Below are 113,458 nucleotides of genomic sequence, written 5' to 3' on the forward strand. Positions count from 1 at the left end.
TTCGTCGCACTGGCACGCGAAGCCGGCATCCAGGCGCGCGTGCAGGAAGTCGGCCAGGTGGTGTCGTGGTACCAGGACCAGGCCCAGGGCCTGGTCTACAGCGTGGGGCACGTCAATGCCGGGGTCGGCTTCGCCGGCCGCTTCGCCACCGTCGATCTGGATCGCAATGTGCTGTACGACCGTCGCGGGCCGCTGCCGATCAGCCAGGCGCGGGCATTGGCGCACTTCTACAACAATCGCGGCGCCGAACGCATGGCCAGCGGCGATCTGGTCGGCGCGCGTGCCTTCTTCAATGCCGCACTGGCACAGGACAACAGCTTCGCCGCCACCTGGAACAACCTGGGCGTGCTGGAAAACCGCAAGGGCGATGCCGTCGCTGCGCGCCGGGCATTGGAAACGGCACTGCGGCTGGACGGCCGCCAGGACGCTGCACTGACCAACGCCAGTGCCCTCTACCGCAAGCTGGGCATGGTCGCGCAGGCACAGGCACTGGAGCAGCGCTTGCAGTCGGTGCAGCGCGAAGACCCGTTCGCGCAGTACATGTTCGGCGCCGAGGCCGAACGCGCCGGCCAACTGGAGCAGGCGATCCGCTATTACCGGCAGGCCGTGCGCCTGTACGACACCGCGCACCAGTTCCACTTCGGGCTGGCGCGAGCCTATTTCCTGGCCGGCCAGCTCAAGCGCGCCGATCGTGAACTGCTGCGTGCACAGGAACTGGGCGGTGCAACGCAGCAGGCGCGCTACCAGGCCAAGCTGGACAGCCTGGCCCGCTGGCGCGCGCAGCAGCAGGCCAGGCGCTGAAAGCCAGTCAGGCCTTCTTGAGGAAGCAGGTCTTCAGGACCAGGCCCTTGATCTTGTCCGAGTTGCCTTCGATGTGCTCGGCATCGTCCTCGACCAGGCGGATGTTGCGGATCACGGTGCCCTGCTTGAGCGGGATCGAGGAGCCCTTCACCTTCAGGTCCTTGATCACGGTGACAGTGTCGCCGGCCTGCAGGGTGTTGCCGTTGCTGTCACGCACGACCAGGGTCGAACCGGCACCTTCCTCGGCGGTCCATTCGAAGCCGCAGTCGGCGCAGATCCACAGCGCGCCGTCGGCATAGGTGTTTTCCAGGGTGCACTGCGGGCAGGCGGGGGCAGAAGACATCAGCAAGTACCTCAAAGTGAATCAACAGCGGTCATTGTAACCGCCCGGCTCCCGTGGCCTTTTCCGGGCAGTACCCAGGTGCCCCTTCACCCGATCCGGAACCCCGATCCAAAACAGGAAACCGCGGGAACTTGCAGTCGGCGGCGAACTGCAGCAGAGTGCGCGGCCCCTGATCGCCCCCGGAACTCCCCATGCGCCTCGGCATCGACTTCGGTACCAGCAACTCCGCCGCCGCCATCGTGCATGAGGGGACACTGCTGCCGATCCGCTTCGGCGACGCCGAGCAGTTCCGTACCAGCGTGTACTTCCCCGGCGTGGTGCCCGACCCGGATGACTTCCAGCTCGACGACGGCCAGGAACACCAGCTGCAGCAGATGATCGACAGCGCTGCGCGCGCGGCCCGTGCCGCCGGCCAGGAACGCACGCCACAGGCGCTGCGCCGCGAGGCCCTGCGCGCGCTGCGCCGGGAATGGATGGAAGCCCGAGCCGGCAAGGAACGCAGCGCCAGCGACCTGCTGCAGAACGCGGTCTACGGCGACGATGCACTGGAAGCCTATTTCGAGGAACACGAAGGCAACCTGGTGCAGAGCCCGAAGTCGATGCTCGGCTACAACCTGCACCCGCGCGCGAAGCAGACCATCACCGGCATCGCCGCGCACATCCTCGAACACATCCGCCTGACCGCCAGCGCCCAGCTCGGCCAGCCGCTGCGCGCCGCCCTGCTTGGGCGTCCGGTGCAGTTCCGCAGTTCGATCGGCGCAGCCGGCAACGACCAGGCGCTGGATATCCTGCGCGAAGCGGCCACCCAGGCCGGCTTCGACCAGATCGATTTCCTCGAGGAACCGGCCGCGGCGGCCATGCATTACCACGCCGAAAGCCGTGAGCGGCACCAGGCCGTGATCGTCGACATCGGTGGCGGTACCACCGACATCGCGCATGCCGAAGTCGGCGGCGACGACGCCCCGCGCATCCACCGCGCCTGGGGTATCGCCCGCGGCGGTACCGATATCGACCTGGCGCTGAGCCTGTCCAGCTACATGCCGCTGTTCGGCCGCGGCATCACCCGCGTGCCCGCCCACCACTACGTGGAAGCGGCCACCGTGCAGGACATGACCCGCCAGCGCGACTTCCGGCTGCACAAGTACGACCATGTCGACGACCCGTGGGGTGCGCGCCTGCAGGCCCTGCAGGACACCGGCAACACCGCCCGCCTGTACCGCGACGTCGAGCGCGCCAAGATTGCCCTCAGCGCCGCCAACGAACATCGGAGCACGCTGGACTACATCGCCCGCGACCTGCATGCCGACAGCAGCGCCGACGGCCTGGCCGCCGCCGCCCATGGCTACCTGGAGCAGATCCGCGAGCTGCTGGCACAGGTCCGCAGCGACATCGGCGGCGACCCGGATGCGGTGTTCCTGACCGGCGGCATGTCCCGCGCTGGCTACCTGCGCCAGGCGGTGGCAGCCGCCTTCCCCGGCGCCCGCATGGTCCACGGCGAGCCCTCGCTGGGCGTCGTCCAGGGCCTGGCATTGGCGGCAGCCAGCCAGGATTAACAAAACGTTACGCGGTCTAAGTTACTCTTGGTCGGCTAGAACCCCGCTGCACCTTCCACCGGCCACGCCGGTGTGTGTCCACGGTGCAGCCTGGCCCGCCCTGCGGGCCTAGCGGCCATGCCTTCCTGGCTCGTTCATGGTCCGCGCAGCACCTGAGCCGCCATCGAGACCCGCTTTGGGCACCCGCCAGGCCCCTGTGGCCTTACAACCTGACGCAGCACCTGCACCCATCGACTGCCGCCGTTGTGACGCGGTCTGTTGCCGGCTGCCCGTGCTGCTGCAGCCCGGCGACCACGTGCCTGGCCAGTTCCTGTCACGCGACACCCACGGCCGTGCCGTGATGGCGCGCAACGAGGAAGGCTGGTGCGCGGCGATCGATCCCTATCACCTGCGCTGCACGATCTATTCGCAGCGCCCGGCGATCTGCCGCCAGTTCTCGATGGGTGGCGATGACTGCCGCCGTGAGCGGCAGGACTACCTGCGCCAGGCCGATGCCTGGGCGCTTTCCTCCCCTTCCACCTGACAGGAGCAACCATGCCCCGCAAGGCAAAGACCCCCGCGAAGGCCAGCAACAGCATCCGCAGCGAACGCAAGGGCGCGGCCGCCAGCACCGTGGTCAGCAGCGATTCGATCGCTTCGGACCTGGCAGCGTTCCGCAAGGCCGGTGGCAAGATCGAAGTCCTCGGCACCACCTGGGCGCTGAAGAAAGCCAGCTGACCCAGCACCGACCGCGGCGGCGCTGCCGCCGCGGCCTGCCGGACCGTGCTCAACGGTCCAGGCGTACCCGCACGCTGCCCGAGTGCGACTGGATGCGGATGTCACCATCACCGCCTCCCAGACGCGTGTCGAGATGGCTGCCTGGCCCGTAGCGTGGCCGCTCCACCTGCCCGGCATCGCTGTTGATCGAGCCGCTGAAGCTGTTCACCGACAGCTGCGCCGACACCGCGCGCGGCAGACTCAGCGTGACCGAGGCACTGACCGATTCGACGTTGATACGGCCACCAGGTGCCAATCCGGCTGCTGCCAGGTCGATGCTGCCCGAGACGGTCTCCACTGCCAGCCGCTGCACGCGGCCAGCGTCGACCTCGACCCGCCCCGACACCGTCTGCGCACCGATATCACCGGACACGCCGCCGCCGGCCTCAATCCGGCCACTGACTGTGTTCACATCCAACTTCGGCGTCTGCAGGCGTGCGCTCACGCTGCCGCTGACCGTGTTGAGCTTGCTGTCGCCGCTGCGACCGGAGGCGCTCAGGCTGCCGCTGACCGTGTCGGCCTGCAGCCGTCGCACGTCGATGCCACTGATGTCCTGGCTGGCACTGACCGTGCTCAGCAGCAGCTCCACCGAGCGCGGCACGTTCAGCACCAGCGTCGCGCCACCGTTGTTGTTGCGGCGCGGGTATTCGATCTCCCAGCGCACACGGTTGGCGCTCTTCTCCTGGCGCAGCTGCAGGCCGTCGCTGAGCGTGCCGGTGAGCTGCACGTCGTTGCGGTCCCAGCCACGCACGGTCACCTTGCCAGCGACGTTGCTCAGCTCGATGCGACCACCCGCCGCCAGAGTGTGGCGCTCGTCGATGCGGGTGTCGGCCAGCGCCACGGCAGGGGCCAGCAACAGCGCGACACAGCAGGAAATCAGGGTTCGGGTCATGGGGGTCTCCTCAGGTCGTCAAGCCGGACTCGGCGGCATAGGCCGCCTGCCGGGTCAGTTCCAGCCGCAGCGCGTAGGTGCGCTTGAGCTGGCCAAGCAGGTGCGGCGCACGCGGGTCCTGCGCCAAGGCGGCACGGATCTGCGCCGCGCTTTCATCCAGTTCATGCAGGGCCGGCTGCCATTCCGGCGCCCGGCCATCGGGCAGCGCGGCCACGGCCTGCTGGTACTGCTCGGTCATCGCCGCCGCCTGCAGCTGCAGCGCGGACGGCACCGGCGCGTCCGGCAGCGCAAGCCGCCACGGCGCCACCGCATACACTGCCAAGCTGGCGGCCAGCGCGGCACCCACCGGCAGCCACCAGCGGCGTCGCGAACGCGCAGGCAGGACCACCACGTTGTCCGTTGGCGCAGGTGCTGCCTGCGGTTCACGCGGCGGCAGCTGGGCCGACAGGCGTGCCCAGCCATCGGTGGGCAGGCTGCGCTCGGGTGGCAGTGCGCGTAGTCGGGCTGCCAGATCGTGGTCGGAATCGTGGTCGTGTGTACTCATGTCATGTCTCCCAGCCGTGCGCGCAACAGGCCGCGCGCACGATGCAACTGTGCCTTGGAACTGCCGACAGCCATCTGCAGTTGTTCGGCAATTTCCTGGTGTTTCCAGCCTTCGATGTCGTGCAGTACCAGTACCGCACGTGCCCGTGGCGGCAGCGTCGACAGCGCCCGTTCGAGGTCGCGTTCAGTGCCGGCACAGCGGTCGTGTACCGCCAGTTCCTGCAGGCCGCCGTCCACCTCGTCCAGGCTGTCGTGATCCTGCCCGGCAGCCCGGCCGCGCAGTTCCATCAGCGCAGCGTTGACGCCCAGGCGATGCAACCAGGTCGACAGGCTGCTCTCGAAACGGAACCCCGGCAGCGCCTTCCATGCCTGCAGGAAGGCTTCCTGCAACGCATCCTCGGCACGCGCCTGCTGGCCCCCGCACAAGCGCCATAACACAGCGAACACACGCGGCGCATGGCGCCGGTACAGCAGTTCATAGGCTGCGGTATCACCGGCGGCAGCCGCCCGCACCAGGGCGGGTTCGTCGACAGGGTCGTGGGCGGCAGGCGGTGCTGGCATGGTGGTGTCGAGCATATCGCTTGGATGCGGTGACCCGGGAAAAGGTTTAGAGCCGATCGATGATCGATGCCATGCAACCTTTTCGGCGACTGCTGCATCCATGGAAGGTCCTTCGCAAAAACGCCGTAAGGGAGTCCCGCCATGTCCAGCCCAACCTGCGCCGCCCTGCTGGTGATCGCCGCCTGCGTCGTGCTGCAGGCACTGGGCCTGTCGCTGCACCTGCGCCCCGACAACGGCCGCGCCTGCCTGCAGCAGCACCGCCAGGAGCTGGTCTGCCTGGCCTGGACCCCGGTGGTCGAATCCCCGGCACGTGCCGGGTAACATCGAGGGCCGTTTCCATCCCCCGTAGTCGCCCCATGATGTTGTCGCTGAAGGATCACCTGCCGGCCTGGACCCACCCCTGGCTGAATGACGTGGGCATCGCCCTGCAGATCGTACTGGTGCTGCTGGCGGCCTGGCTGCTACGGGTGCTGGCGCGGCGCCTGATCCGGCGCTTCGCCGAGCACTACACGCTGCCACCGGAGATGGTGATGGGCGCGCGCCGTATCACCAGTTTCGTAGTCTATTTCAGTGCCCTGCTGTACATCCTCAGCCTGCTCGGCGCATCGCCATCGGTCCTGTGGACCGCCTTCACCGGCTTCGCGGCCGTGGGTGCGGTCGCGTTCTTCGCCGCCTGGAGCGTGCTGTCCAACATCTTCTGCACGCTGCTGATCTTCACCACCCGCCCGTTCCGCCTGCACGACTACATCGAGGTGCTGGAGAATGGCGAGAAGCCGGGCCTGAAGGGCCGGGTGATCGACGTGAACCTGATCTACACCACGCTGCAGGAAACCGGCGACGGCCACGAAGGCACGGTGCTGCAGTTGCCGAACAACCTGTTCTTCCAGCGCACGGTGCGGCGATGGCGCGACCCGGCGCAGGCCCCCGGCGGCATCCAGGGCGACGGCTGAGGGGGTTTTCGGCAGGGCTGCGCCCTGCACCTGCCGAAACAACGTCAACTTCAACATCAAGAACGGGCATTCCGTGGGATGGCGGGATGGGTCCGGTTGAGGGGGGCGCCGTAAATACGTCCATGTAGGCTCGGTCGCCGCATCCATGCGGCTCACGCCCCCTCAACCGGACCCTCCCCGCCTTCGACAGTTTCCCGCGATCTGTCGGGTATTGCTTTCTGTAGGGCCGAGCCATGCTCGGCTCAAATCGTTCCGATATCGAAATTTTCGATTTCGATGGGGATTTATCCACGCACGGCGGGATCTACCTGATCGCGGAAATCTGTCAGAGGCGGGGCGGTGTCGGAGTGCGGGGTGTCAGCCGCATGGATGCGGCTGCCAAGCCTACAAGGACGTACTTGCGGCGTCCCCGCAATCCGACACCGCCCCGACACCCCACGGAACGCCAGCTCTTGCGGTTGCTCAGGCTTGAAGGCTTCGGCAGGTGCAGGGCGCAGCCCTGCCGAGCAACCTTCACCTCAACTGGCTGTCCTTGCTGCCGCGCCGGTTGTAACCGGCATGCGCCTGCGCTTCATCATCATGTGCCTGCTGGCACGCCACGCACAGTCGAACACCAGGCACGGCCTGGCGCCGCGCCAACGGGATCGGCGCGTCGCATTCCTCACAGTGCTCCAGACCCGGACCCTCGCGCAGCTGGCGGCGCGCGCGGGCGATCGCATCGTCGACGGTGGCGTCGATCTGGTCCTGGACCGCGCCGTCTCCCGCCCATCCGGTGGCCATGGCCATCCTCCGCAGGTGTGTCGCCTGATATGGGGACGATACACCCGCGCTCAAAGGAGCAGCCCCCTGTTGAGCCGAGCCACGCCCGGCAGGCCTTCAACAAGCTGAGCAGAAAGTGGACGGACCCGATCAGGCCGATTACGGCTTAATCCCCTCCGTCCCCTTTTTGCTTACCAGACCAGGTCGTCCGGCACCTGGAACTGCGCGTAGTAGGCGTCGTCCTCGGCGTTGCCGGTGGAGATCTCGGCGGTCGAGCCCGGCTGGCCATGGTCGACGATGATCGCCTCCGGGGCCCGTTCACGCACCTTCTCGGCGGCGGCACGTGGCAGCAGGGCATAACCCTCGCCATTGGCAACGATGACCAGTACGCCCACCGCCAGCGCCTTGCGCAGCTTGGGGTCGATCAGCAGGGTGCGGATCGCCGCGCCATCGCTGAACCGATACTCGTCATCGCCCTTGTGGGGCACGGCATGGGCCGTGATGATCTGTCGGGCCTGGGCCTTGTGTTCGGCCTGCCTGGCCTGGGCGTTGCGTTCGGCGGCCAGCGCACGGTCGCGCTCGACCTTCTCGGCGCGGGCGCGTTCAGCCTCGCGCTGGACCTCAGCCGAGGTCGATTCGGCCTTGCCCTGGCGGGCCTTGGCCTGCGCGCTCGCAGCAGCGCTGGCCTGCGACTTCTTGGCCAGGCCGGCCTTGAGCAATTGTTCCTGCAGCGCGTTGGGCTTTGCCATGGTCGATGCGTACCGCGTGTAATCTTGGATGCCCCATTCTACCGACGCCCCGCCGCCCCTGCATGGCAGTCCTGAAGTACCTCACCGGCTATCCCGAACCCCTGGTCGCCCAGGTCAGCGAACTGCTGGCGCAGGGCAAGCTGGGTCCCTGGCTGCAACAGCGCTACCCGGACCCGCATGAGGTGCGCAGCGACCGCCAGCTGTACGACTACACCCAGGAGCTGAAGGACCGCTACCTGCGCAAGTCGGTGCCGCTCAACAAGGTCTGCTACGACAACACCCTGGAAGTGATCAAGCACGCGCTGGGCACGCATACCGCCATTTCCCGCGTGCACGGCGGCCGCCTCAAGGCCAGCCGCGAGATCCGCATCGCTACCGTGTTCCGCCAGGCGCCAGCAGCGTTCCTGCGCATGATCGTGGTGCATGAGCTCGCCCACCTGAAGGAAGCCGACCACAACAAGGCCTTCTACCAGCTGTGCCAGCACATGGAACCCGATTACCTGCAGCTGGAGTTCGATACCCGCCTGTACCTGACCGAGCTGACCAACCGCGGCCAGCGCTGACCGGCCGCAGCAGCTACACTGCGCGCCCCCTGCCCGACCTGCCTGCCATGGAACCGATCCGTCTCGACAAACGCCTGTCCGCCCTGCTCGGCATCCCGCGCGGCGAAGCGCGACGCTACATCGAAGGCGGCTGGGTCACGGTCAACGGCGAAGTGGTGGAACAGCCGCAGCGCCCGGTCGATGAGGCCGCGCAGATCGTGGTCGCCGAGCAGGCCAGCGACGAAAAGGCCGAGCGGGTCAGCATGCTGCTGCACAAGCCGGCCGGCGTTGCCGCCGAAACCCTCTGTGCGCTGGTCAGCAGTGACAGCCGCAGCGAGCTCGATGCCAGCGGCATCCGCCCCCTGCAACGTCACTTCCACGGCCTGCAGCTGGCCGCCTCGCTTCCGGCCAGCGACAGCGGCCTGGTGGTGGTCAGCCAGGATCCGGCCGCGCTGGCCCATCTGCAGCGTAATCTGGGCCGCACCGAGCAGGAATACCTGATCGAAGTGGCCGAAGGCGGTCCCGAGCGCGGGCCGTGGCTGATGGCGCGGCTGCAGCAGGAATCCGGTGGCGCCAAGGTCAGCTGGCAGAGCGAGCAGCGCCTGCGCTTCGCCGGCAAGGGGCTGACCGCCAAGGGCCTGCGCGTAGCGGTGACCGCCGCCGGCCTGCAGGTGCTGGCCGTGCGCCGACTGCGCATCGGCCGCGTGGCATTGGGGCCGCTGCCGCCGGCGCAGTGGCGTTACCTGGGCAGCGACGAGCGTTTCTGAGGCCGTCCAGGGTCAGAGCCCTTGCCTGCGACAAGGGGTCTGACCCTTAAACCCTCGGGGTCGGATCCCTTTCCGCGGGAAAGGGCTCTGACCCCATCCACGCATGGCGTGGATCCACAGCAATGGGTCTTTCGGCTTTCATCCACGTATGGCGTGGCTCTACCATCGGGGCATGAGCCTGCCCACGCCCTTGTGGCGACGCCTGCTGCGCGTCGCTGCGATCATCCTCGCTGCGCTGTTGCTGCTGGTCCTGTCCGGGCTGCTGCTGGCCGACCACCTTACGCCGCAGGCGCAGGGCGCCCCTTCGCACGTGCTGCCGCTGCAGCCGGCACAGACCCGCATCGACCAGCAGATCGTGCCGTTGCAGGAGGCACACCCAGGCCAGTCGGGCGTGGCGTTCCTCAGTGATGGCATGGATGCCTTCGCCGCGCGCGCGATGATCACCTCCCAGGCTGGTCGCAGCCTGGACCTGCAGTACTACATCTGGCACGACGACCTGATCGGCCACCTGATGGCCAAGGCGCTGTATGACGCCGCCGAGCGTGGGGTGCGCGTGCGCATCCTGCTCGATGACATGAACGCCAAGGACAAGGACGCGCTGATGATGGCGCTCGATGCGCATCCGAACATCGAGATCCGCCTGTACAACCCGTTCCGCAACCGCAGCGGCATCGCGCGCACGCTTGAACTGGTGCAACGCGCCTTCAGCGTGAACCACCGCATGCACAACAAGAGCTGGATCGCCGATGGCCGCATCGCGATCGTCGGTGGCCGCAACATTGGCGAGGAGTACTTCAGCGCGCGCGACGACGTGAACTTCCAGGACCTGGACCTGGTAGTGGCCGGCCCTGCCGTGCAGCAGGCCAACCAGATCTTCGACGACTACTGGAACAGCAGCGCGGCGATCCCGATTTCTGCGCTGGCCTCGTACACCGATGAACAGTTGCGGCAACTGGTGCGGCAGTCGGACCTGGATGCAATGCATGCCAGGGCACAACCCTACCTGCAGCGCGTGGCCGAATCGCGCGCCCTGCAACGGCCCAGCCCGGAACCACTGCACTGGAGCGCGAACGTTCGCATCGCCTCCGATCCGCCGATGAAGCACCGCGATGACGATCGCCACACCTGGCTGGTCAACACCCTCAGCGAGGAGCTGCGCAGTACCCGCCGCAGCGCGCTGTTGATCTCGCCCTACTTCGTGCCTGGCGATGATGGCGTGCAGGCGCTTTCGACGTTGTCCGTGCGCGGCGCGCAGGTTGGCGTGGTGACCAACTCGCTGGCCGCCAACGACGTGGCGGCGGTACACGGCGGCTACATGGGCTACCGGGTGCCGTTGCTGAAGGCCGGCGTGCAGCTGTACGAACTGAAGGCACACGGCCAGCCGGATACCAGCCTGTTCGGCAGCAGCGGCGCCAGCCTGCACACCAAGGCGTTCGTGGTCGATGGTCGCCGCGGCTTCGTCGGCTCGTTCAACCTCGACCCGCGCTCGGCCTACCTCAACACCGAGATGGGCGTGTTGTTCGACGACCCGGTGCTGGGGGCGCAGCTGCGCGATGAATACCTGCGCCTGGCCAGCCCGGAGCACAGCTGGTGGCTGGCGCTGGGCCGCGATGATGATCTGCGCTGGCTGGAGCGACAGCCGCCACCGCACTGGGTGGAGGCCGAACCCGGCGCAAGCCTGGGCAAGCGTTGGACCGCGCGGGCCATCAGCTGGCTGCCGGTCGAATCGCAGCTGTAGCGCTCAGGGCGTTGGACCGGCCGGGTCCTGTCCGGCCTCATCCAGCGTTTCCACGCTGCGCCCATGCAGGCGCCGCCAGATCCAGCGCAATGCATGCGGCGGCGCCGAAGGCAGCTGCTCCAGCAGGGCCAGCATGCGGCTCTGGCTGGCATGCCCATGCCGGCACAGCAGGCTGGCCGCTGCGGCGGCGCTGGCCAGGCGCAGGCTGTCGGCCAACGGTCCTTCTGCGTCCACCGCCAGGGCCTGGTGAACCGGCTCAGGCAACTCCCATGCGGCGGCGACCCGCTGCGCCAACGGCAACGACCACTGCTGCAGCAGTTGCAGTGCCAACGCAGGCTCCACGGCCTCGCCACGGGCCTGCGCTTCCTGCAGCAGCTGGCGCATCACCAGTGCCGCACCCAGGCCCTGCACCAGTCCCAGCCACTGCGCGGCAAAGGCATCACCGAAGGTCACCGTGCGTGCATGATCGGCCGCTGCTCGCGATGCCAGCAGCGCGTGCTCCCAGATGATCGCGCTGAACTGCGGGAACACCTCGCACTGCACCTGCATCACCGGCTGCACCAGTACCGCACTGATGATCTGCCGCACGCCTTCGGTACCGACCAGTGTCACCGCCCGCTGCAGGCTTTCGACCGGGCGCTCATGGACCTTGTAGGCCGGGCTGTTGGCGATGCGCAGCAGGTTGCCGGTCAGCACCGGGTCCTGTCCGATGATCGCGGCCATCACGCGCGCCGAGGCGGCATCGTCGTTGACGGTCTGGATCAGCTGCGGCAGCAGTTGCGGCCGGCGGGGCAGCTGCCGAGCCGCCCAATCGCGGTCCTGCAGCGCGCGCGCCACCGCCTCGCCCAGCCCCGCGGCCTGCACCGGCGTGGATTCACCGGCCAGGCGCGGGTACAGGGCCAGCGCATGCAGGCCGCGCTGCAGATGTGCAGCGATCTCGGCCGACGGCAGCGCCTCGCCCTGCAGGCTCGCCGCTGCGGCGGCCACCGCCTGGCGGGACGCGGCAACCAGCCGCGACGGTGCCGTCCCGGTCGAGCGCGCCAGCCAGCCGCGCAGCGATTGCCACCAGGCCGGTCTCATCGTCGCCTGCCCTGTCGTTGTAATGCCCTTGCCGTCACAGACCGACCTGCCTCTTCACGTCCATCCGGCCACCCGCCGTCGTCGCAGCATCGGCCGCACTTTCATCTTCTTTAACCGGATGGCCACCAACGTCGACGGCACCGGCCGGGGGAATGGACTAGAATGGCGCCGCGCGACCCGTCCCCCAGCCATGACGACGTCGCTTTTTTTGTTTTGGGACCCTACCGTTCACTGGCCGTTCGCTGCAGTTCGCCGCTGTTCGCGCCATCGGAGACGCCATGCTATTCGAAACCCTCGCCACCACCGGCCACGAACAAGTGGTGTTCTGCCACAACCACGATGCCGGCCTGCAGGCGATCATCGCCATCCACAACACCACCCTGGGCCCGGCCTTGGGCGGCGTGCGCATGCGTCCGTATGCCAGCACCGACGAGGCGCTGGCCGACGTGCTGCGGCTGAGCCGGACGATGACCTACAAGAATGCGCTGGCCGGCCTCAACGTCGGTGGCGGCAAGGCGGTGATCATCGGCGACCCGAAGGTGGACAAGACCGAGGTGCTGTTCCGTGCCTTCGGCCGTTATGTCGACTCGCTGGGCGGGCGCTACATCACCGCTGAAGACGTCGGCACCGACGTCAACGACATGGAGAACATCTACCTGGAGAGCCAGTTCGTGACCGGCGTCCACCAGGTCCACGGCGGCTCCGGCGATCCGGCCCCGTTCACCGCCTACGGTGCGCTGCAGGCACTGATGGCGGCGATGCGCTTCAAGTTCGGCCATGAGGAAGTAGGCAAGACCAGCATCGCGGTGCAGGGCCTGGGCCACATCGGCATGGAGCTGGTGAAGCTGCTGCGCGATCGCGGCGCCAAGCTGTATGTCACCGACCTGGACAGCGCGCTGGTTGATCGCGCGGTCAGCGATTTCGGTGCCGAAGCGGTCAAGCCGGACGAGATCCACGAAGTGAACGCCGATGTGTTCGCACCGTGCGCGCTGGAAGGCGCGATCAACGCCGATACCCTGCCGCGGATCAAGGCGAAGATCATCTGCGGTACCGCCAACAACCAGCTGTCGAGCCTGGAAATCGGCGACGAGCTGCATGCGCGCGGCATCCTGTATGCACCGGACTATGCGGTCAATGCGGGCGGCGTGATGAACGTGTCGCTGGAGATCGATGGCTACAACCGCGAACGCGCGATGCGCCTGATCCGAAGCATCTATCACAACCTCACCCGCATCTTCGAACTGTCGCAGCGCGAGAACATCGCGCCGCAGCGGGCAGCCGACCGCATCGCCGAAAGCCGCATCCTGTCCATCGGCAAGCTGAAGATGCCGCTGGGCCGCAGCACCCCGCGCCTGGGCAACCTGCGCGGCGGCTGAGCCTGCCGATGTCGCGCCGGGGCTTTCGACCCGGCGCGACCAACCATTCAGAACCCGGTGCTGTAGCGCAACGCCGCCTGGCGCGCGCCTTCGCCACCGACGCGCTGGTCGAAGCCCAGGCTCAGGCGGCCATTACGGCCCCACCACGACTCCAGCGCCACGCCGAACAGCGCACTGCCGCGCGGCGCGTTCCAGCCCGCCAGCGGCGCCCAGGCATCGACACCGACGAAACTGGCCTGCCAATCCGCATCGGCACCATCAAGCCGCTGCTGCCACTCGGCATGCCCACGCAGGGTCCAGCGCCCCCAGCCGCGTTCGCCACGGATACCGGCCAGCATCTGGCTGCGCTGTACGCGGTTGGCATCGCCACGCAGGCCGAAACCGAAACCACCCCGCTCGTTGAAGGCATCGGTATCCACGCGCGTGGTGCTGGCGCCCAGGTACGGCGTCAACGACGCGCCCGCGCGGCCGAAACGATAGCCGCCTTCGACGCTGGCACTGCTGAAGCGTCCGCCGTAACGTGCGGAGACACCATAGGCACCAGCGCCCAGCAGCAGTTGCCGATCCAGCGCACGGGTGAACTGGCCGCTGCCGACCTGGGCCAGTGCATAGCCCCGGCCCAGGTTCCAGCCGGCGTACATCTGCGCCTGCGCCTGGCGATCACGCCCACGATCGCCGCCGAAGCTGCTGCCACCGTTGCTGCGGGTCTCGCCAAAGGCCACGCCCATCAGCCCATTGCTGCCCAGCGGCAGGTCCTGGCCCGCCATCCAACCGCGGCTGTCGGCAGCATTGCCGGCAAAACTGCCCTGCCCGGCTTCGCCGAGCGCGCTCTGCCAGGCCCCGCGCAGTCGCGGCGCCGCCTGCACGCGATCGAAGCGCTCGGCAATCGCACGGCGTGACATGTCGATGCTGTCGAAGGTGGCCGACTCGGCCCGCGCATGCGCCTGCCCGGACAGGCTCTGCAGGCTGGCCGCCAGGCCTTCGCTGCCACCGCCGGTCCACTGCAGCGCACCAGCCGCCGTGCCGAAGGCCGAGCCCTGCAGGGCGGTACTGCCATCAAGCGCACTGAACGCACCTTCCAGACGTTGCGCAGCGGACTGTGCCGAGGCCGTAAGCCCGGTCGCCGCTGCCGTGACGCTGACCTGGGTCAGGTTCAACCAGGCAGTGTTGCTGTCATAGCCATAGCTGCTCTGCAGCAGCGACAGGCCCTGCAGGCCGCTGGAGGTGGCCGGGCTGCTGAAGGTGCCGCTCAGGCCTCCGCCGGCGTGGATCAGGTCCTGGCGGCTGCCGTTCTGCGGCACATAGCCGGAGACGAAGCCGTGCACGCGCACGCCTCCGTTGATCGTGGCGTTGCCTGTGACCTGCAGCGCATTGGCCCCGAGCGCGATCATCAGCTGTGCGCCGGCCTGCTGGGTGTAGTTGCCCTCGATGGTGCCGGTGGTGTTGCCGGTGGTCAGGAACACGCTGCTGCCGTTGACCACATTGCCGATCACGCGCGGCGTGCCGCCATTGAACTGCAGGCCGGTCGAGTCCGGATCGGGCTGCGCCAGGATCGTCACGTTGGAGCGGATCACGCTGCCATTCTGCAACGACAGGATGCCGCGCTCGATGCGGGTGGCGCCGCCGTAGCTGTTGTTGCCACCCAGCACCAGGGTTCCCCCGCCCTGCTTGACCAGGCCACCGCTGCCGACGATGTCGTTGCTCCACAGCGAACCGCTCGATGGCGCATCGACATTGGCCACCACATCGCCCCAGTCGAAGCGGCCCGGGCCCTTGATCGCCCGCGAGATGTCGAGCAGGCCGTAGCCGAACACCGCATCCACGCCGGGCGCACCGATGTCCTTGGCAGTGCCCAGCAGGGTCTGCCGCACCAGGTTGTTGTCGAAGTACGGGTAGCGCTGCCAGACCAGTGCGGCAGCGCCGGAAATCAGCGGGGCGGCGAAGGACGTACCGTAGTTCCAGTAATAGCTGCTGCCATTGGCATCGGGGTAGACCGCGCTGCCCGGCGCTGCCAGGCAGTAGCGCGCGGCCTGGCCGCAGGCATTGGCGTAGCTGGCCAGCGTGCCCGGCGCATAGGGATCCACCGCGGTCGCCACCAGCCAGCCGCGCTCCAGGTCGGCCGCCGGCAGCGAGCCGGCAACGCCCTGCTGGCTGGGCAGCGCGGCCAGGCTGCTCGGTTCGGAGCGCGCATCGTTGCCGGCCGCGAACACCACCAGCCCGCCATGGTTGATGACGAACGGACGATACTCGGCCGCCACCTGCGCGGTGGTCGGCAGGTCGGTCCAGTACAGGCCGCCCCACGAATTGTTCATCACCTTCACGTTGTAGCTGATCAGGTCCTGGTGGACCTGCGCCACGCCCAGCGGGCCGCTGAAGGAATTGCCCTTGCCGCTGCCGTCATCGACGGGCGGCTTGTCGGCGATGATCCGCGCCGAAACGATCTGTGCGCCGGGGGCGATGCCGCCCGGCCAGGAGCCCACCGAGGCACCGGCGGCCAGGCTGGCCACCGCCGTGCCGTGGCCCACCACGTCGTCGACCTGCAGGTTGTTGCGGGCTGGATCGATGTAGTTGAGGTTGGCGACGACGCGCCCGTTCAGCGCCGCCGCATTGCGCTGCACGCCCGAATCGACGATGCCGATGCGCACCCCCTGACCGGTCAGGCCGGCGGCCTGTGCGGCACGCGCATTGGTCACTGACAGGTGCGCGTCGAAGGCCGGCTCCTGCGGCTTGGCCGGGGGCGGTGTCGTCGGGGGGGGCGTGGTCGGGGGGGGCGTGGTCGGGGGCGGATCGATGCGGACATTGCCGCCGCCTCCGCCACCACCACATGCCGTCAATGCCATCGCCAGCGCCGTCGCCAGCGCGGACCTCACCATCATCGTGCGTTCCATCGATTCCTTCCCATGAACGTTGGCATGCCTACATCCCGGCAGGCGTGCGGTGCCGCCCAGCGGCGGCCCTCCCCGACCCTCTATACTTGGGCCGACCCCCACGCAGTCTGCCGGGAAACCGCGGCGCTTCCAACGTCCTCGGTCTCCTTTCCGAACATTGCTTACGCATCAACGAGATTGCCATGTCCAACATCGTCATCGCCGCCGCCAAGCGCACCGCCATCGGCTCCTTCCTCGGCCAGTTCAACGGCGTGCCGACCCCCACCCTCGGCGCGGCCGCCATCGCTGCCGCCCTGGAACAGTCGGGCGTACCGGCCAGCGACGTCTCCGAGGTCCTCATGGGCTGCGTGCTGCCGGCCAACCTCGGCCAGGCGCCCGCCCGCCAGGCGGCGATCGCTGCCGGCATTCCGCTGTCGACCGGTGCCACCACGCTCAACAAGGTGTGCGGCTCGGGCATGAAGACCATCATGCTCGGCCATGACCTGATCAAGGCCGGTTCGGCCAGCATCGTGGTCGCCGGTGGCATGGAATCGATGTCCAACGCCCCGCACCTGCTGCCGAACTCGCGTACCGGCAACCGTTTCGGCAACTTCCAGGCGATCGACCACATGGCCCACGACGGCCTGGTCAACGCCTACGACGGCAAGGCCATGGGTGAATTCGCCGAGTGCGCCGTGGACAAGTACCAGTTCAGCCGCGAGGAACAGGACGCCTACTCGATCGAATCGGTCAAGCGCGCGCAGGCCGCACAGGCCAACGGCGCCTTCGCCGACGAGATCGTCGCGGTGAAGGTCGCCACCCGCAAGGGTGAGGTCGAGGTCGCCACCGACGAGCAGCCCGGCCGCTCCGACATCGCCAAGATCCCGACCCTGCGCCCGGCCTTCAAGAAGGACGGCAGCGTCACCGCCGCCAGCTCCTCCAGCATCTCCGACGGCGCCGCCGCAGTGGTCCTGCTGACCGAGGAAGACGCAGCCGCACGTGGCATCACGCCGCTGGCCCGCATCGTCGGCCACGCCACCCATTCGCAGGAACCGGAGTGGTTCACCACCGCCCCGATCGGCGCGATCCACACGCTGCTGGCCAAGACCGGCTGGTCGCTGGATCAGGTCGACCTGTTCGAAATCAATGAAGCTTTTGCCGTGGTGGCGATGGCCCCGATGCGTGAACTGGGCATCCCGCACGACAAGCTCAACGTGAATGGCGGCGCCTGCGCATTGGGTCATCCCATCGGTGCCTCCGGTGCACGCTTGGTGGTGACCCTGGTCAACGCCCTGCGCACGCGCGGTGGCAAGCGCGGCATTGCTACCTTGTGCATCGGTGGCGGCGAAGCAACGGCAATCGCCATCGAATTGATTTAAAAAGATTTAACGATGATTTCGCAAAAATGAATGCGGGATCGCTTGACACCCAATCTTGGCTTGTCATCATGTTGTCGGCGCGCAGCATGCGCGTTGCCTAATTCTAACGACGAGGATTTACACAATGAGCATCAACAAGCTGCTGGTCGCGATGTCCCTGGCTCTGGCCCTGGCCGCCTGCTCGAAGCAGGAAGCTGCCCAGGACGCCGCTGCTTCGGCCAACGAAGCCGCCACCGAAGCCCAGGCTGCTGCCGACCAGGCCGCCGCTGCCGGCGCCCAGACCGCCGACGCTGCCCAGCAGGCTGCCAACACCGCCGCCACCGCTGCTGACGCTGCGACCGACGCTGCTGCCAACACCGCTGCTGCTGCCACCGACGCTGCTGCCGGCGCTGCTGCCGACGCTGCCAAGGCTGCCGAAGGCACCGCCGAGAAGGCCAAGGACGCTGCTGAAGAAGCCAAGAAGTAATAACTTCTTTCTTCACGCTGTTCTGGAAAAGCCGCTGGTTCGCCAGCGGCTTTTTCTTTGCCCCGATGCCACCGCGCAGCGCAGGCATCGCGACCCCGCCTTCACAACGGCATGAATAGGCTGGCGTCCCCATCCATTGCAGTACCGGAGACCGCCATGAAGATTCGCCCGATCACCACCACGCTGCTGGCCGCCTCCCTGCTGCTGGCCCTGGCCGCCTGCAAGGGCCCGGAAGCCGAACAGGCCAAGCAGGACGCGCAGCAGGCTGCCGACAGCGCCGGCGCGGCTGCCCGCGATGCCGTCGACAAGGCGGCAGAAGCCACCCGTGACGCCGCCGACAAGACCGCTGCAGCCTCCGAGCAGGCCGCCGCCGATACCCAGCAGGCGCTGGACAAGGCCGCAGACGCCACCGCCAACGCTGCCGACAAGGCCAAGGACGCGGCGACCGACGCCGCTGCACACGCCAGCGACGCGACCGCCAACGCGGCACAGAAGGTGGCCGACAAGGCCCGCGATGTCGCCAATGACGCGAAGGCGAACGCCGCCAAGGAAGAAGCCAAGCACTAAGCCCTACCGGCAGCCGGGCATCGGCTCGGCGCTACAGGAAAAGCCGCGGCACTCCCGCGGCTTTTCTGCTTTTCGCTCTCTGCTCTTTCTGTTGATTCCGTGCTGGACGCGTACGGAATGTATCGGGGCCGGGCGGCATGGTCAGGCGGGGGTGTAAGCCGCATGGATGCGGCGCCCAAGCCCCCATGGACGGGTTCACGGCGTCCCCCGCCTGACCATGCCGCCCGGCCAAGCGCGGAGTACAGCAGCGTCCACCACACGAGGGGCACCGCCGTTGGCCGCCCCTACGGCAGCGTGCGCACCAGCATCGCCGACAGATCCACGCCCACCGGCAGCGTCCCGAACACCAGCCCATGCTCCCCTTCCAGCCGGCTGCGCACGAACGCTTCAGCCATCGGACTACGCGCCCGCAACAACAACGCTGCCTGCAGCAGCAGCGCAGTGCGCTCGCAGAACAGCCTCGCCTGCGACTCATCCGGTGCCGGCGCCGCTGCCCAACGCTGCAAAGCCGCTGCGTAGCGCGCATCACGATCGGCCACCGCTGCCAGCTCACCGCGCAGCGCCGCCAGCGCCTCTGGTTCGCGTGCCAGCGCGCGCAGCACGTCCAGGCACTGGATGTTGCCGCTTCCTTCCCAGATCGAATTCAACGGCGCCTGCCGGTACAGCCGCGGCAGCATCGACTCCTCCACGTAGCCTGCACCGCCGAGGCATTCCTGCGCTTCATTGACGAAAGCCGGCGCGCGCTTGCACAGCCAGTACTTGCCCAGCGCCGTCCCCACCCGTGCCAACGCGGCTTCGTTGGCATCCACGCCAGCGCGATCCACCGCGCGTGCGATGCGCATCGACAGTACCGTGGCCGCTTCCGACTCCAGTGCCAGGTCGGCCAGCACATTGGTCATCAACGGATGCTCGACCAGCAGCTTGCCGAAGGTGCGGCGATGCCGTGCGTGATGCAGCGCCTGCGCAAGCGCCATGCGCATTTCCGCCGCCGCACCCAGCATGCAGTCCAGGCGGGTCATCATCACCATGCCGATGATGGTGGCCACGCCACGCCCCTCCTCGCCCACGCGCCATGCCTGCGCGCCGCAGAACTCGACTTCGCTTGAGGCATTGGCCCAATCGCCGAGCTTGTCCTTCAGCCGCATCAGCCGGAACGCATTGCGGTCACCGTCGGCCAGCCGGCGCGGCATCAGCAGGCAGGTCAGCCCTCCCGGCGCCTGCGCCAGCACCAGGAAGCCATCGCACATCGGCGCGGAAAAGAACCACTTGTGGCCGACCAGGCGATAGCGCTCACCATCGATCGGTTCGGCGCGCGTGCTGTTGGCGCGTACATCCGAGCCACCCTGCTTCTCGGTCATGCCCATGCCCAGGGTGATGCCGGCCTTGTCCGCCACCGGCACATCACGCGGGTCATAGACCGGCGCTGCAGCCTTGCGTGCCCACTCGGCCAGGTGCGGCTGCGTGTGCAGCACCGCTACTGCTGCATGGGTCATCGTCAATGGGCAACTGGTGCCGGCCTCGGCCTGGTGGTGCAGGTAGCTCAACACCGCACGCGCGACATGCGCGCCCGGTTGCGGCTCGTGCCAGGACAACCCGGCAACACCGTGCGATTTCGCCGTACCCATCAACTGGTGATAGGACGGATGGAACTCCACCGTATCGATGCGATGGCCCTGCGCATCATGCGTACGCAGGCGCGGCCGATCGCGGTTGGCATCGAAGCCGAGCCGGTACAGCTCGTCACCCGCCAGCGCGCCATAGACCGCCAGTCGCGGCGCGAAGCTGCCAGCGCCTTCGCGCTGCACCGCCTCCATCAGCGCCACGTCATCGGTCCACAACTGGCGCCCCGCGAACGGCGGCGGCTGGTTCAGCACCACGTGGGTCTCGAAGGGAGCGCTACTGCTGAAGCTGGGTCCACTCATCCGGTCCATCCTGGCGGCAAGAGGTGTGCGGTTCGATTGTGCCCCATCACCCGCCAAGCCCGTGTTCAGGCCGATTCTCACCGTGTGCACGAGCGGCCGGCCACAGTGATCGCATGGCAGTCAACGACGATCTGGTGGTCCTGCGCCCCGAGGGGCTGTACTGCGCCGCTGGTGATTTCCACATCGATCCCTGGCGACCGGTAGCGCGCGCGGTCATCACCCATGGCCACGGCGATCACGCACGCCCGGGCATGGGCGAATACCACTGCAGCGACGGCAGCCTCCCGATCCTGCGTTGGCGCCTGGGCGATGTGCCGGTGCAGGCGCATGCCGAGGGCGTACCGTTCCGCCTGGGCCGGGTGCAGGTGTCGCTGCATCCCGCCGGCCATGTACTGGGGTCTTCGCAGGTGCGCATCGACGACGGGCAGCAGGTCTGGGTGGCCTCGGGCGACTACAAACGACAGCCTGATCCAACCTGCACGCCGTTCGAAGTGGTGCCCTGCGATACCTTCATCACCGAGGCCACCTTCGCGCTGCCGATCTACCGCTGGCCGGACACGCCAGCAGTGGCTGCAGAGATCGTGGCGTGGCGCCGTGAATGCGAACAACGTGGCGAAGCGGCCATCCTGCTGTGCTATGCGCTGGGCAAGGCGCAACGGGTGCTGGCCGAACTGCTGCCGCTGGACGATCGCCCGGCCTGGCTGCACGGTGCCATCGCCAATGGTGTGGAGGTGTACCGGCAGGCCGGCGTGCCGATGCTGGCGACGCTCACTGTCGCCGAACAGGGCCGCCAGCCTGATGCCGCCGGCCAGCTGATCCTTGCGCCGCCGTCGGCTGCAGGCACGCCCTGGATGCGCCGCTTCGGTCGCTACCAGCTGGGCTTTGCATCCGGTTGGATGCAGCTGCGCGGCAACCGGCGGCGCCGCAATGTCGACCGCGGTTTCGTCATTTCCGATCACGCCGATTGGCCGGCACTGCTGCAGACCGTCGAACAGACCGGCGCGCAGCGGGTGATCGCTACCCATGGCAATACCGATGCGTTGATTCCGTTCCTGCGCGAGCGCGGCGTGGCTGCCGAAGCCTTCCGTACCGATTTCGGGAGCGAGGAGTGAAGGCCTTCGCGGCGCTCTACCAGCGCCTGGACCGCAGCACCGCCACGCTGGACAAGCGTGCAGCGTTGATCGACTACTTCCGCCAGGCGCGCGCGCACGACGCGGCATGGGCGCTCTACCTGCTCAGCGGTGGCAAGGTGGGCGGCGCGCGCCGCAAGATCGCTGCCAGCGGCGAACTGCGCGCCTGGATTGCCGAAGAATCCGGCTTGCCGCCATGGCTGGTGGAAGACAGCTATGCGCAGGTCGGTGATCTGGCCGAAACGCTGACCCTGCTGCTGGATGATCCATCCCAGCCGGCCGCCGACCGCCCGTTGGCTGATTGGATCGAACAGCATCTGCTGACGGTGGCCAACCAGCCCGAAGCGGTGCGCCGTGCGGCGGTCGTCGCGGGCTGGCAGCAGCTGTGCAGCAGCGAACGCCTGGTATTCAACAAGCTGCTGACCGGTGCCCTGCGCGTAGGCGTTTCGCAGCGACTGGTGCAGCAGGCGCTGGCCGAATGGTCCGGCCTGGACATCGCGCGCATCGCCCAGCGCATGCTGGGCGAGTGGGTGCCCTCGCCCGGACTGCTGGGCCAGCTGCTGTCGCCGGATGAACTACCACTGGACCGGCAGCAACCCTACCCGTTCTTCCTCGCCTCCCCCCTGGAAGGCGACCCTGGCGAACGCCTCGGCCCTGTCGAAGAGTGGCTGCTGGAATGGAAGTGGGATGGCATCCGCCTGCAGCTGCTGCGCCGGCGCGGCGAGGTCGCATTGTGGTCACGCGGCGAAGAGCGGCTGGATGGCCGCTTCCCCGAAATCGAACAGGCGGCGATGGCGCTTCCCGATGGCTGCGTGCTGGACGGAGAGCTGCTGGCCTGGGACGAAGCCACGGACCTGCCGCGTGCCTTCACCGCACTGCAGACCCGCATCCAGCGTCGCAAGCCAGGAGCAGCAACCCTGCGCAACACGCCGGTGCGCGTGCTCGCCTATGACCTGCTGGAACATCATGGCGCGGACCTGCGTGAGTTGCCGTTGCAGGAACGTCGTGCACGGCTTGCCGACATCGTCAGCGCCTTGGGTGATGCACGGATCCAGCTCTCACCCGACGTTGCCGCCGAAGACTGGCCGCAGGCGGCGGCGATGCGCGATGTGGCACGCGAACGTGGCGTGGAAGGGCTGATGCTGAAACGTCGTGCCTCGCCCTACCAGGCCGGGCGGCGCCGCGGTGACTGGTGGAAATGGAAGGTCGATCCGCTCACCATCGATGCGGTACTCCTGTACGCGCAGGCCGGCCATGGGCGGCGCAGCACGCTGTATACCGACTACACCTTCGGCGTCTGGGACGGCGACACGCTGGTACCTGTGGCCAAGGCCTACTCGGGCCTGGATGACAAGGAGATCCTCGCGCTCGATCGCTGGATCCGCGCCAACACCCGCGAGCGCTTCGGCCCGGTGCGCAGCGTACGCGCCGAACACGTCTTTGAACTGGGCTTCGAGGCGGTCAACCGCAGCAGCCGGCACAAGTCCGGTATCGCCGTGCGCTTTCCACGCATCCTGCGCTGGCGCCACGACAAGCCGGCCAGCGAGGCCGATCAGCTGGCTACCTTGCAGGCGCTGGCGCGATGAACCGCAGCCAGGCACTACGCCGGCTGGAAGACTGGTTCGCGTCGAAAGGCTGGCGCTCGTTACCGTTCCAGCGCGCGATGTGGCGGCACTATCTCGCTGGCGGATCCGGGTTGCTGCACACGCCGACAGGCAGTGGCAAGACACTGGCGATGTTCGGGGGACCGCTGCTGCAGGCCATGATCGACCCACTGCCTTCGCCCCGCCGCGCCAGTGCGGTGCGCCCGCTGCAGGTGCTGTGGGTGACGCCCTTGCGCGCATTGGCCAGTGATACCGCTCGCGCGCTCCAGGCCATCGTCGATGGGTTGGGGCTTGGATGGCGTGTCGGCCTGCGCAGCGGTGACGCCAGCAACCGCGAACGACGGCAGGCGCGCGAGGGCCGCATCGACGTACTGGTCACAACGCCGGAATCGCTGGCGCTGCTGTTGAGCTATCCGGATACGCTGCCGCGCATGCGCCAGCTGCGCTGCGTGGTGGTGGACGAATGGCACGAACTGCTGGGCGACAAGCGCGGTGTCCTGCTGCAGTTGAATCTGGCCGTGCTACGCGATGCCGCACCTGCAGTGCAGCTGTGGGGGCTGTCGGCCACGCTGGGCAATCTGGATGAGGCGCGCGACGTGCTGCTGCCCGGACAGCCCGACGCGCCGATCGTGCAGGGCGTGCGCCCGCGCGCGATCAGCGTGCGCAGCCTGCTGCCGGACCCTGGCGAACGTTTCCCCTGGGCGGGGCACCTGGGGCTGGCGCAGCTGCCGCGCGTGCTGGATGCGTTGATGCGGGCGCGCAGCAGCCTGCTGTTCACCAACACCCGTGCGCAGGCAGAACTATGGCATCAGGCGCTGGCCGCGGTCTGGCCGGAAGACCAGGGCACGCTTGCGCTGCACCACGGCTCGCTGGATCCGGCGCTGCGCCAGCAGGTGGAGGATGGCCTTCGCGCGGGCGCGCTGCGCTGCGTGGTTGCCACCTCCAGCCTCGACCTCGGCGTGGACTTCCCCGAGGTTGAGCAGGTACTGCAGCTGGGCAGCCCGAAGGGCGTGGCCCGCCTGCGCCAACGCGCTGGTCGTGCACGTCACCGCCCGGGCGCCAGCGGTTCCATCCTGTGCGTGCCCAGCCATGCACTGGAGCTGGCCGAATACGCCGCGGTGCGCCGTGCGTTGGCCGAAGGCGTGGTCGAAGCGCGCAGGCCGCCGACGCTGCCGCTGGATGTGCTGGCCCAGCATGCGGTCAGCCGCGCGCTGGCGGGCGGCTTCGACAGCGCGGCACTGCTGGCACAGGTACGGCGTACCCATGCCTTCGCATCTCTCGACGACGACGCATGGCGGGCCGTGCTGACGTTCATCGTGCAGGGCGGCGAGGCGCTGGCCCAGTACCCCGATTTCCACAAGGTCGTGCGTGATGCCGATGGGTGGTACCGCATGCACGACCGTCGCCAGGCGCTGCGTCATCGGGTGTCGATCGGCACCATCAGCAGCGATGGCAGCGTGCGCGTGCAGTTCCTGCGCGGCGGCAGCCTGGGCGCCGTAGAAGAACAGTTCGCCAGCCGCTTGCGCCGTGGCGATCACTTCCAGTTCGCCGGGCGCCTGCTGGAACTGGTGCAGTTGCGCGACATGACCGCCTTCGTGCGGCTGGCACGAGGGCGCGGTGATGGTGTGGTGCCGCGCTGGCAGGGAGGCCAGTTGCCACTGTCGATGCCGCTCGGCCGCGAGCTGGAGTGGGTACTGTCCGGCGCCGACGACAGTGCCGAATCACGCTGGTTGTCCCCCTTGCTGGCACTGCAGCAGCAGTTGTCGGCGCTTCCCGGCCCAGAGCATCTGCTGGTGGAAGAGGTGCGGCGCCGCGACGGCCAGTTCCTGTTCGTCTACCCTTTTGCCGGCCGTCACGTGCACGAGGCGCTGGCCGCCTTGCTCGCACTGCGCTGTACCCGCCGGCAGCGCAACAGCATCGGCTACGCGGTGAACGATCATGGCCTGGTGCTGGCACCGGCGCAGGCGATCGATCTGGATGCGGCGCAATGGCGAGCATTGCTCACCCCCGATCAGCTGCTTGACGATCTGCGTGCCGCAGTGAACCTGGGCGAGCTGGCGCGGCGCCAGTTCCGTGGTATCGCACGCGTAGCGGGCCTGCTGGTCCCCAGCCTGCCCGGCGGCATGCCGCGATCACTGCGCCAGCTGCAGGCCTCGGCGGGCCTGCTGTACGACGTGCTGCGCGAACATGACCCCGGCCACCTGCTGTTGGCATTGGCCGAACGCGAAGTGCTGTACGACAGCCTGGATCTGCCCGGACTACAGCAGGTACTGGCAAGGATCGGCATGCAGGCCCTCGCGGTGCAGCGGCCTTCGTCACTTACGCCACTGGGCTTCCCATTGTGGGCCGAACGCCTGCGTGGGCAGTTCAGCAACGAGGACTGGCGTACGCGCGTGCAACGCGCGGCCCAGCAGCTGGAACGCCGCCATGGCCGATGAACTTCCGCTGCTGCGCGCCGGCGAACCGCTGATTCTGCTTGGCGCGCGCGCACTGTACTGGCCCGCGCGGCAGGCGCTGTTGATCGCCGACCTGCACCTGGGCAAGGCCGATGTATTCCGCCGCGCCGGCATCGCGTTGCCCAGCGGCGGCACCGGCGAAGACCTGCATCGCCTGCAGGGTGTGCTGGACAAGCATGCCTGCCGCGAGTTGTGGATCCTGGGCGATATCCTGCATGGGCCGGCGCATCGCGCTGCGTGGTACCAGCAATGGCTCGGATGGCGCGAACGCAATGCCGCACTGGACGTGCATGTCCTGCACGGCAATCACGACCGCCAGCTGCCGCATGCGCAGCTGCAGGTCAAGATCCACGATGAGGTACGGCTACCGCCGTTCCTGCTTCGGCATGAGCCAATGCCCGATGCGGAGCTGCATGTGATCGCCGGGCATCTGCATCCGCAGGTTGCCTTGCAGACTCTGCGGCGGCGCTTCCCCGCATTCTGGCTGCGTGACCGGATGACGGTACTGCCGGCCTTTTCCGCGTTCACCGCCGGAATCGTGCCTGTTCCCACCGGTGGCGAACAGATGGTCGCCTGCGTGGAAAACGGCCTGGTGGAACTGCCGGTGGCTTGAATCAGGCCGGACGAACGCCCAGCTGCGGCATCAACTGGAACTCAGGCGTGTCATCTTCACGTCGTCGCGGCAACGCCTGGACCGCCGCCAGCATTTCCTGCGCGCAGGCGCGGATGCGTGCGTGGTGCTCCGCTGACGCATGACTGATCAGGCTGCCGACATGGAACTCGAACACATCCTCCAGTACGTCGGGCTGGTCCTCGTGCAGCATCTGCAACAGTCCGCGCAGCTTGCAGATTTCCGATTCCAGCTCCTCGACCGCGAACAACATGGCGTCCTCCTCTTCAACGACAGGCGGCACGTCCGGGCCGCAACAGGCCGCAACGGCAGCGCCTCCCGGGCCACGCGCGATATTGATCACGGAAAGGAAAACGGGCGACGCGCAATCGCGTGCAACCTACTTCTCGCATATCTGCGGTGAGGCAACCGTTAATTCACGTGACGACGCGCTTCACGCATTGGCTGTGATCGCATGGATGCGAGGCATCTCCGCCGCGGTTGCCAGTGCTTCGACGAAAGCCGGATCCAGCGCAAGCGAACCGAACCAGCCGTGCTGGGTACCACTGAGCACGCGCAGCATGTGGCCACGCCCACCCGGCAGTCGCCCCATTGGGCCAAGCAATACGTCGCGCGCCTTCGCCCAGGCATCGCGGTCGGACTGGAACAGCGGGGTCAGCCAACGGCTCCAGCGCTGGTAGACCGCAACGTGGGCCCTGCGTTGCGCCTGGTAGGCCTGCAATGCAGCGGCACCACCGCCATGCGTGCGCACCGCATCGCGCAGCGCCAACGCATCGAGCAGTGCCATGTTCACGCCCTGCCCCAGCTGCGGGCTCATCGCGTGTGCGGCATCGCCGGCCAGCACCATGCGGCCGTGATGCCAGCGCGTCATCACGGCGTCGCGGTAGACTGCGCGCGCCAGCTGGCCAGCGTCACGCAGATGTGCGAAGCGTGTACTGGCCTGCGGCCACAGGGCGTGCAGTTCGTCCAGCCAGGGCGTCATGCCATCCGCCTGCCAACGTTCGAAGTCGGCGCGTGGCAGGCTCCAGAAGAAGCTCAGGCGCGGCGTGTCGTCACCGGGCCGCGTACCGACCGGCAGCAGCCCGATCATCTTGCGCGCGGCCACGTAGCGCTGCCGCAGCTCCTGCAGGTGCGGCCAGTCTTCGGCCGGCAGCAGGCACCACAGCGCACCCCATGGATACACGCGATCCAGCCCGGCACCGCCTTCGATCGCGCCGCGCAGCGTCGAGGCCGCGCCATCGGCGGCCACCACCAGGTCGAATGGACCATGCATGCGCCCTTCACTGTCGCGCAGGCGGCCCTGCCCGGCATCCACTGCGGCAATGGAGACGCCGGCATGCAGCTGGCCCGCACCTGCGCGCGCTTGGTCCAGCAGCGAGAACAACGCTCCGCGCTGCATGCCGAGGCCGTGCAGGCGCGCATCCAGGCCGTCGTAGCGCATGTCCATCACCGCGCGTTCGCACGGCGTATCGCCATACAGGCGGTGCACCGGCGCGGCATGCGCACGAACTGCATCGAGCAGGCCCATCTGCCACAGCACCTGCAGGCCGCTGGGTTGCAGCAGGAAGCCCGCCCCGACCGGCCCCGGCGTGGGCACGCGTTCGAAGATCTCCACCTCGTGGCCATCACGGGTGAGCAGGATGGCCACTGCCTGGCCAGCAGTGCCGTAGCCGATCACGGCGATGCGCAGTCGTTCCTTCATGGACGCATTGTGCCCGAGCGCAAATCCGGATGACCACCTGGCATCCTGCCCATGGCGCTGCAGTACCCGCCGCGGCGCAAAAAAAAACCCCGCCGGAGCGGGGTTTTCAACGCACTGTCGAGTGGATCACTCGGCCGGCGTGATGTTCGAAGCCTGGGCACCCTTCGGGCCCTGGGTCACGTCATAGGTGACACGCTGGCCTTCCTGCAGGCTGCGGAAGCCCTTGGAGTTGATGGCGGAGAAGTGCGCGAACACGTCGGCGCTGCCATCCTCCGGCGAGATGAAGCCAAATCCCTTGGCGTCGTTGAACCACTTGACGGTACCGTTCGGCATGGTGATGCGAGACCTTATGCAATGAATGGGTGGTGTACGCTGAACCCGCGCACAAGCTGAGTATGCAAAGCTTGCTCGGGGAAGACAATCACCCCCGCGCCAATTCGCCCACCAGTTCCGGAAGTCCGTTGCTTGCCGCCTGCACATTGGCCAGCACTTCAGCCATCGTAATCTCCTCGCCATCACCGCAGCCGGCGGCCCAGTTGGCGATGATCGCCAGGCAGGCATAATCCAGCCCCAGCTCCCGCGCCAGCGCGGCTTCCGGCATGCCGGTCATGCCCACCAGATCGCAACCGTCGCGGCGCATGCGGGCGATTTCGGCGATGGTTTCCAGCCGCGGGCCCTGCGTTGCGCCATAGCAGCCACCGTCATGGACCGTGACACCGGTCACTTTGGCTGCCGCCAGGATCTTGCTGCGCAGCATCGGCGTGTACGGATGGCCGAAATCGACGTGGACCACGTCGGTGCCTTCTTCTTCACAGATCGTGCTGATGCGGCCCCAGGTGTAATCGATGATCTGGTCCGGGCAGGCCAGCACGCGCGGACCAAAGTGTTCGGTGATGCCTCCCACCGTGTTCAACGCCAGCACGCGCTGCGCGCCCAGCTGCTGCAGCGCGGCCAGGTTGGCGCGGTAGTTGATCTTGTGCGGCGGCAGCGAATGCCCCTCACCGTGACGCGCCAGGAACGCCACGCGATGGCCGAGCAGCGTGCCCACGCGCACCGGGCCCGACGGGCGGCCGAAGCGGGTGTCGATCTCGTGGGTCTGCACGTCGTCAAGCTTGGCTAGGTTGTAGACACCGGTACCGCCGATCACGGCCAGGGCAATCTGTTGCATTCGAAGCACTCCATGAAAAGACGAACGCCGGCACCCGAGGATGCCGGCGATGGAAGAAGACGCGCCGCGAGCGGCTGCGCCGTTATTCCTTCATTGCGTAGATGGCCGGCACGCAGCGCAGGGTCTCGTTGACGTCCATGCCGAAGCCGAACACGTAGCGGTCCGGCAGCTCGATGCCGGCGTAATCGGCAGTCACGTCCGGCAGTGCGCGGTCATGCTTCTTCACGGTCATCGCAGCGATGCGCACGTCGGTCGCCCCCTGCTCCAGGCACCAGGTGCGCACGCCCTGCAGGGTGTAGCCCTCATCGAGGATGTCGTCGACCAGCAGCACGCGGCGGCCGAACAGCGAGGTGGCAGGCTTGTGCTTCCAGACCAGGTCGCCGCCGGTGGTTTCGCCACGGTAGCGGGTGGCGTGCAGGTAATCGAACTGCACGTCCTGGCCGCGCGCGCCCAGCTCCAGCGCCAGCTGGCCGGCGAACGGCAGCGCACCATGCATGATCGACAGGAACAACGGCACCTCGCCCTTGTAATCGCGCGCGATGGCGTCGGCGATACCCGCGATGGCCTTGTCGATGGTGGGGCGGTCGACCAGCAGGTCAGCCTGGGCCAGGGCCTGGGAAATGGTGAGGTTGGGCATCAGACGGTTCTTCCAAGGGTTTCAAGCAGACGGGATTGGGTGTCGCCATGGCGGGCATCGGCCAGCAGGCCGTCCCAGCCGAGCGCGCCGCGGCCAAGCAGGCCCAGCAGCGCAGCAGTATTGAGGGAGCGTCCCTGCACCGCGTGCAGGGCTTCATCGACCAGTTCCGGGTGGCAGACCAGCACCACGTCACAGCCGGCATCCAGGTGCGCGTGCACGCGTGCCGGCACGCCACCGGCGCTGTGCGAGGCGGCCATGCCGATGTCATCGGAGAACACCACGCCGCGGAAGCCGAGCTCGCCGCGCAGGATGTCCTGGATCCAGCGCGGCGAGTAGCCGGCCGGCTCCGGTGCCACCTGCGGATAGATCACGTGGGCCATCATCACTGCATCGGCACCGGCGGCGATGCCGGCCTGGAACGGCACCAGGTCCTGCGCGCGCAGTTCGTCCAGCGCGCGCGGATCGATCGCAGTATCGACGTGGGTGTCTTCCAGCACGGTGCCGTGGCCAGGGAAATGCTTGAGCGTGGCGGCCATGCCGACCGCATGCATGCCACGCACATAGGCGGCGGTGAACGCGGCTACCACCTGCGGGTCTTCACTGAAGGCGCGGTTGCCGATGGCGCGGTTGCCGCGGCCAAGGTCGACCACCGGCGCGAAGCTCAGGTCCAGGCCGCTGGCGCGCACTTCGCTGGCCATCAGCCAGGCGTGCTGCTCGGCCAGGGCCAGGGCCTGCTGCGGGTCGGCGGCGTACAGCGCACCGATGTCCTGCAGCGGCGGCAGCTCGCTGTAGCCCTCGCGGAAGCGCTGCACACGGCCGCCCTCCTGGTCCACGCAGATCAGCTGCGGGCGCGGGGCGGCGGCACGGATCGCCGCGCTCAGATCGGTCACCTGCTGGCGCGAGGCGAAGTTGCGCTTGAACAGCACCACTCCGGCCACGGCGTCGTGCTGCAGCCAGTCACGTTCCTGGGCGGTCAGTTCGGTGCCGGCAACGCCGATCAGCAGCATGGTCAATCTCCACAACGCGCGCCCGCATGGCGCAGTGCCGCATTGTCGCAGAACCGGCCGACAGGCGCAGTGGTCAGAAAAAGGGGACGGAGGGGATTAAGGCGCAATCAACCCGGGTGGGCTGGATACGTCTTAATCCCCTCCGTCCCCTTTTGGGGGGCGGTCAGACCTTGCAGCCGTCCGGGCCGCAGGCCTCGTCTCCGTCAGCCGAAGCTGCCAGGGCGCCCTGTTCGGCCGCGATCTGGCGCAGGGCGTTGGCGAAGGCCTCTGGCGGCTGTGCCCCGGAAATGGCCCATTTCCCATCAATCACGAAGGTCGGCACCGAAGAAATGCCCAATGCATGGGCCTGCGCCAGCTTGGCGTCGACCTCGGCCAGGCCGCGGTCGGAGGCCAGCATCTGCGCGATCTCCCCACCGTCCAGGCCGCCAGCCACACCGGCCTTCACCAGCACGGCGGTATCGGCCAGATTCTGGCCATGCTCGAAGTGGGCGCGGAACAGCGCTTCACCCACCGCGTCCTGCACGCCGTGCTCGCCGGCCAGCCACAGCAGCCGGTGCGCCGGCAGCGTGGTCACCCGCACCTGGCCCTGGCTGAAATCCATCGGCAGGCCCTCGGCCCGCGCGGTGGTCTGGGTCTGGCCGAGGATCTGCTCGGTGCGCTCGACGCCACCGAACTTGCGCACATAGGCCTCGCGCAGCGGCACCGGGGTGTCGTCCGCGTCCGGATCCAACTGGAACGGCTGCCAGTGGATATCGAGTCCAGGCGCGTTGGCGCCCAGCAACTGCACACCCTGCTGGAAGCGATGCTTGCCGATCCAGCACCAGGGGCAGACCACGTCGGAGTAGATGTCGATTCTCATCCCCACGACATGGGGCCCGCCTCCCTTGAAAAAAGGGGACGGAGGGGATTAAGTCGTTTCCCGCACAGGTGGGGTAAAGACGACTTAATCCCCTCCGTCCCCTTTTTTGGGGGTTCACCACTGTGAATAGGGGTGGCTGGCCAGCGCGACATTGTAGTAGCGTGCATCGTCGGTGACTTCGGCACCCACCCAATCCGGCAGGTCGATCGCCTGGTCGGCGCTGTCCAGTTCGACTTCGGCCACCACCAGTCCGGCGTTGTCGCCGAGGAACTCGTCCACCTCCCAGGTCAGCCCTGCGTGTTCGACCAGGTGGCGGCGCTTGTCGATCAGGCCGCCCACGCACAGCGCCAGCAGTGCGCGTGCATCGTCCACCGGGATCGGGTAATCGAACTCCTGGCGGGTATGGCCGATGGTGCGCGACTTCAGGTTCAGCGCGGCGTGGTCGCCTTCGATGCGCACGCGCACCGACGCGTACTGGGTGCCACGATCGAGCGCACCCATGTCGTTGATGTAGCCCTGCGCCATCGGGATCACCCGGTGCGCGGCGGTACGCCAGCCATCGCTGCTGACGAGGAATTTGCGTTCGATTTCAATGCCCATCGCGCCATTATGCGCGATGGGCATGACAGCCGATCAGCGCTTCTCGAACACCGCGATGCTTTCCACGTGCGCGGTGTGCGGGAACATGTCCATGGCACCGGCGCTGACCAGGGTAAAGCCCTGTTCGTTGACCAGGTAGCCGGCATCGCGCGCCAGCGAGCCCGGGTGGCAGCTGACGTAGACGATGCGCTTGAACTGCTTCAGCGGCAGCTGCTGCAGCACTTCGATCGCGCCCGAGCGCGGCGGGTCCAGCAGCAGCTTGTCGAAGCCCTGGCGCATCCACGGGGTGCTGCGCTGGTCCTGGGTCAGGTCTGCGCTGAAGAACTGCGCGTTGGCCAGGCCGTTGCGCTCGGCGTTCTCACGCGCACGCGCGACCAGGCCGGCATCGCCTTCCACGCCGACCACCTCGCGCACGCGGCGGGCCAGCGGCAGGGTGAAGTTGCCCAGGCCGCAGAACAGGTCCAGCACGCGCTCGTCCTCACCCGGTTCCAGCAGGTCCAGGGCGTGGGCGATCATCTTCTCGTTGAGCTTGGCATTGACCTGGATGAAGTCCAGCGGGCGGAACGCCAGCTCGACATCCCACGGCGCCAGACGGAACGACAGCGGCACGCCCTGCCCGTCCAGCGGCTGCACGGTGTCCACGCCGCCCGACTGCAGGTAGATCACGAAGCCATGCTGCTGGCCGAAGGCCGCCCAGGCCACGCGGTCGGCATCGCTGAGCGGCTGCAGGTGGCGCACGGTCAGGACCACAGCCTGGTCACCGGCGATGAATTCGATCTGCGGGATGTCACGCTTGCCATCGAGTGACTCGATGAAGGTCGACAGCGCCTCGACCTTGGTGCCGATCTCGGGGATCACGGTCAGGCACTGGCTGAGGTCGGCGACGAAGCGCGGATCCTGTTCACGGAAGCCGACCAGGGTCTTGTCCTTCTTTTCGACCCGACGCACCGAGAAACGGCCCTTACGGCGGTAGCCCCAGCTCTCGCCGACCAGCGGCGCGAGCACGGTGCCCGGCTTCACATGGCCGATCCGCTCCAGGTTGTCCATCAGCACGCGCTGCTTGGCGACGATCTGCTGGTCTTCGTCCAGGTGCTGCAGCACGCAGCCGGCGCAGGTGCCGAAATGGGGGCACTTGGGGGTCACCCGCTGCGGCGAGGCCTGAAGCACCTCCAGGGTGCGCGCCTCGTCGAAATGGCGGCTGCGGGCAGTCTGTTCAGCCATCACCACCTCGCCGGGCAGGGCGCCGCTGACGAAGGTGACCTTGCCGCCCTCGCCTTCACGGCGGGCGACACCGCGACCATCATGGCTGAGGTCGAGGATCTCGGTCTGGAATGGGGTACGGTCGGTGCGGGAGCGGGATCGGGCCACGTGGCAACAGGCTGCGGGCAAAAATGGGGGCGTATTGTCGCAGATCCTGACCGACGGGGCCCGGACCCGCTTGCGCCCGTGGCCGCCGTGCTTGATGATTGGGACAGCTGACATGGAGGCAGCCCTGATGCAGATGACCCCGCGGGCCGCACGGCCCCGCTTCCTGCTTGTCGAGGACGACATCATCAGCCGCGGTTTTTTCAAGGCGGCGTTGGAAACGTTACCGGCGGATGTGGACACCGCAGATTCGCTGGCCAGCGCCCTGGCCAGTGCCGAACCCGGCGCGCACGATCTATGGCTGATCGACGTCAACCTGCCGGACGGCAACGGCGCGCAGCTGCTGCGTGAGCTGCGCCGTTCACATCCCGACACGCCGGCGCTGGCACATACCGCCGACGGCGATACCTCCATCCACGCCCGCCTGCGCGAAGCCGGTTTCAGCGACACCCTGGTCAAGCCACTGGGCCGTGACCAGCTGCTGAAGGCGGTGCGCCGCGCACTGGTCAACAGCCCGGCGGGGATCTTCGTGGCACAGGCCCCGGCCGCGGTCGAACTGGCCGTGCAGGACTGGGACGAGACCGCAGCCCTGGCCGCGCTCAATGGCCAGCGCAACCACCTGATCGCGCTGCGCGAGCTGTTCCTGGCCGAGTTGCCGGGCGTGCGTGACGCGGTCGAGCAGGCGGTGGACCAGCACGACGAGCGCCAGCTGCGCAGCCAGTTGCACCGGTTGCAGGCCAGCTGTGGCTTCGTGGGGGCCGCACGATTGGGGCGGGCGGTGCGCCAGCTGCATTACGCACCCGAGTCCGGGCAGGCCCAGGACGGGTTCCGCGCCGCGGTCGCTGCCCTGCTGCATTGAGGGGTGTTCGGCAGGGCTGCGCCCTGCACCTGCAGAAGCTTTCAAGCCAGAGCAACACCAAAGGCCAGAGCCAGATCGGCTCTGGCTTTCTGCTTGTTGGGCGGGGCGGGGTTTACGGCGTCTCCCGCAACCGGACCCACCCCGCCTACCCACAGATAGCCAGCTTTTGCAGTTGACGTTGACGTTGATTCGGCAGGTGCAGGGCTGCAAGCCCTGCCGAACACCCCCTACCTGCGGGGCGCGAGCTGCTCGAGCATTTCCCAGGACTTCAGGCCGCGCGGCCCCAGGTGATGGGCCAGCACCCGCCGCATCGGCAGGCGCAGGCTCGCCAGGTCGGCCACATTGGGCTCTTCGTCGGCCGCCAGCGCCAACAGCGCCGACCCGGTGGCGGCCGCCCGGCGCTCCCCGCCGCGCTCGCTCAGCAGGCGCTGCGCCCCCTCCTGCGGATCCAGTTCGTAGCGCGCGGCCGGGTCGATGGGCTGGCCATCGCTGGCAGTGTCCAGTTCGAAGCCCAACCCCAGCGCGGACAGCAGTTCGCGCTCGAAACGGCGCAGGGTCCAGGCCAGGCCAGCGCCCACCGCCAGCCGTGCACGCGCCTCGCCGTAGGCCAGGTACAGCTCCGGCAGCGGGTCCTGGCGCGGGGCCAGGCGCAGGGTCAGTTCACTCAGGTAGAAGCCGGCCAGCATCGCCTGGCCGACCAGGCGTGGCGCGGCATCCAGCGCTTCGGCACCACGCAACTGGGCCAGCTCACCCCGCTGCTGGGCACTGAAGCGGATCCACTGCAACGGCTGCAGGGCGGCGCGCAGCACCTGGCCCTTGGCGGTGGATACGCCACGCGCCAGCAGGCCGATACGGCCATGCTGCGCGCTCAACACTTCGACCAGCAGGCTGGTCTCGCGGTAGGCCCGAGCGTGCAGCACGAAGCCGGTGTCGTCCTCGATCATCATCGAAGCGACTGCAACGCCTTACTCGTAACCGAAGGCCTTCAGCGCGGCCTCATCGTCAGACCAGCCTTCACGCACGCGCACCCAGGTTTCCAGGAACACCTTGGCCCCGAACAGACGCTCCATCTGCAGTCGGGACTTGGCGCCGATCTCCTTCAGGCGGGCGCCGCCCTTGCCGATCACGATTGCCTTCTGGCCCTCGCGCTCGACCCAGATCACCGCACCGATGCGCAGCAGGTTGCCGTCTTCGGTGAAGCGCTCGATCTCGACAGTGGTGGCATACGGCAGTTCCTCGCCAAGCTGGCGCATCAGCTGCTCGCGCACCAGTTCACCGGCCAGGAAACGCTGGCTGCGGTCGGTGATCTCGTCCTCGCCGAACATCGGCGGGGCTTCCGGCAGCAGCTTCAGCACGTCGCGCACCAGCGCTTCCAGGCCGTTGCGCTTCTGCGCGGAGATCGGATGCACGGCGGCGAAGTCGCGGCCTTCGGTCACCTGCTGCAGGAACGGCAGCAGCGCGCCCTTTTCCTTCAGGCGATCGATCTTGTTGACCACCAGCACCACCGGGATGCCGGCGTCGCGCAGCACGTTGAACGCCAGGCTGTCCTCTTCATCCCAGCGACCGGCTTCGATCACCAGCAGGCCAGCATCGACGCCTTCCAGCGAGCCGCGCGCGGCACGGTTCATCACCCGGTTCATCGCACGCTTCTGCACCTTGTGCAGGCCGGGGGTGTCGACCAGCACCAGCTGGCCTTCCGGATAGGTGGCGATGCCCAGCAGGCGATGACGCGTGGTCTGCGGACGGTTGGAGACAATGCTGACCTTGGCGCCGACCAGGGCATTGGTCAGGGTCGACTTGCCCACGTTCGGGCGGCCGATGACGGCCACGCTGCCGCAATGATGGGGAGTTTGTTCGCTCACTTGGAATCCAGTTGTTCTAGGACGGCCGCAGCCGCCTGTTGTTCGGCAAGCCGCCGCGAGGCGCCTTCGCCCTCGGTGCTGGCGGCCGGGTCAGCTACGTTGCAGCGTACCCGGAAGTGTTTGGCGTGGTCGTCACCGGATTCTGACACCAGTTCGTACTGCGGCAACGCCTTCTGTCGGGCCTGCAGCCATTCCTGCAGGCGGGTCTTGGGGTCCTTCTCGGGCCGGCCGGAGGCCGGCAGTGCCTCGATCGACGCGCTGAACCAGGGCAGTACCACCGCCCGGCAGGCCTCGAAGCCGGCATCCAGGTAGATCGCAGCCACCACGGCTTCCACCGCGTCGGCCAGGATCGAATCACGACGATGGCCGCCGGACTTCATTTCGCCCGCGCCCAGGATCAGTCGATCGCCCAGTTCCAGGGTGCGCCCGATCACCGCCAGCGCGCCTTCACGCACCAGCTCGGCGCGGGCACGGGTCATCGCGCCTTCGTCAGCCTTGGGCCAGCGTTGGTACAACGCCTCGGCCGCCATCATGTTGACGATGCTGTCGCCCAGGAATTCCAGGCGCTCGTTGTGTGGCGCACCGGCACTGCGATGCGTCAGCGCCTGCTTCAGCAGCGCCGGGTCGCGGAAGGGATGACCGATCAGGTCACCACGTTGGAAAGGTTTATTCGGCACCGCTTCGGGTCAGGTCCTGGGATGAATCGAATTTGCCAACCACGTCCAGGTTGCCGACCAGCGGACGGCGCACCTCGTAGTTGACCTTGAGGGTCCAGCCATTGTCGCGACGGTCGAACTTCACGTTGGCCGGCTTCACGTTTTCCGAGTAGTTGATGTACAGGCGCTTGAAGAACAGATCCTGGATCCGGGCCGGCTCCATGCTGCCCACGCCCGGCTCCTTGGCCAGGCTCTTCATCGCCGAGCGCACCGCGTAATACTCCTGGTACATCGGGAACAGCTTCATGCCGATGTAAAGGAAAAAGCCAACCACGATCAGGACCGCCAGGAACGAGGTCAGGGTCATGCCACGCTGCGTGTTCATCGTCTTCATTGCGTTCTCCCCAGATACGCGTTGGATGTGAAAATACTCAGTTGATGCCCGATCAGTTGATGCTCGAGCCGATCCGCGACGGCTCGAAGCCATCCTTGCAGAACCAGCCCTGGCAGTTCAGCCAGATCAGGAAGGCCCTGCCGCGCAGGTTTTCTTCCGGCAACAAGCCCCAGAAACGGCCGTCGTCGCTGTTGTCTCGGTTGTCGCCCATCACCAGGTACTTGCCGGCCGGCACGGTCCACTGGCCCTGGCCACGCGGATAGTCGGTCTCCAGCACGGTGTGGGTGCGGCCCGGCAGGTGCTCGACCAGCAGGTTGGCGCCCTCGCCCTGGCCCTTGTGGCCGGCATAGATGCCCTTGTTGTCGTACTTCAGCGGTTCGCCGTTGAGGATCACGCCGTCGCCTTCGAAGACCACGGTGTCACCCGGCACGCCGATCACGCGCTTGATGAAATTCTCGCCCTTGGCCGGATCGTTGTCGCTGTGGCCCGGGAAATGGAACACCACCACGTCGCCGCGCGACGGCTCACCGAACGGCACGATCTTGGTGTTGCTGATCGGCAGGCGCAGGCCATAGGAGAACTTGTTGACCAGGATGAAATCGCCGATCAGCAGATTCGGCATCATCGAGCTGGACGGGATCTTGTACGGCTCGGCGATGAAACTGCGCACGATCAGCACGATCGCCAGCACCGGGAAGAACGCACGCGAGTAGTCCACCAGCACCGGCTCGGAATCGAGCAGGCCCGCGCGCTGGGCGCGACGCTTGGCGAAGTACAGCTTTTCGCCAAGCAGGATCAGGCCCGAGGCCAGGGTCAGTACGACCAGGAGGATCTCAAACAGTTTCATTCAGGGTCCTTTGCAACGTCACCAGACGACCGGCCCCGCAGGGCCGGTGCGGGCTTACTTGTTGTCCATCTGCAGAACGGCCAGGAACGCTTCCTGCGGGATCTCCACGCGGCCGACCTGCTTCATGCGCTTCTTGCCTTCCTTCTGCTTTTCCAGAAGCTTCTTCTTGCGCGAAACGTCGCCACCATAGCACTTGGCCAGCACGTTCTTGCGCATGGCCTTGACCGTGGTACGGGCGATGATCTGCGAGCCGACGGCGGCCTGGATGGCCACGTCGAACTGCTGCCGTGGGATCAGGTCCTTCATCTTGTCGCACAGCTCGCGGCCGCGACGATCGGCATGGCTGCGGTGCACGATCAGCGACAGTGCGTCGACCTTGTCACCGTTGATCAGCACGTCCACGCGCACGAACGGGCCCGCGTCGAAGCGCACGAAGTGGTAGTCCAGCGAGGCATAGCCACGGCTGACCGACTTCAGCTTGTCGAAGAAGTCCAGCACCACCTCGGCCATCGGCAGCTCGTAGCTGATCTGCACCTGGCTACCCAGGTAGTTGATGCCGATCTGGCTGCCACGCTTCTCTTCGCACAGCTTGATGATGTTGCCGATGTACTCCTCGGGGGTGAGCACATTGGCGCGGATGATCGGCTCGCGGATTTCTTCCACATGGTTCACCGGCGGCAGCTTGGCCGGGTTGTCCATGTTGATGATGGTGCCATCGGTCTTCAGCACCTCATACACCACCGTCGGCGCAGTGCTGATCAGGTCCAGGTTGTACTCGCGCTCCAGGCGCTCCTGCACGATTTCCATGTGCAGCATGCCGAGGAAGCCGCAACGGAAGCCGAAGCCCATCGCCTCGGAGCTCTCCGGCTCGAAACGCAGCGCGGCATCGTTCAGGCGCAGCTTGTCCAGCGCTTCGCGCAGGTCCGGGTAGTCCTCGGCATCGACCGGGAAGAGGCCAGCGAACACGCGCGGCTGCATTTCCTGGAAGCCCGGCAGCGGCTTCGGCGCCGGATCGCCGGCCAGAGTGAGGGTGTCGCCGACCGGCGCACCATGCACGTCCTTGATGCTGGCAGTGACCCAGCCCACTTCACCGGCACGCAGCGCCGGCAGCACCTTGCGCTTGGGAGTGAACACGCCAACGTTGTCGACCTGGTGATTACGGCCGGTCGACATCACCTGCAGCTTGTCACCGGCCTTGATCTCGCCCTGCATCACGCGCACCAGCGAGACCACGCCCAGGTAGTTGTCGAACCAGGAGTCGATGATCAGCGCCTGCAGCTTGTCGGTGTCGCGCGGCACCGGCGGCGGAATGCGATGGACGATCGCTTCCAGCACGTCCTGCACGTTGAGGCCGGTCTTGGCGCTGACCGGCACGGCGTCGGCGGCGTCGATGCCGATCACGGCCTCGATCTCGGCCTTGGCGCGCTCGATGTCGGCGGTGGGCAGGTCGATCTTGTTGATCACCGGCACCACTTCCAGGCCCTGCTCCACCGCGGTGTAGCAGTTGGCCACCGACTGCGCTTCCACGCCCTGGGCCGCGTCGACCACCAGCAGCGCGCCTTCGCAGGCGGCCAGCGAGCGGCTGACTTCATAGGAGAAGTCGACGTGGCCGGGGGTGTCGATGAAGTTCAGGTGGTAGGTCTGCCCGTCCTTGGCCAGGTACGGCAGTGACACCGATTGCGCCTTGATCGTGATGCCACGCTCGCGCTCGATCGGATTGGAGTCGAGCACCTGCGCTTCCATCTCGCGGGCCTGCAGGCCACCACAGAGCTGGATGATGCGGTCGGCCAGCGTGGACTTGCCGTGGTCGACATGGGCGATGATGGAGAAGTTGCGGATGTTCCGCATCGAATCAGAAGACATAGGTGGCGGCGGCGCGCGGCGTCGTCAGGGTAACGGTCGATTATCGCATGCCCGGCGCCCGGCCGCGAAAACTGCCTCGCCGGACCGGGCCCGGAACGGCCGAAGCCCCGCCGGAGCGGGGCTTCGGGGGAGACGCAGGGCCGCCGAAGCGGCCCCGGCAAGCCTTACTGGCCGGCCTTGACCGCCACGAAGGCACTGTTGCCGTTGGCCGTGCGGACCAGCAGCATCACCACGTCATCCTTCTTGAAGCCGGACAACGCCCGGTTCAGGGCATCCACGCTGCCGACCGCGGTGCGGCCGACCTGCAGGATGACCATGCCCGGCGACAGGCCGGCATCGCGCGCCGCCTGGCCCTTGACCCCGGTGATGCGCACGCCTTCGTTGCCGTTGAGCCCGAACTGCTTGCGCTGGGCAGCATTCAGGTCGCTGACGTCCAGTCCCAGCAGTGCATTGGCGCCGGTCTGCGGGGCCGCTTCAGCACCGCCGGCCGCCGGACCGCGCGCATTGCCCTGTCCGTCTTCACTCAGCGCGGTCAGCGTGGCACTGAGCTCATGCGGCTTGCCGTCGCGGTACACCACCAGGTTCACCTTGCTGCCCGGCGCCATCGCACCAATCAGCGGCGGCAGGTCGGACCAGCTGTTGACCGCGCTGCCGTTGACCGAGCGGATGACATCACCCACCTGCACACCGGCCTTGGCGGCCGCACTGCCGGCCACGATCTGGTTGACCAGCGCGCCACGGCTGTCCGGCAGGCCCAGGCCCTGCGCCTTCAGCGAATCGATCGGCTCGACCACCGCACCGAGCTGGCCACGGGTGACCTTGCCGCTCTTCTTGATCTGCTCGACCGCGCTCATCGCCAGGTCGATCGGGATCGCGAAGCTGATGCCCATATAGCCGCCGGAGGCGGAGAAGATCTGCGAGTTGATGCCGACCACTTCGCCGCGGGTGTTCAGCAGCGGGCCACCGGAATTGCCCTGGTTGATCGCCACGTCGGTCTGGATGAACGGCACGTAGCGCTGATCGGCGCCACCGGTACTGCGGCCCAGCGCGCTGACGATGCCGGCCGTGACCGAGTGGTCGAGGCCGAACGGCGAGCCGATCGCGACAACCCACTGGCCCGGCTTCAGGGTGTTGGAGTCGCCCACGCGCACGGTCGGCAGGTTCTTGCCGTCGATCTTCAGCAGGGCCACGTCGTACTGCTGGTCACTGCCCACCACCTTGGCGGTGAACTCGCGGCTGTCGCCCAGCTTGACCTTCACGTCACTGGCGTCGGCCACCACGTGGTAGTTGGTCAGCACATAGCCATCGGGCGAGATGATGAAGCCCGAGCCCATGCCGCGGCCCTTGATGCTGGGACCGCCATCCTGCCCACCCGGGCCCTGCCCCGGCATCGGGAAGTCAGGACCGAAGAAGCGGCGGAAGAACTCCGGCATGTCATCGTCGCCGCCCATCGGGCCGCGCGAGGCCTGGCGGTTGTTGCGGACGATGGTGGTGTCGACGTTGACCACGCCCGGGCCGACCTGTTCGACCAGGTTGGTGAAGTCGGGCAGGCCACTGACCAGCGGCTGCGCGGGCGCCCGCGGCGCCGCGGCCGGCGCAGGCTGGGTCTGGGCGGCCGGCGCCGGCGCCTGTGCGCAGGCCATCAGCGGAAGGGTCAGGGCCAGCAGGCCAATGGCCTGCGTGCGGAGTCGGGGAGTCATCGGACGGCAACCTCCGGGTCGGATGGAAAGAGGAATACGGGCCCCGCCGGCGGCGGGGCGTGAAGGCGCCCGGCTCAGTCGCGCGGGCGCGGCGGCACCGGCAGGTCGTCCTGCAGGCGCGGCTCGAACGGGTAGAACGCGGCGCCACCGGCATGGGCCGGGAAGCTGGCATTGAGCGCGCCACCGGCGGCGGGCGCCAGGCTGGAGCGCGGCCACGGCCGGGCCTGCAGCCCACCGACTTCACCGAACGGCAGGTTGCGGTTGGCATTGGCCGGCACGGTCGGGGTCAACGGTGCCTGCACGGCGGCGATGGCGCGCTGCGGGGTCTCATCGCGCTGGGCGGCACGCGCGGCCTGCTGGCTGCGCGTGGCACTGGCGCGACGGGCGTCCTGGCGGCGGTTGGCCGCGGCCATCGCCACGGCTGGCACACCAGCCACAGCCATCGCGGCAGTGTCCACCGAGGCTTCGGTCACCGCCGCCGGATGGGACGGCGCCGGCGGCAACTCCGCCTGGCTGGCGATCACCTGCGGTGCCAACGGCTCGCCAGGAGTGCCCTCCTTCAGCTTCTCGCCGCCCATGAACAGGGCGACCGCAGCAACCGATGCGGCCAGGGCGGCGCCGCCTCCCCAGGCTCGCCAACCACTGCGGCGCACCTGGCGGCGGGGTTCGGCCTGCGGCGTCGGCTCGGCCGCGATGGCGGCCGACACGGCGGCGCTGAAGCCGGCCGGTGCCAACACCGAGGCCTGCCCTCGCATCACGTCGCCCAGCAGCTGCCAGCGTTCCTGGCAGCCGGCCAGCTCGGGGTCGTGCTCCATCCGGCGCAGCAGGAAGCGCGCTTCATCGGCGCCCAGCTCAGCATCGACCAGGGCCGACAGCTGCTCGCGATGGCGCTGGTCCAGGCGCTGCCCGGCGGGCGATTGATGGTTCTGAGATTCGTTGAACGGATTACTGGTCATACGCGGCTCTTCTCACGGGTGGCGCTGCCGATGTCCAACAGCGGCCGGAGTTCGGTGTCGATCGCCTCGCGCGCCCGGAAGATCCGTGAACGCACGGTGCCGATCGGGCACCCCATCTTCTGCGCGATATCCTCGTAACTCAGGCCTTCCACCTCGCGCAGGGTGATCGCTGACCGGAGTTCTTCCGGCAGCGCGTTGACGGCCTTCATTACCGTCTGTTCCAGCTCCTGGCGCATCAACTCGCGCTCGGGCGTGTCGGTGTCCCGCAGGCGGGTACCGCTGTCGAACTGCTCGGCGTCGCCGATGTCGATGTCATCGGTCGGCGGACGTCGATTGTGTGAAGCCAGGTAGTTTTTGGCGGTATTCACGGCGATTCGATGCAACCAGGTTGAGAACTGGGCATCGCCACGGAAACTTCCGATCGCGCGGTAGGCGCGGATGAAAGTGTCCTGGGCGACGTCCTGACATTCGCTCCAGTCGGCGATGTAGCGACCGACCAGGGCCACGACTCGATGCTGGTACTTGCGCACCAGGACATCGAACGCGGCACTCTCGCCGTGCTGCACGCGCCGGACCAGCTCCAGATCCAGCTCCTGAGGTGTATCAACATCGGCCATGAGGGGCCGCACTCCTGTCAGCCCAACCGACGTCGGGCAATGAGACTGCCAATCCCGGGAAAAGTTCAGTCGCCGATCACCCGGCGCCGCACCAGCTTTTAACCACCGTTCCGTTAGCGTCCCGGTCCACGGCCATGGATCCGGGGGCGCCACTCCCCTGCTATTGGGATTTGACGCGGGGGAAACAACCTCTGGATCATAGCCGCTTCTCCATACACAACCGGATGGAACGTCCATGCTCTCAGGCTTCGATGGTCTCCGCTTCAGCCACTGGCACCCCGAGATCCGCGACGACGGCGTGGTGGTTCTCTCCCTGGATCGTCAGGACAGCAGCGTCAACGCAATGTCGCAGGACGTGCTGCTGGAACTGGGCGACCTGCTTGAGCGCATCGCCCTGGACCCGCCCAAGGGCGTGGTGGTCCAGTCGCTGAAGAAGGCCGGCTTCATTGCCGGTGCCGACCTGAAGGAGTTCCAGGAATTCGACCGTCGCGGCACCGTCAACGACGCGATCCGTCGCGGCCAGGCCACCTACCAGAAGCTGGCCGAGCTGCCCTGCCCCACCGTGGCGGCGATCCACGGCCACTGCCTGGGCGGCGGCACCGAGCTGGCATTGGCCTGCCGCTACCGCGTGGCCTCCAATGACAGCAGCACCCGCATCGGCCTGCCGGAGACCCAGCTGGGCATCTTCCCGGGCTGGGGTGGCAGCGCGCGCCTGCCGCAGCTGGTCGGTGCACCGGCGGCGATGGACATGATGCTGACCGGCCGCACCCTGTCGGCCTCGGCCGCGCGCGGCATCGGCCTGGTCGACAAGGTGGTGGCACCGGCGGTGGTGCTCGATACCGCCGTGGCGCTGGCGCTGTCCGGCACCACGCGCCCGTTCAAGCAGCGCGCGACGGCCTGGGCCACCAACACCTGGCTGGCACGCACGCTGCTGGCGCCGCAGATGGTCAAGCAGGTCGCGCGCAAGGCCAAGAAAGACCAGTACCCGGCACCGTACGCGCTGATCAGCACCTGGCAACGCAGCGGCGGCAAGCCGATGCAGGCCCGCCTGGACGCTGAGCGACGTGCCGTGGTGAAGCTGGCCAGTACACCGACCGCGCGCAACCTGATCCGCATCTTCTTCCTCACCGAGCGCCTGAAGGGCCTGGGCGGCGGTGATTCCGGCATCCGCCACGTGCACGTGGTCGGCGCCGGCGTGATGGGCGGCGACATCGCCGCGTGGGCCGCTTACAAGGGCTTCGAGGTGACCCTGCAGGACCGCGAGCAGCGCTTCATCGACCCGGCCATGGAACGCGCGCAGGCGCTGTTCGCCAAGAAGGTGCGCGACGAGAGCAAGCGTCCCGCCGTGGCCGCGCGCCTGCGTGCCGACCTGGAAGGCAACGGCGTGGCCGAGGCCGACCTGGTGATCGAAGCGATCATCGAGAACCCGGAAGCCAAGCGTGCGCTGTACCAGACGCTGGAACCGAAGATGAAACTGGACGCGCTGCTGACCACCAATACCTCGTCGATTCCGTTGGTGGAACTGCGCGACCATATCCAGCGCCCGGCACAGTTCGCCGGCCTGCACTACTTCAATCCGGTCGCGCAGATGCCGTTGGTGGAGATCATCCATCACGATGGCATGGCGCCGGAAACCGAGCGTCGCCTGGCCGCGTTCTGCAAGGCGCTGGGCAAGTTCCCGGTGCCGGTGGCCGGCAGCCCTGGATTCCTGGTCAACCGCGTGCTGTTCCCGTACATGCTGGAAGCCGCCACCGCGTATGCCGAAGGCATCCCGGGCCCGGTGATCGACAAGGCCGCAGTGAAGTTCGGCATGCCGATGGGCCCGATCGAACTGATCGATACCGTCGGACTGGATGTGGCCGCCGGCGTCGGCCGCGAACTGGCGCCATTCCTGGGCCTGCAGATTCCCGCCGCGCTGCAGACGGTGGAACCGGACAAGCGTGGCAAGAAGGACGGCCAGGGCATCTACGCCTGGGAGAACGGCAAGCCGAAGAAGCCGGACGTGGCCAGCGATTACCAGGCCCCGGGCGATCTGGAGGACCGCCTGATCCTGCCGCTGTTGAACGAGGCGGTGGCCTGCCTGCACGAAGGTGTGGTGGCCGACGCGGACCTGCTGGATGCCGGCGTGATCTTCGGCACCGGTTTCGCCCCGTTCCGCGGCGGTCCGATCCAGCACATCCGTGCGGTCGGTGCCGACGCGATCGTCGAGCGGCTGAAGGCGCTGCAGCAGCGCCATGGCGATCGTTTCGCACCGGGCCCGGGCTGGGACAATCCCGCCCTGCGCGAACCGGTGGTTTGAGTTCATCGGCCGGGCCTGCGGCCCGGCACCCGCGGTAGTGCCGGCCGCTGGCCGGCAACCTCAGAAGCCAGAGCCAAAGTGGCTCTGGCTTTTCTGTTTGTTGGGCGGGGCGGTGTCGGGTTGCGGGGACGCCGTAAACCCGTCCTTGGGGGCTTGGCCGCGGCATCCATGCCGCGGACACCCCGCAACCCGACACCGCCCCACCCCTGACAGTTTCCCGGTGACGGTGGGTGAACTGCGATGGCTGTAGGTGTCGACCTTGGTCGACACCAGGAGCGAAGCGACCGGCGTTTGATTTTGATTTTGATTTTCTTTTTTTCTTCTTCGTGGCTGGACGCACACGGAAACTGTCAGAGGTCGGGCGGGTGGGTTGCGCAGGACCGTTGGCGCCATGGATGGCGCCATCGAGCCCCCATGGATGGGTTTACGGCGTGTCCTGCGCAACCCACCCGCCCGGCCAAGCACGACTTTTGATCTTGCTTCCGCCTTCAGCGACCAAGCAACCAGCCACGAGGGGCTGCGCCGTTGGCTGGAACAACCTGTTACCCATACGGGGCATGTGCCCGTCACAGCTGCATGCGATGCTGACCACCTGATCCCTGCCAGCGAGAACGCCCGCATGACCACCATCATCGCACCGCGCGTGCACGACATCGGCGGCCTCGAAGTCCGTCGCGCCGTCCCTACCCTGCAGGCGCGCAGCATCGGTTCGTTCGTGTTCGTCGACCAGATGGGCCCGGCACTCATGCACCCCGGCACCGCCATCGACGTGCGCCCGCATCCGCATATCGGCCTGGCCACAGTCACCTACCTGTGGTCGGGCGCCATCGGCCACCGCGACACGCTGGGCTCGGATCAGGTGATCCGTCCCGGTGACGTCAACTGGATGACCGCCGGCCGCGGTATCGCCCATTCCGAGCGCACGCCGCAGCCGGACCGCGATCACGACAACCCGATCCACGGCATGCAGACCTGGGTGGCACTGCCGAAATCGCATGAGGAAATCGAACCGGCGTTCTACCACCATGCCGCGGCCACCCTGCCCGAGCAGCGCCGCAATGGTGTCTGGCTGCGAGTGATCGCCGGCCGCGCCTATGGCGAGGAATCGCCGGTGAAGGTGTTCGCCGACACCCTCAACGTAGCGATCGATCTCGACCCGGATGCGGAGATCGATATCGACAATGGCCACCGCGAGCGCGCGTTGTACATCCTCGAAGGCGACGCGCAGTTGGACGGCGTTGACATCCCCGCCCAGCATCTGGTGATCCCCGAAGCCGGTGCGATAGGTCGCCTGCGTGCGAAGACGCCGGTGAAGGCGATGCTGTTCGGCGGCGAGCCGCTGGATGGCCCGCGTCATCTGTGGTGGAACTTCGTCTCCAGTTCGAAGGAGCGCATCGAGCAGGCCAAGCACGATTGGGAAGCCGGCCGCTTCGGCACCATTCCGGGCGACGACAAGGAATTCATCCCCCTTCCGCAGTACTGAACATCGCGTGTTGCACACATCCGAAGGTGTATCCCTGCACCCGGCGTTGACGCTACAGTCACCCGCTGATCATTGAAATGTGACATAAATCACACTTTCGACCGTCAAAGGAGTGCAACACATGAGCATGGGTAAACGCTTGTCCGCCGAGTTCCTCGGCACGTTCTGGCTGGTTCTGGGTGGCTGTGGCAGTGCGGTGCTGGCCGCCAAGTTCGGTGGTGACGGCAATCCGCTGGGTATCGGTTTCCTCGGCGTAGCGCTCGCCTTTGGCCTGACCGTGGTGACCGGCGCCTATGCGTTCGGCCATATCTCCGGCGCGCACTTCAATCCGGCGGTCAGCGTCGGACTGTGGGCCGGTGGTCGTTTCCCGACCAAGGACCTGGTGCCCTACATCATCGCCCAGGTCGCCGGCGGCCTGCTGGCCGGCTTCATCCTGCTGCAGATCGCCTCCGGCGCCAGCGGCTTCGCCATCGATGGCAGCCAGGCCGGTGCGTTCGCCAGCAATGGCTATGGCGCGCTGTCGCCCGGCGGCTACAGCGTGGCGGCCGCCTTCCTGTGCGAAGTGGTGCTGACCGCGGTGTTCCTGATCGTGATCATGGGTTCCACCCACGGCAAGGCACCGGCCGGTTTCGCCCCACTGGCGATCGGCCTGTCGCTGACCCTGATCCACCTGATCAGCATTCCGGTCACCAACACCTCGGTGAACCCGGCCCGCTCCACCGCCGTGGCCTTCTTTGCTGGCAGCGGCGCAGTCAGCCAGCTGTGGCTGTTCTGGGTCGCCCCCCTGCTGGGCGGCGCGATCGGCGGCCTGATCTACAAGTGGATCGGCAACGACCGCTGATCCACGCGGCACCCATTGCGGTCGACCCTCGGCCGCAATGGTTACGCTTGTAACCGCGAATTGTGCGATTGCTCACGTTCCGTTAAGGTTGAGTTGACCATCCGTGCACATGCCGGATGGGGCGGCATCCGGGGATGGGATGCCATGCCGCTGGCCCTGCTGGCGGTGCCAAACAACTCATCACCTTGGGGGATGCATGAAGTTCGTGCCTGTCATGTTGTCGAGCCTGCTGTTCGCTGCGGCCCAGGCCGCCGCACAGGCACCGTCCGAATGTCCTTCGCTGCCGGCCAGCAGCGGGCTGCAGTGGCAGCAGCAGGTGCAGGCCGATTTCCTGGTCTGCCGCGCAAGCACCAGTGACGGTCGAGAAGTACTGAGCCTGATGCTCAGCGCGCGTGATCCGGCCATTCCGCTGAGCCGCTCGCTGCGCCAGGAAAAAGGCAGCTTCGGCGGCGAATCGCTGTACTGGTACCAGCCCGACCTGGGCGGCCAGCAACCGCCGGGTTATGCCGAGCGCCGCATCAGCGTGGTCAAGATCGACAAAGGGCGTTACGCGCAGATTTCGCTGTATCCGGACAGCGCGCAGGAACTGGGCTCGTTGCAACAGCTGGCGCAGGGCATGAGCCTGACCCCGTCGGCCGTGGCTGCCGGGCGCTGAAGGTGACGGGGATGACTGCCTGGCAGCATCCCCGCAGCGCGACCCGATCCGACGGTAGTGCCGGCCGCTGGCCGGCACCCCGATCCGCCTTTATCCGAGGCTGTTGCCGACCAACGGCCGGCACCCCCTCAGAACTTGCCTTCCTGGAAATCGACGAAGGCCTGCATCAGTTCCTGCCGCGTGTTCATCACGAACGGGCCGTGCCGCATCACCGGCTCGCGCAGCGGACGGCCGGCCACCAGGATCAGGCGCGCGCCTTCGCTGCCGGCCGAAACATGCAGCTGTTCGCCACCGCCCAGCACCGCCAGTTCCTGGCGCGCGACATCGCGCGCAGCATCCTGCTCACCCACCGTCAACGCACCTTCGAAGACATAGGCGAAGGCGTTGTGGCCTTCCGGCAGCGCGTAGGTCCAGGCCCGGTCGGGCGCCAGCGTGATCTCGAGGTAGAGCGGCTCGGTGGCCGGCTGCACGATCGGGCCGCGGGTGCCGTCGACCGTGCCGGCGATCACCTTCACTTCCACGCCGGCGTCCGGCTGCACCACGGGAATGCGCTCGGGCGCGAACTCCTGGTACTTCGGCTCGGTCATCTTCTCCTTCGCCGGCAGGTTCACCCACAGCTGGAAGCCGCGCATCTGCCCGCTTTCCTGCTCGGGCATCTCCGAGTGCACCAGGCCGCGGCCCGCGGTCATCCACTGCACGCTGCCCGGGGTCAGCAGGCCTTCGTTGCCATGGTTGTCGCGATGCCGCATGCGTCCGTCGAGCATGTAGGTGACGGTCTCGAAACCGCGGTGCGGATGCTCCGGGAACCCGGCGATGTAGTCCTCGGCGCGGTCGGTGCCGAATTCATCGAGCAGCAGGAACGGATCCAGGTCCGGCAGCGTGGGGCCGCCGATGACGCGGGTCAGGCGCACGCCGGCACCGTCGGAGGTGGGCATGCCACGGATGGTCCGCAGCACGCGGACCGGTTCGGGAAAGCTCATGGCGACTCCTGTTGGATGGATGCCAGTGAAGATGGACGCCACATGGCCGTACGCCAATGGATGGCACCGCAACCGATTGTTCCATCCCTGATGTTCGTTGCACGTCAGCGCAACCGCCGTACGACCAAAGTACTAACGCCGATTCGTCCTGTGCCAATTGACCCTGTCGAGGGCACGCGGGACTCTTTGTCTGTCTTTCCGGGAGAGAGCACCTCATGAAAGGGTTTTCCAAACTGGGCTGGGCGGTACTCGCCCTGCTCGGCGCGTTCTGTCTGGGCACCGTGGCGCTGCGCCGCGGCGAACACATCAATGCCCTGTGGATCGTCGTCGCGGCGGTGTCGCTGTACCTCGTCGCCTATCGCTTCTACAGCCTGTTCATCGCCAACAAGGTGATGCAGCTCGATCCGACCCGGGCCACCCCGGCGGTGATCAACAACGATGGCCTGGATTACGTGCCGACCAACAAGCACGTGTTGTTCGGCCACCACTTCGCCGCCATCGCGGGCGCCGGCCCGCTGGTCGGCCCGGTCCTGGCTGCGCAGATGGGCTACCTGCCCGGACTGCTGTGGCTGGTGGTGGGCGTGGTGCTGGCTGGAGCGGTGCAGGACTTCATGGTCCTGTTCCTGTCCAGTCGCCGCAATGGTCGCTCGCTGGGCGATCTCGTGCGCGAGGAGATGGGCCAGGTGCCCGGCACCATCGCGCTGTTCGGTGCGTTCCTGATCATGATCATCATCCTGGCGGTGCTGGCGATGGTGGTGGTCAAGGCACTGGCCGAAAGCCCGTGGGGCATGTTCACGGTGATCGCGACGATGCCCATCGCGATCCTGATGGGCGTGTACATGCGCTACATCCGCCCCGGCAAGATCGGCGAGATCTCGGTGGTCGGCCTGATCCTGCTGCTGGCCGCGATCTGGTACGGCGGCAAGGTCGCCGCCGACCCGGTATGGGGCCCGGCGTTCACCTTCACCGGCACCCAGATCACCTGGATGCTGATCGGCTATGGCTTCGTCGCTTCGGTGCTGCCGGTGTGGCTGCTGCTGGCCCCGCGTGACTACCTGTCGACCTTCCTCAAGATCGGCACCATCATCGCGCTGGCCATCGGCATCCTGGTGGTGATGCCGGAGCTGAAGATGCCGGCGCTGACCCAGTTCGCCGCCAGCGGTGATGGCCCGGTGTGGAAGGGCGGCATGTTCCCGTTCCTGTTCATCACCATCGCCTGCGGTGCGGTGTCGGGTTTCCACGCGCTGATTTCCTCCGGCACCACGCCGAAGCTGCTGGCCAATGAAGCGCACATGCGCTACATCGGCTACGGCGGCATGCTGATGGAATCGTTCGTGGCAGTGATGGCGCTGGTGGCGGCCTCGATCATCGATCCGGGCATCTACTTCGCGATGAACAGCCCGGCTGCCGTGATCGGTGCCGATGCGGCTTCGGCCGCGCACTACATCACCAACACCTGGGGCTTCACCATCACGCCCGAGCAGCTGACCGCGACCGCGGCGGCGATTGGCGAGCCGACCATCCTGCACCGCGCCGGTGGTGCGCCGACACTGGCAGTGGGCATCGCGCAGATCCTGCACCAGGCCATCCCCAGCAGCAGCGACGCGATGATGGCGTTCTGGTACCACTTCGCGATCCTGTTCGAAGCACTGTTCATCCTGACCGCAGTGGACGCCGGCACCCGTGCCGGGCGCTTCATGCTGCAGGACCTGCTGGGCAATTTCGTGCCGGCCCTGAAGAAGACCGAGTCGTGGACCGCCAACATCATCGGCACCGCCGGCTGCGTGGCACTGTGGGGCTACCTGCTCTACACCGGCGTGGTCGATCCGTTCGGTGGTATCCAGACGCTGTGGCCGCTGTTCGGCATCTCCAACCAGATGCTGGCCGGTATCGCGCTGATGCTGGGCACGGTGGTACTGTTCAAGATGAAGCGTGACCGCTATGCGTGGGTTACCGCAGTACCGGCAGTGTGGCTGCTGATCTGCACCACCTACGCCGGCTTCATCAAGATCTTCGACAGCAACCCGGCGCAGGGCTTCCTGGCACAGGCACACAAGTTCCAGGCCGCGCTCGCCAGCGACACGATCACCGCACCGGCCAAATCGGTGGCGCAGATGAAGCAGATCGTGGTCAACGCCTACGTCAACACTGGCCTGACCGCGCTGTTCCTGCTGGTGGTGGGCGCAGTGCTGGTGTATTCGATCAAGACCATCCTCGCGGCCCGCCGCAATCCGCAGCGCACTGACCGCGAAACCCCGTACGTGGCGCTCAAGCCGCATGAAATGGTGGATCTGTGATGAGCACGCAACTGGTTCCCGCCGGCCAGTACCAGGCGCACCGCCGCATCTGGCGGCGCCTGGTGCAGACCGCACGACTGTGCTGTGGCATTCCTGATTACGACAACTACGTCCGGCACATGCTGGAAAAGCATCCGGACCAGGAGCCGATGGACTACAAGACGTTCTTCCGCGAACGACAGGAAGCGCGTTACGGCGGACGCAACGGTGGCCGTTGCTGTTGAGCGGTGAGGTGGGTGCCGGGCTCACAGCCCGGCGCCCGCAGAGTCAACTGCAACTGCAACGGCCAAAGCGTCGGCTCTGGTTTTCCGTGAATTTGGCGGGGTGGTGTCGGATGGCGGGGACGCCGTAAACCCGTCCTTGGGGGCTTGGCCGCGGCATCCGACACCACCCCACCTTCGACAGATTTCCGGTGACGGCAAGAAGCATCAGGGGGCAGATCCGTTTCCGCAGGGAAACGGATCTGTCCTTTCTTTGTTCATGGATACCCATGAAGTGCATCCACGCATGACGTGGATCTATCCGGTGGCAGGCAAAAAGAAAGCCGAGCGTGGGCCCGGCTCTGCACGGGGAAGGCGTGTCCACGGCAATTGCCGTGAACACGCAACATGATCGTCAGCTCAGGACTCAGGCCCCGGCCATCCACTTCAGGATCAAGCCGGTGGCGTAGGCCAGGCCGGTGCCGGTGGCATAGCCCACCGTGCCCAGCAACACACCTACCGGGGCCAGCGTCGGATGGAACGCCGCTGCCACCACGGGGGCCGAGGCGGCCGCGCCGATGTTGCCCTGCGAACCGATCGCGAAGAAGAACAGCGGCGCGCGCAGCAGCTTGGCTACCACCCACAGCACCAGCACGTGCGTGGCCATCCAGATCGCGCCGAGCAGGAACAGCCACGGCCGATCCAGCAGCGACAGCAGGTTCATCTGCATGCCGATGCACGCGATCAGGAAGTACAGGAACACCGTGCCCAGCCGCGAAGCGCCTGCGGCTTCCAGCCGGCGTGCACGGGTGAAACTCAGGCCCAGGCCCATCGCCGTGGACAGCAGGATCACCCAGACGAACTGGCTATCGAGACTGAACTGGCTGGCCCAGCTGACATTGGCCTTGAACCAGCCCGACAGCGGCGCGGCGATGGCGTGGGCCAGGCCGACGCCACCCAGTGCCACGCCAACGATCACCATCAGGTCGGTCATGCTGGGAATGCGCGCGTTCTGAGCCTCGTAGGCACTGATGCGCGCCTTCATCTCGTCGATCGCGCGGGTATCGGCACCATTGCGGGTATCGATCTGCTGCGCGCGGTTGGCCAGGAACAGCAGGATCGCCATCCACAGGCTGGCGCAGGCCACGTCGACCACCGCGAACTGTCCAAAGGTGGTGGCGTCGGTGCCGAACACCTCGCGCATGGCAACCATGTTGGCGCCGCCACCGATCCAGCTGCCGGCCAGAGCGGCCATGCCGGCCCAGGTATCACCGGCCACCGTTTCCGGATGGATCAGCTTCATCAGCTGGAACGAGACGATGGCGCCGAGCATGATGCCGGCGGTACCGGCGCAGAACACGATCAGCAGTTTCGGGCCGAGCTTGGCGATGCCCTTCAGATCGATCGACAGCGTCAGCAGGACCAGCGCGGCCGGCAGCAGCACGTCGCGCGCGACGGGGTTGTACAGCGAGGTGTTGTGGCCATCGATGACACCGGCGGTGTTGTAGATGGCGGGGATGAAGTAGCACAGCAGCAGTGCCGGCACCCAGGCGAAGATCTTCTTCAGCAGTGGGGTCGGGCCACTGGCGGCCCAGAAGATCAGGGCCAGGGTGGCGGCAATCAGGCCCAGTCCAACGATGTCGTTGCTGATCAGGGCAGTAGCGGGTTCGGTCGGCATGGGATCCTCTGTCGATCGAAAGAGCGGGAAAAAAAAGCGCCGCATAAAGCGGCGCAGGTCGAGATTAACACTGTCTTCACGCCGGGTCATGCTGCGCTGCTTGCCGCGTTCCCCTGCATTGACGACTATTGCTGCATCGCCGTTGTGGAGCAGGCCCATGCAGCTTGGTGCGTTCTCTGTCAGCTTGTCCGTAAAGGATCTGGCCGCCTCCCGTGCGTTCTACGAAGCCCTCGGGTTCTCGGTCACCGGTGGCGATCCCACGCAGAACTGGCAGGTGATGCGTAGCAACGGCACGGTGATCGGGCTGTTCCAGGGCATGTTCGAAGGCAACCTGCTGACCTTCAACCCCGGCTGGGACCAGCACAAGCAGGAACTGCCCCACTTCCAGGATGTGCGTGAACTGCAGGCGGAACTGGATGCCAAGGGCATCGAACTGGCGGTACGGACCGATCCCGATGGCCAGGGGACCGGCTACCTGCAGCTGGCCGATCCCGACGGCAACGTGATCCTGATCGACCAGCACGTGGCGCGACCGACTGGCACCTAGTGCCGTGGGGTTGCCGGCCAGCGGCCGGCACTACCGCGATGTGGGGCGCGAAGCGCCGAAGTCCAGGGTGACGCGTGTGCCGCGCGGTTCACAAGGCTGCAGCTGGAGGGTCCAGCCCAGGTGTTCGCACAGCCGCGCGATCAGGTCCAGGCCGATGCCGCCGCCACGATCGGCGCGCTCCCCCCGCGCCATGCGGGCGTGGATCGCTGCGATCTCCTCCGGGCTCATGCCATGTCCCGGGTCCTGCAGGGTCAGCACCGCAGACGAACTCAGCTGCAGCTCGATATGGCCGCGACCGCTGTTCTCGATGGCATTGCGCAGCAGGTTGCCGATCGCTGCCTGCACCACCGCCAGCGGCGCGACGATGTCCACCGGTGCGGCCTGGATGCCGATGCTCAGGTCCTTGTCGCCCAGCAAATGGCGATGGTCGTCAACGATCTCCGGCAGCAGCTGGTCCAATGCGATGCGCTCGGCACGCGCGGCCAGGCGCGCCGGATCGCGCGCCAGCACCAGCAGCAGCTCGATCAGCTGCTCCACGCTCTGTGCCGTGCGCAGGACCCGCTGCACCTGCTGGCGGGCACGCTCGGGCAGGCCCGGTTGCTCCAGCGCCAGCTCGGCTGCACCGGTCATCACCGCGATCGGCGTGCGCAGCTCGTGGCTGGCGGTACTGATGAAGACCCGCTCGCGCTCGACGAACTGCTCGTTGCGGTCCAGGTAGTCGTTCAACGCATCGGCGATGGTGTGCAGCTCGGAACTGCCGCGTGGATCGACCTCGATGCGCTGGCCCTGGACGCCCGGCCGCAACGCGCCGATGTGCTGGGCCAGCAGGCTCAACGGGCGCACCATGCGCTCCATGCCGAAGGACGCCATCAGCACGGTGACGAAGATCATGATCACCCCGGCCAGCATCACCCAACGCGTGGCGAACTGCTCCAGGTCATGGAAGTCGGAGATGTCCAGCGCCAGCGCGACGCGCCCCATGGAACGGGTCTCGCGCACCATCACCGCCGTCTCCCGCCCCTTGATCATCACTCCGTCGTGCAATCCCGGATGCAGCGTACGCAGGCTCTCAGGCAGGTTGACTGCATCGAAGCGGTACAGACTGAGCGTGTCCGAATCCTGCCAGCGATAGTGCGGTTCATGCTCGACGTGCTCGACGATGCTGTCCAGCTCGGAATTGAGCAGCGCACGCCAGGCCGCGTGTTCGGCGTGCTCGTGCACATAGTTGCCAACGCTGAACACGGCGATCGACAGCAGGGCCAGGTAGCCCAGCAGCCACCACACCACGCGCCGGTACAACGGCCCCGGCTTACGCGCCTTCATCATCATCCTTGCCAGCATCCGTGGCCGTGGTCACCGCCAGGCGATAGCCTACCCGTGGCAGGGTATGGATCAGTTTCTCGGCGAAGGGGCCGTCAACGCTGCGGCGCAGTTCGTAGACATGCGAGCGCAGCAGGTCGCCGTCCGGCGGCTCGTCGCCCCACAGCGCGAACTCCAGCTGCTGGCGGGTCACCGCCCCCGGGCTGGCACGCATCAGCACTTCCAGCAGCTTGCGGCAGGCCGGGTACAGATGCAGCACCTGGCTGCCGCGCTGGGCCTCCAGGGTTGCAAGGTCCAGCACCAGGTCGCCCACCTGCAGGCGCTTGCGCGGATTGCGGCCCTGCGCGCGCAGCAGCAGCGCCTCCAGCCGCACTTCCAGCTCGGGCAGGGCGAACGGCTTGGTCAGGTAGTCGTCGGCGCCGGCGCGGAAGCCGGCGATCTTGTCCGGCAGCTCATCTCGCGCGGTCAGCATGATCACCGGCACCTCCGACGCGTGCTCGGCGCGCAGGCGACGCAGCACCTCCGGGCCCTCCATGCGCGGCAGCATCCAGTCCAGGATCACTGCATCGTAGGGGTGGCTGCCGGCCAGGTGCAGGCCGGTGATGCCATCCGGGGCCACGTCGAGCACGTGCCCGCGCGACTCGAAATAGTCGAACAGGTTGGCCACCAGCTGGCGGTTGTCCTCGATCACCAACAGACGCATGCACGAAACATCCACGGAAGTTCGTACCATGGTAGCGCCGCACATGTCGGAATGCGGTCGCCCCGGCGCCGCTCTGACGCTTTTCCTACCCCTGCCACGTCAGAGTGGCCGTTTTGCTCCCGGAGCCTGCCGTGCCCGTAGCCCTGCCCCGCCGTTGGCGCCTGCCCCTGTTGTGGCTGCTGATCATTGCTGCGCTGGCAGCGGGGATCGGCCTTCGGCAGCCACAGCCGCCGGACGAGCCGCGCTTCGTGCTGGCGGCGCGGACCATGGTCGAAAGCGGGGAATGGCTGCTGCCGCACCGCGGCGTGGAGTTGTACGCGGAGAAGCCGCCGGTCTTCATGTGGCTGCAGGCGGCGGCCTATGAGATCGTCGGCAGCTGGCAGTGGTCGTTCCTGCTGCCGTCGCTGCTGGGCGCCCTGCTCAGCCTGTGGCTGGTCTCGGACCTGGCACGCCGGCTGTGGTCCCCCCGGCATTCCCTGTACGCGCTGGCGGCGCTGTTCTGCACCCTGCAGTTTGGCCTGATGGCCAAGCGCGCGCAGATCGACATGGTGCTGGTCGGCATGACCACGGTGGCCCTGTGGGGACTGATGCGCCACCTGTGCGAGCGCCGCAACCTGCCCGCATTGTGGCTGGCGGGTTTCGCCGCGGGCCTCGGCACGGTGACCAAGGGCGTGGGTTTCCTGCCACTGCTGATGGTGCTGCCCTGGTTCGGCTGGTGGCTGTACCAGCGCCGTCGCGGGCACCGCGTGGAGGGCCCGCATCCGGCAACGCTGCTGTGGCTGATCCCGGCCTTCCTGCTGGGCGTGGCGGTGTGGCTTGCCCCGCTGGGCTGGGCACTGCTGCATGAGCCCAGTGCGGCACTGCAGTCCTATGCCCACGAACTGCTGTTCAAGCAGACCGGCACGCGCTACGCCAATGCCTGGCACCACCGCCAACCGGTCTGGTACTACCTGCAGGTGATCCTGACCCTGTGGCTGCCGGGCAGCCTGCTGCTGCCGATGCTGTTCAAGCCGTGGTGGCGCCGCATCCGCCGTGGCGACCGCCGGCAGTGGCTGCTGCTGGGCTGGGCGCTGCTGGTGCTGGTGTTCTTCAGTGCCAGCCCCGGCAAGCGCGAGGTCTATGTGCTGCCGATGCTGCCGGCGATGGCACTGGCGGTGGCCCCGTTGTTGCCGGGCCTGCTGCGCCGCCTGTGCGTGCGCCGCTACCTGTTCGGCTACAGCGTGGTGCTGATGCTGGCCACCGGCGTACTCGGCGTGATGCTGATGACCGAGCACCCGTGGGCGTTGGCGCAACTGGATCGGCGGGCGATGCCCGATACGCTGCTGCCGGTGCTGGGGGATGGCCTGCTGACCTTTGCCATTGCCCTGGCCACGTTGATCGTGTGGCTGCGGGTGCGCCGCGCTGCAACGCTGGTGCTGCTGACCCACGGCATGCTGTGGATGCTCTACGGCCTGGTGCTGATCCCCGCGCTGGATCCGTTCGCGTCGGCATCGGCGGTGATGCGCCGGGTGGGCGCGCGGATCGGACCGGACGCTGAACTTGCGCTGGTCGCCTGGCGCGAACAGAACCTGCTGCAGGCCGACCGGCCGGTGCGCGAGTTCGGCTTCAAGCGCCCCTGGGCCGAGCAGTGGCATGACGCCGGCCCGTGGTTGGCCGAGGCACCAGCGAAGCGCTGGCTGCTGGTGCTGGACGATGCGATGAGCCCGTGCGTGGACCCGACCAAGGTGATCGACATCGGCATTGCCAACAGGAATCGTTGGCAACTGCTTCCCGGTACGGCCTGGGACCCGCAATGCCATGCCGAACGGGCCGGCTCGACCGCGGAAGAAGACTGAACGTTGGCACGCGCCGGGGAATCATTAACCCGGCGCGAACGAGCGTCCGACCCTTCTCCGACATCCAGGTGACGAGCATGACTGCGGATTCCCGAACCGCCCCTTCCCAGCATGCCCGTTCGTCCCCTTGATTCGGTAGCGCCGCTTGCGACATCGCCACTGGCGTCAAAATTTGCCGTAACTCACCTTTGGCTACCTGTCGCAATCGGTCTGCCCGTGTTCACGCTGCTGATGGGTTTCGGCGGCGACCAGTGGGTGGCCGATCACCTGTTCCGACTTGAGGGCGGCCATTGGGCGTTGCAGGACGCCTGGATCACCCGCTCGGTGGTGCACAAGGCCGGCAAATGGCTGAGCACGGCAGCAGCGCTGGTGGCGATCCTGCTGTGCTTCCACCACTGGCGCAAGGGACGCGATCGCACCCTGCGATGGGCGCTGCTTTATGTCGTAATTGCCATGGCGCTGGGCACCGGCGTGATCTCCCTGCTGAAGGCACTGGTGCCGATGGAATGCCCGTGGGATCTGCTGCGCTACGGCGGCCACGAGCCCTTCATCGGGTTGCTCACGCTGCGCCCTGATGGCATGGCGCCGCGTGCCTGCTTCCCGGCCGGCCACGCCAGCGCGGGCTATGCCTGGCTATGCCTTTACTATTTCGCCTTGCTGTGGCGCCCTTCATGGCGCTGGGCCGGGTTGTGGATCGGTCTTGCCACCGGCCTGGTGTTCGGTATCAGCCAGCAGCTTCGGGGCGCGCATTTCCTTTCGCATGACATTGCCACTGCATTGATATGTTGGCTGCTTTCGCTCGGCCTGTATCTGATCGTCAAACGCGTCCTGACACGCCGTCAGCCGGACCGTCCCAACCGCCAGGAGGCAAACGCATGAGTGCATCGGTCCAACGCCCCGCCCGCCTCCCCGCGTTGGCGAGTCTTCGCCGCTGGCGGCCGCAGCTGTCCACCGAAGCACTGATCGCACTGACCAGCCTGTTCTTCGCGGTGGCCGGCAACGGCCTGTTCTGGCACAGCGCGATGGCCAGCCATCCGGGCAGCCTGCGCTATGCGCTTTCGCTGCTGCTGTTGCTGCTGGGTGCGCACGGCGTGCTGCTGGGCATCCTGGTCTGGCGCTGGAACGCCAAGGTGGTGATCAGCCTGTTGCTGCTGGTGACCGCATTCGCCGCGCACTACATGAGCCGCTACCACATCTACCTGGATGCGGACATGCTGCGCAACGTGCTGGCGACCGACCCCAAGGAAAGCCGCGAGCTGATGACCGTGTCGCTGCTGTGGCCGGTGCTGTTGCTGGCAGTGCTGCCGATGGTGGTGCTGTGGCGCGTGCAGCTGCGTCGTCGCAGTTGGGGCCGCAGCCTGCTGTGGCGATTGGGCTTCCTGGTGGTGGCGGCGGTGACCGCCGTCGGCGGCGCGTTGATCTCGTTCCAGGATGTCTCGGCACTGATGCGCAACCAGCGCGAAGTGCGCTACCTGGCTACGCCTGCCAATGTGCTGCTGGGCATGCCGCGTGCATTGCGTGGCGACAACCCGGTGCAGCGCGCACCGAAGTTGCCGATCGGCACCGATGCCAAGGCCACCCCGCGAGCACCGGCCAGCAAGCCGCGGCTGCTGGTGATCGTCATGGGCGAGACCGTGCGCGCGCAGAACTGGGGCCTCAACGGTGGCCGCAACACCACCCCGGAACTGGCGCAGGCCAGCGTGATCAATTTCCCGGACATGCATTCGTGCGGCACCAGCACCGAGGTTTCACTGCCGTGCCTGTTCTCGCCGTGGGGTCGCCACGACTACGACGAAAAGAAGATCCGTGCCCACCAGTCGCTGCTGCACGTCCTGAACCGCGCCGGTATCGCGCCGTTGTGGCGTGACAACCAGTCCGGCTGCAAGGGCGTGTGCGAGGGCCTGGACTTCCAGTCGCTGTCCGACGCCACCACCCCGGGCCTGTGCGCCGATGGCCGCTGCATGGACGAGATCCTGCTGCAGGACCTGGCCACCCAGGTACGGGCCAAGCCCGGCGACCGGGTGGTGGTGCTGCACCAGCTGGGCAACCACGGGCCGGCCTACTTCGAGCGCTATCCGCCCGCATTCCGCCGCTTCACTCCGACCTGCGACACCCGTGACATCGGCCGTTGCTCGCGCGAAGAGATCACCAACAGCTACGACAATGCCGTGCTGTACACCGATCACTTCCTGACCAAGACCATCGGCACGCTGCAGGGCATGCAGGACTACGACACGGCGATGATCTACCTGTCCGACCACGGCGAGTCGCTGGGCGAGAAGGGCCTGTTCCTGCACGGCGTGCCCTACGCCATCGCCCCGGCCGAGCAGACCCGGGTACCGATGACGATGTGGTTCTCGCAGGGCTTCGCCAGCAGCCGCGGGTTGGACCTGCAGTGCGTGCGCAAGCGGTCGGCGGCGTATACCGACCATGACAACCTGTTCCCGTCGGTGCTGGGCCTGATGCAGGTGAAGACCTCGCTGTACGAGCGCGACCGGGACGTGTTCGCCAGCTGCGAAGGTTGAGGGTTGTTCGGCAGGGCTTGCAGCCCTGCACCTGCAGAGGCAACTGCAACCGCAACGGCCGAAGCAACAGCAACAGCATGCATTCCGTGGGATGGCGGGGTGGGTCCGGTGGCGGGAGACGCCGTAAACCCCGCTCCGCGGTCCGGCCCAGCCGCTGGCGGCTGTGCGTTCGGGCGCTTGCGAAGCAGTGCTTCGCAAGCAAAGCGCCCTCACCCATGGGGGCTTGGCCGCGGCATCCATGGCGCTCACGCCCCCGCAACCGGACCCACCCCGCCTTCGACAGTTTTCCGCGATCGGTTGGAACGACCTTGGGGTCGGATCCGTTTTCCGGAGGAAAACGGATCCGACCCCATTTTGATTGTCGATACCTGACAGGTGTGTCGACCAAGGTCGACACCTACCGACAGCACACGGAATCTGTCAGAGGTGGGGCGGTGTCGGAGTGCGGGGTGTCAGCCGCATGGATGCGGCTGCCAAGCCTACAGGGACGTACTTGCGGCGTCCCCGCACTCCGACACCGCCCCACCAAACCACGGATAGTCCGCTGTTGCTGTTGCTTCGGCCTTTGCCGTTGCCTGAAGGCCTCTGCGGGTGCCGGGCGCCGCCCGGCCGACTTCCGCCACTTGCGGTGGCGGCGACTGCCCACTAGCCTTCGGCCGTCGTTCACCACCCAAGGATCGCCCGTGAAACACCGTCATCTCCTGCTGGCCTCGGCAATCGCCGTCGCCACGCTGGCCCTGGCCGCCTGCAAGAAGGAAGCTGCCCCAGGCACCGATACCGCCAGCAGCAGCGCTCCGGCCGGCGAAACCGCCGACCAGTTCGTGGCCCGCATCAATGCCGAGTTCAAGGCCGCCTACCCGGAGATGACCTCGGCGCAGTGGCTGTCCTCCACCTACATCAACGGTGATTCGGAACGCATCGCGGCCAAGGCCAACGAGCGCTCGCTGACCCAGCTCAACAGCTGGATCGAACAGGCGGCCAAGTTCGACGGCAAGCCGATGAGCGAGGACAGCAAGCGCGCGATCCACCTGCTGAAGCTGATGTCGTCGATGCCGGCGCCGCGCGACCCGGCCAAGCTGGCCGAGCTGACCCAGATCGCCACTCGCATGGAAGGCAGCTACGGCGCCGGCAAGTACTGCACCGACGCCAACGATCCGAACTCCTGCCGCCAGCTGGGCGAGCTGGAGCAGGTGCTGGCACGCAGCCGCGATTACGACAAGCAGCTCGACGCCTGGCAGGGCTGGCACAGCACCACCAAGAGCATGCGCGGCGACTACCAGAAGTTCGTCGGCCTGGTGAACGAAGGCGCCAAGGGCATGGGCTTCACCGATGCCGGCCAGATGTGGCGCAGCGGCTACGACATGCCGCCGGAACAGATCGGCCCGGAAACCGATCGCCTGTGGGAACAGGTCAAGCCGATGTACGAGCAGCTGCACTGCTACGCGCGCGGCAAGCTGGACAAGACCTACGGCAAGGACAAGGCCGAAGTGGGCAACGGCCTGATCGCCGCGCACCTGCTGGGCAACATGTGGCAGCAGGACTGGTCGAACCTGTGGGACCAGCTGGAACCGTACCCGGGTGCCGGCAGCCTGGACATCACCGCTGCGCTGGAAAAGCAGTACCAGACCAACCTGAGCGCGGCGCTGGCCAAGGCCGGCAAGGATGCCAACGTGGCAGCGCAGTACAAGGCGCAGCGCGAGGCCGAACTGCGTACCGCCAAGCAGATGACCGAACGCGCACAGGACTTCTACGTGTCGCTGGGCATGCCGTCGCTGCCGCAGTCGTACTGGGAACGCACCCAGTTCATCAAGCCTGACGACCGCGACGTGGTCTGCCACGCCAGCGCCTGGGACATGAACATGGAAGGCGACGTGCGCACCAAGATGTGCATCAAGCCGAACGAAGAGAACTTCACCACCATCTACCACGAGCTGGGCCACATCTATTACGACCTGGCCTACAACCCGCTGCCCCCGCTGTTCCAGGGCGGTGCCAACGATGGTTTCCATGAAGCGATCGGCGACACCATCGTGCTGGCGATGACGCCCAAGTACCTCAGCTCGATCGGCCTGGTCGATGCGCCGACCGAGAGCCGCGAAGCGGTCATCAACAACCAGATGCGCATGGCGCTGTCGGGCGTGTCGTTCCTGCCGTTCGGGCTGATGATCGACCGCTGGCGCTGGGGCGTGTTCGATGGCTCGATCACCGCCGACAACTACAACAAGGCGTGGTGGGACCTGAAGGCCAAGTACCAGGGCGTGGCGCCCGCCAGCACCCGTGGCGAGGAGTTCTTCGATCCGGGCGCGAAGTACCATGTGCCGGGCAACACCCCGTACACCCGCTACTTCCTGGCGCGCATCCTGCAGTTCCAGTTCTACAAGGGCCTGTGCGATGCGGCCGGCTACAAGGGCCCGCTGCATGAGTGCACCTTCTACGGCAACAAGGAAGCCGGCCAGAAATACTGGGCGATGCTGAGCAAGGGTGCCAGCCAGCCGTGGCAGGCCACGCTGAAGGAGCTGACCGGTACCGACAAGCTCGATGCCGGCCCGATGATCGAGTACTTCACCCCGGTCAACGAGTGGCTGAAGCAGCAGAACGAAGGCCAGATGTGCGGCTGGCAGGCCAACGCGGCCCCGGCGGCGAAATGAGAAAAGGGGCGGGCCCGCGAGGATCCGCCCCTTTCTGGTAGTGCCGGCCGCTGGCCGGCAACTACGCGATGAAGACCCAACGGGCAGCCGGCCAGCGGCCGGCTCTGCCGAAATGCCTGTCAGCTGTTCTTCTTCGCGGCCATCGCAGCGGCCAGCTCGGCCTTGAATTCCTCGAAGGTCTGGCCCTTCTCCTGCGCTTCGGCCTGTGCGGCATCGCGCAGCGCATCGGAGTACATCAGGCGCACCGGCGTGCCGTTGCGCTCGTGCAGTTCACCGGCCTGCATGATCAGCGCCAGCACCTGCGCAGCGCTCTCGCTGTGGCCAGCGATGCGGCCGTCCATGCCCAGCACCCATTCGCCGTCGCGGCGCACGACACCCGCCAGCAGGGTGCGCTGTGCATCGCGCAGTTCCGCATGCGGCTCCACCGGCGAGGCCTGGGCAGCGGCCTTGTTGGCGGCCTGCTTTTCCTGGCGACGGCGCTGGTCGCGGCGGGTCTTGGAACTGGTGGACATGGTGCGGTACCGCTGCGAAGGGGGGCGCAAGGATAGCGCACCCCGCCCGCCACACCGCTTCACACCCCCTCAGTCCAGCACTTTCCCGTGCCGCCAGTAGCCCATGAAGGTGATCGCACGGCGGTCCAGCCCGCAATCGCGCACCAGGTGGCGGCGGATCGCCATCACCGCCCCCGCTTCGCCCGCCACCCAGGCATACAGCGGCCCGGCCACGCGGGTATCGGCCTGCTCCCAGAGGATCTGCGTATCGACGTCGATCTCTTCCAGCGCATCGCCGGCAGCCACGCTCGAGGTCGCTGCCAGCCGTTCCTGGACTGCCTGCAGCAAGGGCTGCCCGTACGCCGCCTGCCCGCGCGGCAACCAGACCAGCTCGGCCGTGGGCGGCGCCTTCAGGGGAACCGCATCACCGGCCTGCGCCACTTCCAGCAGGGCCAGCGTGCGCGGCGGATCCACCATGGCCGCCAGTTCCTCCAGGATCCCGGCCACTGCCGGCAGCGCGGTCTCGTCAGCCACCAGCAGCACCTGGCCAACACCGGTCGGCGGCTTCCATTCCCAGCCCTCGCTGCTGCCGGCGCAATCGGCATCCGGGGCCAGCAGCACCACGCGGTCGCCCGGCCGGGCATGCATGGCCCAGCGCGAAGCGGGGCCGGTCACGCCGTGAATGACGAAATCGACATCGACCTCGCCCTGCTCCGCACGCAGCTGGCGGATGGTATAGGTGCGCATCGGCGGGCGCTGATCGTCCGGCAGGGCCCGATAGCGTGGGTACCAGTCGTCACCGCTGGGGACCTGCGGCACCTCCTGGCCGGGCAAGGGGAAGAACACCTTGATGCGCTGGTCCGGGCCTTCGGTTTTCATCCGCGCCACGTCGGCACCGGTGAACACCATGCGGTCCAGGGAAGGGGAAAGAACGCGGCGCTCCTTCAGCGCCACCTCGAACAGGCGGTAGGTCTGCTGCGCAGCCATGGGGGAACCTCATGCAACGACATCGGATTGGCTGGCTGTCGTGCACCCACGCACCGGCTGGCTGGAGTGCCCAGCCTAGTCCGGTGATTTCCCGTCGCAAGCGTTGCGGGCGCCACGGCCCGCCCTACCCCTGCGCGCTGCTCAGTGACCCGTGCAGGCCGCCTGCGCCGCGCGTTCGCGCTGGTGTTCCCAGTACCAGAACACGAAGCCGGCGCCGAAGAACGCCGCCTGGCCCAGGGCCAGGTGCAGCGGGCTGGCGCTCAGCAGCGGCGACACCACGCCGGCCACTACGGTGCTGATCATCAGCTGCACGAAGGCCTGCAGCGACGAGGCCAGGCCGCGCTGGTGCGGGTACATGTCCAGCACCGCCAGCGCCAGGATCGGGAAGATCAGCGCCATGCCCATGCCGCCCAGGAAGATCGGCAGCACTGCCCACGGCAGCACGAACTGCGGCGACAGCGCCACGTAGCCGACGTTCAGCAGCACCGACAACGCGCACAGGCCGAACCCAATGGACACCTGGCGGGTGGGCGTGGTGTGCCCAGCCATGCGCCCGGACAGGAACGAGCCGGTGGTCATGCCACCGATGGTGGGAATGAACAGCCACGCAAAGCCGCCCTCGCCCAGGTGCAGGTGCTGCATCACGAACACCGGCGCCGAGGAGATGTACAGGAAGATGCCACCGAAACCGATGCTGCCGGCCAGCGCCAGGCGCAGGAAACGCGGGTTGAAGCCGATGCGCACGTAATCACGCATCAACGTTCGCGGCGACAACGGCACGCGTGCTTCGACCGGATGGGTCTCCGGCAGGTAGCGCGCAGTGGCCGCCAGCAGGACCAGGCCGAACACCACCAGGAACCAGAAGATCAGCGGCCAGCCGGCGCCACTGAGCAGGATCCAGCCACCGATGATCGGCGCGATGGCCGGGGCGATACCGAACAGCATCGACACCTGGCTCATCAGCCGCTGCGCGTCGTGGCCGTGGTACAGGTCGCGGATCACCGCGCGGCCGACGATCATGCCGACACCCGCCGACAGGCCCTGCAGCGCACGGAACGCCAGCAGCGTGGTCAGGTCGGTGGACAGCGCGCAGCCAACCGAAGCGCCCACGAACACCACCAGGCCACCGAGGATCACCCACTTGCGGCCCCAGGCGTCGGACAGCGGCCCGTGCGCCAGGCTCATCAGGCCGTAGAACAGCAGGTACACGCTGATGGTCTGCTGCACCGCCACCTCGTCCACCGCCAGGCGCTGGGCCAGCTGCGGGAAGGCCGGGAAGATGGTGTCGATCGAGAACGGGCCGAACATGGCCAGGCCGGCAAGCAGCAGGGCCATGCGGCGGGTGGAGGGAGCAACAGCGGCGGTCATGGGGAAGGCGTCCGGCAAGGCCATGCGTGGCACGCACGGCGGGCGCCGGTCCCCTTGCAGCAGGGACGGCGCCAGATGAATTCGGGTATCCGCCCATCATAGGTGGGGAATGCGCCCGATGCCATGCAGCGGTGCACAAAACGCACGGCCGGGCCATCGGCCATTCAGGCGCGGCGGGCGGGCCCGGAGTCGGCCGGCGCGCCCGCAACGGGCTATAATCGGCGGGCAACACGGTGGGAGAAGCGGAACACCGCTGCCGAAGGCGCAACGCCCGTAATCGCTCAGGCCCGATACCACCCGTAACAGAACTCTGGAGAGACCGGTTCGATCCGGCGCCGAAGGGGCACGAAGCCGCGGTTTTCCGCGCTTCCAAACTCTCAGGCAAAAGGACAGAGGGGCGCCCCGCAGACCGCCGACCGGCGGCTTGTGCCCGTGCGTGTGCCCTTTCCTGACGGATCCTTCGCCATGTCCCAGAACACCCCTTCCCTGCGTGAGCTCGAGCATCATTCCGCGTTCGTCGAGCGCCACATCGGCCCCAACGATGCCGAGATCGCGCAGATGCTCGACGTCGTCGGCCACGCGTCGCTGGATGCGATGACCGATGCCATCGTGCCGGCCAAGATCAAGTCGCCGGCGCCGCTGGCGCTGCCGGAATCGATGACCGAAGTGCAGGCACTGGCCAAGATCCGTGCGATCGCCGACAAGAACACCGTGCTGCGCAGCTTCATCGGCCAGGGCTACTACGGCACCCACACGCCGAACGTGATCCTGCGCAACATCCTGGAAAACCCGGCCTGGTACACCGCCTATACCCCGTACCAGGCGGAAATCTCGCAGGGCCGCATGGAAGCGCTGATCAACTTCCAGACCCTGTGCGCCGACCTCACCGGCATGGAAATCGCCAACGCCTCGCTGCTGGACGAAGCCACTGCCGCCGCTGAAGCGATGACCCTGGCCAAGCGTTCGGCCAAGTCGAAGTCGGACACCTTCTTCGTGCACGACGCCGTGCACCCGCAGACGCTGGAACTGCTGCGCACCCGCGCCGAGCCCATGGGCATCGTGCTGCGCGTCGGTACCCCGGCCGAAGCACTGGAAGCGGAAGCCTTCGGCCTGCTGCTGCAGTACCCGGATACCTTCGGCCAGGTCGGCGACTACAAGGCGCTGGTCGATGCCGTGCACGCACGTGGCGGCCTGGTGGCCGTGGCCACCGACCTGCTGGCACTGACCCTGCTGGCCGCCCCGGGCGAATGGGGCGCGGACATCGTGGTCGGCAACAGCCAGCGTTTCGGCGTGCCGTTCGGCTTCGGTGGCCCGCACGCTGCCTTCATGGCCTGCCGTGACGCCTACAAGCGCTCGATGCCGGGCCGCCTGATCGGTGTCTCGATCGATGCCCAGGGCAACCCGGCCTACCGCCTGACCCTGCAGACCCGCGAGCAGCACATCCGCCGCGAGAAGGCTACCTCCAACATCTGTACCGCGCAGGTGCTGCTGGCGGTGATGGCCTCGATGTATGCCGTCTACCACGGCCCGGAAGGCCTGACCCGCATCGCCCGTCGCACCCACCGCCTGGCCTCGATCCTGGCCGCCGCGCTGGGCAAGGCCGGCGTGCAGGTCGGTGGCGACTTCTTCGACACCCTGCATGTCACCGGCGTGCACGCCGATGAGATCCACGCCAAGGCCCGTGCCGCCGGTTACAACCTGCGCGCGATCGACAGCGACTCGGTCGGCATCAGCCTGGACGAAACCGCCACCCGTGCCGACGTGGTCGCGCTGGCCGCCGTGTTCGGCGCGCAGGCCGACGTCGAGGCGCTGGACGCCAGCACCGCCGATGCGCTGCCGGCCGGCCTGCTGCGCCAGTCCGCGTTCCTGACCCATCCGGTGTTCAACACCCACCACAGCGAGCACGAACTGCTGCGCTACCTGCGTTCGCTGGCCGACAAGGACCTGGCGATGGACCGCACGATGATCCCGCTGGGCTCGTGCACGATGAAGCTCAACGCCACCGCCGAGATGATCCCGGTGACCTGGCCGGAGTTCTCGCAGATCCATCCGCTGGTACCGGCCGACCAGGCGCTGGGCTACAAGGAACTGATCGACACGCTGGAAGCGATGCTGGTCGAATGCACCGGCTACGACGCGGTCAGCCTGCAGCCGAACTCCGGCGCGCAGGGCGAGTACGCCGGCCTGCTGGCGATCCGTGCCTACCACCGTTCGCGCGGCGAAGACCATCGCGACATCTGCCTGATCCCGGACTCGGCGCACGGCACCAACCCGGCCTCGGCGCAGATGTGCGGCATGAAGGTGGTGGTGACCAAGACCGATGCCAACGGCAACGTCGATGTCGAGGACATCCGCCTCAACGCCGAGAAGTACAGCGACCGCCTGGCCGCGATCATGATGACCTACCCGTCCACGCACGGCGTGTTCGAGGAAGAGGTGGTCGAGATCTGCGAGATCATCCACAAGCACGGCGGCCAGGTGTACACCGACGGCGCCAACATGAACGCCCTGGTCGGCGTGGCCAAGCCGGGCAAGTGGGGTTCGGACGTTTCGCACCTGAACCTGCACAAGACCTTCTGCATCCCGCACGGCGGTGGCGGCCCGGGCGTTGGTCCGTGCGCGGTCAAGGAGCACCTGGCCCCGTTCCTGCCAGGCAAGCTGGGTGACCACGGCCCGGTTGGCATGGTCAGCGCGGCCAGCTTCGGCAGCGCCTCGATCCTGCCGATCAGCTGGATGTACATCGCGATGATGGGCACCGAAGGCCTGCGCAAGGCCACCCAGGTCGCGCAGCTCAACGCCAACTACATCGCCAAGCGCCTGGCCCCGCACTTCAAGACGCTTTACACCGGCCGCAACGGCCTGGTGGCGCATGAGTGCATCCTCGACGTGCGCCCGCTGGAGAAGACCAGCGGCATCGGCGCCGAGGACGTGGCCAAGCGCCTGATCGACTTCGGCTTCCACGCTCCGACCCTGAGCTTCCCGGTGGCGGGCACGCTGATGGTCGAGCCGACCGAGAGCGAATCGCTGCACGAGCTGGACCGCTTCATCGACGCGATGATCCAGATCCGCGAAGAGATCACCGCGATCGAAGACGGCCGCCTGGACCGCGAGGACAACCCGCTGAAGAACGCGCCGCACACCGCCACCGCGGTGACCGCCAGCGAGTGGACCCACGCCTACCCGCGCGAACTGGCCGCCTTCCCGCTGGCCAGCCTGAAGCAGAGCAAGTACTGGCCGCCGGTGGCACGCGTCGACAATGTGTACGGCGACAAGAACGTGATGTGCGCCTGCATCCCGGTCGATGCCTACAAGGATGATGAAGTCGAGGCTTGATTCCTCACTGCATCGGTAAAGAAAACGGCCCGCGCAAGCGGGCCGTTTTCATGAGGGCGTGTGGACCAAGGTCCACACCCACCCACATCCGATCACGGGTCCGGCATCTGCCCCAGGCTCAACTGCCACGATACGCCGAAGCGGTCCTGCACCCAGCCGTAGCGGTTGCTGAAGTCATAGTCGCCCACCGGCATCAACCAATGGCCGCCCTCGCCCAGCACGCGTGCGGCACGTTCGAACTGCTCGGCGCCGGAACACTCGACGAACAGCGAGATCGACGGTGAGAAGGTGAAATCGTGCACGTCCAGGCTGTCGAAGCACAGGTAGTGGGTGCCACCGAGCAGGAAGATGGCCTGGCGGACCTGCCCGGGCACGCCGGCGCCGGCGCCCTCGGGGTGGCGTTGCAGGGCCAGCAGGCGGAAATCGGCAAAGGCTTCGGCGTACAGGGCCAGCGCGGCCTCGGCCTGGCCGGTGAACATCAGGAAGGGACGGCTGCGCAGCATGCGGTACTCCTGTTCGACGGGCCGATGACGGCCCACCGGATCAGGATGGCACGGCGGATGTGCAGCCCCCGTGGTAGTGCCGGCCGCTGGCCGGCAGCTTCAGTCAGGCCTCGCGCATGCGCCGTGCGATGGCGCTGCCGGCGGCGATCGTAGCGGTCAGCGCCACCATCGACAGGAACTGCAGGCGGGTATGCGATTCACTCAGCAGCAGGCCGAAGATCAACGCCAGGATCGCCAGTGCGCAGCAGGTCAGCCACGGGAAACCGGCCATGCGGAACGGCAGGCGGGTGCCCAGGCGATCCGCGCGCCGGCGCAGCACCAGCTGCGAGACCAGCGACAGCGTCCACACCAGCAGGCAGGTGGAACCGACGATGTTCAGCAGCACCGGCAGCACCCGATCCGGGAACAGCAGCTCCATCACCGTGGCAGCGAAGCCGAACAGTACGCTGGCCAGTACGGCGACCACCGGCACCTGGCGAGGGTCGGTCCAGCCGAGCACGGCCGGGGCTTCGCGGCGCTGCGCCAGCGAATACATCATGCGCGAGGCGCCGTAGAGGTTGGCGTTGAGCGCCGACAGCAACGCGATCACCGCGATCAGGGTGATGGCGGTACCGGCGCCCGGAATGCGCGCAATGTCCAGCACAGCCGCGAACGGCGACTTCAGTGCCTCGCTGGTCCAGGGCACCACGGCGATGATCACGCTCAGCGAGCCGATGTAGAACACCAGGATGCGCCAGGCCACAGTGCGGATGGCACGGGCGATGCTGCGCTCCGGATCTTCGGTCTCGGCCGCCGCAACGGCCACGATCTCGGTGCCGCCGAAGGCAAAAACGACAACCAGCAGCGCCGCACCGATCCCGGCCAGGCCCTTCGGTGCGAAGCCACCATGTTCGGTGAAGTTGCTCAGGCCCGGCGAGGTCACCTGCGGCAGCCACCCCATCAGCAGCGCCACGCCGATGGCGATGAAGGCCAGGATTGCCGCCACCTTGAGGATGGCGAACCAGAATTCGAACTCGCCGAAATTCTTCACCCCGAGCAGGTTGATCGCGGTGAAGAACAGCATGAACGCCAACGCTGCCATCGGTACCGGCACCGCCGGCCAGACCGTCGCCAGCAGCCCGGCCGCGCCCACCGCCTCGGCAGCGATCACGATCACCAGCTGCACCCACCACAACCAGCCGACCGTGGCGCCGGCGGTGGCGCCCATGGCATCGGCGGCGTACACCGAGAACGCGCCGCTGGTCGGTTTGGCCGCCGCCATCTCGCCCAGTGCGTTCATCACGATGATCACCAGCGCGCCGGCCACCAGATACGACACCAGTACCGCCGGACCGGCTGCCTGCACACCCACGCCCGAGCCCAGGAACAGGCCGGCGCCGATGGCGCTGCCCAGGCCCATCATGATCAGCTGGCGGGGCTTGAGCGAATGTCCGAGGCGGGACGGCGAAGCGGTCGGAATCGAGTTGGGCATCGGCAGGGCTGGCGGCGGGCTACAGGGGCGACACCTTACCCTGTCCCATGCCCGCGGGGATAGGCACAGCGCAGCAGGCGGCTCAGGCCAGCGCCGGCTCGCCGACACTGCCGCCAATGCGGGCGCGGTAGGCGCGCGGCGAGAAACCGGTTTCAGCCTTGAACTTGCGGGTGAAGGCGCTCTGGTCGCTGAAACCGCAGGCCTGGCCGATGCAGGCGATGCTGTCGTCGCCATGCAGCAGGTGCATGGCCATCTGGATCCGCAGCCGGGTCAGCACCTGCTGCGGGGTCATCTGGAACACCTTGCGGAAACTGCGTTCCAGCTTGGACAGCGAGAAGCCGGTGATGTCCAGCAGGGTCTGCATGCGCACGTTCTCGGCGTAGTGCGCGTTGAGGTGGGCCAGGGCCAGCCGCAGCTGCTCGTACTGGGCGCCCAGGCTGTCCTTCTGGCCAAGATCGCGGGAAATGCCGATCAGTCCCTCGATGGCCCCATCGACCACCAACGGGCGCTTGCAGGTCAGGCACCAGCCCGGTTCGCGGTTGGCGAACAGGTGCAGCTCCATCAGGTTCTCGATCACCTCGCCGGACAGCACGCGGGCGTCCTGATCGACATAGTCCGCACTGAGGCCGGTCGGGTAGATCTCGGCCGCGGTACGCCCGATCACGTCCTTGCGCGCGCGCAGGCCCAGCCGCCGCAGCATGGTCTGGTTGACGTGGGTGTAACGCCCCTGAAGATCCTTGATGAAGAACAGCACATCCGGGATGGCGTCGAACAGGGCTTCGATGTCGGCGGGCTCGACTCGCATGGGGCAAGCATAGCCGAGGCGCCCTTGCCGGTGCGATCACCCTTGCGGGACTTGCGCTTAACGCCGCCAGGCCCACCGTGGGGACCCGCCCCACCGGAGAACCGGCCATGCCCCGTGGTGACAAGTCCGCCTATACCGAAAAGCAGAAGCGCCAGGCCGAGCACATCGAGGACAGCGAGCGCGAGCGCGGTGCCAGCGAAAGCACCGCCGAGCGCATCGCGTGGGCGACCGTGAACAAGCAGGACGGTGGCGGCAAGCGCAGTGGCAGTGGGCGCAAAGAAGCGAAAACAGTGACGAAGAAGGCATTCACGAAGAAGGCCAGCTCCCCTGCCACGCGCGGCGCCTGAGAAAAGAAAGTGACCCGTACCGAAGCAGCCAGGAAGACCGCACACAAGACTGCAGCGAAACAAGCAGCACGCACACACTTGAGGAAATGACTCAGCGGGCTCCTGTCGCTCTGCCCACTGGCTTTGATCGTACCGGCACCACCATTGCCTACCCCCTGCGCAGCGCAGAAGCCTGCCAACATTGCGCATGCGCAGGGTCTCCGGCCGACTGCACAGCGGCTACAGCAGCCCCACCGATACGAGCAGCACTATCACCGCCAGATCACTGCAATGAGAAATCAACGGCCTCGTCACCCAACCCGTTAATCAGGGCAGGCTACGCAGATACTTGATGACCTGAACCAGGCGGCCGATACCCCACACAAGTGCGCCACAGAAGGACAGTGCGAAGCCGACTGAAAGCAGCCAGCGGCGCCCATCATCGAGGCCGAAAATGCTGGCGAGGAGCAACGGAAATCCGATGCCCATGAGCACCAGCCCAGCCTTTAGATACGCGTTGACGAACCCGAAGTTCCTTCGCACGTCCGTTCTCCTTGTGGATCGCTTGCTGTTCCGACGCGGCCGCGCAGGCGGCCGCGTTGATCAGAACACAGCACGTCGCTCGGCTCAAGCGACGCGACGCGCCTCGGGGACACCGCTACTGCCTTCCACCTTGAACACCGACACCGACGTGGTGAGTGCATGCGCCTGTTCTTCCAGCGCGCGACTGGCCGCGGTGGCTTCTTCCACCAGCGCGGCGTTCTGCTGGGTCACCTGGTCCATCTGCACCACCACCTGGTTGACCTGCTCGATGCCGGCGGCCTGTTCCTTGCTGGCCGCTGCGATGTCGCTCATCAGCTGGGTGGTGCGCGAGCTGGCCTGGGCCACGCGCGCGATCGCAGCTTCGGATTCAACGGTCACTGCCAGGCCACTCTTCACCTTGGCAGCGGCGTCTTCGATCAGCTCCTTGATCTCCTTGGCGGCGACGCCGGCGCGCTGCGCGAGCGTGCGCACTTCGCTGGCGACCACGGCAAAACCGCGGCCCTGCTCGCCTGCGCGTGCGGCTTCCACCGCCGCGTTCAGCGCCAGGATGTTGGTCTGGAACGCGATGCCGTCGATCACCGTGGAGATCTCCGAGATGCGTGCCGACGACTGATCGATCTCACCCATGACCGACGCCATCTGTGCCATCGCCTGCTCGGTCTCGCGCACCGCAGCGCCAGCCGCATGCGCTTCGCTGTCGGCCTGACGCGCCAGCTCGGCGTTCTGGCGCACGGTGGAGGTCAGTTCCTCCATCGATGCGGCGGCTTCTTCCAGGTTGGCCGCCTGCTGCTCGGTGCGGCGCGACAGGTCGTTGTTACCGGCCGCCAGTTCCTGCGCCGCGTTGTTGATGCTGTCGGCAGCCACCTGGATGCCCTGCACGATGCCGGTCAGCTGCGCGGTGGTGGTGTTCGCGTCGTCGCGCATACGGGCGAACACGCCGTCGTACTCGCCGTCCATACGTGCAGTCAGATCACCGTGCGAGATCGCGCGCAGCACGTCGGAAACATCGGCGATGCTGGCCTGCGAACTGGCCATCATGCCGTTGAGGTGCTCGACCATCGCCTTGAACTGGTACTGGAACGCTGCGGCATCGCCACGCATGCTGAAATCACCGGCGCGCGCGGCACGGGCCAGTTCATCGATCTGCGCGTTGATCGCCATCAGGCTCTGCTTCACCGCGGCCAGGGTACGGGTCAGCGTGCCCTTCTCGCCCGGGTAGTCCGGCAGGTCGCGGCTGAGGTCACCGATGGCGTAGCGCTGCATCACCTCGGCCATCAGCAGTTCCACTTCCACGTGCGATTCGACCAGGCTGTTGGTCGCCTGCACCATGCGGCCGAAATCACCGGGGAAGGCACTGGCGTCCATGCGATAGCGGATTGCGCCGGCCTCATGCTGCTCGGCCATCTGCAGCTGTGCGCCGATCGCCGCCTGCACGCTCTGCCGGACGCTGGCCATCGCCTCGCCCAGCTGGGTCAGTTCGTCACGGCCGCCAAGGCGGAACTCCTGGTCCAGCTGGCCCTTGGACAGGCGTTCGGCCAGGTTCACCGCGCGGGCCAGCGGACCGGTCAGGCTGCGGCCGATCATCACCGAGGCACCGATGCCCACCAGCAGCGCGACGCCGCCCAGCACCAGCAACTGCAGCAGGCTGCGCTCACCCAGGCGGATCGCCTCGGCGGCCGCGTCGCGGCTTTCCTTCTCTTCGAAGTCCACGCCATCGGACAGCGCCTTGTTCCAGCCATTGGCCGCTTCCTGCACCGGGCCCAGGGTCAGCGCCACGGCGCCCGGGTAGTCGCCCTGCTCCATCAGTTCGCTGGTCTGCTTGTTGAGCGGGCGCGCGATGGCACGCTTGGCTGCGATGGTTTCCGCAATGGCCTTGCCCTCGGCGTCGCTGGGCAGCGCCTGGTAGGCGGTCCAACTGGCCTCATAGCGCTTGACCAGATCGGCGATGCGCTTCTCGTCGCTGCCGCGGTCTTCGCCCTGGCGGATCAGCATCTCGCGCCGCACCACCATCATCTGGTTGTTGGCATCGAGCATCTGCGACAGCAGGCGCACCTTGGCCACGCTGACGTCGACCACCTGCTGCATCGCGCGCTTCTGCACGACACTGGCGGTGGCGCCGGTGGCCACTACGGCGGCGACCAGCAGCAGCAACAGGCCAAAGCCCAGCCCAAGACGCCAGGCAACCCTGACGTTCCTCAAGTAGTTCATGGGGGTATCCAAAACGGGGGGATGTGGCCTTATCGGCCGCGAGACCCAGCATCTTGATAGCGAATGGCGATGCGGGCTGGGGTGGGTTCAGACAGGTGACGAATTTCGCCAGGGAGTGCAGTGGCATTCAGCTTTATCTGCGTCTGTCTCTCAGGCATGCTTCCCAACTTCCTGAATATGGATGTTTCCATGAACTTCATGCCTCTTGCACCGTGGCCACTGACCAAGCAGACCAATGGCTTGATTGCCACCGACAAGGCCTCCCTTGCCAAGCTTTGGAATGACATCGATGAGGCAACGGAACCGGGGCTTTCCGGCTCCATCGGCTGCTACATTTTTTCGATCCGCGCCGGCAAGGGTTCCCTGCCATGGTATGTGGGAATGGCAGAGAAGCAGTCGTTTCGAAAGGAGTGCTTCACTCCGCACAAAATAAATCACTACAACAATGCGATCGCGAGCCGGCGGGGAACACCTGAAATCACGTTGATTCCCAAGTACACCAAAGGTGAAAAGCTGGTCAATCCGACCGGGAACACGCACCGTGATATCCAACAGCTGGAGGCGATGCTCATTGGCAACTGCCTTACCCGAAATCGCGGCCTTCTCAATCTTCGCGACACCAAGCTTCTGAGGGAAATGATCGTCCCTGGGCTTCTCAACTCGCCTTCCGGAAATCCCGGTAGCAGTGTCAGATCATTCAAAAGATTGATTGGCGTCTGACCACAGCGTTACAGCCTGTGCATGAGCGATGTTCATCACGCCATCAACCTGCTTTCACGGACCGGCGGCGAGGACATCAGGCAAGGTGAGGGCGCTAGCCACTGGAGCCATGTATGCCGGCATTCCGCCCTTCCTTGCTTGTGCTGTTGCTGTTTGCATCCCCCGCGTTCGCCCAGGCTACACCGTCCGACCTACCCGCACCGATCGCTGAGAAAGCCGGGCCGGATGTGGCCCCGCGCTCCGCCCTGCACGCCCAGGTGCTGCTGGATCGCGCGAATTTCTCCCCTGGCCAGATCGATGGCGAGGTGGGCAGCAACCAGCGACGCGCGGTGTCGGGTTTTCAGGCGGTGCAAGGGCTGACCGTGACCGGCGAACTGGATGACGCTACCTGGAAGGCTCTGCAGGCCGATACGATCGCGCCGCTGGCCAGCTATACCCTGACTGCTGAGGATGTTGCCGGTCCGTTCCAGGCCACACCGAAAGGGCCCGCCGCCCAGGCCAAGCTGAAATCGCTGGGCTACGGAAGTGTGGAGGAAGCCCTGGGCGAGCGCTTCCATGCCTCGCCAGAGTTGCTGAAGGTACTCAATCCGGGCGTAGATCTGAGCAAGGCAGGCGGCCGCATCCAGGTACCCAACATCGCACCGGCCGCATTGCCGAAGGCGGCGAAGATCGTGGTCGACAAATCCGACTCCACCCTGCAGTTGCTGGATGCGCAGGGCAAGGTGATCGCACAGGTGCCGGTCTCGTCCGGCAGCCAGCACGATCCGCTGCCGATCGGCGAATGGAAGATTCTGGGCGTGTACCGCGACCCGCCGTTCCACTACAACCCGAAGCTGTTCTGGGATGCCCGCAAGGGCGAAAAGAAGGCCACCCTGCCACCGGGCCCGAACAATCCGGTCGGGCGGGTCTGGATCGACCTGTCCAAGCCGCATTACGGCCTGCATGGCACGCCTGAACCCGGCCACGTGGGCAAGACCGAATCGCATGGCTGCGTGCGCATGACCAACTGGGACGCGCTGCGCGTGGCCGATGCCGTGGATACCTCCGTCCCCGTGGTGATGCAGGAGTGAGCCGATGCGTCTTTCGCAACTGATCGTGCTGGGTGTTCTGCTGGGGCTGGGTGCAGGTTGGTGGCTGCACCGCGGTGTGGGTGAGCCGGTGGCCGCCTCGCTGCCGGCAGCGCCATCGACGGTAGCCACTGCGCCGGCGAAGGAATCTGTAGCACCACCCGCAACCGCGCCTCCCGTCATCGCCGCGCCGTCAGCCTCGCAGGCTGCGGCTGCACCGCCCGGCCTGCTGCTGCCGGTGCAGGGCATCCAGGCCTCTCAGCTGCGCGATACCTTCACCGATGCACGCAGCCAGGGCCGCGTGCACGATGCCATCGACATCATGGCCGATGCAGGTACGCCGGTACTCGCAGTGGCTGATGGCACGGTGGAGAAGCTGTTCGACAGCGAGCGCGGTGGCCTGACGATCTACCAGTTCGAGCCCAGTGGACGCTGGTGCTACTACTACGCGCATCTGCAGCGCTATGCCGATGGCCTGGCCGAGAAGCAGGTCATCAAGCGCGGGGAGGTGATCGGTTACGTGGGCAGCACCGGCAACGCCAGTGCCGACGCGCCGCATCTGCATTTCGAGGTGCATGTGCTGGGGCCGGAAAAACAGTGGTGGAAGGGAGAGTCGATCAATCCCTATCCCTTGCTGCATCCACGGTACGCGGGAGACTAGCTGCGACGTTGCCTCATGCCTGGACGCCCTGTTTCCCGCTGGAATCGGGTTCAGCATTCACCAGCCCTACGTGGCCTGGACAGCCCAGAATGCAGCAAAGAGAAGATTCTGGCATGTTTGCACGGCTGGATAACCAGCAATATGGAGATGGAAATCATGGACTCGCATGCCTGCCAACAAGGGCCAAAACGCCTCTCGAACTTCTGGCTTGCTCTTACCCTATTGATAGCTCCGCTCGGTGCCCAGGCGCAGATCCAGACGAACGCCAAATCTTCTTCCCCAATCATCGTTGCAGACTTTTCCAGCATGACCAATGGGCCACTGGCGGGAACCCAGATGGATGCCCCAATGTCCACGTTTACCGTCAATGGTCAACGGCTATGGATAAAGTCCGAGTGGAACTACCAAGCCGGAGGAATCAAGCATTCACTTCATCAAGGTTCGCTGGATGCGCCCTATGCTTCACTGAAATGGTCGAAGAACAGCTGTAACAGGGGAACAAACAACTTCTGCGTCAATGGCCCTGGCACTGCATTCACTGCATTCAACACCAGCGACACCATCGATGTGTGGTTTGTGAACGCCTATCAAGCAAATGAACAGGGAGAAATCCTTGCGTTCGTACATGAGGAGCGCGTAGGCGGATCCGGCGGTGTGGCAGGAAACCAAGAGGGGAAGACCAGAATAGGACTCGCATGGTCGAGTAATGGCGGAGAAAGCTGGACCTATCTGGGGCGAATACTCAGCGCTCATGGCGAGCCGCAACCGCACAACATACAGGGTCTTCCATACGTCACACGCGATGGTTACATCTACGTCTACTTCACCGACACGTCAGGCATAGCCATCGCACGCGCGCCAATCGCCGACGTCATTGCCGAGGCACGACAGGGCAACGCAGGTGCACAGTTGTGGAAGAAGTACTATGCAGGTGCATTCACTGAACCTGGACTGGGTGGAAATTCGAGCAGGATTGCTCCGTGGGGCATCACGCATTCGCAAGCAACCTACAGCACCCACACCGGGAAGTACTACATGGCGTTGACGTTCATGACCTGGGGCGGCCGAAACACCAACGTTGATCTCTACGAATCGCATGATGCAATCAACTGGAGCCCCTCACTCAGCATTGCCGACGAAACCGCATCCAATTCTCACCCGGTCAGCGGCTACCAATACTGCTCGATTGCGGACGCGGCAGGGCGCACCAACGCCATCTCCGGCCAGCACATATACATCTACTGCCTAAAGGACCCGGGCGTTGTGCCTCGGAACTTCGCTATCTACCGCTGGAAAGTCAATCTGGGCGTGTCCAAGGATACGTTTCGGCAATCGACCGATTTCTCATCATCGCAGGGGCCGTACTGGTGGTACCAGAAGGGAAGCGATGCAGGCATATTCGATCTGAACTGGATTAGTTCGTATTGGGGAAGCAGCACGGACTGGCCGCGTATCTGGCGGGATAGCATGCACCCGGCTCCGGTGGAGATTCCCGTATTGAAATGGGTCGCGCCCAAGGCGGGGACCGTGAGAATCGAAGGCACATTGCGCGACGCGGACATCACCTGCGGGGATGGGGTCAACGCATCGGTCGTACACAATGGCGAGCAGATCTATTCAACGGCCATCGACAACGGAGACACCGTCGGCAAGTCATTGAACATCGTTCGGCATGTCATTCCCGGCGACGGTATATTCTTCATGGTGGGAGCCAGAGCGAATCACTTCTGCGACAGCAGCCGTTGGGATCCATCTATTACTTACGAATAGAGTTGAGACAGGTCTTCGAGTCAATTTTCGACTCTACATAGGACTCTACTTAGGCAGATGAATTCGGCCGACCAGCTCCACTTGCTCGGTGAGTCTCCAATCTTGACATTGTCACGATTGAACACAGGTGTTGCGGCGCTGCCAGCGCCGCAACGCCAGAGTGAAGACAGCCAGCGCGGCCCCTGGAATCAGCAGGAACAGTGCCGCCATCTTCCAGAAGAAGAACGGCCACAGCCAGATGTAATCCAGGTCGGTCAGCTTCAGCAGGTCCAGCGGTGGCTGCAGCTCGATGTCTGCCGCGTGCCCGGCCAGGGCCGGGTCCACCTCCAGCACGGTTACCCGTAGCCATGAGCGGCCGCGTGGCAATGCGTCGCCGCGGCCGTAGCCAAAGTAGAACGCCGTGAGGCCGCTGGACTCAACCGAAGCCAGCGCGCGATTGATGCCCTCCCCGGCCACTCCCGAACGCTCCCCTGCACGGAAGTCTCCCTGATCGGTCGGAGTTTCGATGCGCAGCAGCACCTCGGGGTCAGCCTCCGTACCGTCCGCGGCATAGCGCAGGCGCAACCGCAGTTGGTCATCGATGAGGCGGTAGACGGTGATCTGGGCGGTTGCGCCAGGACTCAGCACCAGCGGCACCGTCTGCGTGCGCGAAGCCAGGGTATTGGCAGCCGCACCCAGCACCAGTACCAGGCAGGCGATGCCCCACAGGCTCCACAGCACCCACAGGGTGATCCGCACGACCGTCTCGCCCTTCACGCTGACATCCTGGTCATCGCGTCGCTTCCCCGCTGGCCCTGGCGACACAGTAACGAAAAAGCCCCGCTTGCGCGGGGCTTTTCCTTCAGCAGTACCAGGCATGGCCCAGCGCTACCGGTCACTCACTCAGGCGAACGGATCCTGCAGGACCATGGTGTGGTCGCGGTCCGGGCCGGTGGAGACGATGCTGATCGGGCAGCCGGCCAGCTCTTCCAGCGAACGCAGGTAGGCACGTGCGGCCGGCGGCAGGTCATCCCAGTTGGTGATGCCGTGGGTGTTCTCGCTCCAGCCCGGGAACTCCAGGTACACCGGGGTGCAGTCTTCCCAGCCCTGTGCGTCCAGCGGCGCGTACTCGGTACGCTTGCCGTTGTATTCATAGGCGATGCAGACCTTCAGCTTTTCCATGCCATCCAGCACGTCCAGCTTGGTGATGCACAGGCCGCTGATGCCGTTGATGGCCACGGCGCGCTTCAGCGCGACGATGTCCATCCAGCCGCAACGACGCGGACGGCCGGTCGAGGCACCGTACTCGGCGCCGCGGTCACGGATGCCCTGGCCGACTTCGTCGTCCAGCTCGGTCGGGAACGGGCCGCCGCCGACGCGGGTGGCGTAGGCCTTGGCGATACCCAGCACGTAGTCGATCGAATCGGCGCCGACGCCGGAACCGGCCAGCGCACCACCGACGGTGGTGTTGGAGCTGGTGACGTACGGGTAGGTGCCGTGGTCGATGTCCAGCAGCGCGCCCTGCGCACCTTCGAACAGCACGCGCTTACCCTGCTTGCGCAGGTCGTGCAGGATGCCGGCCACGTCGGACTTCATCGGCTGCACGTATTCGCCGAAGGCCAGCGCCTCGTCGAAGGTCTTCTGGAAATCGACCGCATCGGTGTTCAGATACTTGGTCAGCACGAAGTTGTGGTAATCCAGCGCGGTGCGCAGCAGTTCTTCCAGCTGCTTCGGGTAATGCAGGTCGGCGATGCGGATACCGCGACGCGCCACCTTGTCTTCGTAGGCCGGGCCGATGCCACGGCCGGTGGTGCCGATCGCCTTGCCACCGGCAGCGCGCTCGCGCGCCTGGTCCAGGGCGATGTGGTACGGCATGATCAGCGGCGCGGCCGGGGAGATCTTCAGGCGCGAACGCACTTCCACGCCGGAGGTTTCCAGCTCGGCGATTTCCTTCTGCAGCGCGGCCGGCGAGATCACCACGCCGTTGCCGATCAGGCACAGCGCGTCGTCACGCAGGATGCCCGACGGGATCAGGTGCAGGACGGTCTTCTTACCGTTGATGACCAGGGTGTGGCCGGCGTTGTGGCCGCCCTGGAAGCGCACGACGGCGCCGATTTCCTCAGTGAGCAGATCGACGATCTTGCCCTTGCCTTCATCGCCCCACTGGGCACCCAACACTACGACAGACTGACCCATGACGGGCTCCTCGATTTGTTGCGGCCATCGGGGCCGCGGACGGGTAAACCGTGGCGGGGCTGGCCAGCACCTGCAAGGCGGCTCCAAACGGGGAGCGGCCGGCGATGGAAGGCCCAGACACGGAAAAAGCCGAACGGGGAGGCCCGTCCGGCTTTTGTGCATTATCCGGGTTTCCGGGGTCCGCTGCCACCTTTCCGACGGACGGCTTCACCGGCCGGTCAGCCGCCCCGCCCGGTCGTGCCGGCCGCTGGCCGGCAATGCCAACCAAGGTTGGCATCTACCAGAGCCGGGCCACGCATGTACCGGCCAGTCAGGCGCCTCCCGGTAGTGCCGGCCGCTGGCCGGCAATCCCAGCTCGCCGGGCAGCGGCCGGCACTACCCTTCTAGTGGCGCACCCACCACAGCAGGCTCAGGCCGGCCAGCAGCACCAGTCCGCCGAAGCTGCGCAGGGCTGGGCTGGGCAGGTCCAGCAGGCGTTCGGCCATGCGCTTCCAGGCGAACGGCGCGACGAACAGGAACAGGCCTTCCAGCACCGCGACCAGGCAGACGGCGGCGAACAGATCTTTCATGGGGGGGACTCCGGAAAAAGCACGGGGCCCGGCGTCTGGCCGGGCCCCGTGGGGTAGTGCCCTGCGACCTCAGCGGTCGTTCTTCAGGTACTGCAGGAACGGGTCGTTCTTGTCGAGCACGATCACGCCGTTGCCGTCGGTCATGGAGCCTCGGTAGGCCTCCAGGCTGCGGTAGAACGCATAGAACGACGGGTCGGCAGAGCCGGCCTTGCCGTAGATGCGGGCCGCATCGGCATCGCCTTCACCGCGCAGGCGCTGTGCATCACGCTCAGCCTCGGCGATCAGCACGGTGCTGTCACGGTCGGCCTGGGCACGGATGGTCAGCGACTGCTCCTCGCCCTCCGCACGCAGCTTGGCGGCTTCCTGCTTGCGCTGGGCGCGCATGCGCTCGTACACGTCGTTGATCACCTGGCTGTCGGTCGGCAGGTCCACCTGCTTGATGCGCAGGTCGATCATCTGCATGCCGAGGCCAGCCACCGCTTCGTTGATCCCCTTCAGCTGCTCGGCGATCAGCTCGCTGCGGTCGCCGGAGACCAGCTGCTGCAAGGTGCGCGAGTTGATCTGGTTGCGCAGCGAGTCGGTGATGATCGGTGCCAGGCGGGCGTTGGCGATGCGCGGATCGCCGCCGGTGGCACGGAAGTAGTCACCCACGTTGGAGATGTAGCCGATGGCGAAGAAGTCGACGCTGACGTCTTTCTGCTCGGCGGTGAAGTAGCGCGCCGGCGCGGTGTCGAGCACCTGGAAGCGGCGGTCGAAGACCTTCACCGTTTCCACCACCGGCACCTTGAAGTGCAGGCCCGGCTTGATGTCCGAACGCACCACCTTGCCCAGGTTCAGCACCATGGCGGTCTGGTCCTCACGGACCACGTACACCGAGCCGAGCAGGCCCAGTACCACCGCCACGATCACGGCGATCCAGATAGGACTCTTCATCGGCTGCCCTCCTCACGGCCGCTCGGTCGCCCGGTCGGGCGGCCCACCGGCCGGCCCGGATCACGGGAAGCTTCCACCGCTGCACCCGGCAGCGACGGCATCACCACGTCCGGGTTCGCCACTGCGGCCGGGGCCGACGTGGTGGGACGGGTGTCGCCGGTCATCGGCACGTAGATCAGCTGGCGGCCATCGCCACCGATCACCTTGCGGTTCTCGCTCAGCACCTGCTGCACGGTCTCCAGCCACAGGCGCTTGCGGGTCACTTCCGGGGCGTCCTTGTACTGGGCCTGCAACAGGCTGAAGCGCTGCGCGTCACCCTCGGCCTTGGACACCACGGCCTGCTTGTAGCCTTCGGCAGTGGTGCGGGCGCGCGAGGCCTGGCCTCGGGCTTCCGGCACGACCTTGGCGGCATAGGCCTGGGCTTCGTTGATCAGGCGTTCCTTGACCTGCTGGGCACCGTTGACCTCGTCGAAGGCCGGCTTCACTTCCTCCGGCGGACGGGCGTCCTGCAGGGTCAGGCCGGTCACGGTCAGGCCGGTCTTGAACGCCTTCAGCAGCGCCTGCAGGCGCTCCTCGGCAGCCACGGCCAGCGGGCCACGGTTGTTCAGTACCGCGTTGAGGTCGGCACGGCCGACTTCCTCGCGCACCGCGCTCTGCGCCGACTGCTCCAGCACCTGGTTGGCATCGACCGTGCCGAACAGATACTGCTGCGGGTCGTCGATGCGGTACTGGACGTTCAGCGAGACGTTGACGATGTTCTCGTCGCGGGTCAGCACCGGCACCTGGATCGAGAAGGTCTTGATCTCGGTGGCGTTGACCTTGGTGACCGATTCGATCGGCCACGGCAGCTTGAAGTTCGGGCCGGGCTGCAGGATGCGCGAGAACTGGCCGAAGCGCAGCACCACGCCACGCTGCTGTTCGCCGATCAGCTGGAAGCTGGAGAACAGCACCAGCAGCACGACAGCCGCCACCACCCAACGCATGATGCCGCCGTCGAACAGGTCCTTCAGTGGCCCAGGCAGTCCGCCCCAGCCACCACCATTGCCACCGCCGCGCGACCCGAACGGCCCGCGTCGATTGTCCTCGGGGCCTTGTCCGCCCTTGTTGCCGCCGGGTGTATTCCAGGCCATGCACGCTCCATCAAGATTTGGGCTGCGGCGCGGGCCCTTCCCGCGGCGCCAGCCGTGAAACCATTACCGATCATACAAGATGGGGCGGATCGGCAGGATCGAAAGGGGGACAACGGGGTAAGGTGGCGTTTTCCTCGAAGTCAGGCAACGCCGATGGCCCCCACCACCCCGTTCACCGCCTTCCGCATCGAAAATGACGACGCTGGCTACCGCAGCGGCCTGGCCCAGCTCGGTGTCGACGACCTCAACCCCGGCCAGGTGCTGATCCGCGCCCATTGGTCCTCGGTCAACTACAAGGATGCCCTGGCCGGCACCGGCAAAGGCAAGATCCTGCGCCGCTTCCCGCTGGTGGGGGGTATCGACGTGGCCGGCACCGTGGTCGCCAGCACCGACCCGGACTGGCGTGAAGGTGACGCCGTGCTGGCCACCGGCTGCGGCCTGAGCGAGACCCGCGACGGCGGCTACAGCCAGTATGTGCGGCTGGAATCGCGTGCGGTGATCGCCCAGCCGGCCGGGCTGAGCCCGCGCGAGGCGATGGTATTGGGCACCGCCGGCTTCACTGCGGCCCTGGCCCTGCTGCGCATGCAGGACAACCGGCAGGCCCCGGAACTCGGCCCGCTGGCGGTCACCGGTGCCAGTGGTGGTGTCGGCGCGCTGGCGCTGTCGATCTTCAGCCGGGCCGGCTATACCGTGCACGCGATCAGCGGCAAGCCCGACCAGACCGATTTCCTGCGCGCCATCGGCGCCACCGAGGTGCTGCCGCGCGAGACACTGAGCGACACCGGCCCGCTGCAGTCCGCACGTTTCGGCGGGGGCCTGGACAATGCCGGCGGCGCCATGCTCGCCAGCCTGCTGGCGCAGACCGTGCCCTACGGCAGCGTGGTCAGCGCCGGCCTGGCGGCCAGCCCGACGCTGGACATGACGGTGATGCCCTTCATCCTGCGCGGTGTGTCGCTGCTCGGCGTGTCTTCGGCCAATGCACCGCGCCCGCTGCGCGAAGAGGTGTGGTCGCGCCTGGGCGGCGAATGGAAGCCACAGCATCTGGACCGCATCTGTACCGCCGAGGTCGGCCTTGATGGCCTGCCGGCAGTGTTCGAGCGGATGCTGGCGGGCGGATCGCTGGGCCGCACCGTGGTGCGGATCGACTGAACGTCGCAGGCAGGCGACGGACGGCAGATGCGCCCCTCCCGCCGGTAATGAGCCCGCACTACACTGCGGGCATTACATGGGGAACAACATGGCACGCATTCTGATCGTCGACGACTCACCGTCGCAGCTGTTGGGGATACAGCGCATCGTCGAGAAGCTCGGGCACCAGATCCTGACCGCCACCGATGGTGCCGCCGGGGTCGAAACCGCCAAAGCCGAGCTGCCCGACCTGGTCCTGATGGACGTGGTGATGCCCAATCTCAACGGCTTCCAGGCCACCCGCACCCTGGCCCGCGACGAGGCGACCCGGCATATCCCGGTGATCCTGGTGACCACCAAGGACCAGGACACCGACCGCATGTGGGGCATGCGCCAGGGCGCCAAGGCTTACATCACCAAGCCGTTCTCGGAAGACGAACTGTCCGAGGTGCTGGAGCGCGTGTTCGCCGGCCAGGGCTGAGACGCGCGCGGTAGTGCCGGCCGCTGGCCGGCAACCACGCATCACCGTCCCGGGTAATGACATTGCCGGCCAGCGGCCGGCACTACCGCAAGGCGTGCTCAGATTGACTCGCCGAAGGCCTTGGCCAGGTTGCGGTAGGCCTTCTTCTGCGCTTCGTCGGTCGCGGCCGGAGCCACGATCTCGATTTCGACGATCTGGTCGCCCTCCGGATTGCCCGGCAGGCCACGACCGCGCAGGCGCAGCTTGCGACCGGCATCGGAGTCGGCCGGGATCTTCAACTCCACCGCACCGCCCAGGGTCGGCACGCTGATGCTGGTGCCCAGGGCGGCCTGCCACGGGGTCACCGGCAACGTATAGAGGATGTTGCGGCCATCGACCTCGAATTGCGGGTGTGCGGCGTACTCCACTTCCAGCAGCAGGTTGCCGCCATGGTTGCCCTGCCCTGCCAGGCGGATCACCTGGCCCGGACGGATGCCCTTGGGCACGCGCACGTCCAGCTGCTTGCCGTTGACGGTGATGCGCAGGCTGTCGCCGCTGTAGGCCGCTTCCAGCGGTACCGACAGCTTGGCGCGGGTGTCGCGGTTGGGTGCGTGCCCCTGGCTGCTGAAGCCCGGGCCAGGACCTGCACCGCCACCGCCACGCTGGCGCGCGAACAGGCTTTCGAAGAAGTCGCTGAAGCCGCCATTGGGGCCACCACCGCCGAACACTTCCTCGAAATTGAAACCACCAGCGCCGCCGTAGTTCGGCGGCACGTTGAACTCCTCGCCCGGGCGATAGCCCTGCGCGCGCAGCTGGTCGTAGGCCGCACGCTTTTCCGGATCGCGCAGCGCCTCGTAGGCCTCGTTGACCGCCTTGAACTTGTCTTCGGCCCCGGCCTCCTTGCTGACGTCCGGGTGGTACTTGCGTGCCAGCCGGCGGTAGGCGGTCTTGATCTCCGCCTCGCCCGCGCTCGGTTCCACCCCCAGGGTGGCGTAGTAATCCTTGAATTCCATCCAGCTACCTCGATCTGCTTCGGCCGCGCCGGTGGCGCCGCCCCGGGTTCATTCTACGCGCCGGCGATGCTACGCCGCCCCTCGTGCGGCCCCGGTGAGGCCGACTGATCCTGCGCAATGCGGCTGCCATCCCGATACCCCAGGCTGTGGCTGGAAGCCCGCGCCGCAAAGCCTGAAGATGGGGCCTGCACACCGGTTTTCCAATGTCTTGACGCCCCTGTCCCATCCGGCCCACTAGCCTGCCCCAGCAAGGAGTTCCCCATGACCATCCATGTCGGCGACCGCATTCCGGAAGTGACCCTCAAGCGCATCCGCGAGGGCATCGAAACGCTCGATACGCATTCGCTGTTCGACGCGCGCAAGGTGGTGCTGTTCGCCGTACCCGGCGCGTTCACCCCGACCTGTTCGGCGCGCCACCTGCCCGGCTACGTCGAGAAGTTCCAGGCCTTCCGCCAGCGCGGCATCGATGTCTACTGCATGGCCGTCAACGACCCGTTCGTGATGAAGGCCTGGGCTGCCGACCAGAGCGTGCCCGACGGCCTGCTGATGCTGTCCGACGGCAATGCCGAACTGACCCGCGCGCTCGGCCTGGAGCTCGACGCCAGCGCCTCGGGCATGGGCATCCGCTCACGCCGGTTCGCGCTGTACGTGGTGGATGGCGTGGTGCGTGCGGCCTGGATCGAGCAGCCGGGCCAGTTCGAGGTGTCTTCGGCCGAGTACGTGCTGGAGCACCTGCCTACCTGATTCCCCACCGCAAGAGGAAACGGCCAGCCATGTCCAGCAAGCCAGCCAAAACCGCAAAGCCCGCCGCAAACGTGCCCGGCATCAGTGACCGCAAGACCCTGCGCGAACGCGCCCGGCGCAACATCGAAGACGGAGCCATCACCGACAGCTACAGCGCCGACCGCAAGGTGGTGATCAAGCTGCTCAACGACGCACTGGCCACCGAATACGTGTGCGTGCTGCGCTACTACCGGCACTACTTCATGGCCAAGGGCATGCTGGCCGACGCGGTCAAGGCCGAGTTCCTCGAGCATGCACAGCAGGAGCAGGCGCATGCCGGCAAGCTGGCCGAGCGCATCGTCCAGCTTGGCGGCGAGCCGGATCTCAACCCGGATACGCTGACCGCGCGCTCGCATGCCGAATACAAGGAAGGCGGCGACCTGCGCGACATGGTCCGCGAGAACTTGGTGGCCGAACGGATTGCCATCGACAGCTACCGCGAGATGATCAACTTCATCGGCGACCGCGACACCACTACCAAGCGCATCCTCGAGGAGATCCTGGCGCAGGAAGAGGAACACGCCGACGAGTTTGCCGACCTGCTGGACGGGTGGATCGGGGAATGATCCGGTAGATGCCCACCTTGGTGGGCGCTTCGCCGCGTGCCAACCAAGGTTGGCACCTACCAGAGCACGAAGGTGTCATTGGCGCTGGACCGAGTGCCGACCAAGGTCGGCATCTACCTGAGGACGTTGAAGCGCACCTGCGTCCATGCGCCATCTGCCGCCAGCGCGGTCAGGGTGTGTGCACCCGGATCGGCGAACTCGCGCTGCATCAACTGCGCACCGTGGGTCTGTGCGATCCAGCGTCCATCCAGCAACCAGTCCACCGCCTGCTCGCTGCCCAGCGCGCGCAGCTGCAGGCGCACGCCATGTTCCGAATTCGGCGCGCGCGCCAGCGTGGCGCCATCATTGAGTCCGTCCACGTGCAGCGCGACGCTGGCCTCCCGCCCGTCGTCGCGACAGTCCGGCGACAGCGCCGGCAGTTGCGAGGCCTCGCGCGTGGCCTTGGGTAGCCACGGTGACAACAACGCCGGCCAACGCGCGATCTCACGAGCGACTTCCTCATGCGGCAGACGGCAATCAGCGGATACACGCAGTCCGGTCCGCGCATCGGCCAGGTACCGCTGCCGGCCCGGCTGCCAGCGCCGCGCCTCGCGTTCGGGGAAGGTCGGCGGTGCCGCGCCCTCCAGCAGGTAGGCCGACATCCGCCGCTGGCACAGTGCCGCGGGCAGCCCTTCGGCACGTTCGCCGGTGGGCCAGCACACATCCTCCTGGCTGACACTGGCCGGCATTGGCGCAGCAGCGGAATCGCCACGCTGGCGCGGCAGGCTGTCCACCACTTCGAACATCAGCGGCAGTGCGGTGACCGCACCATACTGGCCCGGTAACGGCGTGCCGTCTGGCCGGCCCACCCACACGCCCACGGTGTAGTGGCGGGTACTGCCGATGGCCCACGCATCGCGGTACCCGTAACTGGTGCCGGTCTTCCACGCCACGCGCGGGCGGCCACCGACATCGAACGTACCGACGCTGTATCCCGGGCGCGGGTTCGATTCCAGCATCTCGCGCACGATCCAGCTGGCACCCGGCGAGGCCAGGCGCCGCTCGATCATCGGCTCGTCGTCGGTGTAACGCACGCGGCCGGCGATGCCGTTGCGGTTGAGCGCAGCGAACGCGCCGACCAGGTCTTCCAACCGCGCGCCGGTGCCGCCCAGGATCAGCGACAGGTTGGGCGTGCTGCCCGGCGGGAAGCGCAGCTGGATGCCGGAGTGCGACAGGCGTGCGGCGAAGCGCCCGGCGCCGACCCGCTGCAGCAGGTCCACCGAGGGCACGTTGAGCGACAGCCGCAATGCGCTGGAGGCACCAATCGGCCCATTGAAGGCCATGTCGAAGTTGCCGGGGCGATAGCTGCCGAAACTCTGCGGCGCATCGACCAGCAGGCTTTCCGAATGGATCAGGCCATCGTCCAGCGCCATCGCATACAGGAACGGCTTGAGCGTGGAGCCCGGCGACCGCCAGGCCTGCACCATGTCCACGTGGCCAAGGCGCTGACGGTCGCCGAACGCCAGCGTGCCGACATAGGCGCGTGCCTGCAGGGTCTGGTTGTCGACCACCAGCAGCGCTGCCGAGGTGCGCTCGGGCAGCGTCGAGAAATAGCTGGCCACGCGTTCTTCCAGCGTGCGCTGCAGGCCGATGTCGATGCTGCTCTGGATGCGTGCCTGGCCCGGATGCGCCGAGTGCAGGCGCTGCGCCAGCAGTGCCGCGTGCAGCGGCGGCCGCAGCGAGCGCGCCACCACGTTCTCGATGCGCGCATCCTCCACTTCCTCCGGCGTCCACGCGCCCAGTTCGGCCATGCGTGACAGCACCTTGTCACGCGCCTTCTGCGCGGCTTCCGGATGGCGGTCCGGGCGCAGCCGGCTCGGCGCCTGTGGCAGCACCGCCAGCAGCGCGGCTTCGGCATGCGACAACTGCGCCGCCGGCTTGCCAAGATAGGCCCAGCTGGCCGCTTCCACCCCCTCGATGGTGCCGCCGTAGGGCGCGCGCTCCAGATACAGCGCCAGGATCTGCTGCTTGCTCAGATGCACTTCCAGCTGCACCGCGCGCAGCATCTGCTTGAGCTTGCCCCAGGGCGTGCGTGTATGCGGATCGAGGATGCGGGCGACCTGCATGGTCAGGGTCGAGCCACCGGAAACAATGCGGCCGCCGCGCAGCAGCTGCCCGCTGGCACGCAGGATCGCCAGCGGGTTGATGCCCGGATGGCGCCAGAACCAGCGGTCTTCGTAGGTCAGCAACGCCTGCAGGTACAGCGGCGAGACGCTGTCGATGGAAGCCGGATAGCGCCACACGCCCTCGGCATCGGCGAACGCACGCAACGGCGTACCGTCGGCAGCCACCACCAGGGTGCTGGTATCACGCTGCTTCGGCAGCGGCGGCGGGAAGGCGAAATCCAGCACCAGCAGCAGCGCCAGCGTGGCCGCCGCACCCCAGCGCAGCCATGGCCACAGCGGCCGCAGCCGGCGGCGCAGGGCCGCCAGCCGGGTCGTCATCGTGTTCTTCATTGCGGGTTGCCAGCAGGACGGGCCGCGCCGTCGCGGCCCGTCCGCGCGGTCACGGCTGTACCACCGTGATCGTGGTCGGGTTGCTGCGGCCGACGCCGCGCAGCTGCGGCCGGTACATGTCCTCCACCAGCGGCGGCGGCACCGAGTAGGTTCCCGGCGTCACCGCGCGCACCAGGTAGAACACGTTGGCCTTGCTGCCACGCGAGAGCTTCAGCGCGGCCACGTAGCGGTCGTCGCGGAACTCCTCGTGCTTGGTATCGGCGGCTTCACCACGATCGCTGATGGTGATGCCATCGACCACCACGTCGGCCCACTGCTTGGCATCGCCCAGGTTGAAGTTCTCGATCTCCAGGCCCGCCGGCAGCAGATCGGTCAGCAGTGCATCGGGCATCGTGGTGTCGGCGGTAACGGTGACACGCACGATCAGTGCTTCGCCTTCCTTCAGCGGGCGCGGCGACCACGGCTTGCCATCGGTGCCGTAGTAGCTGCGCTCAATGCCCAGCACGCTGTTGTCCGGCGCCGGTGCGCTGCGCGGAATACCGGCCACGTCGATGCTGGCGAACATCGGCGGCTGCCCCTGCGGGGTGAAGCGCACGCCGCTGGCCAGCTCACTGGCGCTGAAGTTGCGGCCGAACAGCTTGCGCTCGCCGATGGCTTCGGTGTTGCCACCGATCACCAGCTCACCGGCCACCAGCGCCTTCTGGTTGGCAGCAAGCGCCTTGCCGAGGCGGGCAATCGCCACCTGTTCCTGCGTGCTCAGCCACATCCAGCCGGCATTGCGGCGCGCATCCAGGCCACGGCCAAGATCGACCGCACGCGCATCCCAGGCCGGCTTGGCCAGCTTGTTTTCGTGGGTCAGCGCGATCATCAGCGCGTCATCACGGATCGCACTGCCGTAGTCGCCGAAGTAGGACGGGCGTTCGCTGCTGGACTTGGCGAAGGCTGCGGCCAGCGCGGCCTGGCCACGCTTGGCATCACCCTGCAGCGACAGCGCCACGCCCAGATGGACCAGCGACAGGCCGCCGACCGCCTTGCTGCGCTCGTTGTCGTACAGCGTGCGCAGGGTGCCCAGCGGCGCACGGTTGACCCGGGCCAGCACGTAGCCCGAATACGCCTGGTTGGCGAACTTCAGCTTCTCGCGGTCGTCCTGGCCGTAGAACTGGTTGCCGCCGGACAGCAGATCCTCGCTGAGACGGTTGAGCGCCTTCTGCAGCACATTGTCGGGCACCGCGAAACCGGCGTCCTTGGCATCGAGCAGGAACTCGGTGATGTACGGGGTCAGCCACGGGTTCACGTAGCCGTCGTCACCCCACATCGAGAAGTTGCCGTTGGCCACCTGCATCGACGCCAGGCGACCGAACGCACCTTCCATGCGCTCGCGGCGGGTCTTGGCATCCAGGCCGTCGGCACCGAGCATCGACGATGTCGCCTGGTCCAGGATCAGCGCGGCGTAGCCCTTGCTGGTGGTCTGCTCGGCACAGCCGTACGGGTAGTTCAGCGCGCCCTGCAGCGCACTGGCGAACGGGATCGGCGGCAGCGGGCTGACCAGCAGGCGGGCATTCACCGACTCGGACATCAGGCCATCGGTCAGGCTGTTGTCGAGGCTGACCGCGGCCAGCGGATCGAGCGTGCGCACCTGCGAACGCAGCACCTGCGGCCACGCCGCACGCACTGGCAGGTCGTAGCGGCGATCGGCCTTGAAGCCGTTGCCATCCACCCGCACGCGCACCTTGGCCACGCTGTGGCCTTCGCGTGCCGACAAGGGGAAGCTCAGCGTGGTCTTGGCATCGGCATTCAACTGCACGCTGCGGCTGCCCTCGCCCAGGTTCAACGGGCCTTCGCTTTCCACCTTCACGTTGAACTGGCCCGGCTTACCGGTGAAGTTCTGCACGTCCAGGGTCACGGTGCTGCGGTCGCCCGGGGCCAGCACGCGCGGCATGCTGGCTTCGGCCAGGATCGGCGCGCGCACGATGGTTTCCACATCGCGCTTGCCATACTGGTCATCGCTGTAGACCAGCGCCGACACGCGCAGGGTGCCATTGAAGTCCGGCACCTTCAGGCGGATGCGGGCATTGCCCTTGGCATCCAGCTGCACCGGGCCGGAGAACAGGTCCACGGTCTGCACGCGTGCGGTCGGACGCTTGGCCTGCGGCAACGCCTGCAGCGCCATGTCGCCACCGAACTTCAGCTTGCCGGCACCGCCATCGAAGCTCTCGATCACCCGGCTGTAGATATCGTAGGCATCGATGCCGAGGCGACGCTGGGCGAAGAAGTGCGCACCGGCGTCGGGCACCGGGAAGCGGGTGATGTTGAGGATGCCCACGTCCACCGCCGAAACGGTGACGTGCGCGGTCTTGCCGGCCAGCTGCGGCGCACTGACGGTTACCGGTAGGTCCTGCTCCGGCCGCATCTGCTTGGGCGCGACCAGGCCGACGGCCACGGTGCGGCCCTTGCGGTCCATCGGCACATGCACCACGCCCACGGCACGGGCCGGAGTGATCTTGCTCGGCGCACTGCCGCCACGGAACACCAGCGCGGTGATGTAGACGTCGTGGCGTTCCCAGTCGGCGGTGACCGGAATCTTGAAGGTCGAGCCCGGCTTGGCCTCGATGTCCTGCACGTACAGCATGCGGTCGGTCTCGACCATCAGGATGCCCTTGCCGGCGTGCGGCGGGGTCACCGTCACCTCCAGGGTGTCACCGGCCTTGTAGCCGGTCTTGTCCAGGCCCAGCTTGACCTTGTCCGGGCGTGCATCCAGGCCACGGTTGTCATCGCCCCAGCTCCAGCCGGCGCGGAACGGGTAACGGCTGGTCAGGCCGGTGGACGGATCGAACACGTCCACCCGGTACTCGCCCCACTCCACCGGGAAATCAAAGGCGACCGCGCTGCTGCCGGCATCGACGGTGCGGGTTTCCTTGTTCTCGAAACGGCGGGTGAAGTCGTAGTCCCAGCGGTTGTCGTTGAAGGTCCAGTGGTAGTCGCGCAGCTCGCGCACCAGGGTGATCTTCAGGCCCTTGGCCGGCTGCGGCGCACCGGCGGCATCCACACGCATCAGCTCGAAGCGCGCGTTGCCGTTGGAATCGGCACCATCGTCAGGGTTGAACAACGGGCGTACACCCACCAGCGCGTTGGCCGGCCACATCACCCGCTTCAGGGTACGGGTGACCGTGCGGCCGCCGGTTTCATACAGGCTGCCGGACAGCACCACGGCGATCGGTGCCTTGGCCTTGGCTGCCTCTTCCGGCAACGCCACATCCTCACGCAGCTGGCCATTGGCCGGCAGCGTGGTATCGATCACGTCCTTGGCCTCGCGCGGCAGCTGCAGGGTCGGGTCACCGAAGAAATAGCCCGGCAGGCCTTCCACCGGCTTCTGTTCGGCAGCCACCGCCATACGTGCGGTGAAGCGGTTGCCATCGGCCGGTGCCCCGTACAGATAGGCACCATTGGCCTGCAGGCGCAGGTCCTCACCCGGCTTCAGCGTCTTCTGCGCGCTGTCCAGGTCCAGCTTCATGCGCTCGGGCAGGAACTCCTCGATGCGCAGGGTCATGCCCTGGATCGCTTCCTTGCTGGCCGGGTCGGTGCGGAACTCAACCTGCCAACGCCCGGTCGGCGCCTCGGCGGGGATGACCTGCTCGAAATTGATGTAGCCCTGGTCACCCGGCTGCAGCCGGGTCTCGCGGAAAGTCTTGCCATCGGGCTGCTTCAGGCGCAGGAACACCGGCTGGGCCTTGACCGGCTTGCCGTCGTTGTCACGCAGCAGCGCGGACAGGCGCACGGTCTCGCCCGGCCGGTACAGGTCGCGCCCGGACCAGGCATAGACGTCGAACCAGGCATTGTCACGGCCGGCCACGGCGAATTCGCTCAGGTCCAGCGCCGGCTGGTTGAACGGCAGGAAGCTGGTGTCCTTGCCACTGCTGGCGACCAGCACGTGGGTAGCATCCAGGGTGTAGTTCAGCAGTGCGTTGCCATTGCCGTCGGTGCTGCCCTTGAGCACCACCTCGCCCTTGGCATCCAGGACGCGCAGGTCGATGCCCTTCAGCGGCGCGCCGTCCTTCAGGCCGGCGGTGTGCACGAACAGCTTGTCCTTGTAGGCACGGGTATGCAGGCCGATGTCGCTGACCGAGAAGAACGCGGTATCGAACTCGCCTTCGTAGTCACCGGTACGCTTGAGCAGGGCGAAGTACAGGCCCGGCTCCTGCAGTTCCTTGATGTCCTGGGTCGGCAGGTAGGTCAGCACCCGCTCGTTCTTCTTGCCCCCCAGGATGAAACGGTTGACGTAGACCGGCTCGGCCAGCTTGTTGATCGGGCTGCGCTCGTAGTCGCTGCTCAGCTCCCAGCTGCCACGGCGGCCGCCGCGCTGGTACTGGCTGAAGAAGGTCGGCAGGTCCTTCTCGCGCACGCGCAGGAACTCGACGTCGACCTCCGGCACGTTCACTGAGACCACCGGCAGGCCACGGCTGTCCTTGGCCGGCAGCACGCTGCCCTGCGAGGCGAAGCCAACCACCGGCTTCAGCTCGCCGCTGAACACCTTCTGCTTCAGTTCCTTGCCCAGCCGGCTGCCATCGGCGGCCAGCAGGTCCGGCGAGACCACCAGGCTGAACTCCTTGCCGGCCTCGACGAACGGGTAGCGCAGGGTCAGGCCGTCATCGGACAGCGTCCAGCTGCTGTCGTCGGTGCCGACCTTCTCCTCGAAGCGCACCAGCTTGTCGAAATCCTGGGTGCCGACCAGCGGGCGCGAGAACTCCAGCGCCAGCGACAGGCCGTCATTCTTCTGGTCCGGGTAAGCGCGCAGCAGGGTGAATTCCTTCACCTGCTCGGCTTTGGTGGTGATCGCCTCACCACTGGCCTTGGGCAGCTGCCCGCTGTCGTTGCGGCAGCCGGCCAGGCCCAGCAACAGGCCTCCTGCCAGTACAGCCGCCGCCCATCCCCACCGCTTCCGCCGTGCCGGACCGCTCATGTCGTCACTCCTTGATCGAGGCGGCCATTATAGGCAGGCCGCGTCAAGGTGTTGACGCCCCGGCGGTCGGAATCCCGGTCCCGCCCGGGACCTGGTAGCCGCCAACCTTGGTTGGCGCCACCCATGCCAACCAAGGTTGGCATCTACCAGAGCGGCCTCACCCCGGCAGGTACAGGTCCACGTAGTCGGTCACCGGCATCGCCGCCAGCGCCACCGGGTCCAGCGATGCCGCCAGGATGCGCTGCTGCTGGGCGGTCGGGAAACGGTGGGCCAGGTGCCGGCGGAACTTGTCCATCAGCAGCGGAATGCCTTCCTCGCGGCGTCGGGCGTGGCCGAGCGGGTACTCCACCAACACTTCCGGCAGTTCGGTGCCATCAGCGAAGCGCACGCTCAGGCCGTTGGCGATGCTGCGCTTGTCCGGGTCCAGGTAGTCGGCGCTGAGCCGTGGATCTTCATGGCAGGCCATCTTCGCGCGCAGGGCGTCGATGCGTGGATCCGCCGCCACGTCGTCCTCATAGTCCTCGGCCACCAGCCGCCCATGCAGCAGCGCGATGGCGACCATGTACTGCACGCAGTGGTCGCGGTCGGCCGGGTTGTGCAGCGGCCCCTGCTTGTCGATGATGCGGATGCAGGCTTCCTGGGTGCGGATCGCGATGTGCGCGATGTCCTCGACCCGCCGCCCCGTCGCACGCAGCTGCTGGTGCAGCACGATCGCTGCCTCCACTGCGGTCTGCCCGTGGAACTCGGCCGGGTAGCTGATCTTGAACAGCACGTTCTCCATCACGTAGCTGCCCAGCGGTCGCCCCAGCGTCAACCTCTGGCCATGCATGGACACCGCCTCGAAACCCCAGGTCGGCGCGCTCAGCACGCTGGGATAGCCCATCTCGCCGCTGGCCGCCATCAGCGCCAGGCGCACGCCACGGCTGGTCGCGTCGCCGGCCGCCCAGCTCTTGCGCGAGCCGGTGTTGGGCGCGTGCCGGTAGGTGCGCAGCGACTGGCCATCGACCCAGGCCAGCGACAGCGCATTGAGCATGCGTTCGCGATCCAGCCCGAGCAACTGCGAAACCACTGCAGTGGTGGCCACCTTGACCAGCACCACATGATCCAGCCCGACCCGGTTGAAGGAATTCTGCAGGGCCAGCACGCCCTGGATCTCGTGCGCCTTGATCATCGCCAGCAACACGTCGTGCATGGTCGGCGGCGGGCGGCGCAGGGCCGGGGCGTTGCGGCCCAGCCAATCGCAGACGGCGAGGATGCCGCCCAGGTTGTCCGACGGGTGACCCCACTCGGCGGCCAGCCAGGTGTCGTTGAAATCCAGCCAGCGCACCATCGCACCGAGGTTGAAGGCGGCCTGCACCGGGTCCAGCACGTAGTGCGTGCCCGGAACGCGCGCGCCATTGACCACACTGATGCCCGGCACCAGGGGACCAAGCAGTTTGCTGCAGGCCGGGAAGGACAGCGCTTCCAGGCCGCAGCCCAGGGTGTCGAGCAGGCAGCGGTGCGCGGTCTGGAATGCAAGCGGTGAGTCGATGCGTGCGTCGTGCACGTAGTCGACGATGTCCACCAGCAGCGCATCCCACGCTGCACGTTCGTTGGCTGGGGTGGAGTTGTCGGACATCGTCGATCTCCTCGTTGCGGTGCACGGTTGCCCGTGCACCATGCCAACCAGGGTTGGCATCTACCAAAGCAAACGGTCTCTACGGCCCGGTAGTCGCCAACCCTGGTTGGCGTTTACCAACGCATCACTCGGCCGGCACCCGCACCTTGCCTTCCATCAGCACACGGGCACTGCGGCTCATGATGGCCTTGGTCACCGTCCACTGGCCGTCAACGAGACCGGCCTGCGCACCCACGCGCAACGTGCCGGAGGGATGACCGAAGGTCACCGCCTCCCGCTCGCCACCACCCGCCGCACGATTGACCAGGGTGCCTGGAATCGCTGCTGCGGTGCCGATCGCCACGGCGGCAGTCCCCATCATCGCGTGGTGCAGCTTGCCCATCGACAGCGCACGCGCATGCAGGTCGATCGCCGACGCCGGAATGGCCTTGCCGCTGGACGAAACGTAGTCCTGCGCCGGCGCCACGAAGGCCACCTTCGGCGTGTGCTGGCGGGTCGCCGCATCTTCCAGGCTCTTGATCAGCCCCATGCGCAAGGCGCCGTAGGCGCGGATGGCCTCGAACTTCTGCAGCGCAGCCTTGTCTTCGTTGATCGCCGGCTGCAGCTCGGTGCCGCTGTAGCCCAGGTCGACGGCGTTGAGGAAGATGGTCGGGATGCCGGCGGTGATCATCGTCACCTCGAAGCTACCCACGCCGGGCACTTCCAGGGTATCGACCAGATTGCCGGTCGGGAACATCGCGCCCGCATCGCCGTCATCGGACGGATCGATGAATTCCAGCTGGATCTCGGCGGCCGGGAAGGTCACGCCATCCAGCTCGAAATCGCCGATCTCCTGTACTTCGCCATCGCGCATCGGCACGTGCGCGATGATGGTCTTGCCGATGTTGGCCTGCCAGATGCGCACGGTGCACAGGCCATCGCGCGGAACACGGGCCGGATCGATCAGACCGTTGGCGATCGCGAACGGACCGACTGCGGTGCTGAGGTTGCCGCAGTTGCCACTCCAGTCGACGAAGGCGGTGTCGATCGAGACCTGGCCGTACAGATAGTCGACATCGTGGTCCGGCACTGAGGCGGTGGAGATGATCACGCACTTGCTGGTGCTGGACGTTGCACCGCCCATGCCGTCGGTCTGCTTGCCGTACGGATCAGGCGAGCCGATCACGCGCATCAGCAGCGCATCGCGTGCGGCGCCCGGCACCTGTGCGGCTTCGGGCAGGTCCTGCAGGCGGAAGAACACGCCCTTGCTGGTGCCACCGCGCATGTAGGTGGCCGGAATACGGAGTTGCGGGAGGAAGGTCATGGATCAGTATCCTGGATGCGACGAACCAATATCGGGGTTGAGCTCCTCGTCTTCGAACAGTGCTTCCATGCCCCGCGAAGCATTCCAGATGCGCACGATGGAAACGTGCGCAGGTAGCTCCACGTAGTAGACCAGGTAGCCGTTGAAGCGACGAACCGGATGAAAACGCAACGGCGCTGGCAGCGAGGGCAACAGACCCGCATGCAGTGCGGAACCAGCAACCGGGTGCACCTCGATCAGCTTTACAACGGATTCCACCGCATCGATGAAGCCGATTTCCAGCACTTCTCCGCCTTGATCTGCATACCAGCCTGCTGCCTGGTCAAGATCTCGAACCGCTGCGGGGGACCAGTGCGAGGGCTTCACTTGCGGTTCCGTGCACGCTCACGCAGCTTGTCGAAGTGATCCGGCGGCAGAGGCGCCGAAGGTCCCGACGCCAGCCCTTCGGCAATCAGCTGCTTGAGCAGTTCTTCGGCCTTGCTGCGCTGGCGCTGGCGGATCAGATCACGCACATAATCCGACGTGCTGGAGTAGCCGCCTTCGCGCACTTCCTCGTCCACGAACTGCTTGAGCGGGTCGGTCAGCGAAATGTTCATGGTGGCCATGAGACTCTCCATTGGCAGTTTTTGCCAAGTCAGTGTGCGCCCCACCCTCGAGTCGGACAAGCCCGCCCCCGGGCCTCCGGGGGCAGGCATTCAGCCGGCTATCACGCCACCCTGGCGCCTTCCAGGAAGTCCTGGGCGAAGCGCTGCAGCACGCCGCCGGCTTCGTAGATCGCCACTTCCTCATCGCTGTCCAGGCGGCAGGTAACCGGCACCGTGACGTCCTGGCCGTCGCGGCGATGGATGACCAGGGTCAGCTCGGCACGCGGGGTGCGCTCACCGATCACGTCGAAGGTCTCGGTGCCATCGATACCCAGGGTCAGGCGGGTGGTGCCCGGCTTGAACTCCAGCGGCAGCACGCCCATGCCGATCAGGTTGGTACGGTGAATCCGCTCGAAGCCTTCGGCCACGATCGCCTCCACACCAGCCAGGCGCACGCCCTTGGCGGCCCAGTCACGCGAGCTGCCCTGGCCGTAGTCGGCACCGGCGATGATGATCAGCGGCTGCTTGCGGTCCATGTAGGTCTCGATCGCTTCCCACATGCGCATCATCTTGCCTTCCGGCTCCACGCGCGCCAGCGAACCCTGCTTCACGCTGCCGTCGTCGTTGCGCACCATCTCGTTGAACAGCTTCGGATTGGCGAAGGTGGCGCGCTGCGCGGTCAGGTGGTCGCCGCGGTGAGTCGCGTAGGAATTGAAGTCCTCTTCGGGCAGGCCCATCTTCGCCAGGTACTCACCGGCAGCACTGGACGCCATGATCGCATTGGACGGCGACAGGTGGTCGGTGGTGATGTTGTCCGGCAGCACCGCCAACGCGCGCATGCCTGCCAGCGTGCGCTCACCGGCCAGTGCACCCTCCCAGTACGGCGGGCGGCGGATGTAGGTGCTCTGCGGGCGCCAGTCGTACAGCGGGCTGACCGCCGCGCCATGCTCCACGCGCACGTTGAACATCGGGTTGTAGACCTTGCGGAACTGCTCGGGCTTCACCGAGGCCTTCACCACCGCGTCGATCTCGGCATCACTCGGCCAGATGTCCTTCAGGCGCACCTCATTGCCATCGGCATCCACGCCCAGCACGTCCTTCTCGATATCGAAGCGGACGGTGCCGGCGATGGCGTAGGCGATCACCAGCGGCGGCGAGGCCAGGAAGGCCTGCTTGGCGTACGGATGGATGCGGCCATCGAAGTTGCGGTTGCCCGACAGAACCGCCGTGGCGTACAGGTCACGGTCGATGATCTCCTGCTGGATCTTCGGGTCCAGCGCACCGCTCATGCCGTTGCAGGTAGTGCAAGCGAAGGCGACGATGCCGAAGCCGAGCTGCTCCAGGTCCGGCATCAGGCCGGACTCTTCCAGGTACAACTGCACGGCCTTGGAACCCGGCGCCAGCGACGACTTCACCCACGGCTTGCGCTGCAGGCCACGCGCGTTGGCGTTGCGAGCCAGCAGTGCAGCGGCGATCACGTTGCGCGGGTTGGAGGTATTGGTGCAGCTGGTGATGGCGGCGATGATCACCGCGCCATCGGGCATCAGGCCCTGCGCCTGCTCGGCCTTGCCTGCTTCCAGCTTGGCTTCGTCGGCGATGCCGCGCTCGGCCAGCTCGGCGGTGGCCACGCGCTTGTGCGGGTTGGACGGGCCGGCCATGTTGCGCACCACGCTGGACAGGTCGAAGCGCAGCACGCGCTCGTACTGCGCGGTGGCCAGGTCATCGGCCCACAGGCCGGTGGTGCGTGCGTAGTTTTCCACCAGCGCCACCTGCGATTCCTCGCGGCCGGTCAGGCGCAGGTAATCGATGGTCTGCCCGTCGATGTAGAACATCGCGGCGGTGGCGCCGTACTCGGGGCACATGTTGGAGATGGTGGCGCGGTCACCGATGGTCAGTGCCGCCGCCCCCTCGCCGAAGAATTCAAGCCACGCGCCGACCACGCGCTCCTTGCGCAGGAACTCGGTCAGGGCCAGCACCACGTCGGTGGCGGTGATGCCCGGCTGCGGGCGACCGCTGAGTTCGACGCCCACGGTATCGGGCAAGCGCATCCACGACGCGCGGCCCAGCATCACGTTCTCCGCTTCCAGGCCGCCAACACCAATCGCGATCACGCCCAGCGCATCCACGTGCGGGGTGTGGCTGTCGGTGCCCACGCAGGTATCCGGGAAGGCCACGCCGTCCTGCACGTAGACCACCGGCGACATCTTCTCCAGGTTGATCTGGTGCATGATGCCGTTGCCCGGCGGAATCACGTCCACGTTCTCGAAGGCCAGCTTGGTCCAGTCGATGAAGTGGAAACGGTCTTCATTGCGACGATCTTCGATCGCGCGGTTTTTCTCGAACGCCTGCGGATCGAAACCGCCACACTCCACCGCCAGCGAGTGATCAACGATCAACTGCACCGGCACCACCGGATTCACCTTGGCCGGGTCACCGCCCTTGTCGGCGATCGCATCACGCAGGCCGGCCAGATCGACAAGCGCGGTCTGGCCGAGGATGTCGTGGCACACAACGCGTGCAGGGAACCACGGGAAATCGAGGTCGCGGCGGCGCTCGATCAGCTGCTTCAGCGAATCGCCGAGCGTGGCCGGATCGCAGCGGCGCACCAGGTTCTCGGCCAGCACGCGCGAGGTGTACGGCAGGGTGGCATAGGCGCCGGGCTGGATCGCATCGACGGCGGCACGCGCATCGAAATAGTCCAGCGCGCTGCCGGGGAGGTTCTTGCGGTAATCGGTATTCATGGGCTGGCGGAGTGCTTGGGGCGGGCCGGGTGCCGGCGGTGCGGCGGCGAAAGCATCCGGCCGGCACGCGGCCGGCCGGATGGGTACAGCAGGTGGATCAGACGCGCTTGTCGATGGCGACGAAGTCGCGGTCTTCCGGACCGATGTAGTTGGCGCTCGGGCGGATGATCTTGCCGTCGATGCGCTGCTCGACGATGTGCGCGCTCCAGCCGGCGGTGCGGGCGATCACGAACAGGGGAGTGAACATCGCGGTCGGCACGCCCATCATGTGGTAGCTGACGGCGCTGAACCAGTCCAGGTTCGGGAACATCTTCTTGATGTCCCACATCACCGATTCCAGGCGCTCGGCGATGTCGTACATCTTCATGCTCGACTGCTCTTCGGACAGCTCGCGGGCCACATCCTTGATCACCTTGTTGCGCGGATCGGAGACGGTGTAGACCGGGTGGCCGAAACCGATCACCACTTCCTTGCGCTCAACGCGCGCCTTGATGTCTTCCTCTGCCTCATCAGGGTTGTCGTAGCGCTTCTGCACTTCGAACGCCACTTCATTGGCGCCGCCATGCTTCGGACCGCGCAGTGCACCGATGCCACCGCAGATCGCGCTGTACATGTCACTGCCGGTACCGGCGATGACGCGGCAGGTGAAGGTCGAGGCGTTGAACTCGTGTTCCGCGTACAGGATCAGCGAGGTGTGCATCGCCTTCACCCACGATTCCTGCGGCTTCTCGCCGTGCAGCAGGTGCAGGAAGTGGCCGCCGATCGAGTCATCGTCGGTTTCCACATCGATGGCACGGCCGTTGTGGCTCCAGTGGTACCAGTACAGCAGCATCGAACCGAGGCAGGCCATCAGCTTGTCGGCGATGTCGCGCGCACCCGGATGGTTGTGGTCGTCCTTCTCCGGCGCCACGCAGCCGAGCACGGACACGCCGGTGCGCATCACGTCCATCGGATGCGCCGACGGCGGCAGCTCTTCCAGCGCCGCCTTCACCGCAGCCGGGATACCGCGCAGCGACTTCAGCTTGGCCTTGTACGAAACCAGCTCGGCGCGGGTCGGCAGCTTGCCATGCACCAGCAGATAGGCGATTTCCTCGAATTCGCTGGTGTTGGCCAGGTCCAGGATGTCGTAGCCACGGTAGTGCAGGTCATTGCCGCTACGGCCCACGCTGCACAGCGCGGTGTTGCCGGCGGCGGTGCCGGACAGGGCGACGGACTTCTTCGGCTTGAAGGTCGGGGTTGCGGTCGTATCGTTCATGTTTTCCCTCCGAAAACTGATGGTGCAGGGTACTGCTTATTTCTTGGCGGCGAACAGTGCATCGAGCTGCTGCTCGAAGGCGTGGTAGCCGATGCGGTCGTAAAGTTCTTCGCGGGTCTGCATGGTCTCGACCACGTTGCGCTGGTGGCCATCGTGGCGCACCGCCTGGTAGACGTTCTCGGCGGCCTTGTTGGCCGCACGGAAGGCCGACAGCGGGAACAGCTGGATGGCGACGCCAGCCGATGCCAGTTCATCGCGGCTGAACAGCGGGGTGGCACCGAATTCGGTGATGTTGGCCAGCACCGGCACCTTCACCGCGTCGACGAAGCGGCGGTAGGTGTCCAGGTCGTAGGCGGCCTCGGCGAAGATGCCATCGGCACCCGCCTCGACACAGGCGATGGCGCGCTCGATGGCCTTGTCCACGCCGTCCACCTGGATGGCGTCGGTGCGCGCGATCAGGAAGAAGTCCGGATCGGTCTTGGCATCGGCAGCCGCCTTCACGCGGTCGACCATTTCACCCTGCGAGACGATCTCCTTGCCGGGGCGGTGACCGCAGCGCTTGGCGCCGACCTGGTCTTCAATGTGGCAGGCGCCCGCGCCGGCCTTGATCAGCGACTTCACGGTGCGCGCGATATTGAACGCGCTCGGGCCGAAGCCGGTATCGATGTCGACCATCAACGGCAGGTCGCAGACGTCGGTGATGCGGCGCACGTCCACCAGCACGTCTTCCAGGGTGTTGATGCCCAGGTCCGGCAGGCCCAGCGAGCCCGCGGCAACACCGCCGCCGGACAGGTAGATAGCGCGGAAGCCGGCGCGCTTGGCCAGCAGGGCATGGTTGGCGTTGATCGCGCCGATCACCTGCAGCGGCGATTCGGCAGCCAGCGCCTCACGGAAGCGGGCACCGGCGGAGAAAGGGGCGGAAGCGGTCATGCGGCAATCCAGGTTGAAGTACGGGAAAGAGAGCGCAAGCACCATGCCAAGCTGCAAGCCGTTGATTTCACGGGCATGACCGCCACGCAACAGTGAAACATATGAAACACTGAAACAGATGTATCATGAAACACCCCGCCCGACCCCGCCGCCATGTACCTGCCCCGCTCGCCCCTGCGCCATGCCGATGCCGACCCCGGTCGCCCAGTGATCTGGACCGTCAGCGTCTCGCGGCTGACCGGCCTGCTCGGCGACGTCATTCCGGAGTTCGACCGCCGCGCGCGCATCGAGCAGATCAACCTCGGTTTCGAGGAAGCGGTGGATGTGATCGGCCAGCGCCTGCGCCGCGAGCACTGCGACGTGGTCATCGCCGGCGGCTCCAACGCGGCCTGGCTGCGCGGCCGGCTGGAGCTGCCGCTGGTGCCGATCCAGGCCAACGGCTTCGACCTGATGGAAGCGCTCGCCCGCGCCCGCCGCATCGCCAGCCGCATTGGCCTGGTCACCCACGCCAGCGACGTGCCGGTGTTCAGCAACTTCCAGCAGAGTTTCGGCCTGGATATCGAGCATCGCCGCTTCGTCACCCGCGAGGACGCGCGCGACTGCATTGCAGACCTGCGCGCCAATGGCATCGAAGTGATCGTCGGCACCGGCATGGCCATCGACCATGCCGAACAGGCCGGCCTGCCCGGTGTGCTGCTGTACTCGGCCGACTCGGTGCGGCAGGCGTTCGAACATGCGCTGGAACTGACCCAGACCCTGGCCCGCTCCAGCGGCAACCGAGCCGCCCCGCGCCGGCGCGCGGCAGCGCGTGCCGACACGCATGAACTGCTCGGCGACAGCGAAGCGATGGCCCAAGTGCGCGCACAGATCGCGCTCTATGCACCGCACGACAGCACCGTACTGGTGACCGGCGAAACCGGCACCGGCAAGGAACTGGTGGCGCGGCAGCTGCACGCCGCCAGTGGCCGTCGCGGACGCTTCGTGGCGCTGAACTGCGGCGCCATCAGCGAATCACTGCTGGAAGCCGAGCTGTTCGGCTACAGCGATGGCGCCTTCACCGGTGCGCGTCGTGGCGGCCGCGTTGGCCTGGTTGAAGCTGCAGACGGCGGCACGCTGTTCCTGGATGAGATCGGCGAACTGCCGCTGCCGCTGCAGACCCGCCTGCTGCGGGTGCTGGAAGAGCGCGAAGTGCTGCGTGTGGGTGCCACCGAACCGACCCCGGTCGACCTGCGTGTGGTGGCCGCCACGCTGCAATCGCTGGAGCAGCGCGCGGCGACCGGCAGCTTCCGTCGCGACCTGTACTACCGCCTGGCCGCGCTGCGCATCGCCCTGCCCTCGCTGCGTGCCCGGCGCGGTGACATCCCGCTGTTGGCGCAGCACTTCTTCCGCCAGCTGCGCGGCATCGACGCGCCACTGGATGAGGATGCACTGACGACACTGACCATCGCCGAGTGGCCCGGCAACGTGCGCGAACTGCGCAATCTGGTCGATCGGCTACGCATCCACTGGCAGCCCGGAGAAGGCCTGATTGATGCTGCGCGACTGCTGCAGTTGGCACCCGAACTGGTGAATGAGGGCGCTGCAGCATTGCCGGTGGAAAGCAACGGCAAGCGCCCGCCGCGTGCGCAGCTGGAGACGCTACTGCAGGAACATCGCAATGATCGCGAGGGGATGGCGCAGGCGCTGGGCGTCTCACGCACTACGCTGTGGCGCTGGCTGCGCGCGGAGGGGTTATAACCACTCGTTGCCTGGTGGGTGCGAACCTTGGTTCGCAACGCTCTTCCGTCAAGCATCTCATCCACGCATGGCGTGGATCTACCGGAACATACCAAATGCTACAGACGCGCTCCGGCTGCGTGCGGACGAGGAACGCTCACCGCGCCCAACGCGCCTCGATGGCGAACCGACCGCTTCCTACCGCCGCGACCCATAGCAGCAGCACCCCAAGCGGCACTTCGCTCAGGTAGAAGAACCAGCTCAGCCAATCGGGCACGCTCAATCCCGCAGGAATGCGCGCGATGCCATCGGTCATTGCGGCCACCGCACAGATGCCCGCCAGCAGCAGCGCCGAGGGGCGACTCAACAGACCCAGCACCAGCAGGCCGCCGGCGATCCATTCGATCGCACCGAGCACCGGCGCACTGAACACCGGGAACGGAATGCCCGCATCAACCAGCGTATGAACCATGCGCTCGCGCCCCGCGTCGGTAAACACCTTGTTCCAGCCGGATACGCAGAACATCACGCCGGCGACGATGCGGCCAAGCAGCAGCAGGAAGGCTTCCATGCCGCGGCGTGGCGGCGGCACGGCAAACAGGCAACGCCAGGAGAGCATGGCAATTCCGGAAGTCGAGGGCATCCAGCCGAGTGTGCCGGTCACTGGCCTGCTCGCAGATGAAGCGAACCCGTCGGTTCGCGACAATCTGCTCCTGTAGCGTCGCCAACCAAGGTTGGCGGCTACCGGAGCAGCTCGGCGTCCAACACCATGCGGAAATACACCACGCGCTCGGTTTCCTCGAAACCACACGCACGATGCGCGGCATGCGCCTGTACGTCTTCCACGCGACTGTCAGACGCCAGCTCGCTGCAGCCGGCTGCGCGCGTCCACGCCTGCACTGCCGCCAGCAGAGCGCGGCCCACGGCGTGGCCCTGCCACGGCGGCTGCACGTACCAGCCTTCCAGGAAGCCGACCGGCGAAGACTCGGTGCCATTCACGTAGTCGTGGCGCAGGCGCACTTCGGCGAACCCCACCGCTTCGCCACCGGCCAGACAGGCAAGGAATACCGCGCCTTCGGCATCGGCCAGCGACTCCGCCAGTTCCTCCAGCGGATCATCGGCATCGGGCCACAGGCCGAGACGCAACTGCGCCCACGCGGCCACGTCGGCCGGCGTGGCCTGGCGGATCGTGGGCACGCTGTCGATCACGGGTACAGCAGGCGCTTGCTCCAGCGCCCTTCGGCACCGGCCTCATAGCACCAGCGCTCGTGCAGGCGGAACTGCGCGCCATACCAGAACTCGATGCGGTCAGGCACCACGCGCAGGCCGCTCCAGCCCTCCGGGCGCGGCACGTCCTTGCCCTCGAAGCGGGCTTCGACCTCGGCCACGCGCGCATCGAATTCCTCGCGCGTTGCCAGCGTCTTCGACTGCTGCGAGGCCCACGCGCCGATCTGGCTCATCCGCGGGCGGCTGGCGAAATAGGCGTCGGCCTCGGCATCGGCGACCTGCTCGACGCGACCTTCGATGCGCACCTGGATGCCGGCCTCGCGCAGGCTGCGCCACAGGAACAGCAGCGCGGCCTGCGGATTGGCCTGCAGCTCCTGGCCCTTGTGGCTGTCCAGGTGGGTGTAGAACACGAAGCCGCGCTCATCGAACGCCTTCAGCAGCACGGTGCGTGCCGAGGGACGGCCCTGCGTATCAGCGGTGGCCACGGTCATCGCGTTCGGCTCGACCTCGCGGCTCTGTTTGGCCTCGTCGAACAGGCCGGCAAACGTGGACAGGGCTTCGGCGTACAGGTCGCTCATGATTGCGTTCTTCTCACACGGATTGGGCTATTGTGGCTGCATGGCCGCTGCTGCGTATATGCCCCAGGTGAAAGGATTCCCCGAAACATTGGCCGAACAGGCGCTGGATGATGCGCTGGGCAGCGGCGCAGCGGTTCCAGTATTGGCGATCAGCGGCCTGCAGGGGAGCGGCAAATCGACGCTGGCCGCGCAGGTGGTGGCCCGCGCCCAGGCGCGCGGCCTGAACGCGGCCACGCTGTCGATCGATGACGTCTACCTCACCCGCGTGCAGCGACAGCGACTGGCCCGCCAGGTACATCCACTGTTGATCACCCGCGGCCCACCCGGCACCCACGACCTGCCGCTGGCCCATGCGGTATTGGACGCCGTGGCCGCGCGCCAGCCCTTCGCAATGCCGCGCTTCGACAAGCTGGCCGACGAACGCCTGCCCGAAGCGCAATGGCCGCGCCTGCAACAACCGCTGGACCTGCTGGTCTTCGAAGGCTGGTTCCTGGGCACGCCCGCCCAGGATGACGACGCGCTGGACAGCCCGTTGAACGCACTGGAACGCGAAGCCGACGCCGATGGCCGCTGGCGGCGCTGGTGCAACCAGGCGCTGGCCCGTGACTACCCGGCGTTGTGGCAGCGCTGCGACCGCCTGTGGTTCCTGCAGCCGCCGGACTTCTCGGTGGTACCACGCTGGCGCTGGCAGCAGGAGCAGAACCTGCAGGCCGCGCAGCCGGGCCGGCATGGCATGAGCCGGCCACAGCTGGAGCGCTTCGTGCAGTACTACGAGCGGGTCAGTCGGCAGGCACTGCACACCCTACCCCCCCTTGCCGACCACGTGGTGATGCTGGACGGCCAGCGCCAGGTGCAGGACGTGCGCTGAGCGCGCTTACTCCACCAGGAAGGTCACCCGCAGGTTGACCCGCCATTCGGTGATCTCGCCGTTGCCATTGGTGACGACCTTGGTCTCGTTCACCCAGGCGCCCTGGATGCCCTTGACCGTCTCGGAGACCTTCTTCAGCCCGGTGCGCACCGCGTCTTCCACGCTCTTCGGCGAGGAGGCGGTGATTTCGATGACCTTGGCGACCGTCATGGCCTGTACTCCAGCTGGCGCGGGAGACCCCGCAGGAACGCCTACCCTGACGTGAAGAACGTAAAGGCCGGGGCACGGAGGTGTTAGCATCAGAGGGCATGAATCCTGCTCCGAACCTGATCCTGATCGGCCCGATGGGCGCCGGCAAAACCTGCATCGGCCGCCGCCTGGCCGAGCGCTTCACGCTGGACTTCGTCGATGTCGACCAGGCCATCGTCGATGCCGCCGGCGCCAGCATCCCGACCATCTTCGAGCACTCCGGGGAAGCCGGCTTCCGCAGCCATGAACGCGAGGCCCTGGCCCGTGTGCTGGAAGGCCGCGGCCAGCTGGTCTCCACCGGCGGCGGCGCGGTGCTGGATCCGGATAACCGCGCCCTGATTGCCCAGCGCGGCTTCGTGGTCTACCTGCGGGTCAGCGTGGCCGCGCAGCTGGAACGCCTGGCCCGCGACAAGGGCCGGCCGTTGCTGCAGCGCCCGGACCGCGAGCAGGTGCTGCACGATCTGGCCGCACACCGCGACCCGCTTTACCGCGAGCTGGCCGACCTCACCCTCGATACCGACCCATACACCGCTGCCGACGCGACCGCCCATCTGGTGGTCAAGCTGGCCACGCAATGGCAGCGCCAGGACCTGACTGCATGACCTCCCCCGCCCTGCTGAAGGTCGCCGTTGGCGGCGACCGCCCCTACTCCATCACCATCGGCGCCGGTGCCCAGGCCGATGGCGCTGCACTGGCCTCGCACGTTCGCGGCCGCCACGTGCTGCTGCTCAGCGACAGCGAAGTGGCCCCACGCTATCTGGCGTCGATCAAGCAGACGCTGTTGGCTGCCCGCCCCGACCTGATCGTCGGCGAGCACGTGCTGGCCGCCGGCGAAGCCTCCAAGACTCTGGCTGAATTCGGCCGCGCGATCGAAGCGCTGGCCGCGCTCGGCGCCACCCGCGACGCCTGCGTGTTCGCCCTCGGCGGAGGCGTGGTCGGCGATCTCGCTGGTTTTGCCGCCGCCTGCTGGATGCGCGGCGTGGACTGCGTGCAGCTGCCGACCACCTTGTTGGCGATGGTCGATTCGTCAGTAGGCGGGAAGACCGCGGTCGACATTCCGGCCGGCAAGAACCTGGTCGGCGCGTTCCATCCGCCGCGCGCGGTCATCGCCGATACCCGCGTGCTGGCCACCCTGCCGCCGCGCGAGCTGCGTGCTGGCCTGGCCGAAGTGGTGAAGTACGGCGCGCTGGGCGATGCCGTGTTCTTCGAGTGGCTGCAGCAACATGCCGATGCGCTGCTGGCCGGCGAGGATGCAGTACTGGCCGAAGCCATCGCGCGCAGCTGCCGGCACAAGGCCGCCATCGTCGAGCGCGATCCGTTCGAGAAGGGCGAGCGTGCCCTGCTCAACCTCGGCCATACCTTCGGCCATGCCATCGAGACCGAACAGGGCTACTCGGCCCCGGGCCGCGATGCGCTGAACCATGGCGAGGCGGTGGCGGTGGGCATGGTGCTGGCGGCGACGCTGTCCACCGACCTGGGCCTGGCCGATGATGCCGACCGCGCGCGCCTGCAGGCGCTGCTGGAACGCCTCGGCCTGCCGGTGGCGATCCCGGCCGGGCTGGACCCACAGGCCCTGCTCGGCCGCATGCGCCTGGACAAGAAGAACGTGGCCGGCCGCCTGCGCCTGGTGCTGTGGCGGGGCATGGGCCGCGCCGAAGTGGTACCGGACGTGGATGAAGCGGCGGTGCTGAAGGTGCTGGGCGCGGGCTGATCGTTTCCGTGGTCCAGTAGTGCCGGCCGCTGGCCGGCTGCTCCGCTCATGAAGTTGCCGGCCAGCGGCCGGCACGACCGTGTTGCGGCCGGGGTCACCCTGGCCCCGCTACAATCGGCGCCATGCACGTCTACCTGCAACATCCCGACGCCGGTGCGCAGGCACCGCGCTTCCTGCGCCTGAGCCTGCTGCCGGACCTGTTCGGCGGCTGGGAACTGCTGCGCGAGAGCGGCCGCGTCGGTGCTCGCTCGCAGCTGCGGCGCGAGCTGTTCCTGCAGGCCGACGAAGCCCGCCACGCCTTCGAGAAGGCCCGCGATGCCGAACTGCATCGCGGCTTCCAGATCCTTTCGCACGGCGACTGACGCCGCTGCTCCTCTCGTCCAAGGAATGCCCATCGTGACCAGCCCTCTCCGCAACGATCGCCTGCTGCGCGCCCTGCGCCGCGAACCGGTGGACTGCACCCCCGTCTGGCTGATGCGCCAGGCCGGCCGCTACCTGCCGGAATACCGCGCGACCCGGGCCAAGGCCGGCAGCTTCCTGGCCATGGCCAAGAATCCGGAGATCGCCTGCGAAGTCACCCTGCAGCCGCTGCGCCGGTTCCCGTTGGATGCGGCCATCCTGTTCTCGGACATCCTCACCATTCCTGATGCGATGGGCCTGGAGCTGTACTTCGTCGAAGGCGAAGGTCCCAAGTTCCGCCACCCGGTACGCGATGAAGCGGCCATCGCCAAGCTGGCGGTGCCGGACATGGAACAGGAACTGGGCTACGTGATGGACGCGGTGCGCCTGATCCGCCGCGAACTGGACGGCCAGGTACCGCTGATCGGCTTCTCCGGCAGCCCCTGGACGCTCGCGTGCTACATGGTGGAAGGCGGCGGCAGCAAGGATTTCGCGCGCATCAAGGCGATGGCGCTGAACCATCCGCAGGCCCTGCACCGCCTGCTGGAGGTCACCACCGACGCGGTGATCGCCTACCTCGGCGCGCAACGCGCGGCCGGTGCACAGGCACTGCAGGTGTTCGACACCTGGGGTGGCGTGCTGTCGCCGGCGATGTATCGCGAATTCTCGCTGCGTTACCTGCAGCGGATCGCGCAGGGCCTGGACCGTGGCGAAGGCAGCGAGCGCACGCCGCTGATCCTGTTCGGCAAGGGCACCGGCCTGCACCTGGAAGCACTGTCGCAGACCGGCGCTGATGCACTCGGCCTGGACTGGACGCTGGACCTGGACGAAGCGATGCGCCGTACCGGTGGCCGCGTCGCCCTGCAGGGCAACCTCGACCCGACCACGCTGTACGCCTCGCCGGATGCAATCGCCGCAGCCGCCGCGCGCGTGCTCGACACCTATGCCGCCGGCAACGGCGGCTCGCGCGAGGGCCATGTATTCAACCTCGGCCATGGCATGTCGCCGGACATGGACCCGGCGCATGTACAGGTCCTGGTCGACGCGGTGCACGCGCACAGCCGACGCTGAGCATTCCGCATGCCATCACGGCGCGATGTTGATCGCGCCGTGACCCGCAGTGCGCGATCATGGCAGCCCCCACGCTGCACCGGCCACACCCCATGTCCACATCGCCATCGACCTACAACCGCCAGCGTCCCCTGCTGTGGCTGGTGTCCCTGGCGATCTTCATGCAGATGCTGGACTCGACCATCGTCAACACGGCGTTGCCGGCGATGGCGGCCAGCCTGGGCGAGAGCCCCCTGCAGATGCAGTCGGTGGTGTTCAGCTACGCGCTGGCGGTCGCCACCTTCATTCCCGCCTCGGGCTGGATCGCCGACCGCTACGGCACCCGGCGCACCTTCCTGGTGGCGATCATCCTGTTCACCCTCGGCTCGCTGGCCTGCGCGCTGGCCCAGCACCTGCACCAGCTGGTCGGCGCGCGCGTGCTGCAGGGCATCGGCGGTGCAATGCTGCTGCCGGTCGGCCGGCTGGCGGTGATGCGTTCGGTGCCGCGCGAGGATTTCCTGCGCGCGATGAGCTTCATCGCCATCCCCGCGCTGGTCGGCCCGCTGATCGGCCCGACGCTGGGCGGCTGGCTGGTCGAGATCGCCTCATGGCACTGGGTGTTCCTGATCAACCTGCCGATCGGCGTGATCGGTTTCATCGCCGCGATGAAGATCATGCCCGACCACTACGCCAGCCATCGCACCCGTTTCGACCTGCGTGGCTACATCATGCTGGCCTTCGCGATGGTGGTGCTGTCGCTGGCCTTGGACGGCATCTCCGGGCTCGGCACCCCGCACGCGCTGGTGATGCTGATGACGGTCGCGGGCCTGGCTGCGCTGGTCGGTTACTGGCTGCACGCCGCCAACTCCACCGCGCCTCTGTTCTCGCTGGCCCTGTTCCGCGTGCCCAGTTACCGCATCGGCATTCTCGGCAACCTGTTCTCGCGCATCGGCAGCAGCGCCATGCCCATGCTGATCCCGCTGCTGTTGCAGGTCGGCCTCGGCCTGGGCCCGATGAACGCCGGCCTGATGATGGTGCCGGTGGCAGCCGCCGGCATGGTGTCGAAGAAGCTGGCGGTGAAGCTGGTCGAACGCTACGGCTACCGCCGCGTGCTGATGACCAACACCGTGCTGGTCGGCCTGGCAATGGCCAGCTTCATCCTGATGACGCCCGGCCAGCACCTGGCCTGGCGCCTGGTACAGCTGGCGTTCTTCGGTGCGGTCAATTCGCTG

At 66.9% G+C, this 113,458-nt stretch carries 104 protein-coding genes and 1 riboswitch (2 of these 105 running past the window's edge); of the genes, 46 read left to right on the plus strand and 58 right to left on the minus strand.

All coding sequences use genetic code 11. The annotated features are described in order from the left end of the window. On the plus strand, positions 1–801 hold the 3' portion of the coding sequence (locus EGM71_RS15060; protein ID WP_188485536.1) for a transglutaminase domain-containing protein. The gene continues 351 nt to the left of window position 1, outside the view; 801 of the gene's 1,152 nt are visible here — the last part of the coding sequence; its start codon lies beyond the left edge, outside the window; its stop codon occupies positions 799–801. 7 nt (positions 802–808) lie between these two features. Here the strand turns inward: EGM71_RS15060 and EGM71_RS15065 are convergent, their stop codons facing one another. Continuing rightward, positions 809–1,144 (minus strand): zinc ribbon domain-containing protein YjdM, encoded by a 336-nt coding sequence (locus EGM71_RS15065; RefSeq protein ID WP_014038055.1) that lies wholly within the window; start codon positions 1,142–1,144, stop codon positions 809–811. 191 nt (positions 1,145–1,335) lie between these two features. On the opposite strand from EGM71_RS15065, the gene EGM71_RS15070 reads away from it, so the two are divergent. The 3 genes from EGM71_RS15070 to EGM71_RS15080 all read left to right on the plus strand — a co-directional run bounded on the left by EGM71_RS15070 (position 1,336) and on the right by EGM71_RS15080 (position 3,414). Beyond that, positions 1,336–2,697, plus strand: coding sequence for an Hsp70 family protein (locus EGM71_RS15070; RefSeq protein ID WP_188485537.1), 1,362 nt, complete (start codon positions 1,336–1,338; stop codon positions 2,695–2,697). 271 nt (positions 2,698–2,968) lie between these two features. Next, positions 2,969–3,220 (plus strand): YkgJ family cysteine cluster protein, encoded by a 252-nt coding sequence (locus EGM71_RS15075; RefSeq protein ID WP_005410565.1) that lies wholly within the window; start codon positions 2,969–2,971, stop codon positions 3,218–3,220. A gap of 11 nt (positions 3,221–3,231) precedes the next feature. After that, positions 3,232–3,414: a hypothetical protein gene (locus EGM71_RS15080; protein ID WP_005410566.1), complete on the plus strand. Its 183-nt coding sequence runs from the start codon at positions 3,232–3,234 to the stop codon at positions 3,412–3,414. A 49-nt stretch (positions 3,415–3,463) separates the two neighbouring features. Here EGM71_RS15080 and EGM71_RS15085 read toward each other — a convergent pair whose 3' ends face one another. Genes EGM71_RS15085 through EGM71_RS15095 form a run of 3 tightly spaced genes read right to left on the minus strand, consistent with a single transcriptional unit; the run spans position 3,464 to position 5,464 of the window. Further along, a complete protein-coding gene (locus tag EGM71_RS15085) occupies positions 3,464–4,345 on the minus strand; it encodes a DUF4097 family beta strand repeat-containing protein (RefSeq protein ID WP_188485538.1) in 882 nt (293 codons plus the stop codon). A 10-nt stretch (positions 4,346–4,355) separates the two neighbouring features. Then, positions 4,356–4,889 (minus strand): hypothetical protein, encoded by a 534-nt coding sequence (locus EGM71_RS15090; protein WP_188485539.1) that lies wholly within the window; start codon positions 4,887–4,889, stop codon positions 4,356–4,358. Beyond that, positions 4,886–5,464 (minus strand): RNA polymerase sigma factor, encoded by a 579-nt coding sequence (locus EGM71_RS15095; RefSeq protein ID WP_188489863.1) that lies wholly within the window; start codon positions 5,462–5,464, stop codon positions 4,886–4,888. The genes EGM71_RS15090 and EGM71_RS15095 overlap by 4 nt, the downstream gene beginning before the upstream one ends. Positions 5,465–5,590: 126 nt before the next feature. Between EGM71_RS15095 and EGM71_RS15100 the strand changes: the two genes are divergently transcribed. Next, positions 5,591–5,770, plus strand: coding sequence for a hypothetical protein (locus EGM71_RS15100; protein WP_188485540.1), 180 nt, complete (start codon positions 5,591–5,593; stop codon positions 5,768–5,770). Positions 5,771–5,805: 35 nt separating this feature from the next. Beyond that, positions 5,806–6,399 carry a mechanosensitive ion channel family protein gene (locus EGM71_RS15105; RefSeq protein WP_188485541.1) on the plus strand — a complete coding sequence of 198 codons (594 nt, stop codon included), beginning with the start codon at positions 5,806–5,808 and terminating at the stop codon, positions 6,397–6,399. A 513-nt stretch (positions 6,400–6,912) separates the two neighbouring features. On the opposite strand, the gene EGM71_RS15110 is transcribed toward EGM71_RS15105, so the two are convergent. Continuing rightward, positions 6,913–7,179, minus strand: a complete 267-nt coding sequence (locus tag EGM71_RS15110) for a DksA/TraR family C4-type zinc finger protein (RefSeq protein WP_032129365.1) — start codon at positions 7,177–7,179, stop codon at positions 6,913–6,915. A 170-nt stretch (positions 7,180–7,349) separates the two neighbouring features. Continuing rightward, positions 7,350–7,907 carry a DUF2058 domain-containing protein gene (locus EGM71_RS15115; protein WP_188485542.1) on the minus strand — a complete coding sequence of 186 codons (558 nt, stop codon included), beginning with the start codon at positions 7,905–7,907 and terminating at the stop codon, positions 7,350–7,352. A 62-nt stretch (positions 7,908–7,969) separates the two neighbouring features. Here EGM71_RS15115 and EGM71_RS15120 point away from each other — a divergent pair, with 62 nt between their 5' ends. The 3 genes from EGM71_RS15120 (at position 7,970) to EGM71_RS15130 (ending at position 10,954) form a co-directional block, all read left to right on the plus strand. Further along, entirely contained in the window at positions 7,970–8,470 is a 501-nt protein-coding gene (locus EGM71_RS15120) for a M48 metallopeptidase family protein (RefSeq protein ID WP_188485543.1), read from the plus strand. Positions 8,471–8,517: 47 nt separating this feature from the next. After that, the gene (locus EGM71_RS15125; protein ID WP_188485544.1) at positions 8,518–9,216 is read left to right on the plus strand and encodes an RNA pseudouridine synthase; all 699 of its coding nucleotides are present in this window, start codon (positions 8,518–8,520) and stop codon (positions 9,214–9,216) included. Positions 9,217–9,364: 148 nt separating this feature from the next. Next, positions 9,365–10,954, plus strand: a complete 1,590-nt coding sequence (locus tag EGM71_RS15130) for a phospholipase D family protein (RefSeq protein ID WP_188485545.1) — start codon at positions 9,365–9,367, stop codon at positions 10,952–10,954. Between the two features lie 3 nt (positions 10,955–10,957). Here the strand turns inward: EGM71_RS15130 and EGM71_RS15135 are convergent, their stop codons facing one another. Then, entirely contained in the window at positions 10,958–12,034 is a 1,077-nt protein-coding gene (locus EGM71_RS15135) for an HDOD domain-containing protein (protein WP_188485546.1), read from the minus strand. 278 nt (positions 12,035–12,312) lie between these two features. On the opposite strand from EGM71_RS15135, the gene EGM71_RS15140 reads away from it, so the two are divergent. Beyond that, on the plus strand, positions 12,313–13,410 hold the full coding sequence (locus EGM71_RS15140) for a Glu/Leu/Phe/Val dehydrogenase dimerization domain-containing protein (RefSeq protein WP_004153019.1): 1,098 nt from the start codon (positions 12,313–12,315) through the stop codon (positions 13,408–13,410). A 47-nt stretch (positions 13,411–13,457) separates the two neighbouring features. Here EGM71_RS15140 and EGM71_RS15145 read toward each other — a convergent pair whose 3' ends face one another. Then, the gene (locus EGM71_RS15145) at positions 13,458–16,298 is read right to left on the minus strand and encodes an autotransporter serine protease (protein WP_188485547.1); all 2,841 of its coding nucleotides are present in this window, start codon (positions 16,296–16,298) and stop codon (positions 13,458–13,460) included. Between the two features lie 182 nt (positions 16,299–16,480). Between EGM71_RS15145 and EGM71_RS15150 the strand changes: the two genes are divergently transcribed. The 3 genes from EGM71_RS15150 (at position 16,481) to EGM71_RS15160 (ending at position 18,689) form a co-directional block, all read left to right on the plus strand. Next, positions 16,481–17,656: a thiolase family protein gene (locus EGM71_RS15150; RefSeq protein WP_188485548.1), complete on the plus strand. Its 1,176-nt coding sequence runs from the start codon at positions 16,481–16,483 to the stop codon at positions 17,654–17,656. Between the two features lie 124 nt (positions 17,657–17,780). Continuing rightward, positions 17,781–18,122 (plus strand): hypothetical protein, encoded by a 342-nt coding sequence (locus EGM71_RS15155; RefSeq protein WP_014038070.1) that lies wholly within the window; start codon positions 17,781–17,783, stop codon positions 18,120–18,122. A gap of 156 nt (positions 18,123–18,278) precedes the next feature. After that, positions 18,279–18,689: a hypothetical protein gene (locus EGM71_RS15160; RefSeq protein WP_014647982.1), complete on the plus strand. Its 411-nt coding sequence runs from the start codon at positions 18,279–18,281 to the stop codon at positions 18,687–18,689. 284 nt (positions 18,690–18,973) lie between these two features. Here EGM71_RS15160 and EGM71_RS15165 read toward each other — a convergent pair whose 3' ends face one another. Continuing rightward, positions 18,974–20,611: an acyl-CoA dehydrogenase family protein gene (locus EGM71_RS15165; RefSeq protein ID WP_188485549.1), complete on the minus strand. Its 1,638-nt coding sequence runs from the start codon at positions 20,609–20,611 to the stop codon at positions 18,974–18,976. A gap of 113 nt (positions 20,612–20,724) precedes the next feature. Between EGM71_RS15165 and EGM71_RS15170 the strand changes: the two genes are divergently transcribed. Genes EGM71_RS15170 through pdeM form a run of 4 tightly spaced genes read left to right on the plus strand, consistent with a single transcriptional unit; the run spans position 20,725 to position 26,414 of the window. Further along, positions 20,725–21,723, plus strand: coding sequence for a ligase-associated DNA damage response exonuclease (locus EGM71_RS15170; protein ID WP_188485550.1), 999 nt, complete (start codon positions 20,725–20,727; stop codon positions 21,721–21,723). Next, positions 21,720–23,327 (plus strand): ATP-dependent DNA ligase, encoded by a 1,608-nt coding sequence (locus EGM71_RS15175; RefSeq protein WP_188485551.1) that lies wholly within the window; start codon positions 21,720–21,722, stop codon positions 23,325–23,327. The genes EGM71_RS15170 and EGM71_RS15175 overlap by 4 nt, the downstream gene beginning before the upstream one ends. Next, positions 23,324–25,783: a ligase-associated DNA damage response DEXH box helicase gene (locus EGM71_RS15180; RefSeq protein WP_188485552.1), complete on the plus strand. Its 2,460-nt coding sequence runs from the start codon at positions 23,324–23,326 to the stop codon at positions 25,781–25,783. Before EGM71_RS15175 ends, EGM71_RS15180 begins: the two co-directional genes overlap by 4 nt. Continuing rightward, on the plus strand, positions 25,773–26,414 hold the full coding sequence (gene pdeM, locus EGM71_RS15185) for a ligase-associated DNA damage response endonuclease PdeM (protein WP_188485553.1): 642 nt from the start codon (positions 25,773–25,775) through the stop codon (positions 26,412–26,414). Before EGM71_RS15180 ends, pdeM begins: the two co-directional genes overlap by 11 nt. 1 nt (position 26,415) lies before the next feature. On the opposite strand, the gene EGM71_RS15190 is transcribed toward pdeM, so the two are convergent. The 9 genes from EGM71_RS15190 to rlmD all read right to left on the minus strand — a co-directional run bounded on the left by EGM71_RS15190 (position 26,416) and on the right by rlmD (position 33,773). Further along, on the minus strand, positions 26,416–26,685 hold the full coding sequence (locus tag EGM71_RS15190) for a hypothetical protein (protein ID WP_188485554.1): 270 nt from the start codon (positions 26,683–26,685) through the stop codon (positions 26,416–26,418). A gap of 180 nt (positions 26,686–26,865) precedes the next feature. Further along, a complete protein-coding gene (locus EGM71_RS15195) occupies positions 26,866–28,134 on the minus strand; it encodes an FAD-dependent oxidoreductase (protein ID WP_188485555.1) in 1,269 nt (422 codons plus the stop codon). 126 nt (positions 28,135–28,260) lie between these two features. Beyond that, entirely contained in the window at positions 28,261–28,467 is a 207-nt protein-coding gene (locus EGM71_RS15200; RefSeq protein ID WP_005410590.1) for a cold-shock protein, read from the minus strand. Between the two features lie 88 nt (positions 28,468–28,555). Beyond that, a complete protein-coding gene (locus tag EGM71_RS15205) occupies positions 28,556–29,302 on the minus strand; it encodes an S-methyl-5'-thioinosine phosphorylase (protein WP_135274708.1) in 747 nt (248 codons plus the stop codon). Between the two features lie 82 nt (positions 29,303–29,384). Then, on the minus strand, positions 29,385–29,939 hold the full coding sequence (locus EGM71_RS15210; RefSeq protein ID WP_005410592.1) for a hypoxanthine-guanine phosphoribosyltransferase: 555 nt from the start codon (positions 29,937–29,939) through the stop codon (positions 29,385–29,387). Then, positions 29,939–30,946, minus strand: a complete 1,008-nt coding sequence (gene nagZ / locus EGM71_RS15215) for a beta-N-acetylhexosaminidase (RefSeq protein WP_188485556.1) — start codon at positions 30,944–30,946, stop codon at positions 29,939–29,941. The genes EGM71_RS15210 and nagZ overlap by 1 nt, the downstream gene beginning before the upstream one ends. A gap of 163 nt (positions 30,947–31,109) precedes the next feature. Continuing rightward, entirely contained in the window at positions 31,110–31,805 is a 696-nt protein-coding gene (locus EGM71_RS15220) for a DsbA family oxidoreductase (RefSeq protein ID WP_188485557.1), read from the minus strand. 114 nt (positions 31,806–31,919) lie between these two features. Further along, on the minus strand, positions 31,920–32,405 hold the full coding sequence (locus EGM71_RS15225) for a CYTH domain-containing protein (protein ID WP_188489865.1): 486 nt from the start codon (positions 32,403–32,405) through the stop codon (positions 31,920–31,922). A 33-nt stretch (positions 32,406–32,438) separates the two neighbouring features. Continuing rightward, a complete protein-coding gene (gene rlmD / locus EGM71_RS15230; RefSeq protein ID WP_188485558.1) occupies positions 32,439–33,773 on the minus strand; it encodes a 23S rRNA (uracil(1939)-C(5))-methyltransferase RlmD in 1,335 nt (444 codons plus the stop codon). 127 nt (positions 33,774–33,900) lie between these two features. Between rlmD and EGM71_RS15235 the strand changes: the two genes are divergently transcribed. Continuing rightward, positions 33,901–34,629, plus strand: coding sequence for a response regulator (locus tag EGM71_RS15235; protein WP_188485559.1), 729 nt, complete (start codon positions 33,901–33,903; stop codon positions 34,627–34,629). Positions 34,630–34,856: 227 nt separating this feature from the next. Here the strand turns inward: EGM71_RS15235 and recO are convergent, their stop codons facing one another. The 9 genes from recO to rpoE all read right to left on the minus strand — a co-directional run bounded on the left by recO (position 34,857) and on the right by rpoE (position 43,524). Further along, positions 34,857–35,576: a DNA repair protein RecO gene (recO, locus tag EGM71_RS15240; RefSeq protein WP_188485560.1), complete on the minus strand. Its 720-nt coding sequence runs from the start codon at positions 35,574–35,576 to the stop codon at positions 34,857–34,859. Between the two features lie 18 nt (positions 35,577–35,594). Beyond that, the gene (gene era, locus EGM71_RS15245) at positions 35,595–36,491 is read right to left on the minus strand and encodes a GTPase Era (protein ID WP_005410599.1); all 897 of its coding nucleotides are present in this window, start codon (positions 36,489–36,491) and stop codon (positions 35,595–35,597) included. Beyond that, on the minus strand, positions 36,488–37,168 hold the full coding sequence (rnc, locus tag EGM71_RS15250) for a ribonuclease III (protein WP_188485561.1): 681 nt from the start codon (positions 37,166–37,168) through the stop codon (positions 36,488–36,490). The genes era and rnc overlap by 4 nt, the downstream gene beginning before the upstream one ends. Then, positions 37,158–37,541 (minus strand): DUF4845 domain-containing protein, encoded by a 384-nt coding sequence (locus tag EGM71_RS15255; protein ID WP_014038086.1) that lies wholly within the window; start codon positions 37,539–37,541, stop codon positions 37,158–37,160. The genes rnc and EGM71_RS15255 overlap by 11 nt, the downstream gene beginning before the upstream one ends. A 52-nt stretch (positions 37,542–37,593) precedes the next feature. Continuing rightward, the gene (gene lepB, locus EGM71_RS15260; RefSeq protein ID WP_188485562.1) at positions 37,594–38,388 is read right to left on the minus strand and encodes a signal peptidase I; all 795 of its coding nucleotides are present in this window, start codon (positions 38,386–38,388) and stop codon (positions 37,594–37,596) included. Between the two features lie 54 nt (positions 38,389–38,442). Beyond that, positions 38,443–40,236 (minus strand): translation elongation factor 4, encoded by a 1,794-nt coding sequence (gene lepA / locus EGM71_RS15265; protein WP_188485563.1) that lies wholly within the window; start codon positions 40,234–40,236, stop codon positions 38,443–38,445. Positions 40,237–40,415: 179 nt separating this feature from the next. Beyond that, the gene (locus EGM71_RS15270) at positions 40,416–41,951 is read right to left on the minus strand and encodes a DegQ family serine endoprotease (protein ID WP_188485564.1); all 1,536 of its coding nucleotides are present in this window, start codon (positions 41,949–41,951) and stop codon (positions 40,416–40,418) included. Positions 41,952–42,025: 74 nt separating this feature from the next. Then, a complete protein-coding gene (locus tag EGM71_RS15275) occupies positions 42,026–42,907 on the minus strand; it encodes a sigma-E factor negative regulatory protein (protein WP_188485565.1) in 882 nt (293 codons plus the stop codon). Then, the gene (gene rpoE / locus EGM71_RS15280; protein ID WP_014038091.1) at positions 42,904–43,524 is read right to left on the minus strand and encodes an RNA polymerase sigma factor RpoE; all 621 of its coding nucleotides are present in this window, start codon (positions 43,522–43,524) and stop codon (positions 42,904–42,906) included. The genes EGM71_RS15275 and rpoE overlap by 4 nt, the downstream gene beginning before the upstream one ends. 235 nt (positions 43,525–43,759) lie before the next feature. On the opposite strand from rpoE, the gene EGM71_RS15285 reads away from it, so the two are divergent. The 4 genes from EGM71_RS15285 (at position 43,760) to EGM71_RS15300 (ending at position 48,802) form a co-directional block, all read left to right on the plus strand. Further along, positions 43,760–45,823 (plus strand): 3-hydroxyacyl-CoA dehydrogenase NAD-binding domain-containing protein, encoded by a 2,064-nt coding sequence (locus EGM71_RS15285; RefSeq protein WP_188485566.1) that lies wholly within the window; start codon positions 43,760–43,762, stop codon positions 45,821–45,823. A 619-nt stretch (positions 45,824–46,442) separates the two neighbouring features. Then, the gene (locus EGM71_RS15290; RefSeq protein WP_188485567.1) at positions 46,443–47,306 is read left to right on the plus strand and encodes a pirin family protein; all 864 of its coding nucleotides are present in this window, start codon (positions 46,443–46,445) and stop codon (positions 47,304–47,306) included. A gap of 121 nt (positions 47,307–47,427) precedes the next feature. Further along, the gene (gene aqpZ, locus EGM71_RS15295) at positions 47,428–48,147 is read left to right on the plus strand and encodes an aquaporin Z (RefSeq protein ID WP_032954396.1); all 720 of its coding nucleotides are present in this window, start codon (positions 47,428–47,430) and stop codon (positions 48,145–48,147) included. 196 nt (positions 48,148–48,343) lie between these two features. Continuing rightward, on the plus strand, positions 48,344–48,802 hold the full coding sequence (locus EGM71_RS15300) for a hypothetical protein (protein WP_188485568.1): 459 nt from the start codon (positions 48,344–48,346) through the stop codon (positions 48,800–48,802). A 128-nt stretch (positions 48,803–48,930) separates the two neighbouring features. Here EGM71_RS15300 and EGM71_RS15305 read toward each other — a convergent pair whose 3' ends face one another. Next, the gene (locus EGM71_RS15305) at positions 48,931–49,782 is read right to left on the minus strand and encodes a pirin family protein (RefSeq protein ID WP_188485569.1); all 852 of its coding nucleotides are present in this window, start codon (positions 49,780–49,782) and stop codon (positions 48,931–48,933) included. A 215-nt stretch (positions 49,783–49,997) separates the two neighbouring features. Here EGM71_RS15305 and EGM71_RS15310 point away from each other — a divergent pair, with 215 nt between their 5' ends. Together EGM71_RS15310 and EGM71_RS15315 are read left to right on the plus strand one after the other, a co-directional pair. After that, complete coding sequence (locus EGM71_RS15310) at positions 49,998–52,079, plus strand: carbon starvation CstA family protein (RefSeq protein WP_088026772.1); 2,082 nt, start codon at positions 49,998–50,000, stop codon at positions 52,077–52,079. Continuing rightward, complete coding sequence (locus tag EGM71_RS15315) at positions 52,079–52,303, plus strand: YbdD/YjiX family protein (protein WP_005410613.1); 225 nt, start codon at positions 52,079–52,081, stop codon at positions 52,301–52,303. Before EGM71_RS15310 ends, EGM71_RS15315 begins: the two co-directional genes overlap by 1 nt. A 403-nt stretch (positions 52,304–52,706) precedes the next feature. Here EGM71_RS15315 and EGM71_RS15320 read toward each other — a convergent pair whose 3' ends face one another. Beyond that, the gene (locus tag EGM71_RS15320; protein ID WP_188485570.1) at positions 52,707–53,957 is read right to left on the minus strand and encodes a DUF819 domain-containing protein; all 1,251 of its coding nucleotides are present in this window, start codon (positions 53,955–53,957) and stop codon (positions 52,707–52,709) included. Positions 53,958–54,114: 157 nt separating this feature from the next. Between EGM71_RS15320 and EGM71_RS15325 the strand changes: the two genes are divergently transcribed. Continuing rightward, the gene (locus tag EGM71_RS15325) at positions 54,115–54,504 is read left to right on the plus strand and encodes a VOC family protein (protein WP_188485571.1); all 390 of its coding nucleotides are present in this window, start codon (positions 54,115–54,117) and stop codon (positions 54,502–54,504) included. Positions 54,505–54,534: 30 nt separating this feature from the next. Here the strand turns inward: EGM71_RS15325 and EGM71_RS15330 are convergent, their stop codons facing one another. After that, complete coding sequence (locus tag EGM71_RS15330) at positions 54,535–55,827, minus strand: sensor histidine kinase (RefSeq protein ID WP_188485572.1); 1,293 nt, start codon at positions 55,825–55,827, stop codon at positions 54,535–54,537. Then, entirely contained in the window at positions 55,814–56,527 is a 714-nt protein-coding gene (locus EGM71_RS15335) for a response regulator transcription factor (RefSeq protein ID WP_188485573.1), read from the minus strand. The genes EGM71_RS15330 and EGM71_RS15335 overlap by 14 nt, the downstream gene beginning before the upstream one ends. A gap of 131 nt (positions 56,528–56,658) precedes the next feature. Between EGM71_RS15335 and EGM71_RS15340 the strand changes: the two genes are divergently transcribed. The 4 genes from EGM71_RS15340 to EGM71_RS15355 all read left to right on the plus strand — a co-directional run bounded on the left by EGM71_RS15340 (position 56,659) and on the right by EGM71_RS15355 (position 63,535). Then, positions 56,659–58,362 carry an ArnT family glycosyltransferase gene (locus EGM71_RS15340; protein WP_188485574.1) on the plus strand — a complete coding sequence of 568 codons (1,704 nt, stop codon included), beginning with the start codon at positions 56,659–56,661 and terminating at the stop codon, positions 58,360–58,362. 111 nt (positions 58,363–58,473) lie between these two features. After that, positions 58,474–59,241: a phosphatase PAP2 family protein gene (locus EGM71_RS15345; protein WP_188485575.1), complete on the plus strand. Its 768-nt coding sequence runs from the start codon at positions 58,474–58,476 to the stop codon at positions 59,239–59,241. After that, on the plus strand, positions 59,238–60,887 hold the full coding sequence (locus EGM71_RS15350; RefSeq protein ID WP_188485576.1) for a phosphoethanolamine transferase: 1,650 nt from the start codon (positions 59,238–59,240) through the stop codon (positions 60,885–60,887). Before EGM71_RS15345 ends, EGM71_RS15350 begins: the two co-directional genes overlap by 4 nt. Before the next feature lie 683 nt (positions 60,888–61,570). Continuing rightward, positions 61,571–63,535, plus strand: coding sequence for a M2 family metallopeptidase (locus tag EGM71_RS15355; protein ID WP_188485577.1), 1,965 nt, complete (start codon positions 61,571–61,573; stop codon positions 63,533–63,535). A gap of 119 nt (positions 63,536–63,654) precedes the next feature. Here EGM71_RS15355 and EGM71_RS15360 read toward each other — a convergent pair whose 3' ends face one another. The 3 genes from EGM71_RS15360 to EGM71_RS15370 all read right to left on the minus strand — a co-directional run bounded on the left by EGM71_RS15360 (position 63,655) and on the right by EGM71_RS15370 (position 66,381). Continuing rightward, positions 63,655–64,047, minus strand: coding sequence for a hypothetical protein (locus EGM71_RS15360; protein WP_019338658.1), 393 nt, complete (start codon positions 64,045–64,047; stop codon positions 63,655–63,657). A 69-nt stretch (positions 64,048–64,116) separates the two neighbouring features. Next, a complete protein-coding gene (locus tag EGM71_RS15365) occupies positions 64,117–65,013 on the minus strand; it encodes a siderophore-interacting protein (protein ID WP_188485578.1) in 897 nt (298 codons plus the stop codon). 141 nt (positions 65,014–65,154) lie between these two features. Beyond that, positions 65,155–66,381, minus strand: a complete 1,227-nt coding sequence (locus EGM71_RS15370; RefSeq protein WP_126928402.1) for a multidrug effflux MFS transporter — start codon at positions 66,379–66,381, stop codon at positions 65,155–65,157. Between the two features lie 300 nt (positions 66,382–66,681). Next, a riboswitch (glycine riboswitch) is annotated at positions 66,682–66,784 on the plus strand. A 62-nt stretch (positions 66,785–66,846) separates the two neighbouring features. Here EGM71_RS15370 and gcvP point away from each other — a divergent pair. Further along, a complete protein-coding gene (gene gcvP, locus EGM71_RS15375; protein WP_188485579.1) occupies positions 66,847–69,714 on the plus strand; it encodes an aminomethyl-transferring glycine dehydrogenase in 2,868 nt (955 codons plus the stop codon). Positions 69,715–69,806: 92 nt separating this feature from the next. Here the strand turns inward: gcvP and EGM71_RS15380 are convergent, their stop codons facing one another. From EGM71_RS15380 to EGM71_RS15390, 3 genes are all read right to left on the minus strand, one after another. Continuing rightward, on the minus strand, positions 69,807–70,217 hold the full coding sequence (locus tag EGM71_RS15380; protein ID WP_005418291.1) for a VOC family protein: 411 nt from the start codon (positions 70,215–70,217) through the stop codon (positions 69,807–69,809). 103 nt (positions 70,218–70,320) lie between these two features. Further along, positions 70,321–71,688, minus strand: a complete 1,368-nt coding sequence (locus EGM71_RS15385; RefSeq protein ID WP_100440413.1) for an amino acid permease — start codon at positions 71,686–71,688, stop codon at positions 70,321–70,323. Positions 71,689–71,770: 82 nt separating this feature from the next. Continuing rightward, complete coding sequence (locus EGM71_RS15390) at positions 71,771–72,493, minus strand: helix-turn-helix transcriptional regulator (RefSeq protein ID WP_100440412.1); 723 nt, start codon at positions 72,491–72,493, stop codon at positions 71,771–71,773. 107 nt (positions 72,494–72,600) lie between these two features. Here EGM71_RS15390 and EGM71_RS15395 point away from each other — a divergent pair, with 107 nt between their 5' ends. Further along, positions 72,601–72,840: a hypothetical protein gene (locus tag EGM71_RS15395; protein WP_223224483.1), complete on the plus strand. Its 240-nt coding sequence runs from the start codon at positions 72,601–72,603 to the stop codon at positions 72,838–72,840. A 306-nt stretch (positions 72,841–73,146) separates the two neighbouring features. On the opposite strand, the gene EGM71_RS15400 is transcribed toward EGM71_RS15395, so the two are convergent. Beyond that, entirely contained in the window at positions 73,147–73,362 is a 216-nt protein-coding gene (locus EGM71_RS15400) for a hypothetical protein (protein ID WP_188485580.1), read from the minus strand. A gap of 84 nt (positions 73,363–73,446) precedes the next feature. Beyond that, positions 73,447–75,570 (minus strand): methyl-accepting chemotaxis protein, encoded by a 2,124-nt coding sequence (locus EGM71_RS15405; RefSeq protein ID WP_188485581.1) that lies wholly within the window; start codon positions 75,568–75,570, stop codon positions 73,447–73,449. 189 nt (positions 75,571–75,759) lie between these two features. Between EGM71_RS15405 and EGM71_RS15410 the strand changes: the two genes are divergently transcribed. The 4 genes from EGM71_RS15410 to EGM71_RS15425 all read left to right on the plus strand — a co-directional run bounded on the left by EGM71_RS15410 (position 75,760) and on the right by EGM71_RS15425 (position 79,788). Next, positions 75,760–76,290 carry a hypothetical protein gene (locus tag EGM71_RS15410; protein ID WP_188485582.1) on the plus strand — a complete coding sequence of 177 codons (531 nt, stop codon included), beginning with the start codon at positions 75,760–75,762 and terminating at the stop codon, positions 76,288–76,290. A gap of 113 nt (positions 76,291–76,403) precedes the next feature. After that, entirely contained in the window at positions 76,404–77,360 is a 957-nt protein-coding gene (locus EGM71_RS15415; RefSeq protein ID WP_188485583.1) for a L,D-transpeptidase family protein, read from the plus strand. A 4-nt stretch (positions 77,361–77,364) separates the two neighbouring features. Further along, positions 77,365–78,018 carry a M23 family metallopeptidase gene (locus EGM71_RS15420; protein ID WP_188485584.1) on the plus strand — a complete coding sequence of 218 codons (654 nt, stop codon included), beginning with the start codon at positions 77,365–77,367 and terminating at the stop codon, positions 78,016–78,018. Positions 78,019–78,159: 141 nt separating this feature from the next. Further along, positions 78,160–79,788, plus strand: coding sequence for a hypothetical protein (locus EGM71_RS15425; protein ID WP_188485585.1), 1,629 nt, complete (start codon positions 78,160–78,162; stop codon positions 79,786–79,788). Positions 79,789–79,899: 111 nt separating this feature from the next. Here the strand turns inward: EGM71_RS15425 and EGM71_RS15430 are convergent, their stop codons facing one another. From EGM71_RS15430 to hflK, 5 genes are all read right to left on the minus strand, one after another. Continuing rightward, positions 79,900–80,544, minus strand: coding sequence for a hypothetical protein (locus EGM71_RS15430; RefSeq protein WP_188485586.1), 645 nt, complete (start codon positions 80,542–80,544; stop codon positions 79,900–79,902). A gap of 126 nt (positions 80,545–80,670) precedes the next feature. Beyond that, the gene (locus EGM71_RS15435) at positions 80,671–81,963 is read right to left on the minus strand and encodes an adenylosuccinate synthase (protein WP_075676916.1); all 1,293 of its coding nucleotides are present in this window, start codon (positions 81,961–81,963) and stop codon (positions 80,671–80,673) included. Positions 81,964–82,346: 383 nt separating this feature from the next. Beyond that, the gene (locus tag EGM71_RS15440) at positions 82,347–82,532 is read right to left on the minus strand and encodes a DUF2065 domain-containing protein (protein WP_005414170.1); all 186 of its coding nucleotides are present in this window, start codon (positions 82,530–82,532) and stop codon (positions 82,347–82,349) included. A 69-nt stretch (positions 82,533–82,601) separates the two neighbouring features. Then, positions 82,602–83,465 carry a protease modulator HflC gene (hflC, locus tag EGM71_RS15445; protein ID WP_010482785.1) on the minus strand — a complete coding sequence of 288 codons (864 nt, stop codon included), beginning with the start codon at positions 83,463–83,465 and terminating at the stop codon, positions 82,602–82,604. Next, the gene (gene hflK, locus EGM71_RS15450; protein ID WP_032127819.1) at positions 83,462–84,595 is read right to left on the minus strand and encodes an FtsH protease activity modulator HflK; all 1,134 of its coding nucleotides are present in this window, start codon (positions 84,593–84,595) and stop codon (positions 83,462–83,464) included. The genes hflC and hflK overlap by 4 nt, the downstream gene beginning before the upstream one ends. A gap of 153 nt (positions 84,596–84,748) precedes the next feature. On the opposite strand from hflK, the gene EGM71_RS15455 reads away from it, so the two are divergent. Together EGM71_RS15455 and pilH are read left to right on the plus strand one after the other, a co-directional pair. Further along, the gene (locus EGM71_RS15455; protein WP_188485587.1) at positions 84,749–85,744 is read left to right on the plus strand and encodes a YhdH/YhfP family quinone oxidoreductase; all 996 of its coding nucleotides are present in this window, start codon (positions 84,749–84,751) and stop codon (positions 85,742–85,744) included. A gap of 88 nt (positions 85,745–85,832) precedes the next feature. Beyond that, a complete protein-coding gene (gene pilH / locus EGM71_RS15460; RefSeq protein WP_005410644.1) occupies positions 85,833–86,204 on the plus strand; it encodes a twitching motility response regulator PilH in 372 nt (123 codons plus the stop codon). A gap of 98 nt (positions 86,205–86,302) precedes the next feature. On the opposite strand, the gene EGM71_RS15465 is transcribed toward pilH, so the two are convergent. Beyond that, positions 86,303–87,196 (minus strand): DnaJ C-terminal domain-containing protein, encoded by an 894-nt coding sequence (locus EGM71_RS15465; protein ID WP_071228113.1) that lies wholly within the window; start codon positions 87,194–87,196, stop codon positions 86,303–86,305. A gap of 261 nt (positions 87,197–87,457) precedes the next feature. Here EGM71_RS15465 and EGM71_RS15470 point away from each other — a divergent pair, with 261 nt between their 5' ends. Together EGM71_RS15470 and EGM71_RS15475 are read left to right on the plus strand one after the other, a co-directional pair. Next, complete coding sequence (locus EGM71_RS15470) at positions 87,458–87,940, plus strand: peroxiredoxin (RefSeq protein WP_032127816.1); 483 nt, start codon at positions 87,458–87,460, stop codon at positions 87,938–87,940. 29 nt (positions 87,941–87,969) lie between these two features. Further along, the gene (locus EGM71_RS15475) at positions 87,970–88,545 is read left to right on the plus strand and encodes a ferritin-like domain-containing protein (RefSeq protein WP_188485588.1); all 576 of its coding nucleotides are present in this window, start codon (positions 87,970–87,972) and stop codon (positions 88,543–88,545) included. Positions 88,546–88,658: 113 nt separating this feature from the next. Here EGM71_RS15475 and pbpC read toward each other — a convergent pair whose 3' ends face one another. The 9 genes from pbpC to prpB all read right to left on the minus strand — a co-directional run bounded on the left by pbpC (position 88,659) and on the right by prpB (position 104,428). Then, complete coding sequence (pbpC, locus tag EGM71_RS15480) at positions 88,659–91,040, minus strand: penicillin-binding protein 1C (RefSeq protein WP_135967613.1); 2,382 nt, start codon at positions 91,038–91,040, stop codon at positions 88,659–88,661. Positions 91,041–91,089: 49 nt separating this feature from the next. Further along, on the minus strand, positions 91,090–95,997 hold the full coding sequence (locus EGM71_RS15485) for an alpha-2-macroglobulin family protein (RefSeq protein WP_188485589.1): 4,908 nt from the start codon (positions 95,995–95,997) through the stop codon (positions 91,090–91,092). 157 nt (positions 95,998–96,154) lie between these two features. After that, the gene (locus EGM71_RS15490; protein WP_188485590.1) at positions 96,155–97,615 is read right to left on the minus strand and encodes a bifunctional 2-methylcitrate dehydratase/aconitate hydratase; all 1,461 of its coding nucleotides are present in this window, start codon (positions 97,613–97,615) and stop codon (positions 96,155–96,157) included. Between the two features lie 124 nt (positions 97,616–97,739). Next, on the minus strand, positions 97,740–98,918 hold the full coding sequence (prpF, locus tag EGM71_RS15495; RefSeq protein ID WP_188485591.1) for a 2-methylaconitate cis-trans isomerase PrpF: 1,179 nt from the start codon (positions 98,916–98,918) through the stop codon (positions 97,740–97,742). A 3-nt stretch (positions 98,919–98,921) separates the two neighbouring features. Continuing rightward, complete coding sequence (locus tag EGM71_RS15500) at positions 98,922–99,284, minus strand: type II toxin-antitoxin system RelE/ParE family toxin (RefSeq protein WP_188485592.1); 363 nt, start codon at positions 99,282–99,284, stop codon at positions 98,922–98,924. Continuing rightward, entirely contained in the window at positions 99,281–99,523 is a 243-nt protein-coding gene (locus EGM71_RS15505; protein WP_087923336.1) for a type II toxin-antitoxin system ParD family antitoxin, read from the minus strand. Before EGM71_RS15505 ends, EGM71_RS15500 begins: the two co-directional genes overlap by 4 nt. 101 nt (positions 99,524–99,624) lie before the next feature. Continuing rightward, positions 99,625–102,243, minus strand: coding sequence for a Fe/S-dependent 2-methylisocitrate dehydratase AcnD (gene acnD / locus EGM71_RS15510; RefSeq protein WP_188485593.1), 2,619 nt, complete (start codon positions 102,241–102,243; stop codon positions 99,625–99,627). A 97-nt stretch (positions 102,244–102,340) separates the two neighbouring features. After that, a complete protein-coding gene (gene prpC / locus EGM71_RS15515; protein ID WP_014038133.1) occupies positions 102,341–103,498 on the minus strand; it encodes a bifunctional 2-methylcitrate synthase/citrate synthase in 1,158 nt (385 codons plus the stop codon). Positions 103,499–103,534: 36 nt separating this feature from the next. Continuing rightward, on the minus strand, positions 103,535–104,428 hold the full coding sequence (gene prpB, locus EGM71_RS15520; protein WP_188485594.1) for a methylisocitrate lyase: 894 nt from the start codon (positions 104,426–104,428) through the stop codon (positions 103,535–103,537). 153 nt (positions 104,429–104,581) lie between these two features. Here prpB and prpR point away from each other — a divergent pair, with 153 nt between their 5' ends. Further along, positions 104,582–106,165 carry a propionate catabolism operon regulatory protein PrpR gene (gene prpR / locus EGM71_RS15525; protein ID WP_188485595.1) on the plus strand — a complete coding sequence of 528 codons (1,584 nt, stop codon included), beginning with the start codon at positions 104,582–104,584 and terminating at the stop codon, positions 106,163–106,165. A 136-nt stretch (positions 106,166–106,301) separates the two neighbouring features. On the opposite strand, the gene EGM71_RS15530 is transcribed toward prpR, so the two are convergent. The 3 genes from EGM71_RS15530 to pdxH all read right to left on the minus strand — a co-directional run bounded on the left by EGM71_RS15530 (position 106,302) and on the right by pdxH (position 107,949). Beyond that, positions 106,302–106,763, minus strand: coding sequence for a DoxX family protein (locus tag EGM71_RS15530; protein ID WP_188485596.1), 462 nt, complete (start codon positions 106,761–106,763; stop codon positions 106,302–106,304). A gap of 122 nt (positions 106,764–106,885) precedes the next feature. After that, positions 106,886–107,353 carry an aminoglycoside 6'-N-acetyltransferase gene (gene aacA / locus EGM71_RS15535; protein ID WP_188485597.1) on the minus strand — a complete coding sequence of 156 codons (468 nt, stop codon included), beginning with the start codon at positions 107,351–107,353 and terminating at the stop codon, positions 106,886–106,888. Continuing rightward, entirely contained in the window at positions 107,350–107,949 is a 600-nt protein-coding gene (pdxH, locus tag EGM71_RS15540) for a pyridoxamine 5'-phosphate oxidase (protein WP_049401396.1), read from the minus strand. The genes aacA and pdxH overlap by 4 nt, the downstream gene beginning before the upstream one ends. 40 nt (positions 107,950–107,989) lie before the next feature. Here pdxH and EGM71_RS15545 point away from each other — a divergent pair, with 40 nt between their 5' ends. Continuing rightward, positions 107,990–108,817: a kinase gene (locus EGM71_RS15545; protein WP_188485598.1), complete on the plus strand. Its 828-nt coding sequence runs from the start codon at positions 107,990–107,992 to the stop codon at positions 108,815–108,817. 6 nt (positions 108,818–108,823) lie between these two features. On the opposite strand, the gene EGM71_RS15550 is transcribed toward EGM71_RS15545, so the two are convergent. Further along, positions 108,824–109,027, minus strand: a complete 204-nt coding sequence (locus tag EGM71_RS15550; RefSeq protein ID WP_188485599.1) for a dodecin family protein — start codon at positions 109,025–109,027, stop codon at positions 108,824–108,826. 98 nt (positions 109,028–109,125) lie between these two features. Here EGM71_RS15550 and EGM71_RS15555 point away from each other — a divergent pair, with 98 nt between their 5' ends. The 5 genes from EGM71_RS15555 to mdtD all read left to right on the plus strand — a co-directional run. Next, positions 109,126–109,668, plus strand: a complete 543-nt coding sequence (locus EGM71_RS15555) for a shikimate kinase (RefSeq protein ID WP_057499885.1) — start codon at positions 109,126–109,128, stop codon at positions 109,666–109,668. Then, positions 109,665–110,777 carry a 3-dehydroquinate synthase gene (gene aroB / locus EGM71_RS15560; RefSeq protein WP_188485600.1) on the plus strand — a complete coding sequence of 371 codons (1,113 nt, stop codon included), beginning with the start codon at positions 109,665–109,667 and terminating at the stop codon, positions 110,775–110,777. The genes EGM71_RS15555 and aroB overlap by 4 nt, the downstream gene beginning before the upstream one ends. A 122-nt stretch (positions 110,778–110,899) precedes the next feature. After that, a complete protein-coding gene (locus tag EGM71_RS15565) occupies positions 110,900–111,139 on the plus strand; it encodes a WGR domain-containing protein (protein ID WP_188485601.1) in 240 nt (79 codons plus the stop codon). Positions 111,140–111,164: 25 nt separating this feature from the next. Continuing rightward, entirely contained in the window at positions 111,165–112,247 is a 1,083-nt protein-coding gene (gene hemE, locus EGM71_RS15570; RefSeq protein ID WP_188485602.1) for a uroporphyrinogen decarboxylase, read from the plus strand. A gap of 92 nt (positions 112,248–112,339) precedes the next feature. After that, positions 112,340–113,458, plus strand: partial view of a multidrug transporter subunit MdtD gene (mdtD, locus tag EGM71_RS15575; protein ID WP_188485603.1) — the 5' portion only. Its footprint extends 291 nt past the window's final position; the window shows 1,119 of its 1,410 coding nt (coding positions 1–1,119); the start codon lies at positions 112,340–112,342; its stop codon lies off the right edge, out of view.

This window comes from Stenotrophomonas maltophilia (genome assembly GCF_006970445.1).
Taxonomy (GTDB): domain Bacteria; phylum Pseudomonadota; class Gammaproteobacteria; order Xanthomonadales; family Xanthomonadaceae; genus Stenotrophomonas; species Stenotrophomonas maltophilia_AU.

Excerpts from the sequence above, each read along its gene's own strand:
- EGM71_RS15065 (WP_014038055.1), bottom strand. The coding sequence starts at position 1,144 with ATGTCTTCTGCCCCCGCCTGCCCGCAGTGCACCCTGGAAAACACCTAT.
- EGM71_RS15070 (WP_188485537.1), top strand. The coding sequence starts at position 1,336 with ATGCGCCTCGGCATCGACTTCGGTACCAGCAACTCCGCCGCCGCCATC.
- EGM71_RS15080 (WP_005410566.1), top strand. The coding sequence starts at position 3,232 with ATGCCCCGCAAGGCAAAGACCCCCGCGAAGGCCAGCAACAGCATCCGC.
- EGM71_RS15085 (WP_188485538.1), bottom strand. The coding sequence starts at position 4,345 with ATGACCCGAACCCTGATTTCCTGCTGTGTCGCGCTGTTGCTGGCCCCT.
- EGM71_RS15090 (WP_188485539.1), bottom strand. The coding sequence starts at position 4,889 with ATGAGTACACACGACCACGATTCCGACCACGATCTGGCAGCCCGACTA.
- EGM71_RS15095 (WP_188489863.1), bottom strand. The coding sequence starts at position 5,464 with ATGCTCGACACCACCATGCCAGCACCGCCTGCCGCCCACGACCCTGTC.
- EGM71_RS15100 (WP_188485540.1), top strand. The coding sequence starts at position 5,591 with ATGTCCAGCCCAACCTGCGCCGCCCTGCTGGTGATCGCCGCCTGCGTC.
- EGM71_RS15105 (WP_188485541.1), top strand. The coding sequence starts at position 5,806 with ATGATGTTGTCGCTGAAGGATCACCTGCCGGCCTGGACCCACCCCTGG.
- EGM71_RS15110 (WP_032129365.1), bottom strand. The coding sequence starts at position 7,179 with ATGGCCACCGGATGGGCGGGAGACGGCGCGGTCCAGGACCAGATCGAC.
- EGM71_RS15115 (WP_188485542.1), bottom strand. The coding sequence starts at position 7,907 with ATGGCAAAGCCCAACGCGCTGCAGGAACAATTGCTCAAGGCCGGCCTG.
- EGM71_RS15120 (WP_188485543.1), top strand. The coding sequence starts at position 7,970 with ATGGCAGTCCTGAAGTACCTCACCGGCTATCCCGAACCCCTGGTCGCC.
- EGM71_RS15125 (WP_188485544.1), top strand. The coding sequence starts at position 8,518 with ATGGAACCGATCCGTCTCGACAAACGCCTGTCCGCCCTGCTCGGCATC.
- EGM71_RS15130 (WP_188485545.1), top strand. The coding sequence starts at position 9,365 with ATGGCGTGGCTCTACCATCGGGGCATGAGCCTGCCCACGCCCTTGTGG.
- EGM71_RS15135 (WP_188485546.1), bottom strand. The coding sequence starts at position 12,034 with ATGAGACCGGCCTGGTGGCAATCGCTGCGCGGCTGGCTGGCGCGCTCG.
- EGM71_RS15140 (WP_004153019.1), top strand. The coding sequence starts at position 12,313 with ATGCTATTCGAAACCCTCGCCACCACCGGCCACGAACAAGTGGTGTTC.
- EGM71_RS15145 (WP_188485547.1), bottom strand. The coding sequence starts at position 16,298 with ATGGAACGCACGATGATGGTGAGGTCCGCGCTGGCGACGGCGCTGGCG.
- EGM71_RS15150 (WP_188485548.1), top strand. The coding sequence starts at position 16,481 with ATGTCCAACATCGTCATCGCCGCCGCCAAGCGCACCGCCATCGGCTCC.
- EGM71_RS15155 (WP_014038070.1), top strand. The coding sequence starts at position 17,781 with ATGAGCATCAACAAGCTGCTGGTCGCGATGTCCCTGGCTCTGGCCCTG.
- EGM71_RS15160 (WP_014647982.1), top strand. The coding sequence starts at position 18,279 with ATGAAGATTCGCCCGATCACCACCACGCTGCTGGCCGCCTCCCTGCTG.
- EGM71_RS15165 (WP_188485549.1), bottom strand. The coding sequence starts at position 20,611 with ATGAGTGGACCCAGCTTCAGCAGTAGCGCTCCCTTCGAGACCCACGTG.
- EGM71_RS15170 (WP_188485550.1), top strand. The coding sequence starts at position 20,725 with ATGGCAGTCAACGACGATCTGGTGGTCCTGCGCCCCGAGGGGCTGTAC.
- EGM71_RS15180 (WP_188485552.1), top strand. The coding sequence starts at position 23,324 with ATGAACCGCAGCCAGGCACTACGCCGGCTGGAAGACTGGTTCGCGTCG.
- pdeM (WP_188485553.1), top strand. The coding sequence starts at position 25,773 with ATGGCCGATGAACTTCCGCTGCTGCGCGCCGGCGAACCGCTGATTCTG.
- EGM71_RS15190 (WP_188485554.1), bottom strand. The coding sequence starts at position 26,685 with ATGTTGTTCGCGGTCGAGGAGCTGGAATCGGAAATCTGCAAGCTGCGC.
- EGM71_RS15195 (WP_188485555.1), bottom strand. The coding sequence starts at position 28,134 with ATGAAGGAACGACTGCGCATCGCCGTGATCGGCTACGGCACTGCTGGC.
- EGM71_RS15200 (WP_005410590.1), bottom strand. The coding sequence starts at position 28,467 with ATGCCGAACGGTACCGTCAAGTGGTTCAACGACGCCAAGGGATTTGGC.
- EGM71_RS15205 (WP_135274708.1), bottom strand. The coding sequence starts at position 29,302 with ATGCAACAGATTGCCCTGGCCGTGATCGGCGGTACCGGTGTCTACAAC.
- EGM71_RS15210 (WP_005410592.1), bottom strand. The coding sequence starts at position 29,939 with ATGCCCAACCTCACCATTTCCCAGGCCCTGGCCCAGGCTGACCTGCTG.
- nagZ (WP_188485556.1), bottom strand. The coding sequence starts at position 30,946 with ATGCTGCTGATCGGCGTTGCCGGCACCGAACTGACCGCCCAGGAACGT.
- EGM71_RS15220 (WP_188485557.1), bottom strand. The coding sequence starts at position 31,805 with ATGAGAATCGACATCTACTCCGACGTGGTCTGCCCCTGGTGCTGGATC.
- EGM71_RS15225 (WP_188489865.1), bottom strand. The coding sequence starts at position 32,405 with ATGGGCATTGAAATCGAACGCAAATTCCTCGTCAGCAGCGATGGCTGG.
- EGM71_RS15235 (WP_188485559.1), top strand. The coding sequence starts at position 33,901 with ATGCAGATGACCCCGCGGGCCGCACGGCCCCGCTTCCTGCTTGTCGAG.
- recO (WP_188485560.1), bottom strand. The coding sequence starts at position 35,576 with ATGATGATCGAGGACGACACCGGCTTCGTGCTGCACGCTCGGGCCTAC.
- EGM71_RS15255 (WP_014038086.1), bottom strand. The coding sequence starts at position 37,541 with ATGAAGACGATGAACACGCAGCGTGGCATGACCCTGACCTCGTTCCTG.
- lepB (WP_188485562.1), bottom strand. The coding sequence starts at position 38,388 with ATGAAACTGTTTGAGATCCTCCTGGTCGTACTGACCCTGGCCTCGGGC.
- lepA (WP_188485563.1), bottom strand. The coding sequence starts at position 40,236 with ATGCGGAACATCCGCAACTTCTCCATCATCGCCCATGTCGACCACGGC.
- EGM71_RS15270 (WP_188485564.1), bottom strand. The coding sequence starts at position 41,951 with ATGACTCCCCGACTCCGCACGCAGGCCATTGGCCTGCTGGCCCTGACC.
- EGM71_RS15275 (WP_188485565.1), bottom strand. The coding sequence starts at position 42,907 with ATGACCAGTAATCCGTTCAACGAATCTCAGAACCATCAATCGCCCGCC.
- rpoE (WP_014038091.1), bottom strand. The coding sequence starts at position 43,524 with ATGGCCGATGTTGATACACCTCAGGAGCTGGATCTGGAGCTGGTCCGG.
- EGM71_RS15285 (WP_188485566.1), top strand. The coding sequence starts at position 43,760 with ATGCTCTCAGGCTTCGATGGTCTCCGCTTCAGCCACTGGCACCCCGAG.
- EGM71_RS15290 (WP_188485567.1), top strand. The coding sequence starts at position 46,443 with ATGACCACCATCATCGCACCGCGCGTGCACGACATCGGCGGCCTCGAA.
- aqpZ (WP_032954396.1), top strand. The coding sequence starts at position 47,428 with ATGAGCATGGGTAAACGCTTGTCCGCCGAGTTCCTCGGCACGTTCTGG.
- EGM71_RS15300 (WP_188485568.1), top strand. The coding sequence starts at position 48,344 with ATGAAGTTCGTGCCTGTCATGTTGTCGAGCCTGCTGTTCGCTGCGGCC.
- EGM71_RS15305 (WP_188485569.1), bottom strand. The coding sequence starts at position 49,782 with ATGAGCTTTCCCGAACCGGTCCGCGTGCTGCGGACCATCCGTGGCATG.
- EGM71_RS15310 (WP_088026772.1), top strand. The coding sequence starts at position 49,998 with ATGAAAGGGTTTTCCAAACTGGGCTGGGCGGTACTCGCCCTGCTCGGC.
- EGM71_RS15315 (WP_005410613.1), top strand. The coding sequence starts at position 52,079 with ATGAGCACGCAACTGGTTCCCGCCGGCCAGTACCAGGCGCACCGCCGC.
- EGM71_RS15320 (WP_188485570.1), bottom strand. The coding sequence starts at position 53,957 with ATGCCGACCGAACCCGCTACTGCCCTGATCAGCAACGACATCGTTGGA.
- EGM71_RS15325 (WP_188485571.1), top strand. The coding sequence starts at position 54,115 with ATGCAGCTTGGTGCGTTCTCTGTCAGCTTGTCCGTAAAGGATCTGGCC.
- EGM71_RS15330 (WP_188485572.1), bottom strand. The coding sequence starts at position 55,827 with ATGAAGGCGCGTAAGCCGGGGCCGTTGTACCGGCGCGTGGTGTGGTGG.
- EGM71_RS15335 (WP_188485573.1), bottom strand. The coding sequence starts at position 56,527 with ATGCGTCTGTTGGTGATCGAGGACAACCGCCAGCTGGTGGCCAACCTG.
- EGM71_RS15345 (WP_188485575.1), top strand. The coding sequence starts at position 58,474 with ATGCCCGTTCGTCCCCTTGATTCGGTAGCGCCGCTTGCGACATCGCCA.
- EGM71_RS15350 (WP_188485576.1), top strand. The coding sequence starts at position 59,238 with ATGAGTGCATCGGTCCAACGCCCCGCCCGCCTCCCCGCGTTGGCGAGT.
- EGM71_RS15360 (WP_019338658.1), bottom strand. The coding sequence starts at position 64,047 with ATGTCCACCAGTTCCAAGACCCGCCGCGACCAGCGCCGTCGCCAGGAA.
- EGM71_RS15365 (WP_188485578.1), bottom strand. The coding sequence starts at position 65,013 with ATGGCTGCGCAGCAGACCTACCGCCTGTTCGAGGTGGCGCTGAAGGAG.
- EGM71_RS15370 (WP_126928402.1), bottom strand. The coding sequence starts at position 66,381 with ATGACCGCCGCTGTTGCTCCCTCCACCCGCCGCATGGCCCTGCTGCTT.
- gcvP (WP_188485579.1), top strand. The coding sequence starts at position 66,847 with ATGTCCCAGAACACCCCTTCCCTGCGTGAGCTCGAGCATCATTCCGCG.
- EGM71_RS15380 (WP_005418291.1), bottom strand. The coding sequence starts at position 70,217 with ATGCTGCGCAGCCGTCCCTTCCTGATGTTCACCGGCCAGGCCGAGGCC.
- EGM71_RS15385 (WP_100440413.1), bottom strand. The coding sequence starts at position 71,688 with ATGCCCAACTCGATTCCGACCGCTTCGCCGTCCCGCCTCGGACATTCG.
- EGM71_RS15390 (WP_100440412.1), bottom strand. The coding sequence starts at position 72,493 with ATGCGAGTCGAGCCCGCCGACATCGAAGCCCTGTTCGACGCCATCCCG.
- EGM71_RS15395 (WP_223224483.1), top strand. The coding sequence starts at position 72,601 with ATGCCCCGTGGTGACAAGTCCGCCTATACCGAAAAGCAGAAGCGCCAG.
- EGM71_RS15405 (WP_188485581.1), bottom strand. The coding sequence starts at position 75,570 with ATGAACTACTTGAGGAACGTCAGGGTTGCCTGGCGTCTTGGGCTGGGC.
- EGM71_RS15410 (WP_188485582.1), top strand. The coding sequence starts at position 75,760 with ATGAACTTCATGCCTCTTGCACCGTGGCCACTGACCAAGCAGACCAAT.
- EGM71_RS15415 (WP_188485583.1), top strand. The coding sequence starts at position 76,404 with ATGCCGGCATTCCGCCCTTCCTTGCTTGTGCTGTTGCTGTTTGCATCC.
- EGM71_RS15420 (WP_188485584.1), top strand. The coding sequence starts at position 77,365 with ATGCGTCTTTCGCAACTGATCGTGCTGGGTGTTCTGCTGGGGCTGGGT.
- EGM71_RS15425 (WP_188485585.1), top strand. The coding sequence starts at position 78,160 with ATGGAGATGGAAATCATGGACTCGCATGCCTGCCAACAAGGGCCAAAA.
- EGM71_RS15435 (WP_075676916.1), bottom strand. The coding sequence starts at position 81,963 with ATGGGTCAGTCTGTCGTAGTGTTGGGTGCCCAGTGGGGCGATGAAGGC.
- EGM71_RS15440 (WP_005414170.1), bottom strand. The coding sequence starts at position 82,532 with ATGAAAGATCTGTTCGCCGCCGTCTGCCTGGTCGCGGTGCTGGAAGGC.
- hflC (WP_010482785.1), bottom strand. The coding sequence starts at position 83,465 with ATGAAGAGTCCTATCTGGATCGCCGTGATCGTGGCGGTGGTACTGGGC.
- hflK (WP_032127819.1), bottom strand. The coding sequence starts at position 84,595 with ATGGCCTGGAATACACCCGGCGGCAACAAGGGCGGACAAGGCCCCGAG.
- EGM71_RS15455 (WP_188485587.1), top strand. The coding sequence starts at position 84,749 with ATGGCCCCCACCACCCCGTTCACCGCCTTCCGCATCGAAAATGACGAC.
- pilH (WP_005410644.1), top strand. The coding sequence starts at position 85,833 with ATGGCACGCATTCTGATCGTCGACGACTCACCGTCGCAGCTGTTGGGG.
- EGM71_RS15465 (WP_071228113.1), bottom strand. The coding sequence starts at position 87,196 with ATGGAATTCAAGGATTACTACGCCACCCTGGGGGTGGAACCGAGCGCG.
- EGM71_RS15470 (WP_032127816.1), top strand. The coding sequence starts at position 87,458 with ATGACCATCCATGTCGGCGACCGCATTCCGGAAGTGACCCTCAAGCGC.
- EGM71_RS15475 (WP_188485588.1), top strand. The coding sequence starts at position 87,970 with ATGTCCAGCAAGCCAGCCAAAACCGCAAAGCCCGCCGCAAACGTGCCC.
- pbpC (WP_135967613.1), bottom strand. The coding sequence starts at position 91,040 with ATGAAGAACACGATGACGACCCGGCTGGCGGCCCTGCGCCGCCGGCTG.
- EGM71_RS15485 (WP_188485589.1), bottom strand. The coding sequence starts at position 95,997 with ATGAGCGGTCCGGCACGGCGGAAGCGGTGGGGATGGGCGGCGGCTGTA.
- EGM71_RS15490 (WP_188485590.1), bottom strand. The coding sequence starts at position 97,615 with ATGTCCGACAACTCCACCCCAGCCAACGAACGTGCAGCGTGGGATGCG.
- prpF (WP_188485591.1), bottom strand. The coding sequence starts at position 98,918 with ATGACCTTCCTCCCGCAACTCCGTATTCCGGCCACCTACATGCGCGGT.
- EGM71_RS15505 (WP_087923336.1), bottom strand. The coding sequence starts at position 99,523 with ATGGCCACCATGAACATTTCGCTGACCGACCCGCTCAAGCAGTTCGTG.
- acnD (WP_188485593.1), bottom strand. The coding sequence starts at position 102,243 with ATGAATACCGATTACCGCAAGAACCTCCCCGGCAGCGCGCTGGACTAT.
- prpC (WP_014038133.1), bottom strand. The coding sequence starts at position 103,498 with ATGAACGATACGACCGCAACCCCGACCTTCAAGCCGAAGAAGTCCGTC.
- prpB (WP_188485594.1), bottom strand. The coding sequence starts at position 104,428 with ATGACCGCTTCCGCCCCTTTCTCCGCCGGTGCCCGCTTCCGTGAGGCG.
- prpR (WP_188485595.1), top strand. The coding sequence starts at position 104,582 with ATGTACCTGCCCCGCTCGCCCCTGCGCCATGCCGATGCCGACCCCGGT.
- EGM71_RS15530 (WP_188485596.1), bottom strand. The coding sequence starts at position 106,763 with ATGCTCTCCTGGCGTTGCCTGTTTGCCGTGCCGCCGCCACGCCGCGGC.
- pdxH (WP_049401396.1), bottom strand. The coding sequence starts at position 107,949 with ATGAGCGACCTGTACGCCGAAGCCCTGTCCACGTTTGCCGGCCTGTTC.
- EGM71_RS15545 (WP_188485598.1), top strand. The coding sequence starts at position 107,990 with ATGGCCGCTGCTGCGTATATGCCCCAGGTGAAAGGATTCCCCGAAACA.
- EGM71_RS15550 (WP_188485599.1), bottom strand. The coding sequence starts at position 109,027 with ATGACGGTCGCCAAGGTCATCGAAATCACCGCCTCCTCGCCGAAGAGC.
- EGM71_RS15555 (WP_057499885.1), top strand. The coding sequence starts at position 109,126 with ATGAATCCTGCTCCGAACCTGATCCTGATCGGCCCGATGGGCGCCGGC.
- aroB (WP_188485600.1), top strand. The coding sequence starts at position 109,665 with ATGACCTCCCCCGCCCTGCTGAAGGTCGCCGTTGGCGGCGACCGCCCC.
- EGM71_RS15565 (WP_188485601.1), top strand. The coding sequence starts at position 110,900 with ATGCACGTCTACCTGCAACATCCCGACGCCGGTGCGCAGGCACCGCGC.
- hemE (WP_188485602.1), top strand. The coding sequence starts at position 111,165 with ATGCCCATCGTGACCAGCCCTCTCCGCAACGATCGCCTGCTGCGCGCC.